Origin of the sequence: Candidatus Nitrosopumilus koreensis AR1, from assembly GCF_000299365.1 — an archaeon.
In the GTDB taxonomy this organism is placed as follows: Archaea; Thermoproteota; Nitrososphaeria; order Nitrososphaerales; family Nitrosopumilaceae; genus Nitrosopumilus; species Nitrosopumilus koreensis.
The window spans coordinates 284070-396954 of the sequence record NC_018655.1; the positions used below are offsets into that span (position 1 = coordinate 284070).

Consider the following 112885-nt stretch of genomic DNA (forward strand, 5'->3'; position numbering starts at 1 on the left):
GTTGAAGAAACAATTGAACCAACTAAAACAGTAAAAACAACTGAACAAACTGAAGAAACAATTGAACCTGTTGATGATGTGATTGATGAAATAGTTTCTCAAAAAGAAACAGTAACAAATGATGATGGAGAAACTAAAACAAAAATTGTTTCAAAAGAAACAACAAAAAATAATGCTCCAAAAGATAACATTCTAAAAAATAAAGAATATGATAATCTATCTGTTGAGGATATTGAACTTGGAAAATTACTAAATCAAATTAATCTAAAATGTGATACTAGTACTTTTGTTGATACTATCTCTTATTATGACGGAATGGGACCTGCACTTTACAGATTATGTCAGTTTAATGATTCATTGGAATTTTTTAACAAATCTTTAATTGAAAATCCTGATGATGTAGAAATTCTTGTAAACAAAGGCTCTACATTAGGAAAGATTGGATATGTCTCAGAAGCAATAGCATATTATGATCATGCTATTGCCCTTGACCCTAATTACTTGCCTGCCAAAAATAACAAGGCAAACGCCTTGGCAAATCTTGGAAATCTAGATGAAGCAATTTTACTTTACAATGAAATCCTTGACTATAATCCAAATTATTACACTGCAAGAACAAATCTTGATACTGCATTATCCTTCAAATACGAAAATTCAGAATCATCAGAAGTGATTAATGTATCTGAATATGAAATTCAAAATTCATTTAACGAAAAATCTTCATTTGAAAATACAAAAGAAAAACCATCTAACATTTTTGAAGAATTAACTCGCGTCTTTTCATCTTTGTTTGGATTTGCTGAATGATCTTTCTTTTTTGTGTGCGTAATTTTTCCATAAACCTATAAAGCCCTGTTGAGACGATGCTGATAAGGAAAAACATGAGTAAGATACTTGAGAAATCTTTGAAAGATGCCCACAAAGAAGGCAAGTTAACAATGGGTACTAAACAAGTTTTAAACTCTGTAAAAAATTCCAAGCTAATTGTATTGTCTCAATCTGTAGGAAAAGAAACAGTTGAGCAAATTGAATCAGATGCAAAAAAAGAAAAAATACCTTTAGTAAACTTTCAAGGAACTTCAGTCGCATTGGGCAAATTATGTGGCTTGCAATTTAGAATTTCAACAATTTCATTTACATCAATCGATGACGCAAACATCAAATCAATTTTAAAAGATACAGAAGCTGAGGAAAAAAATGATTAGATATACTATTGAAAGTTTAAATGAGACATTTTTTGTTTGGAGGCATTAACAATTATGACACAATCAATCAAACTAACAACGGATCAAATGCGTATGATGTCTTTGTTCCAAAATGTTACTGGTGCAACAGCACGTGATTGTGTCGAAGATGAAAAACAAGATAGAGTAATTTTTGTAGTTAACACAGGAAAGATGGGACTTGCAATTGGTAAAGGTGGCATGCATATCAAATCATTACAGAACATTGTAAAGAGAAATGTTGAACTAGTTGAATTTGACGATGATCCGGCAAAATTTTTGTCTAATTTGCTTAATTCTAAACTGGTATCTGAAGTAAAAATAAATACACGAACAGATGGGACAAAACAGGCAATCGTTATGGTAGACCCAAGAAAGAAAGGAATTGTTGTAGGAAGAGAGGGCAGAAATGCTGAGAAGGCAAGAATGCTTGCAAAACGATATTTTGATATTACTAGTGTCTTGATTAACAGTCCTGAAAGACAAACTATGGAGATGTAAAATATGAGAAAATCACCACTTGGATTATTTGCAGGCAGAGTTCTAACTGCCAAAAAGAAAAGGCAGAGATGGGCTATCTCTACTTACAAAAGGAGAGAATTAGGTATTGATAAAAAAGCAGACCCACTTGGTGGTGCTCCCCAAGCAAGAGGAATTGTTTTAGAAAAAGTTGGAGTTGCAGCAAAACAGCCAAACTCTGCAATTAGAAAATGTGTTCGTGTTCAATTAATTAAAAATGGTAAATCAGTTACCGCATTCTTGCCAAGAGATGGTGCAATGAACTTTATTGATGAACACGACGAAGTTCACATTCAAGGAATGGGTGCAACTCAAGGTGGTGCAATGGGTGATATTCCTGGTGTTAGATTCAAAGTATTCAAAGTAAACGGAACTTCTCTTCATGAACTAGTTATTGGAAAGAAGGAGAAACCAAGGAGATAGAAACATGGCACAAACAAAAAACTTGTTATTATTTAGAAAATGGGATTTATCTGATATTGAAGTCAAAGACCCAGGTCTTAAAACTGCAATCTCTCTGAAAAAACAAATCTTACCATACACCTTTGGTCGTTCTGCACTCAAAAGATTCAACAAAGCAGATGTCAATATTGTCGAGAGACTAATCAACAAGACAATGCATTTTGGTAAAAAATATGCAAAGAACACCGGTAGAATGACTGGAAAGAAAACCAAAGTTCTCAATACCGTTAGAACTGCATTTACAATTATTGAACTAAAAACTGGCAAAAACCCAGTGGAAGTGCTAGTTAGAGCAGTTGAAAACTCAGCTCCTAATGAAGACACAACCAGAATTGTATACGGTGGTACTGTTTATCACGTATCAGTTGATGTTGCACCAATCAGACGAGTTGACTTGGCTTTGAGATTCATTGCTGATGCAATCAAGGAATCAACATTTTCAAATCCAAAACCAATAGAAGAGCATATGGCAGAACACCTAATCTTGGCTGCAGAAAATGATCCTAACGCTCCTTCTGTAAAGAAGAAGAATGAGCTAGAAAGAATCGCACAAGCATCAAGATAGAACTTTTAGAATATTCCAGTAGCCCGAGGCAGATTCGAACTGCCGTCTCCGCCTATATCCACTTTGTGAGATCCAGAGGGCAGAATCCTTGACCGCTAGACTATCGGGCTACTTGAAAGAAATTTTGAATGTTTAGAATATAATCATTTGTTGTAATCATTTTAGTCTAACTTCTCTGATTGCAGTTGCATAATCGCACTCTGCTCTTAATCTCATGTAGGGAATTAACTTGTAGTGTATTGAATACAGTGTTCCTTCTTTGAGTAGAATTCCTTTTTGTTGTAGTGATGCAAGTCCTCTTGATGGAATGTTAATTGAGATATTGTATTGTTGACAAATCTTATCGCGTTTGTCTTGAAATTGTTTTAGAGTAAATGAAACATCATTTAATTCTAAAATCAAGGGCCAAATAATTTCTGCCCAGACAAATCTCCTGTTCTCAGTAGCGGAAGCATACTTGCCTTTTTCACTCAACATTAATAACATCTGCAAATGATGTTATAACTTATTGTCCCAAAAGGAGATTGAAGAGTCATTAGATTTACTACAAAAAGATTGGGATGTAGACCCAATACTCCGAAACTTTATGCTAGGAAAAATTACTGATGTATCTGATAGGCCAATCAAAGTAAAAGATGTGGTTTTTCATGTTCCATATCTTAATTCTGAAAAAAAATTCATCTTGTGGAAATGTTTCTGGCCTGACTGCCACAACTGTTGTGACAGACAAGGTAGACTGCCACTAACTTCAGATGACTTGATTACCATTGGAAAGGGCCTCAAATACCAAAAACCCTCAGAATTTATCAAAAACGAAACACTAACTGTTACTTATTCTGAACCAGGACCATCTGGACAGATGACTACAATGACTACCATTAACCTCAAAAGAAAAAAAGATGAGACAGAAGCAGATGATGGAACGCACATCTCATGCAGATTTCTAGATGATGAGGGTGGTTGTTCCATGCATCCAGACAGACCTGGTGTGTGTTACCTGTATCCGTTTTCTAGCTGGCTTGAAAACGAGAAAGGAAAGCCACGTGTTCATGCAACATACCAATTTACTGGTGATTGTCCTGGATTTTATCTGGCTGAAGATCTAGAACCAATGAAAGAAGAGTTTAAGGAATATTCCAAGATAATATATGATTACAATATGGCATCAAATAGGACAAACCGCGAAGGATTTGGCTCTGTTAGTTTTGGGTAGATCTTTTTAGAAAATTATGCTTTAGCCACTTTCATCAAGTCAGCTATCTTGATATCCATTCCAAATCTGTCTTCATTCTTTTTCATGTATCGAAATATTGCCAAAAAGTCTGGAAGTGCCTTAAAGAAATTGAAATCCTTGTGAATTTTTGCTCGGACAAAATTAAACACTTTGGCATAGACCTTGTAGTGTTTCTCAACTGCCTTTTCATATGCCTTAAAGTCATGCATGTTATCTAGGAAAATCTCAACGCATTGCATTGATGGAATAATTCCCTCTCCTAACAATGCATAAACTGTTCCAATGGATTCTCCAACACCTACAACTTTTCCTGAATAGTATGGCTTGCATCTATCCGGTGTTGCTAATCTGATTGGTCTTCCCTTTGTCTTGAGAACTTTACCTCCGTGCTTTTTTAGAAAATCATCAGTTGCCTTGATGTGCTGTTTATTGTAATCCCCTGCTCCAATGTGGGCCCACTTTTCTCCCAATGGAAAATACCAGAAATATCCTGACATGCCAGGAAATGGTTCAATGTAAAAGTCATCATATGGAACTCCATTTTCATATTCTACTTTGTACTCGTATGTTGGCAAAAAGAAATCTTCCTTTAATTTTGGCAAGTATACTCTGTGAAATCCAGTACAATCAACTATCATGTCGTACTCTTTTTCTAATTCCTCAAGAGTTGGTGGTTTACCGTAGATAACTTTGGAATCTTTAATGAAATCTTTGATGAGTCCAAGCTTGTCATATGTACATAGTCCTTTCAGACCAATGTCAAACTTTATGTCATTATTCATCTTGACATGCATATTTTTCCCATCATGGATTAGAAAATCATTAAAATCCCTGCCAGTCTTTTTGCAGAATTCAGTTAGGATTGGTTTGATTGTCCCCCAAGCGCAAATAGAATCGTGCCTTTCTTTTGGGTTTAACTCGTACCCTGTTACATCATGTTCAGAGTCTTTGAGTCTGGCCATAAGATAGGAACCTGCTACTCCCATTCCCATTACTGCAATCTTCAATAATCTGTGAATCTCTGTGGTGTAATAAATAGACTGTCTGAATTTGTCCTAGATTGCCACTAGTAGAAATTATTCGTACCGGTTAAATATCAAATTCACTTAACAGGTTTAAGAAAAGACAAGTCTGTCGTCTGAATCAAACGTTTCAGGCCTTAAGATGAAATCACTGTCATCAGAGGACTCGCGTTTCTGATCTTAAGTGATTAGAGATGTCATCAAGACACATTTGGTCTTGATCTTAATCTCGATTGTCTTTTCGTTTAATTTATTTTGGATTGATCTTGGGGTTACTCCATGGATGTCTTTGAAGCAATATCTACTCGACGTGCAATCAAAAAATTTGATCCAAACTACAAGATGAGTTCTGAAGATGTCACAAGACTCATGGAACATGTGATATTGTCTCCGACAAGCTACAACCAGCAAAACTGGAGATTTGTCTATGTCACTGATCAAGATGTAAAGGAGAAGATTTCAGTTGCCTCTCGTGGACAAGCTCAGCCAAAAGACGGCTCGCTTGTGATTGTCTTGTGTGGTGATATGACTGCATGGAAGACTGAGCCATTGCGTTACTGGAAGAATCATCCAACAGAAAAACAAGAATATGTAAAAGCTGCACTTGAGAGAAAGTACTCATCTGATCCTCATGCAGAACGTGATGAGGCAATTCGTTCTTGTGGCATGGCAGCTCAAACTATAATGCTTGCTGCAAGAGACATGGGACTCGACTCTTGTCCAATGGTGGGATTTGAGTATGATGAGCTAGCTCAAATCATCAAGCTACCGGAGAACCATCTGATCGTAATGATGGTAGTAGTTGGTAAACGTGCAGAAGATGCAGCAGAGCGTGGCGGTCAATTGCCTTTGGATGAAGTTGCATTTGAGAACTCTTTTTAGAATTATTAATTGGAATGCGTGTTAAACCTAAATTCTGTGATGACTTAGAATTCTTGTGAGTTACAGAACTGCAGTTTTTTCTAAAAAAGAACTTGGAATAATACTTGGAGCATCTATTGTTGTATCTATTGCATTGTATGTGGCATATACTGTAGGGCGATGAGACCTATAATTCCCTTAATCATAGTATTTGTTGTTGCAATAACTGTTGGAATGCTTGGTGTGTCAAACTATGATGCATATGTTGCAGAACGTGATCAGAGAAATCTACAACTTGCAGTTGAGGATTGCAAGAATCTGTTTGTACAGGGAACAGAACAAGAAGAATGCATTACAAAATCACTTGATGCATTTGGAACAGACTATCAAAAGGCACAGTGGCAAAACAGAGACCTTTCTCCATAAACTCTTAATTTGATAATTTTCAAATGAATTGTAATTTGTTTTTTGAAAAAGATGTGGCAGCACTCAAGGATGCCTTGGATGAAACTGATGCCAGAATAAAAAAACTCGAAGAGCATATGGAATCTGAAAAAAAGAAACTTGGAGATACAAACTCTGAAACATTGCATAGATTGGAAAGAAACTTGGATAATTTGCGCAAAAAACGTACTCTCATCCTATCTGAACTAGAATAATCCAATACGCTTAATTTGAGAAATATTTTACCATCAAGCATGCCTTTGTTTTGCAAGCAATGTAATGAGAGACGTTATCCTCAGTATAGCGAATTAGACAAGGGAACTTTGTGGCTATGCAACAAGTGTCAAAACTATACTGATAGTGAGGATGTGATAATTCGTGAGCAGACAGAGCAAGAGAGGGCAGATATCCAGGCTAAATCTGAAGAATTTGAGAGAACCTCAAACTTTCCTGCAGAAAAACTATCTAGAAGAAAGGGCGTAAATTAAAAAAAAGAAAAAAAGTTTAGAGTTCTATGACTGAACCCGCTGAGATTGTAAATTTCTGATTCTGTTCTTCACCGTGCACGTCATACCAAGCGATGTTGAGGTTCACCTTGTTTCTGAGTGCAGATTCTACTGTAATGCAACTTGCTTGTCTTAATCTGTCTTGAATTGGTTTTTCTACATTTTCTATAATTGGTTCTATGTTTGTTTTCTCATGTGTGATTTCTAGTAGTATGGATTTAGCATCAAGAGTGAAAATTAATTTTTGATCGCATGATCTATTTTGACAAACCTCCGATTCTACATCTGTCTTTGAATCAAAATTGATCCCGTGTTAGCTCTAAAGTTATCATATGTTCATTAATGGTATGTTCATTCCCAAACATATTCATGAAATTCTGCTCAAACTGTGACACAAAGCTTACGCAAAACTTTGAAGACGTTGGCGGCCCTGGGATTTGTCCAAAATGCAATCCTGAGATGGTTACTCCAAGACGACCAACCTATGGGATGAACTATTCGGGAAAGACAAAACCCTGCTCCAAGGGATGCGGAGCTGAAATCTACTGGGATGAAGAGTTCAAGTCTGATAGCGGAAAGTTCATTCCAATTGATTCACGAACTGACGAGCCGCACAGATGTGATGGCCCTGCAGAATCTGAATATTTTCCAGACGAGGTAAAACAGATTGCAAAGAAAAAGAGGCTTCTCCAAAACCTGTCATTCCCATCTCCGATGAGATTCTTTATGATGTCTCAAAAATCCCAAAATCTTTGGTCGATGATGACTTGATTGTTCATGAACTGGTTCAGGGCCACAAGGAAGAGTCCCTGGGGATTGTTCACTATGAGAATATGGTCTCATCTGAGCCTGAAAAGGTACCTGTTGAGAGCCTAAGTGATGTGTTGTCTGAAAACATCCTCAAGGGAATTGGCAAGTATGGCTTTACTGGGCTGCTGCCATTCCAAGAAGAATCTGTCCGTCTGATTCTGGATGGAAAAAACTCCATCATCTCTGCTCCAACTGGTTCGGGAAAGACTGAGGCTTTTAGCATTCCAATACTAGAAAAGATCTCGCAAGAAAAAAAACCTGGGGTCTTTGCTCTTTTTGTATATCCGTTAAATGCACTAATTGATGACCAAGTATCAAAAATCTCAAAACTAATTGAAAACTGCGGACTAAAAGAAACGGTTGGTGTTTATTCAATTCATGGCGGCCAGAGCTCCGAATACAAGGACATGATAATTGCAGATGCTGCAAAAAAATCCCTAATCATTGCAACAAACTTTGATTTTATCAACTATCATTTAATCTTGCAAGACAAAAAATGGAACGAGCTATTCAAGAGCGCAAAAATAATCGTAATGGATGAGGCCCATTCCTATACTAGCTTTCATGGCTCAAACGTGTATCACGTGTTGCAAAGAATGAAGAGATACATGGGAAAAGTACAGTATGTCGGCTCTTCAGCTACGCTGGATAACTCTAGGGAATTTTTCTCAAACATGTTTGACTTGCCGCAAGAATCATTTTCTTACGTCAAAAGCAACACTGGGCGAAAAAGAAACATGCACATGTTCTTTGTCATGCCGCGCAAATTCGGACAGAGAAGTACAATGGAGATGCTAGCATCAATATGTTACAAGAACCACTCTACGCAACTTATCTTTAGTAACTCTCACAATGACGCAGAGTTTCTTGCATCAAACGTAGAGTCTGCAAATGATGGTATTAGAATCCAGATTCACCGTGGAGGCCTTGATCAAAACAATCGAAAACTCTACGAATCTCAGATGAAGGCAGGCGAGCTTGACGCCCTGTCCTGCACACCTACACTAGAGCTTGGAATCGATATAGGACATGTTGATGTGGTTATTTCTGCATTCAAAAACGAGTACGATTCATTTGTGCAGAGAATTGGGCGTGCAGGAAGAATGGGGCAAAAGTCGTATGCAATCTGCGTGCTTGACCCTGATGATGCTGCATGCCACTATTTTGCGCGTCACATCGACCAGTACCTCTCACAGGACCACATCATTCCAATCAACAAGAAAAACTCCATAATTTCAGACAAGCATGCTGAATCAGCAGAGATTGAAGCAGAAGCTGCAGAAACAACAGACAAGTCCCAGTTCTTTGACTTTGCTGGAAGCGTAAATCTTCGCGGGGCATCAGGCGAGATTGCAATATACCTCAACTCAAAGAAGATTGGAACCCGCGGTGTTCCTGTCGGGTATTATCAGTTGCATCAAAATGCAATCTACCATTTCAACAAGCAAAACTATGAGGTGATCTCCTTGCGAAAGTCACAAAACGGCGCAAGGGCATACCTGAGGAGGTCTTATGAAAACCAGAAAAGAACAATCCCAATTGTTAGGACATCAATCTTGCAGACGTCTGAGAGAAACGCTGCACACAAGGACATCTCAGTTAAGGGCAGAAAACTATCCTTGCGCTATGGGATAATTGAGCTTAGCAGAACCATCACAGGATACCTAAAGGGAAACTATAATGATTCTGCTGAAAACTTTCAGACCTTTAATGGAAGTAACGTTCCGTCTTGGAGGAACTTTAACTGGAAGTCAAAGCACTCGTCTGTAAGCATTGTTGTTCCTCCTGAATTTGTAACAAAGTCTTCTGATTCAAAGAGCCAGATTGCAACTGACTCTAGGATACATACAATCTGTCATGTTTTGATTAACGCTGCAAAAATTATCACAAAGTCTGAATCAAATGACATTGATGTGTACTATGAGAACGGAGTGATCTATCTTTATGACAATTCGTCTGACGGCTTTAATGGATGCAGCAAGATAATCTATGAAGATTTTGAGAAGGTGCTTGAGACTTGCAATTCATTGCTTTCAGATTGTGACTGTCCCGTTGATCCCACGCAGAAAAAGGCAGTAGCAGAGGGCGAAAAGTGGGGAGGGTGTCCAAAGTGCACGTTTACCAACAACTACTGCCAGACAAAAAACAAGGAACTATCAAAAAAGGATGCAATAGATTTTTTTGTACTGTTTTGTAGGTGATCAGTAATGGGATTCAAGGACCTGTTTGTTGGCGGTAATGAAGGAAACGTTCCAATCAAGGTAAAATGTACTGGGTGCCAGAGAATCACAGTAGTAAAAATTCCAGCTGACAAGGACTTTGCAAAGTGGAATGAAAAGGCAAAGTGCGGTCAGTGCGGCGCTTCAAGCTGCTGGGAAAAAGTTTGATTTTTGTGTGGACTAGCTAGTCTAGAGGCAATCTTCTAAACTTTTCAGACAGCCTGTCTAACACCTTAGCATCCTGTTTGTTATCAGATGGGGCAAATTTCTTTTTAAGACCTGAAATCGTATCTTCAAAAATTTTTCTTTTTTCTTTTTTTGTGAACATACTATAGTTAGCAGTTCATCGTATTTAACAAGGACAAACACCTCTTGCCCAACATGCTTAAGTTTGTCATTTTTTGATATAATTCATGGCAAAACTATCAGACAAACAGCGCGAATCACAACAAGACAGACGACTGAAAAAACTAGAAAACCGTGCAAACAAGGACGACAAGGAGATGGCAAAACTCAAGAGAAAAATCATTGCCTTGGAAAAGCAAGTTAAGAGTCTGAAAAAGAGATGAATCTTGTGAGTGACTTTGGATAAAGAAAGACTGCGAGTAAAAAGTGGCAGAAGCAAGGGCTGCAAGGACTGCCTTTCTCACAGATGCATCCCAAACAGTTGCATGTGTGATTGCCACAGATAATTTCAATATCCTTAAGTTTGAAATTGTTGTGTATCATTTATGGACTGTCTTAGATGTGACGGAAAGGGAAAAGTTCGCAACGAGTTTGGAATGTGGGAAAAATGCGAGTCCTGCCAGAAAAAGGAGATGACATTTGAGAAAATAAATGCTGAACCTGATTCCAGTGAGGAAGGACTCTAAATTCTTAAATTGATAATTTGCCTGCTCTAGTTATGAGCGATTTTGATTCAGACAGATATGAGACTGTAACTGTTGCATCCAAGGTTCGAGAGGGAGTATTTCATAAAGTGATTAAAGACCTGGAAACAGGAAAGGCAGTATCATGTTCTTGCAAGTGTTGGAGCAAGGGAAACAAACACTGTGCTGCAATGAGAAGTATCGGGGTTTAGATTAAACAACGCTTAATTTTGTACGTTGCCTTTCTAGGTGTGATGGATAATTTGGAGAATGCTCGACATGATCACCAGAAAAACAAGTCTGATATTGTAAATCTGGTAAAGCAGATGTTTGCACAAGACAAGTGGGGGGATGAAGAGTACAGACAAGCTCTAGAAGAACTGGTAAGAAAGGATACTGAGCTTGTTGCAGAAGTTACCCGAATAATCAAAGAACAACACTCTAAGAATTGATGAACACCTTGGAGTTTGATACTGTCATCATTGTGACTGTGTCTAGTGGAAGGTTTTCTTTTTCTGCAGTATCTTGAAGTTCTTTGTGATGGGTATTTTCTAGATGCTCTAGGAACTCTTGCTCTGTGATGTTGTTTTGTTTGTAGTCGCATTTAGAGAATACACAGTTAAAGTTCATTGATTTTAGTTATCTTGCTATCTTTTTTGTTTTTTTGAAATTACAGATTGTGATGCGTACATGTATCCATTTGGATATGACATAAATTACAAAAAATTGTACTCTCTTTATGGCTGAAAAAATTACCGCAGAAGACCTGCGTTCACAAAAGGACAATTACGTCATAATTGATGTAAGGGAATCTGATGAGCTTGAATCCGGCAAAATTGAAGACTCTGTTCACATGCCTTTGGGCCTTGCAATAAGAAATGCAAAGAAAAAGCAAATCGAAGACCTTAGGGAAAAAAAGATCTGCACTTATTGTGGAACAGGGTATAGAGGAAACATTGCAGCTGATGAGCTTGCAAAAGAAGGATTTGATGCAGTTACACTTGATGGCGGATACCCATCATGGAACAACTAACTCTTTTTTTATTTTATTTAGGAAAACAGCCTGTTTGATTTAATCTGCATTTCAATACTAGTTTGCAGCAAGCTTTTTTGCCTTTTTGAACACTGCAAGCCAATCCTTCCAGAGCAACCTTCCTGTCTGGGTATTCTGTTTTGATGGGTGGTAAGACGTGATTACTTTGATGTAATCGTATTGGAATGTCTTGTTGTGCCCAAACTTTTCTGGTTTAACTTGAAGTAATTTACAGGTAGCATCATATGCTATCTTTCCGAGGCAAAGAATGGTTGTAACATTTTGCAGTATCTGAAATTCTTGTTCTAAGAATCCATGACAGTTTTGCATCTCTTCTTTTGTTGGCTTGTTTTGTGGCGGTGCACATCTTACTGCAGCAGTAATGAATGCATTGGTAAGAGTTAGTCCGTCATTACTGGTCTGAGAGGTTGGAATATTTGCAAACCCTGTCTTATGCATTGCTTTTGCAAGCCAGTCCCCTGATGAATCACCTGTAAACATTCTTCCTGTTCTGTTTCCTCCATGAGCTGCAGGAGCCAAGCCTACAATTAGCAGCTTAGCTTTAACATCTCCAAATCCTGATAATGGCAATCCGTAGTAATTTTCATCTTTGAATCTTCTAACTTTGTCTTTAGCAACTTGTCTGATGTATGTAGATAGTCGTGGACATTTTTGACATGATTTGATCTTTTTGTTAAGTGATTGGATAGTTGGTTTTTTCACACTAGTTGTATGTCAAGCTAAAATTTCAATCTATAACTATGCAGAACTATGCAGTTTTTTTAAAATTTTGCAACGTAGTATAAAAGAACTATTGAAAATATCTCGACCTAACCGCGAGAAAAAATTAGTTCTCTTTACCTTGTATGCTGTATCTCTAATATGGCACAAATCCAAAAAATGGGAGGTCCATACACAAAGAAGGAACAAGAGATTCGAAAAAACAAAGTCTTTGAACTGCATTTTGAGAAAGGACATTCTGCAGTGCAAATTGCAAAAATGCTTGATGTCAACAGAAACACAATCAACAAAGACATTGAATCTTGGTATTTAGAAATACATGATGACCAATCAAATACCAACAAAAATTGGTTTGATAAACAACTGCTAAGATTAGAGTCGCAACGTGCTAGATTGCAAGAATGTCTTGTAGATGGACTATCCTCCAAAGAACGATTGCAGATTGAAAAGAGTATTACTCATATTGATTTGAGTATTGCATCTTTGATCGTAAAAATTGAGACGTCTAAAAAATACAAAAACCTGTAATTTTTAGATCTCTCTTTTCTTTTTTTATACTAACTGATAGTTTTTTGTTACTGTGGCTATTCAAATAAACTTCAATTAGTTTGACACTAACCGAAGTTCGTTAAAACACTGACAAATCAAACATTACATTTCAACTGAAATGTAAACTAAAGATGTATCATGTGTATGAATAAGTATGCTCTTCAAAATCATTACATCTTTCATATGGTACATTGTTGTGACTGATATTTGAAGACTTTCACAGTTACAGAGTAACTCAAGTATGAAAAATAAACTGGACATTCCAACTGTAAAGTAAAGTTTAATGTAATTTTGATAGATGTTTAACGATTTTCGATAAAATCCATCATTGGTTTTGATGAATTAATTTAACATCTTATTCAATCAATATTGCAGGTTTGAACGGCCTTGCATGTCTTGCCTTTCCCTTTGGATCGTAAATGTCAGAATCAGATTCTGAATAAATTGTAATGTCCACTCCAAACTCTTTCTTTCCAATACTAATCAACTCTGACTTTAGGAACTCTTTTTCATCAAAGGATTCAGCTTCAAGCTTCATCTTTTTGATTGATTCTGATTCTGAATGCAAGTCCTTGATTGTTTTCTGCACATAATCTGGCATCTTTTTGGCATCAACAGTTTCAGGATCTGCAATCAATTCTTTCATGACAACTCCCATGTTGTTCTGACCTCCTACCATTATTCCTAGCATCTTGCGATAGATTTTGGATTTTGTCTCATCTGAATTTACGTAAATTACAATCTTTTGCGGGGTAATTTTGGTAACCTTGAGAATGTTTGCAATGTCGTCTATTGTTGATTTCAGTAACTCTTCAGCTTGAATTGCAGTGGCATCAATTTTTTCTGCAGAAAATTCTGGCCAAGATGATTTTGATACTGGTTCTGTATTTTCCAATTTCTCCCACATCTCTTCTGCTACATGTGGTGCAAATGGGGACAACATTGCAACTCGCACTGAATTTATTTGGTGCAAAATTCCAGAGACATCTTCACGTCCTTTGGCTTGAACTCTCTTGGAATACCAGCTCAGGTCAGTCTCAAATGTAAACAAGATATCATGTAGTGCCTCTCTCAATCGCATTTTTTCTACTGCTTCTGTAACTTCTGCAATCTTGCTCTGAGTTTTAGATAAAATCCACCTGTCTTCTGCCTGCAATTCACCAATGGTATTCTTTTTGAGCCTAGAACACTCCTCTAAAAGCGATTCAAGCTTGCTTTGAATCCCTGAGACTGATTCCATGTTAAAATCAGCATCCTGCAACAGTTCAGCTGATGATATTATTGCCAACCTGATTGGGTCTGCCCCATGATCTCGGATTGCAGTACGTAACGGAATGATGTTTCCCATGCTCTTTGACATTTTAGCTCCATCCATCATCACACTACCATTGACAACAATCTCTTGCGGCCATAGTTTCTTTTCAAATATTGCAACATGATTAAGTACAAAAAATGACAAGTGGTTCTGAACCAAATCTCGACCAGAATGACGCGAATCAACTGGATAAAAGTACGTGAACTCTTTTTTCATTAGATTAATCATATCTTCAGAAAGTTTTGATGTACTTGCAGCTAGGGATGCATCACCCTTGTCTAGCAAAACATAATCAAAGAATTCTTTTGTAAGATTCTCAGGAGTAGCTGTTCCATCATTTACAAATCGTGAAATTGTATAATATGCCATGTAAATTACACTGTCAGACAAGCTCTCAACAATCCAGTCCTTGTCCCATGGAAGTTTAGTTCCAAGTCCCTGTTGTCTTGCACAAGCTCGCTCATGCAACCAATCAATTACCTCGACAAACTCTGTCTTGATATTGTTAGGAAGGATGTTCATCTCATCTAAACAGTTTCTAGCTAATTCTTTCCATGACTCATCACCATAATTCAAAAACCACTGGTTGTTGAGTATCTTGACAACACATTCAGCTCCGCAACGACATCTAACAGGAGCATTCTCTAGCACTGGGAATTTTTCTAGAAAATTGTTCTCTTGCAACCATGCTCTGATTTTGTCACGACCAAACTGCACCTTCTCTCCATCAAACTGACCGCACTTGTCGTTGAGTTTTCCATCTGTAAACTCTTTGAGGTACAACTCTTTGGTGGCTTCTTCTAGCTTGTCATCAGATTGGTCAGAGATTCCCATCTTCTCTACAATGTCTTTTGCTGGAATGGAACCATATCCTTCTGTAGTAATAATTGGAATGGGCTCTAATTTTGAGGCTAGATCGTGTCCTTTGCCCTTCAAATCCATCAATGCCTGATAGTCTTTAGGGGCATGAGCAGGAACTGACATTACAAGTCCGGTACCCATGCTGGGCTCTACAAAGTCCGCAGGCAATATTGGAATCTCTCGCCCGTCATGGTTTTTTGCGTATTTTCCAATGATGTCGGCACCTGAAATCTCGCCAATCTCAGTTACCTCTTTTTCAAAGAATGAAATTTTCTTTGCACATTGTTCTGATACTATCCATGTTTCATCATCTACTTTGACTTTTTTGTAAACAGTATTTGGATTGACCCAGAGATTGGTAATGCCAAAGATTGTCTCAGGACGCAGTGTTGTAATTGGAAAGATAAATTCATCAAACTTGAATTTTATCAAAAAGTTCTTATCATCAATCTTTGGCTCCACGTCTCCCATTGTATCGTGCTGCGATACTGGGTTTTGATCAACAGGACACCATCCAACCGGATGACTTCCCTGAATGATTCTCCCGCTTTCTTTTAGTGTTGTAATTTGCCACTCGATAAACTTTTGATAACCTGGAACTATAGTAGTAAACTCTCGTCTCCAATCAATGGAATAACCCATCTCAATCATGCCAGACTTTATCTCTTCATGAAAATAGTCTGCAATCTTTATTGGCTCAACAAATGTCTTTATTGCATCTTCTGGAACATGGTAGATGTTTCTCAATCCATCCAGAATTTCTTTTTCTCCTGCTTCGATTCTTTTTGCCATGCCAAGCACCGGAGTTCCAGTATAATGAAATCCCATTGGGAATAATACGTTGTATCCTTTCATCCTGTAGAATCTTGCATGGACATCAGCTAGTGTGTATGTTCTGCCGTGTCCGATGTGTTGCGGTGAGTTTGGATACGGATATGCTACTGTGATGAATTTTTTTGGTTTGTCATTTGGGTTTGTCTCAAAGTCTTTGTTCTCTTGCCACTTGCTTCTCCATTTACTTTCAATTTCTGTCCAGTTAACCGTCATTATATCATCCTAAAATCATTGATTTTGCTTTGGCTATTGCCTCGTCTTTTTTAGATGTGTCTTTTCCTCCACCTTGTGCAAATTTGGCATCTCCTCCTCCAGAACCGCCCAAAATTGAGGCTACCTCTCGTGCAATGTCGCCTGCATTTACGCCTGAATTAGATCCTGTGTAGACCATCACTCTAACTGTGGGACCAGCTTCGAAGATTCCACAAAATGCAGCAGAATCATCTTTGCCAACCAGTTTCTTGCCAAAGTTCTGGTGGAAATAATCATCATAATCAGGACTGGCTGTAAAACACAATTTTCCCTTTGTATGTATGCCGTCAGACTCTACTGATTCTCCAGCCAGAATCTTTTCTAGCAGTACGGGAATCTTTTCTCTGGCCTTTGCCTTGTTTTCTTCACGTTGTTTTTCTAGTTGCTCTTTTTGTTTTGCTTCTTCAGCTTTGCGCTTTAATTCTGCTTCTTGTTTCTTTTCATACTCAAATGCGCCAGGACCTGAAACAAACTCCAAACGAACTACTCCGTCCTGAATGCGTTTTGTTTTTGTAATCTTGATTAGTTGTATGTCTCCGGTTTTCTTTACATGAGTTCCACCACAAGCCTCAACGTCTTGGTCTTCAATGGACACAATCCTTACAGCTTTTACTGGAACAACACCTCCCTGATAGATTCTAAATCCATATGTCTGCTCTGCAGTTCCCCTGTCGTAATAGTCAATGTTTACGTTAAGATTTTGTTTTACCATAGAGTTTGCAGCATCTTCGATTTTCTTTACTTCATCATCAGAAAGCGAAGAGTGGTGTGTGATATCTAGTCTGGCATGATCGTCTTCTTTGAAAGCTGAATGCTGCCAAATCCAAGAACCCAAAACTCTACGAGATGATGCATTTAGGATGTGAGTGCTGGTGTGGTTTTTAGTAATGTTTGAGCGTCTTGTTTCATCTACTTTGCATGAAACTGTCTCTCCTTCTTTTGGAGTTCCACCTTCTAGCTTGTGAACTATAATGTTTGCATGTTTGTCTACATCAATTACTTTGAATCCTGCAATGGTGCCATGGTCTGGCTCTTGGCCTCCTCCTCGTGCATAAAATGATGTTCTATCTAATACAACCATGTCATCAATTACCTTGAGTACCTTGGCTGAAAACTCCATTGGGTCGTCTTTGTAAAATAGCGTCTCAGTTTCAGGCAGTCCTTCTAGAGGAAGTTCTGCAACTGCCTTTTTCTTGTCTGACTGGTGCAAATCAGATAGTTTGGAGTAAAATGATGATGGAATCTCAGATATGGCATCAACTTCCTTGAGGTATTCAGGAGTGATTCCGTCTGATTCGTAAAATGTAATGAGTTCATCGACTGTTGGTGTTCCTTTCTCTTTTATCTTGTCTGCCTTTTTCTTCATGTGAACCTTGGATTCTTCATACCTTTGAGATTCCAGTTTTAGTATTGTCTTGACATCATCTCTCTTTTCATCAAGCTCAGGATACGTGTCCTTGAGATAGTCAACATGTGAATCAATCAAGTCATCAATGTCAAGTTTCAAGTTTAGTTTGGATATAGTTGCATTAATTCTGCGCAACATCATTCTCAGGTTATATCCTCCGCCAACATTTGATGGAAGTGCACCATCTGTTATTGCAAATATCAAAGTACGTAGATGATCTGCAATAAGATACATTCCTTCTAGTGGTGTGATCATCTTTTGCATCTGCTTATCTGTGATTCCAGCATTTTTTACTGCAAGACGTCTTACTTGGTTGAGATCATCGTAATGATCAATCTCCTTTGCAATCTCTGTAAAGTACTTGCGCAAAATTTCTGAATCAGAGTCAATTCCTATTGTGTTGAAGAGCTTTTGATTAATTGGACCAAAGCAACAGTCATACGCAGTTGGTGTTCCCATGGTAATCCATGCAAATCTCTCAAGTCCAGCTCCCATGTCAATTACTCGCTGGTCTAGTGTTGTGTGTTTTCCTAGTTCTCCTTGGAATTCAGTAAACACTGCGTTTCCAAGCTCCAGCCCTCTAACAAAATACTCCAGTGATGGGCCAAACGAGCCACCACCTGCCCACACATCTTCAACAAAGACCACTTCGTCTTTGTTTATTCCAAACTGCTCAGTCAGTAATCTGTAATCCAAATCAACACATTCATCTTTCCAGTATCCTCCTAAATCCGGAACACTGTGCTGTCCTATCATGCAAAAAGATGAAAAATGTCTTCCTGTTACACCGACATTCTCCAAATCCTTGAATCTCAGACATGTCTGCGGAACTACTAATGGATTTGCGGGAAACTCAAAGACAACTTTGGAGCCCATTATTCTTTGAAAATCAACAACTGATGCAATTGTAAAGTACAAGTCATCACGCCATCTGCAAACTACTGGATAGCGGCTAACCGAAGTGTGATTGTTTTTTACAAAAAACTCTTCTACCTGCTTCCATGATTGGGTGTAATCAAATCTTTTACTAGTTGGAGGATTTCCGATAAATGAATACGTGTCCAATCCGTCATCTGGACACAAGTCTCTGTCTGCATTCAGAGTCCAAAAGAATCTGCCACATTTTGCACATGACTTTCTGACAAATCCTTGTTCTTGGAACAGTTTGACGTTATAGTATTTGTCAGGATCTGCTGAAAATTCTTTTAGAATCTCTTTTTTGTCCAATGTTGATGCCTGCCATATCCCAATATTAAGAACTGTCGATTACCAACGTCTGCATATCTTAAGATTTGGTTTTAGACTAGCATGTGAACCCAAGAGATTTGTGCCCTTCTTCTATCTGCACCTGATTCACAAACTGTACACTCTGCAACAAACTCAAGTGACAAATCTTCATAATTAGTAATTGATTTTTGTTGCTCTAATGTCAAAATATTTCTTGTCAAAGTAAAACCCGTATCAATATTCAGATGTGTCCATTGTGCAATTGTTCGTGTTCCCTGGTATAATGTGACCGTAACTTTGATCTCACTTCCACCTGCAATATCTTTGCCTAAAGTATACCATATGTAATGACTGTGATCTGGAGTAACTCCTGCATATGTTGTCATATCAAAACCAATAGAGGTATTTGTACTGGGTCCTGTACCTCCCAGTCTATTTGAGCGGATATAGTCTGTATCATCTCTTTGTAACTCATCGACATCATCATACATTACAGAGTTGTTGTTTCCTCCACCGTCATTCCACCCTGCTCCGCCAATGTCTGCAGTTGGTGTAAAGTGTCTGAAATTGGCATCTTGTTTTGTTTCTAATATGTAAAGTGGCTTTATCTCACTTGCAGTACTGTTTTGATATTGTACGGAATACATTACATTGTATTGTCCTGCAGGAGCTATTTCCTTTGGTAATTTTCCTTCAAACCATCCAAATTTGTTTGTCTCTCCATTGGTTTCATATGCTGGCAACCCATGTCTGTCAAATACTTTGATTGATACATTGGCGCCACTTATCTGACCTCCATTTACATTCCATTCATTTGTTGGATTTTGTTTTTTGTCGTACAACTTTGTTGCAAACACATACTGCTGGTCTTCAAAAATACGATATGAGCCTTTTACCAAAAACAAGAGCTCAGGTAGCTTTGGTTCTGATTTTGATTCTATTGGAATTTTTTCTGGCGTGTCTTTTAGAATAATTCGTGCTACCTCTCCTATGTTTTTTAGATGATAACGTTGATCTGAATGGGCATGAACAGTAACTTCATACAAACTCCCATTTGAGATCCTTTCTAGAAACCTACCAATTACAAAAACTTTAATTTTATCATCAAAATCTTCTGCATATCCTGACATGAAAAACAACTTATCATTACTCAAAAAACTTCCTTTCCACTTATCAACAACATCGTAGTTTTTTCCTTTAAGCAATACAAAACCTTCATCAATTATCACCTGTCTGTTATTGGTTGACTCTATCTCGTAAAACTCTAGATAAACATCCTCTATTATTCCCTCTTTTCCCTCAACAAATAGAGAAAATCTTTCAGTATCATCAAAAAACAAACCTGATACAAATAGTAACGGTATCACTAGTAATGTGAAAAACAATTCTAGACCCAATACGCAACTAATACGTTATTTGGTTAAAAGCATTAAGCATGTTTTGTAGTTGCAAGGTGTTGTCTTGTTTAAAATTTCAACTCAAAGCCTGAATGCAACCATATTTTAAAATGGAATGAATTCTCAACTATTTTATGAAAGCCACATTTTTTGATGGAACGCAAATAAAGTTTGATGAAAACTATCCTGACCCAAAACCTGGTGAGTGTTTGGTTAGAATAAGTCTTGCTGGAATTTGTGGAACAGACCTTGAAATTTTAGATGGATACATGGAGTATAATGGAGTGTTGGGCCATGAGTTTGTTGGTGTGGTAGAAAAATCAGAGAACCAAGAACTGGTTGGAAAAAGAGTGGTAGGTGAGATTAATGCCGGCTGCAATAATTGCGATTACTGCAAAAAGGGACTGCAAAGACACTGTCCTAACAGAACTGTTCTGGGAATTCTAAAACGAGATGGTGCATTTGCTGAATTCTTATCTTTGCCTGAACAAAATCTGCATGTGATTCCTGATTCAATCTCTGATGAACAGGCAGTGTTTGTTGAACCACTTGCTGCAGCATTTGAAATCAAAGAACAAGTATCACTAAACCCTGATTGGAAGGTTGCAGTTGTGGGTGATGGCAGACTGGCACAGATGATATGCCAAGTCCTAAAGTTGTCTTGTCATGATGTTACATGCTTTGGCAGACACCAAAACAAACTTGCATTGCTAGAAAGATTTGAGATTCCAACTAGAATTGGAATAGATGATGCTGATAATCAGTCATGTGACTTGGTAGTAGAGGCTACTGGTAGTAACTCTGGATTCTCTGATGCCATGAAGCTTGTAAAGCCCCGAGGAACTGTGATACTAAAATCCACAATCGCATCAAGGGAGAATCTTGATTTGACACCTACTGTAGTAAATGAGATAACATTGATTGGATCTCGCTGTGGATTGTTCAAACCCGCAATTGATGCACTAGCAACTGGAATCATTTCAGTTGATTCAATGATTGATTCTACTTTTCCACTAGAAAAGTTCTCAGAGGCAATTAATCATGCAAAAAAACCTGAAACACTCAAGGTCTTTCTAAAACCCTGATTCAAATTTTGGGGATTAATTAAATACAGAATGGTATCAATAACTGTGTTGACTGAAAACCAATTGTCTGTTGAAAACATGAAAGAACGAATAACTGACATTGTGTCTATTCCTGAGATTAGATTCTGTGGATTGATTGACAGCACTGGTGAATTGGTTATGGGACGTATGGATGACAATATCATGCCATTAATGACTGACAAACAAAGAAGAAAGCTATTCCAAGAGTTGGCACACAGAGTTTCAAACAGAACTGGCTTTGATGCTGATTTTGGTAGGGTAAAGTATTCTTCTTCTAGACGGGAAAAAATAGTGATGATGAGCTTTCCACTTGGAACTCATATTATTTTGGTTATTGCAGAGCCAAGTGTGAATATTGACAGACTTGCTTGGGATGTTCTAAACAAACTAGGAAGACAATGGGCAGATTTTGATGGATTCTAATTTTTAGAAACTGTTCCTCTCTCTAAAAGATAAGAATATGCATTAACTGCTTCTTGCTTTGAAATCAAACCGTCAATATGCCATTTTGTAATGTTTTGTATCCATGAAGGACTGTTTTCATAGTCATACAGTGATGTGATTCTTAAAATTTTATCATCATACAGATTTGGATTGCCTCGTCCGTCTTGGTTGCTAGTCATAAAGTATAATCCATCAGGACCACTTGTAACATCTCTGATTCTTCCAAATTCTCCAGAAAATAATTTGCTGTGAGATACAACATTGAAACTCTCATCAAACTCTACCATGTGAATGTGCTGACCTCTAAGTGCAGCTACAAAATATTTTCCAAAAAACATTGGCATGTCTTTTTCATAGTAGAATGTAGAACCTGATGGTGCCCAAGTATCATCACCTGAATGCAAAACTGGATTTGTCAATCCATTTTTACTCTCATCTCCAATTACATCTGGCCACCCATAGTTTGCACCTTTCTGTATTAGATTAATTTCATCATGTGCAGTTCCTCGCCATCCAGAAGGGCCGTGCTCTGTTGCAACTAGATTTCCTGACTCATCCCATGCAATTCCCTGTGAATTACGATGCCCAATAGAGTATATTGCTGAACCAAATGGATTGTCCTCTGGTATTGTTCCATCTGGATTTATTCGCAATATTTTTCCTGCAACTGAATTCACATCTTGTGAGAGTTCTGGGTTTCCTGCATCGCCTGTTGTAACATACAGCATTCTGTCTGGTCCGAACTTTATTCTCCCGCCATCATGATATGGCGCACCTGGAATTCCTTCAAGTAAAACCTTGTCTTCAGTTAGTATGTTGTTTGATTCAACATATCGTACTAGTTTATTTTTGATTCCAAGTAATTCATTGTAAGTATAGTAAACATAGACGTAATGGTTCTCATCAAAGTTGGGATCCAATGCAATTCCTAACATCCCTCCTTCTCCGCCTCCAACATCAAGTGACATGATCTGATTTATCTGTCCATTTTCAATTACATTTATGGCTCCAGTTCTTTCAGTAAAGAAAATTCTGCCATCTGATGCAAAATCAATCCCCCATGGAACAGAAAGATTATCTGCAATTACATCGACTTTTACTCCAAGCTCTGGATAGTCTTCTGCATACGCATTTGCTATACCAAACAATGTTATTGCAAACATGACAAAGATGATATTTTTCATGTTGTGTATGTTGTTGTACATTACGAATTCACACTAGTTATACAGCCAAATAATAAAAACAATCTATATCTTGTTTTTATTTTTCTTGATTTCTTGGCAGTGTTATTGTAAATGTGGTGGGATTGTTCTTAACTGAAATGGTTCCACCATGTTGTTCTATGATACTCTTACAGCTTGCAAGACCAAGTCCTGTTCCTTCCTGCTTTGTTGTAAATAATGGCTCAAATATTTTTTCTAGTTCTTTTTCTGGTATAGGCTCACCTGTGTTGCTAATTTCTATTTTGACTGAATCATAGTCTGGTTTTACATTGATTCTTATCTTTCCTACCTTTGAGTCTATGGCATAGATTGCGTTTGTTATGATGTTAATAAACACAATTCTGATCATGTGGTGATCACATACTATTTCTTCATCTGTTGCAGTTTTCTCAACTGTGATATTTTCTGGAATCTTTAGGCTCTCTAATGCTGAATCAATTATTGCAGACACTGCCATCTTTTCTAATTTTAATGGCTTTTGCTGTACATAGTCAAGCACGTTGTTTACTTGGTAGCCTATTCTTTGTATGGACTCGGTAATTGAATCTCCATACTTTTGGAATCTTTTTGAAATCTCAGGATCATTTCTCAAAATGTCTACAGTCATCTGAATCACTGATAATGGGTTTCGTATGTCGTGTGCAAGACGTGATGCAAGATGTCCTATTGTGGCAATTTTTTCAGTTTTTTGCATCTCTTCTAACTGTTTTATGATTATCTTTCCTTTCTCTTTGGATTTGTTAATGTATAAAATTGTAAAAAATATTGATACTAGCACTAGAATCAAAAATACTGGAACGACAAAATCATAGACATAAAATAACTGCTTTGTATCTGATGCTGATTGCAATAGAATTAACTCTGAGAAATCGGTAGTCTCGGCTTCTCCCATTTCGACTGAGACATGTTTGCCATCTTTTATTACATACATGTCCCAAGTAATTGCAAACTCTATAGTTTTGCCTGTTACTGGTTCTATGCTGGTCTTGCATGTCTGATCAGCATACACTATATCTGGTAAAAATTCTGGCCATGCTTGGGAAAAGTCATCTCCAATACTTTCACATGAAAACTCATAGACCTCAAGATTACCTATCTGTTTTGTTCCTTCAAAGACAAACATAGCTGGGACTTCCATGTTTGGATCAAATAGAAAATAATCTTGTTTTTGAACATTTGCTGGGAATATGAAATACAATTCATCGTGATCAACATGTTTTCTTGTAGTAGAGTCAACATAGTATGTGTTGTAATTCTCGTAGATTGTTTCACCTGTAATGATATCTTTGGTAATGTAAGATGATTCTATCTCCAAAATACTACCACTTTGATTTACTATTTTATATTCTAGAAAATCACTTGAGATGATTGGTTCTGATAATTTATCTCCTATGTTTTCTGCATATGCGTCCTCTCCTAGATATTCTCTAATGTCTTCAAAAGCTGCTGAATTATTTTTTAGCATAGGTGTTGCAATCAGTATCCAACTTGCAACAATTATGACTCCTATTATAGAAAATAAAATCAAACCTACTGGTTTTTTGCCATTTTTCATATGATCATCATTTTTTCTGAATCGTATAAACCAGATCCTTTTTGATACCCATAAATACAGAACACCATTCAGTGTATTCATGTTTGGAAAGAAACCTCAACTCAAAGAAGGAGTTCATGTATTTTCTGTTAAAAAAAATGGGGATTATAATGACTTTATCTTTGCAACAGTCACTGGAATTGAAGGCAGAAAGGTTGGAGTCAGCGGTGTTATTGTAAATCCTGTTGGTCTGAAAAACAAACTAGAACAGGGAAAGACTGGAGAACGTTCAAGGGAAATTCTGGAGAATCCCACACCTGACAATGTAGTGTTGGCTCTGGTGTATAGAGTTGAGCATGAAAACTTTGCAGATGTGTTGGATCTTGATAAAGACAAATGTGATATTATCCCACCTAAGGTATATGCAATGCTTGATGGATGGATTCGTGAATCATTGCCTGAATTTATCAATACAGTACTATCTCTTCCTCCAGGAGCAGAACGTGATGAAGCAAAAAGAGTGCTAAAAAATAGAATGGACACTCTGATTGATAAGAATCTGAAACGTACACTTTACTCTGTGTGTAGAAGTCTCAAAATCCTAAACTAGATTCTAGGCACAAGTTCACAGTAGTTTTATATTATCGGCCATGAAAATCTCGATACAATGGAATATGTTTACGCTGCTTTACTTCTTCACAAACTAGACAAAGAAGTTAACGAGGCAAACGTCAGCTCAGTTGTTAAAGCATCTGGCGCTGAAGTTAATGAAGCCCAAGTTAAAGCACTAGTTGCAGCCTTAGCCGATGTCAACATCGATGAGGCAGTCAAAGCCGCACCTGTAGCAGTTGCAGCAGCAGCCGCACCAGCAGCAGATGCAGCAGCCGGTGGTGAAGCAAAGGCCGAGGAAAAACCTAAAGACGAAGGTAAAACCGAAGAAGCAGCCATGGAAGGATTATCTTCATTATTTGGCTAAACGAGTTTACTTTTCTCAAATCTATTTTTGATCTCCATTTTTATCAATTCTTAATTAGCAACGTTACGATGTTTGCATTAAATGGTAGATTTTTCATTTGAATTAGGATCGTTTATCTCTGTTTTAGATTACTTGGGAACTATTGCATTTGCAATAACGGGGGCTTCTAAAGCAATTGCGCACAACGCTGATATTTTTGGAATAATTGTGCTAGCAAGTGTAGTTGGAGTTGCTGGAGGAATAACACGTGATGTAATATTTGGCAGATTTCCAACCGCATTCTCTGATCCAATATACATCAGTTTGACTGTATCTGCAGGAATTGCGATGTTCTTTTTGTATTCAAAACTCAAACGACAGATGGGAACTTGGCTTGTCTTTGATGCAGTTGGACTGGGTGTGTTTTCTATAATTGGCGCATCTGTTGCACATCAGGTAGTTGGATTAGAGTTTCTTCCAATGCTGTTTGCTGGAGTTGTAACTGCAATTGGTGGTGGAATACTTCGAGATGTGTTTGTCAGAGAAATTCCAATTGTCTTTGTAAAAGAAGTGTATGCTGTGGCAAGTGTAATTGGTATTGTAGTGTTTTATGCAATGTTGGCTTATGATATGGATATTCAAATCTCATCAATATCTGGTATTGTTGTTGCAACTGGAATACGATTGTTGGCCATGAAATACAACTGGAATCTGCCCAAAGTCAAAGAGACTTGAGTATTTTTTGAAATAGGCACCCCGAATGGTTTGATTCTGTTTTAAGTATAACAAAATAGAACTATTACGCAATGCCAAAAAGAAAGGATCTGCCATTTCACCCAATAAATCCTAGAATTGCCCCTAGTCATCAAGATTCCTAGAAAGATGATTAATGCGTATCTTTCATTCTTTTGGCAGAGTTTCATTCGAACTAACAATTAGTTTTGTTAGCTTGTGACCTATTTTCTATCTGGAATTGATATTCTTGTAGAAAACATATTGAACAAAATTACCATTTTTGATATGAGGCACTCCGCCTAATTCACTTTTCATTCAAGTATAACTTTATGCTATAATCCTACATGTTTGCTAGAAAGGCAATATTGTATCATCTGAATATAGAAGATTCAGAATATGACAATCTGTTTGATGATTCAAAGACTATTCTCAAAATGGAGGATTATTATGACTGCTAGAATAATTTTGCCAGTACTTGTTTTTGTATTTGCCTTATTTTATGTTCCTGGGGTATTTGCACAAGAGATGTTGCGTCCAAATGACGTGTATGTTGATTCAGATGTACAAACACAGGTACCTTGGAAGATAGGAACAATCTCCAATAAACTCCTATCATTTTATTGTGATAAGACTGAACAATCTGTCTTTAATTTGGGAAAAACTACTGTTAGATGTGTTGCATCTGATACGGAAGGAAATGAATCTAGGACCTCTTTTGTAGTAACTGTAGGATACACTGTAGTTCAAATACCTGATTGGTTTGAGCACCCCACAAAGTATTGGTTGAATGGTGTGATTTCTGATGAAGAATACGTTGCATCAATAAAATCTCTCTTGCAGAAAAATGTTATTCAAATTCCTACTGCTGAATTTAAAGACAACAATTCTGTGCAAAATATTCCTATATGGATAAAACAAAATGCCGAAAAATGGGTGGAACACAAAATTACTGATGATGAGTTTTCCATCGGACTGCAATGGTTGACAAAATACCTTTAACACTTGACTAGAAATTATTTTTCGTAATGATATGAGTGATGGCACCCCGTAATGATTGATATTGATACTAATATGATGTTGACTTATTATCCGACATGAACTTGGCCCTGTTGGCTGTAATTACAATAATTGCATCTGGATTAATCATATCTGTTCCGCTAGCCTCCTCTGAAACTGTGGGTGCTCATGTTTCTAAGGTATTGACCGATCACACTGAACCTGGATATGCATCAGCAGCTATTTTGATATGTGCGGGAAATGATCCTTTATCATATCCTGAAATAATCGTCAGTTCAGAACAAGAAACTAAAATTGTTGTGTATGAAGGAGATGTTCCTGCAAATACTTGTTTAGGTGAAACAGTTACAATAAAAACAAACAATCTCTCTTCAATAACTGCTTCATTAGCAACATCTTCAGGACCTATTATGTTAGATGAACCAACTAGAGATGTAACTGGTATGAATGTGCTTAAGGGAATGTCATCTGATGGCAAAATTATGTTGGAAGTTTCTTCTTCAGCACCAATATCTGGAAGTACTTCTCAAATCAAAGTGGATTTTGTTGATGTGTTGGGAAATTCAATACAACATGTAAATTATGATATCACTGTAACCCAAAATGATGAGATAGTCCTAGAAGAATCCAATGCTCATACGCATATAGGAGTCAAGTATCACGAGACAGATGTTCTAAAATCTAATTCTCCACTTGATGTAAAAATAACGCTTCTTGGATTGGGTTTACCTGGTGAACAAGTAACGTGGGAAGGGCCTCGAGGAGAAATAGTACAATTTATTGCCGTTCCTGAATTTGGAACTATTGTGTTACTTGTGTTGGTAGCTACCATTTCCATGGTTGTGATAGTAGGTGCCAGAAGTAAAGTAAGCGTTTATCCTTAAATTTTCATTTTTTTCATGTCTTTGGTAATTCCACTATAACTGTGATTGATATGATGATATTGGTTTTTTCACACTTGCAAAACATTGTGAACGTTTTTAAATTAAAATCCGAAAAAAATGTATGCCAATAAGTGCAATTGTTGTGGATGATGAAGATGATATTGTAAATACATTTACAGAATTACTGGAACTTTACAAAATTAATGTAATTGGAACTGCAAAAGATGGAAAGGATGCAGTAGAACAATTCAAAAAACTTCGCCCTGACGTTGTCTTTCTAGATATTATGATGCCTGAATTTGATGGATATTATGCACTAAAAGAAATTAGAATGATTGATGAGTCTGCAATTGTAATTCTAGTTACAGGTGGTGGACCTGAAGATATTGACAAATTATCGGAACTAAACCCATCGGCTATAATTCATAAACCCTATCAAATGGATACATTAATGCATGTATTGCAAGATGATTTGAAATTGGAAATACCTTCTAAATAAAAAAATTATTGCATCTGTTCGAAGATGAATTTGACTTTTCAAATAAAACTACGCTTATCTCAAACTAGAATTTTAAAATTTTAGATGCTACAACCATTCCAGATATTCCTGATATGATTCCCGGTGGAATGCTCATCATCCAAAAATTAAAGACCATGTCTGATGACGTGTGCAAGATATCATATGGAAATACATCATTGTACAAGTATAGTTCCAAAAACGTCATTGAAAGCATTGGAAAACTAAACATGAAAAACATTGAACCTAAAACTGCTCCTGCAATTTTGCTTGAATGTTTTTGAAAAATTTTCAAATTGCTTTTCTTGTTCATGATATAATCTGCAACAATTCCACTAATCATTGGTGCTGCAAACCACGGAAGGTAGAACATGATGTTTTCAGATGTAAGAATATTTGATGTAATGTTCATTACTAGAAATGTAAGGGTTGCGGCACTAGTTGCACCAAATCTATTTTGAGCCTTTGATGATGACCAAAATACCAACGAGTATGCAAATGGGATAAAAATTAAACTTAGAATTAATCCAACAGTTGGATCTGGATTAAAATTGTGAGTGTCTCCTTCAGATATTGGTAACACAAAGAAAAAGATCAACCACATTATGCTAAACCAAAATGTTCCAAATGTTATTGGCAAAACAATATTCAAGAAATTACTCTTCTCTGAAAGGTGAAACTTTATTCTTGAAAATCCAATGACTGCTCCAACCAATCCTGTCAAAATTCCTAATGCAAGTGTGATATGTGTTGGACTAAGTAAACCGTCAATTCCAAATGCTTCGTGCCATAAAAAATCTCCTGGACCTGCAATGATTTGCATCACTACACCAATAATGATCAGCTTGAATCCTAATGCAAAAGATTTTTTTCTTATCTCTTTTTGTCTAACATGCAAAATGATTCCTAAAATGGCACCAATCAAGCTAACTCCTACTCCCAAATACAATACTCCGTGAGATGGTGTGAAAAAAGTCTCAGGAATCCTTAGAAGATGAGATGTAATGTCCCAACTTGCACCCCACATAGACAGAGTTGTACCAACTAGTGTTACAAGAAATGTTATTGTAGGAAATTTTATTTCAGATTTTTGTAAAACTTTGGTTGACAATTAATCAGACCCGTGTTATGATGTTCATAAGTGCTTCTAAGTTGAATTAAAATTATCTTTGGATTATGCTGGAGTGTAATCCTTTGCTTGTCCGGCAACTGCTCTTGCTTGAGAGTCTGCCTTTTGCAAGATTTGCTCTTTTGTCTCATCAGTCATGTAACCTGACTCAACAGATACAGAACGTGCTGATTGTGCTGCTTTGGATAATATGTGTTCGATATTTTCTGGGGTGATATATGCTGCTTCGATAGACAGTGAGATTGCCTCTTGGTGTGCTTGTGCAAACTCGTTTCTTATCTTCTCAACATCAATTATCATCTCTTCTTCAGCATACTTTAGTCCATCCTCAAGTGCTGTGTATAGTGTAATTCCTGCTTCAACTGGCTTGATGTCTAGTTTACCTAAAATGGCTGCAAGTTTCTCATTGATTGCTTCGCCTTTTTTTACCGGTGTGGAGTCTTTTGCAATCCATATTGTACCTTGGTCAATCTTGGTTGGGATTCCTGCCTCTTTGAATTCTGTAAGCATTGGTCCTGGTGCGATTCCTGTATTCTTTGCTGGAACAACCACATCAACACTTGCAATATCCCCTCCTCTGGCCATCATCATGATTTTGTTCTTTGCCAAAAGTACGTTAAGCTTGAATGGTGACATATTTGTAAACATGAGCATTATCTGTCCCTTGAATTCTCCAACCATGTCTTTCATTCCTGGAATGTCTGATTTTTCTAATGCTTTTTGTGCAACCTTATCTTTGATGCTGAAAAACTCTACGTCCTCTTTGAGTGTCTTTCTTAAAGGTAGTATCTGAGTAGAACGTACCTTGTTCATTTTGATAACTGCCATTACTTTGTATTTTTTTGGTAACTCTTGTAACTGCTGATACATCTGAGTTTTTCTTTTAGGATAAGAGGTTCTATTTTCATGCAAATTTCTTCTTAACCTCTTGTATCTGTTTGATTGGTTTTCCCATAGTTGTTTTTATTATGACTCTTTTCATGTTCTTCTCACCGTTTGGCAATTTCTTTTCGATTGCACTTAGTACTGCATGTGCATTAATTGCCAAGTCAGCGTCTTCCATTGACTCATCTCCAATCTTGCATGCAACAGAAAGTGATGCTCTTGCTCTGACTTTAATTGATGATCTAAATCTTGATAAAAATGATTCAATAGGTGCATTAAATGGAACTGGTGTTGGCATTTTTCCTCTAGGTCCTAATAATTGACCCAAAGTTTTACCAACTGTTGGCATGATTTGTGTATCTGCCAAAAAGAAATCATATTTGTTGATAAATTTCCTAGACTCTCTTTTGTTTGCTCCAAATTTGTCTAGTTCTGTATTTCCGATAACAGTGTCTGCTTTTGCAGCCTTTGCTTTTGTTCCCATGTCTCCTGTTGCAATAACACATACTGTTGCAGGTGAACTGGTCTTTGGAAGCTGAACGACTTCGTTGAGTGCAAATCCTTTCTTGACGTCAATATCTTTGAAATTGACAATCAACTCTATTGACTGCTTGAACTTTTTTGCCTTTGTTGCAGCCTTTGCCTCTTGTATCATTTTGACTAGCTCTGACTCTGTAATCATTACGAACAATTTCGAGAGAGCCTACTTAAAATCGTTTAGAGGCAGAAATTGTGTTGGTACAGTTTATTTTAAAAAATTTCATTTTTTACCCAAAATAATTGAAAATCCACAACAAATTTGTCTCAAAACCTACATATATTAAATCACAACGAGAGTTTTCTGATACCTTGCATAGATTTGATGACCTTGATATGAAACTCCTCTTTGAGCTAACCAAGGATGGATCAATCTCAGTTCCTATACTCTCAAAGAAGTTAGGGATTAATGCATCTGTACTTTATAGCAGAATCAAGAGACTGGTCAAAAAGAAACTGATAAAGAAATTCACAGTAGAAATTGATGACTCTTTACTCGGCATTGGTGTAAAGGCAAATGTTGGAATCAACCGAGATCCAAAACTCAAAGATTCGATTCACAAAAAATTTATGGAAACACCAGAAGTAGTCTCGATTTGTGAAGTAACAGGTAGATTTGATATTATAATTCAGGTATATGCCAAAAATTTGGAATCGCTTCACTCTGTAGTTATTGAAAAGATTGGAAAGATAGAAGGCATTCAAAATACAGAGACCTTTGTAGAGCTACAAAAAACAGACAAAGATCCAGTATATCTTAATGAATTAACATAACTTTTGTACATCATCTATTAATAGCCAAACAAATTAGAAATCAACATGTCTGAAGAAAAACAAATTTTCTATTGTGAACTATCAAACAAGAAACGAAAAGAACAGTATGGAATTGATACTGCACAAGAAAAGTCTGAAAAACCACACTAAATCTAAAATTATCAACGCTTAAGTCCGTAGACTGTGTTATGTAATTGTGAGCAATACCAAATTTTATACCTGCAAAAACTGTGGAACAGAATTTCCTTCAAGTGAGGTCAGGTTGTATTGCAAGGTATGCAAATCAAACATGGATAAAACTGGGCAACTTCCTAAACTCTAAATTCATAAGTTCGAGGTTTTTGGAGTATTTTAAATGGACAAACGTGATGCTGCATTTTTGCTGGGAATTTTAGGTGGAACTGGAGCTGCAGTTGGTGTGGTCGTACTTTTGGCAAACGGATTTATCAAAAACCCGTTTATTTGATTTCAAAATTATATTTTATTTTTTATTGGTAAAAACCAATTTTTATCAAAGTCTTTAAACCATGTTTCCTTAATGGTGTTATGAAACTAATTTGGTTTGTAATTCCTCTAGTGTTATTTGGAATTGGAATAAACGAATCTTTCTCTGAGGAAAAAACAGAGACTGTAAAATTAGTGACCCAGCAGGAGTTAAAGATCATGGTTGAGAATTGGATGACAAACCCTGATGAGGATGACACAAACCAACGAATAGAAATTATGAAATCCTATTATGCATTTGAAGAAACAGGACAGCAATTATCCAATGATGCAGAAGGACTAAAACTAATGAACCAAATCAGAAAAATGGTTAGCCTAGATCTTCCAAGAGCAGAACTTGATGAATTAAGAAAACAAGTGCGCATAGAGTTGGGGTTGGAGGAACCCTCTGAAAATAAAATTTTATACATAAACCCAAGTTTAGTTGACTGTGTTGGTGTCGGTCCACAAAAGTGCATGCAAATACGTGAAGACCCAAACACTAACTGGCAAAACTTCTATGATTCTATTGATGGGTTTAATTTTGTTGAAGGAAAATCTTACAAAATCTCTGTTAAAGTAACTGATGTAGAAAACCCTCCAGCAGATGCATCAAGTAAAAAATATGAATTAATCGAGATACTTGATCAAAAACCCTATCCAAAACACATCCCGTACAAAGACATGTGTGCTCCAGGATTTGTTCCACTTGGAAAGATTTGTGTTCTAAATGACAGATGTGGTCCAGGTGCATATCCTGGCAAAGTTTGTGTCATGGATGGAGAAAAACAACCATATCTTAGACCTTTGCAACAGGGAAATGCCGGCATTGCTGCCAGTGATGTGATTTGCGCAGAAAGCTTGCAATTACTTTTCAAATCTCATGATGGCTCTCCTGCATGTGTGAGCAATGATGCAAAAAAGAAACTGCAAGAGCGTGGATGGCAAACAAGCATTCCTCTTTTAGCGTGCACACTTGAATATGCTCCAGTTTGTGGGGTTGATGGAAAAACATATGGAAACTCCTGTATGATAAATTCAAACCATGTTGCTACAAAACACATCGGAGAATGCTCTAGCATGGTTGAGGACACAAAAGGAATATTTGAAAAGACATTAGATTACACCACACAGCCTGCTGTTGTTGATGAGGAGAAGGGATACTTTGTCACAGAGATTGCAGATGATGTCTATTGGTTAGTTGGAAATGGCTACCAGACAATGTTTGTAGTTTCTGATGAGGGCGTTATTGCATTTGATGCTCCACAACCAATTGGGGAAAAATATCTTGATGCAATAAACGATGTGACATCAAAACCTGTAACTCATATGATTTACTCACATCATCATCAGGACCATACTGGCGCTGCAGGGCAAATATTTCCTAAAGACATTACATACATCTCACACAAAGATGCTGCAGATGCTCTAATCTCTGAAAATAACCCTGACCGACCAATCCCCACGCAAATTCTAGAAGGAGATGAAAACACTCTGGAAATAGGAAACAAAACCATAGAACTCTATAACATTGGGGATTTCCATTCAAAAGGCAACTTGCTGATGATTCTTCCCGAATCAAAAGTTGCAATGCTAGTTGATTTGTTCCGTCCTGCAGAATCTCCTTATCGTGCATTTGGGGTGACACCTGACATTGAATTATACTTGGAGACACATGATGTCTTGCAAACTTTTGATTTTGATGTACTTGTTTCAGGCCATACAAGTCTTCTTGCAACAAAAGATCATGTCACCACAAACAAACAATTTACACAAAGTGTAATGGATAATGCACAATCTGCTATTGATTCTGGAGAATCAAACCCTGCTGATGTTTGTACTGCAACTACAATTGAACAATGGGAAGGAAAACTAGGAAATCTTGATGCATTTATGACTGATCATTGTAATGCAATGATAGAATATCTAACATCTTAATCATAAACTACGCTACCTCTGAAAATATTGGTTTGCCCATGTCCAATCTACATTGTGTATGTATCTGCTCATCAGACACCGTGCTGCATTTTTGGCAGCCAAACTTTAGTGGCTTGCTGCAAACAGAACATTTTTGCTTTATTATCTGCTCTATTCCACATTTTCTACATGATTCAATTCTCATGGTTATGCTGAACAAAAATACTCTATTATTGCTGGTCAGCTAAACAGCTTACCAGTAATCTCTTGATTTTACCAGATACTATGTGCAACTAGTACTAACTATTATCATGAAAACACAGCAAATCTCAAACTGGGATAAAATGGTACATGCCCCATTTAGAAAGGTCGTAAAGTTTGACCTTGTATGTATGGCAATAGGTGCAGTAATGGGTATGGGTGCAGGTGCATATCTTGTTGCTAGCGGAATTTTAGGCTAGCAACATAACTTCTTTTTTATAATTAATGATGTGACAAAAATTATGGAATTTCGTACCGTAGAGCCATCTTACACCTCAAAGGATGGATGCAGACTGGTTTGGCAGGGAATAGATGAGGATGACATTGATGTTGTAATATTAAACAAAGATGAACTAGACAGATTTGTTGAGATACTAAAACAAAACAAGACAGGCGAGGTTGAACTAGAAGATCAAACTAGCTTTATCAGGATAAATTCTGATGTGACTCAGTTTAGCCTAACCAATCATAGGTTGCTTGAAGCAAACACTTCTGATATTCAAGAACAGGTATTGGAATTTGCCAAGGTTCCACATGAACCGCAATATGTTTACGTTGGAACCAAAGAATTCTACCCTTCTGTATGGATCCGAGATGATACAAAACAACAAGAAGGTATTCCTAAAAAAACAAATCAATCTTTGATTCAGGCCATTTTGTCATCAGAGCCTGAAAAGATTAGACAAGATCTTTCTCCAACTGACTTGTTTAGGGTTTTTGCAACTAGACGCTCTACTAGAAAATTTTCTAAAACAAAAGTTGAGGACTGGAAGATTGACAAGATTTTATCTGCAGCTGATGTTGCGCCCACAGCTGGAAACTTTCAAGGATTTCAGGTGTTTCTTATAAAAAACAAAGATGCAAAAGAAGCACTAGTAGAGGCTGCAAACAAACAGCCATACGTAAATGCTCCTGTTGTCTTGGTTTTTTGTACGGATCCTTCCCGAGTGAACCTCAAGTTTCCTCCCGATATTTTAGAAAAGTTCTCATTGCAGGATGCAACTATTGCGGCAGCGTTTTCATTACTTGCAGCATCTGGAGTTGGCCTGAGTACGATTTGGATAGGAATGTTTGATGAAGAAAAAGTAAAGAAAATTCTTGGAACTGATCTTAGACCGTCATCTATTTTGTGTATTGGGTATCCTGACAAGAAAAAACCTCCAAAGTCGAGAAGAAAACTCAAGGAACTAATCAAAGTAATAGAATGATCTGGAATCATTTTTATCTCATATTGAGGACTGGTCTTGATGACAGATCTTATTGACGAGGCAGCAGATTATGTCTTAGAGCTTGCAAGCTCTCAGAGATTAAACATATTGATTGCTCTGCTAAACAAGGATCTGACTCCTACTGCGTTTGCAAAAGAGATTGATGCTACAAAACAAGAGGTTCATAGAAATTTTTCACGTCTAGAAAAATCAGGCTTGGTCAAAAAGAAAGTCAGTGGAAAATACACTCTTACCACATTTGGGCAAACAATATGTACACAGGTTCCATCACTTGTCTTTTTGTCTCAGAATCGAAAATATTTTGAAGAACACACTTTTGGTGATGTTCCACACAAGTTCCAGATGCGATGCGGTCAACTTGCAAATTCCCAATATGTCAAAGGAGTGTCCAAAGTCTTAGAACAATGGAAACAAATCTACAAGAATTCTGATAAATTCATCTATGAAATTTTATCTGAGGTTCCATTAGACTTGATTGAACCCCTTGTAAAAAGAGTCAAAAAAGGAGTGAAATTCAACTACATATTCTCCGAATCTGCAGTTGTGCCGAAAGGCAGAAAGGCATTACTCAAAAAATTGGGATTTGACAAGCTAATTGAAAAGGGGCTTATTGAACGAAAAATGGAAAAAAATGTTCAGACAGTTGTGGTGTTAAATGAAAAGGAGGCATGTCTGATGTTTCCTACATTGGATGGAGAGTCTGATATCAGTGAGATGTTTTACTCTGATGATCCTATGTTTCATGAATGGTGTCTTGATTATTTCAGGTATTGTTGGTATGGCTCTGATGTGTTCAAAGAAAGTAAACTAAAAGAATAATGCTGTAATCTTTTTATTTTATCAATAACTGCCAATTTTTATGGCTGATGATCCTGAACCAACTTCAATCAAACATGAGATTTTAGATAAAATTGCGGCACTTGTTGCAGCAGCTTTTGGTTTGGTTGCAGCATTAGCCTGGAATGATGCAATCAAAGCATTGTTTCGTGAATACTTTGGACCAGCAGATCAGGTAGGGCCTATGATAGTTTATGCAATTATTGTAACAATGATTGCAGTTGCTCTGACAATATTTGTTGCAAGAGCTGCTTCTCAAGCAAAAACTATGTTGGGAAAACGAGATTACAAGTGTGCATTGTGCAAGTTCAAAACCTATGATGAGTCAGAATTTTTGGAACATTTATCCAAAGAACACTCTGCAAATGGTGGCAAATTTATCTCAAAATAATTTACGCTATCTTTATCTATTTTAAAAGAGATTTAATTTATGCAAGCATATATTCTGATCAACTGTCAAACAGGAAGCGAAACTAGATTAATTTCAGAATTAATGGAATTACCTGAAGTAATTGAAGTCAATGGAGTTTGGGGAAAATACGATGTTCTTCTAAAAATTTCTACTAATGATCCTAACGGGGCTGAACAAATTGTCAAGCAACTACGTAATCATCCTGATGTTGTGGATACCTATACAATGCACGTGTTATATGGACAAGGTGGAACAATAGATCATGAATGAAGATGATGTTCAGGAGATAGTTGATTTTGTCAATTTTAGGTATGCAGATGAAGTGCCTGGACCTGTAAAGTTTGTAGTAAAAAGAAAGGCCAAGAAAATTGAGAAACTAGATCCAAATGACTTTCCAGAATCTCTTCGGAAATGCACCATTGAAGAGTTTATCATGATTCTCAAAGATGCATATTCCAAAAAGCAACTGCAGTTTTAAAAAATATGCAGTTTGGAAGTTAACCAATAAAATTACTCTTCATAGGAATCATCCTCAAAGAGTTTCTTCCTCCTTTTACCCAACTTTGCACCTCCACTTAGCATTATCCAAGTAAGAATGAGATGACTTCGTTCTAAATCAACCCACTTAGCCTGATTCCATAGTAGATGATTTCTTGCAGTATCCATTGCCTTTCTATGGTTTTGTTTCCTCTTACAACCATCTGCTTGTCCTCACTTGAAGCTCTCTAAAAGATCATCATCAAACCGCAAGGCAAGTCTCTTTTTCCTAAAACGACTCGGAACTGAATCAAGAATATGACTAAACAAAAAGTCTCTAGATGCATTCATTATCATCATTCATCCTCAAATGTAAATGTCAACCCTCTCAAGTCTTCCCAAGTACAATCCCGAATTGATCCAAGTAAGCTGCTGTTTACTGAAAGTTTTTTGCTTTCTTTTACTGGCATGCTTTCAACCAGAATTTTTTGTGGCTCGAGTTGCCTTGTCTCATTTTGAGACCATGCTAGAGTAGTGCTCATGAAATATGAAACTCTAATTTTGGTATTAAGACTGGAGATTTTTGTCTAGATTCTATTCCAATTAAACCAGTTATTCTAAGCGTAAAACCAGTCATCTAGTTGTCATGACAGGCATAAATAGTCAAGTTGTTCTGTATCTGTATGGGGCTATCTCAATCAAATCTTAATGGCCTTCGAGTATTTTCCCCATCCTCATTGCTTGATGATACAATAGGTTTCTTTGAGTTTCTGCGATACGAAACAAAATCACTGAGAGATGAAAACGTTATTCTCAAAGATGATTTTTTAGAAATTATCCCAAAAAGCACTAAAATAAAACAAGCATCAAAACTCAAAAAATCTGAAATCACAAAAAAGTTTGAGGATTTCTCAAAGAATTTGGATAGAACTTTGTTTGTAAAAAATACCAAAGACGAGATTACTGACATAAAGTGGACAAGAATAGACGACTTTTGTAAACTGCTTCGACTAATTGAGAGAAGTGATGAACGAAAGATACGTTGGGCACTGTATCAAATTTTTACATCTGGTAAAACAAAAATCTCAAAACAAAACATAAATGAATTATTACAAGATTTCAAGATAAAAAATTTGGATAAAATACTAGCAAAAATAATCAAAACAGAGACGTTATCTGGATTAGATGCAACATATGATGGAAAAAATTTCATCATCAATCATAATTCTAATGATAAACTGGTTTCGCATTATTTAGTTGATGCCGTAGAAGAATCATCAAGACGCTCTCCTGGTGAATTAGAAGAAGAGATATTGGATTTGATTGACGAGGGCTCTTACTCTAACCAAGAAATCTCCCAATCATTATTACTTGATGAAGGACTTGTATCACGAACAATTAGCAAACTTCGAGATCAAGATAAAATAATTCTCTCAAGCTTTGGCCAACGTGGAGCTCGATATTTTACAACAAATTGCGATAATTGTCCTTTTGGAACAACAAAGGCCTCTTGTAGAAAAGAAGCTATATCCTATATTGCATCTGCATTTGCACAAGATTTTGACTTGGATCTTTCTGCAAATGATTTTGAATCTGTAGAAACAAATCAGGCTCTTTTGAAAATTAAACGAATTGTCATGATGGCAAGAAAAGAAAAAAACACTAAACTTGAGCGTAATTTGGGTGAAAATCTAGACAATCTGCTCTCCAAAGTGGTTGATAAATTCACTGAAATTGAAACTCCTGACAAAAAATCTCTGAGTGTACCTGACATCAAAATTGAAATCACTCAAAACATATCCAAACTGCCAATGTTGTACCAGTTGGGTCTCAAAAAGGGTGCTAGAGGAGGAATCCATCTAATGGATGAGATGCTTCACTTGGCATCAAAATCTATCAAAAAAGAGGACAGACTAAAAATCAAAAAACATGCACTAGGCGAGACAAACAAATTCCTAAAAAATATAGGTCTTGATAAAAAGGATTCCTAGCTAGTTTATTAGAAACAACTCTAAAAATAATTAATTCAAAAATGAATTCATCTCTTCTGGTTTTGATTGTTCTGATGTTTTCTCTTAGTCTACTTTTCTTACCTGCATCTGCTGCAACAATTTCAGTTGATAAACAAAAATATCTTTTAGGTGATACCATGAAAGTCTCCGGTAGTTTGCCATATGCTGAAGGTCACTTTGTTGGGTTGCAAATTCTCAATCCATCAAAATCTGATCTTGTTATGATTGATCAGTTCTTGCCAAACAGTGATGGCTCTTTTTCAAAATCTTACAAAACTCAAGGAACAAAATGGAATATATCTGGAGTCTACACAATAAAGATTGTCTACAACGAACAAGTATATGAAAAGACATTCCAGTTTGAAAAAACATCTGCAACTGAATCTGCAAACACCACGCCAAACACAAGTACTGCTCCAAAATCTACCACTGAAACACAAACTACTCCAAAGACTACAAAATCAAGTGAACCAATTACAACTGATCCGAAATTTTGGGTAAAAGGCTTTCCTGATCCAAACAAATCACCAAACTATTATCTTGACAGATATGCAAACGAACCAGAATACAAGAACTGGTTCAAAAATACATTCCCAGGGCGTTCATTGTCTGAAATAGTCAGTTACCCTACTTCACATATTGAAGGATTTCCAAATAATGATAAATCTCCTTGGCATTATGTAAATAGATACAACAATGAAGAATCTTATCGAGATTGGTTTGACTCTCAATTTCCAACACAATCAATCTATGATGTGCTGGATTATCCAGAATCTCTCTTTCAAAAGGTTCCTAACTGGGTAAAAAATAACGCAAAATGGTGGTCATCAGGTTTGATTCCTGATGAAGATTTTCTTGCAGGCATTGCATATTTGGTAGATGAAAAGATTTTACTTGTAACAGTAACAGAATCTGAATCTGTAAAAACACAAAAAGTCCCTTCCTGGATAAAAAACACGTCTCAGTGGTGGGCAGACGGACAGATTGGTGAAAACGAATTTTTAAAGGGAATAGAATTTCTAATTGCAAATGGAATAATCCGTATATGATTGACTTTATTCAGAATAAAGTCAACTGGTTTATCTAAAATCAATTTCACACAATTTTCAGGCCGTTAAATAACAACTTTTCAGTTTATCCTTTCATGAAGCAATTCATGTTACATGTCAAAAGCCAACCAACAACCAAGGTTGGAAGTGATGCCAAAAACGCTCTTCCCACCAGTACATGTAACTATGCAGATGTGTTGGGATTGTCTTGGATATTCAGAGAAAATTATGCTTAATCAACTAGGAGAAGATGAGTAGAAAATAATGAAAACTAACACAATAGTACCTAATGTTTTCATACTATGCCAGATATTATAATAAAATGATTCAAAAACGAGCTCTTTCATCCATTATACTATCTATTCTTATTCTTACTGGCAGTATGTCTTTAGGAAGTTTTTCTGATGTTGATGCACAAACACAAAATCTGTATGTCTCAGCTGATAACCCTCAATCAAATAATAGAATCTCTGGACCACAAGTAATTGAAGTTGTAGTTCGTGATGAAAATATCCGTGACACTGGCAAGGGACTGGGTGAACCTGATGTTACAGTAAATGGAAAAGATCTTAGAATGATTCAGGCAACTGATGGAAATTGGTATGGATACTTTGCTGATAGAAAACAAGCCCAGATTGCAGATAGTACTGTTGGTCTGACTGGTAAAGGGCTTGACTTTGGTACATTTTGTGCAAGAAATACATCTGTTCTAGGTTTTTCAGTTTCTGAGACTGACGGAATTGCAATTCCAATAAGTGGCACTGGAGTTGGTGGTGAAAACGGTTCCAAAACCCCTAGCCAAATATCCCAAGACTGTTCTTTTAGCTCCCCTTACTCAAAATCGAATAATGTTGTAAGACAGGCAAAGACCATTACTGCTGCAACTACAAATGTAAATCTTGGACAGATTGGTATTGTGTCAAAAGATCTTTGGCCATTTATCCAACTATATGATTTAAACAAAGGTGGAAATGTTCTAGTCCAGTATAACAGAGGTGGGGGAGCACAACAAACAACTCTCACATTTGATAATGCAGACAAACTGGTCAAACACGAACTAGACAGAAGCTCTTACCCACGTTCATCTGATGTAAATCTCAAAATTACTGATCTGAGTTTGAACATTGATCCTACAAGTATTGATTCTTGGTCATTTGGAACATCTACAAACCCTTCAACATACTACTATCTCTTTGATTCTTCAGGAAAATCTCATTCTGATGGAACAACTGGTGCAGTCAATCTTGCACCTACTTTAAGTTCAATGATGTTCAAAGATAACGGTATCCTAAAGATCAATCCAAATCTGCAAGGACAAACAGCAGTACTTACAATAAAAGACAATGACCGTTCCCAAACAAATGGTGATGGTGAAACAAGTATCTCACAAATTTCAACTGATGCAGGTTCCATCACAACTGGTAATCAACCTATAACAATTTCTGAGACATCTCCAAATAGCGGTATTTTTACAACTTATGATGCCAATAGTAATTCTGTACTAGTTACAACTCAAAATGCACCAAGGGGAACATCAGCATCAATAGAATATAACAAAAAACCAACCACTCTTTTAGTCTCATTTGGAAAGGGTACATTATCTCTTGATGAAACACTAAAGGGAACCGAGTGGAACTCTGGCGAAGAGATGCCAGTAATTCTGGTTGACTCTGATGCCAACAAAAATAACTTGAAAAAAGAAGACCTTGATCTTTTCAATCCCTCTTACAAGGCAATTCCATCCCTTAGTACTGGAAATCCATTTACACTTGGAGAGAGTGGAACTGAAACAAACAGCAAGATTACTGCATCCTTTCTAAATGGGTATACTCTGACCCCTACAACTTCAGAAAAATTCACTCTGTCTGGTACTACACTAGGCACAAAAACCGCCACAACTGTTGAAAAATTCAGCGATAGAGCAAGAATTGACCCTACCACTAATTCTGACTCAGATGCCTTGATTATTGATCTAAAAACAGATCTAAACAAACTCTATTCGTCAATAAACAATCCATTTGATACGACAAAAAAATTCAAGGGTCTTAACATGTTTAACTTTGATATTCGTTCTCTTAATGATACCATCAACAGCGTTGATATTTATCTTCTAGTTGGCTCATCAATTCTGGATTCATCAGGAAATCCTGCATCTAACATTGCTGCAATTAAAATTGCAACTGATACATCGCTACAAAACCTAATCAATCTAAATTCTACACAACAGGTAACCAATCCTCAAACACTTCACAACAATTTGTTTTCAAGCTCTTTTACAGGAACTGAACAAATCGGATTGATGTTTTCATATTCAAAAATCTCCAACATGGGAACAGAAACAAGACCAATTGTAGCTGACTTTTTCTCATATGGATTAATCAAAGATGGACAAACAAAAAGTGAAAGAATTGCAAACCAAATAGTTCGTTTAGAGGCAGAAGAACTTGCAAACAGTTCTGGAAAGTTTAGAGGAAGTCTAGAGTATATCATGCTAAACCAACTAAACATTTTTGATTCAGATACATATGAAAAAATAATTCCAATTGATGATGAACCTGTCTTTCTTATGGTAGATGAACTAAAGGGAAACGATGCAGTAAGAATCAGCTACAATGATCTTAATTCAGATGGTGTGTTTACTGCCATATCTGACCAACAAGATATTCTTGCCCATATGGGAATTGTGGTGCTTTCAGTTACGACATTCAAACCAGGTGATACTGTGGGAGTGACTTTGACTGACAAGGATCTTAACGTGGACTCTGACTTGGTGGATATCTATACTGTGGTTGATCCTTCAAAATACCCAAATGATCCTGCTGCTGACACAGTAGGAAGCCCCAACTTGGGATCATCCAGTACCGGTCAACCATATGGTAGGTTGTTAGAAATTACATTTGATGACGAAGCATGGCTAAAGTCCTCCATTTCACGCAATGGCAAGTCATGTTCCTCCATATCTGGAAGTGATGGTCTTGCTTCAACTGGATTTACACTAGTTGAAACTGGAAGAAAGACTGGTGAATTTAGAGGAGACTTCAAAATCCCATCACAATATTGTTCAAGAAGTGATGGTGGCATTGTAAAATCTACTTCTGGTATTGATATTGGTGCCAAATATTATGACTTTAGAGGCCAATCAAGTCAAGCTGCAATAACTAGTGCAAGTGCAGCAGTTGGTGCAACAAGTGGTGTTGTAAAACTAGACAGAACAAATTATCCTGTCCCAATAGGTTCTGTCTCTGACTTTTTTGATACGGGCAAGTCCACATCCACAAGACCTAACAACCTTTCAATTTTCCCATACCATCTAACTGCAATTACTAAAAACGGAGATACAAAAGCAATTGACTCTGGAGAAGAGATTGGACCTAAAAACACTGTTATTTACGTTCAAATTCATGATGCAGACTATAACTTGTCTCCAAATGGAGAAGACACACTATCCCAAAACGTTGATGGTACGACTAATGGACCAGTCAAAGTATTTGTAACTAGAGGTTCTTCTGTTTTACTTTTAGCAACAGCTGGTGGTGAGGATGCAAAGACTGGTGTAATTACAACTGGAAAGAATGTAAAAAGTGGAATTACAAGAGAACTTGGACCAATTTCCGAAATCACTCCAAACTCTGGAATCTTCCAATTCAATTTGCCACTAAGATATGTTGATGGACCTGCATCTACAAAATGTCCTGTTACACCTGAATCTGGATTTACAAAATTAGACAAAACAAAGACTGGTGTGCTATCTAGATTTGACATTTCACCTTCTACTGGAAATTACTGTATCTTACAAGGAGATATAATTACAGTCGAGTATTCTGACCAAGCAGATGCATCTGGCTCTAAGAGAACAGTAACTGACTCGGCAGCATTTGATCTTAGAATTGCATCACTCCAATCAGATACTCAATCTTACATTATTGGACGTGATGCCTTGATTACTCTCATTGATCCTGATCTTAACTTTAACTCTAAACAGGCAGAGACTTTCTCCCTTGATCTTCTAGAATGGGATTCAGATGATGCTAAAGCTACGATGGGGCAATTGGGCGGAACAGCTACTAAAAATGGAAAAATCTTTGATGCAAAACCAGTTGGATTACGTGAGACAGGTGAATCAACTGGAATCTTCCAGACCACCATAGAAATCCCATCAGAGATTAATGGAAAACCCCTTGATAGAGGTGAAACAATCAAACTCACCTATACTGATTGGGGTACTGCAGGTGCTGATTTTGTTGGAAATAGTGACCAAAAAGTGGAATTAAGATTCACAACTTCTAACTTTCAGTCATTGATATCTTTGGATAAGAAAGTGTATACTTGGACAGACAGGGTATATGTCACAATTGTTGCACCTGATCACAATTTTGATCAGAACAAGATTGATGAAATTGGTTCCAAGTCTACAAATGAAATCAAAATTTCTACAAGAGAAAACAAACTATCCATGTACAAATTAACTGAAACAGGCCCTGATACTGGAATCTTTACTGGTGAGGTAATACTTACGGGATTCAAACATGATGCTGATGGTAATCCTAGAACGGGTAACATAGATGGTATTGATACAAATCCTAGAACTCAACCAAAAACTGGTGGAGGGCCAACAAATGGTTTCTTGGAATCTAAAAACGATGATGGACTTTCAATATCATTTCAATTTACAGATAGAGAGACATCAACTGCTTCAGCCCTAATTAGATGGAATATTGGAGAAGTTGAGTGGCTTCAAGGAACAACAACAGCTAACGGACATGGAATTATTAGAGTAATTGATCCTGATATGAACCTCAATCCTGAAACTGTGAACACATTTACCATCGATATGTGGTCTGATTCGGATCTTGGTGGAATAGATGTTACTGTAACTGAAACAGGCCCTGCAACTGGAATCTTTGAAGGAGATGTAACATTTTCAACAAAGGACCAATCATCAGGTCACAGATTACGGGTTAATGAAGGTGATTATGTTACTGCAAAATATGAAGACAATACATTGCCAAAACCATACTCCAAAGCCGATGAACTCAAAATTACTTCCACCATATTTATTGGAGATATAGTTCCTCCACTGGAACGTGTATACATAGGAACACCTAGAGTAGTTGATTCCTTTGGAAATGTAATTGGCCAAGTGAAAACTGGAGAACAGATTCAGGTTTCATCTGGCATTTCTAACAATAATGTTGGTAGTCAACCATTTTCATATGTAGTTCAAATACAAGACTCTGATGGTATAGTAGAATCACTGTCTTGGATTAGCGGAAGTCTGGAAAAAGGTCAGACTTTTTCACCTGCTGTATCTTGGATTCCTACTGATCCTGGAAAATATACTGCAACAATATTTGTTTGGCATAGTTTGGATAATCCTTCTGCATTAAGTCCTACTGTAGAATTTGAAATCAATGTTAGCTAAATGAAAATGTAAATATGGTGAAATTCTTATGTTCTCAATGACAAAAACAACTTTTATTGCAATATTTGCAGTTGCTGTTCTTTTAACAGGAACTATGGCAGGACCTATTGGATTAGTTCAGTCAGCAGATGCCCTGAAATCAAAAGGAAACAACCTAACTGAAATCGGTTCAAAAAAGGTCTGTGGTGATAGACTTTGTTCTGAAGTTCCACCAGCAGAAAAATCTGGTGAGCCAAAAAAGAAGGAACAAGTAAAATCTGAAAAGAAAGCAGAATCTGCAGAAAAAGCAAAAGAGGCTCCGAAAAAAGATACAAAAGCTGAAAAAATGATGGAAGCTAAAACTGTTACTAAAACTCCAAAAACTGTAACTGGTATTATCACATCAGAAACAGATCCTGGGATTGGTCATGAATCTCATCAGCTAGCAATAGTTTTGCCACCAAGTGACAAAACATACCGCGGATATTTGACATACACTGCATCTGAAAATGTTCAACTAGTTGCATTGCACGGTCCATTGAAAAAAGGAATGGATAAAGGGCAAGCAATTTGGACTACTGATGGAAAGACAAAATTCGGTCTTACCTTTGTAGATAAAGAAACCTCTACGGGAGTATGGCAGTTTACAGGTAATGCAATTGCTATACACACAAAGAATTCTGAACCATTCACTGTAAGCTACTCTGTCACATACACAGAGCATTCTACTGATGGTCAAAGAATAGTCAAAGGAACCACAACTTCAGTACAAGATCCTGGAATTGGACATGAAGAACACCAACTAGCATTATTGTTGGCACCTAGAGACAAAGCATACTCTGGACACCTGACATATGATGCATCAGAACAAGTTCAAATTGTAACTCTCATTGGACCAATAGAAAAGGGCCAAATTCAAGGAATGCCTTATTGGACTCCTGATGATAAGACCTACTATGCATTATCATTGGTTCCAACTAAAGCAGCTGGTTCTACATCGTTCTCTGGAAATGCATTAGCACTTCACACGTTCAATTCTGAGCCATTTACCGTAAGCTACTCTATTGTGCTTACAAATCCACAAAAATAGGGAACTAACGTTCTTTCATTTTTTTATACTATGCAATGATTAAATACCTTCAACATTCAATATAATTATTGAATTTCTTAGTAGTATTCTCTATAATGGCTATTTTGGCAACTGGAGTACTTGCTCCGGCATTACCATATTCTAATGCAGATATTATTCCTCCAAAACATCAAACAAAGATTGGAATTTCAGATGATGATGTTGTATGTGATTCTGGATTATTCAAAGTCATACGAGCTGCAAGCGATTCTGTAGCATGTGTCAAAGCAAAAAATGTATCAAAACTTGTTGCTAATGGATGGGCAAAAACAGTTGGCGATAAACCAGTAGATGAGGAACTTTTAAGCAAAATTATCAATAGAAAAAGCATTGATCTTGCAACAATAAACATTCTTGAAACGGTTCCCATAAAATCAAGTACAGGCACTTCTGCACCTGGAAAATCAATTGCAAGTTACGATGTTGTTTTTGAAATTTGTGCTTCTGTCCCAATATATGCCCCCGATATTAATATCTCATCAGACAGTGAAACAAAACAATATGAATTGGCAAACATGCTAGAATCTGGTGTTTGTACTCTAAGTGCAACAAAACTCAAAGCAACTGATCCAAAATCAATCAAAATCATCATGTTAAACAAAGGTGATATTTCTGAAAAAATTGTAGCACTTCAAAGTGAATTAGATTCATTAAAAGAAAAACTGGCAGCAATCAGAGCATCTATGAAGCCAACTGATCCTGATGCACAAAAACAAGGAAAACAGATCGCCGATCTTAGAAAGCAAATCAATGAAAAGCGTGAACAATTACATAGAATATTGTTTACCATCCATCACCCTCCTACTGTTAAAAATAAAATAAATGAAATGACCTTTTCAGGTAAAGTTATTGAGGGCAACTCTGCCAGCGTGTTGTCTGTTTTAGATGCAACACAAACACCTGGACTCTATGATGCAATATTTGAGGTATGTGCAGGACCTACGACAATAAAACTTCCAGTAATCAAAGTTACTTCTGACAAACAGTCCCAAACTGTAAAACTTGGAGACAAGATAACTTCAAACTCTTGCCAAATGACTTCTGTAAAGATAGAGGCCAATGACAAGAGCACAATAGCTGTTACCCCTGCAGGAAATGCTGATTCCTCAAAGAAGGCATCTGATCTTGAAGTACAAATTAACAGTCTGCAAAAATCATTGATAACTGAGAAACAAACCCTCAAATCCTTGATTCATAATCCAGACAGACCTGAAAACTTTGCAGACTTGGTTGATACACATGTGGTTAAAATCACTGAATTGAGGAACCAAATTTCCATGGCAAAGGCTGAATTTAATAAAATCATGTACATGACATACAATTAAGAAAAATCTATTTGGTAATATGTTCTATTGTAAACTAAACAAGTTTACACAAAATTTGAAATAAAAATTATTTGTAAAAAAATAAAGAGATACTATCCGTGGATAAGGAATAGTAACCTATAGTATTCACCTCTTGCTTCTTTGAGTTGATTGCGTAGTTCTACGATTTCATCAGTTATTTTAACAAGTTTTACTGTGTTATCGCTATTTGTAGGCTGTTTTACTAGTTGCTGTAATGCTGCATTTTTTTCAGCTAACATCATTTTGATGTTTGCTAATCTCTTTTCAGCATTGTTTATCATTTTTGTCACAGTTTCTTTTGTGAATAACTTTGCATCAATTGAATCAGGGTTGGCTGCTTTGATTTTTGTTGCTGATACAATACATGCATTTGGACTCAAGTCAGATGCTAATTTTACAGATCTTACTTCACTATCAGAGGTAACTACTATTTCAGGTGCTCTGATTGCAGTGTTTCCAGCACATGCTTCAAATACATACGTGTATGCAATTGTTCTTGGCTGTGATTCATAAATTGCACCTTGTGATCCTATCTTTGCAATGACTACTTTTTTGACACTTGGAAATGTCTGAGCGTCAGCTGCAGGAAGATTAAATCCAGATGTGATTAATACTGATGCTAATGCTAATGCAGTAATTGTTGTAATCGTTGTTTTCATTTTCATTTTCTTCGATTCACCTCCTCCCAGTTGGCTAAGCATAATCTTCTGTGAAAATCCAAGACAATCCCAACACATCTGTATAGTTACATGTACTGGTGGGAAGTGCGTTTTTGGCATCACTTCCAACCTTGGTTGTTGGTTGGCTTTTGACATGTAACATGAATTGCTTCATGAAAGGAGAAACTGAAAAGATGCTATTTAATGGCCTGAAAATTGTGTGAGATTGATTTTAGATAAACCAGTTGACTTTATTCAGTTTGAAATCAACTAATGCATAACTTATTCCAAATCATTGTAACATTGGTATGAGGTGAAGACCTTGCAAAGGTATCATCCTAGTTGGTTGTAGGGTTTTCATCTCTTTATTTTGTCAATACTGATTCAACTCACAAATTACACTCAAGTTTAATTGTTAAAAACAAATCATATTTTTATACAGATACTTACCAAAATAACTGATGTCACTTTGAATCGTAAATTTTTGTTATTATTTCCAGTTCTGATGTTTGTCGGAGTTGGATTTTATTCTGTATCTGCTGATTCTCTTGTCCCTTCGTGGGTAAAAAACACCGCACTTTGGTACGGTGAAGGTTCCATCTCTGAACAAGAATTTCTTGACTCTATACAATTTCTAATTAATAATAAAATTATATTTTTAGATAATTCCGAAAAAGACCAAGTACTAGATCCTGTCATTGCATCAGATCAAGTCATTGTCACAAAACCACGAATTAATCAATGCTCTGTATTGTATCAAGCATACAAAAATGTTGGAAAACTACAATTTGTTGCAAAATATGATTACATTACATACATCAACACATGTATAAAATTGTACCAGGATCCTGTGTGGAACTATCAGGGAGATGACCGAGTGGACAAACTCAATGAACGATTCTTAGAACTCAATCAACCAATCAAAGAAGAGAGAGCAAAACTATCCTATACTACAACCGTTACAATTACCTCTAAAACCGACATTGGTCAAGGAAAGTATGCTGTAAAACTTAATGCATGTGCAGGAGATAAGAAAATTGACAAGGCAAAGATTCTTGTCAAATCAAACATCGAGGCAGTTCAAATAGGAACTGACAAAGATATTCCATCAAATTCTTGTAGAACATATGTTGCGCAACTGCATGCGCAAAATCCTGCGCACATCACAGCTAGTATCTTGGAAGAAGTTTTTACAGAATAATTTATCTTGAATCTACTTTTTTAATTATGATGATTTAGTGTCATTAATTCATGTTACAAACATGGAATTAAGTGCAAATCTTATACATCATACTTGGGACGTGGCAAAAACTGTAGTTATTGTAGATGACAATAAAGAAATAATTGAAGCTGTTTCAGACTTGTTGACCACACACTCTTTCAAAGTGCTGGGAACTGGAACTAATGGGCTAGAAGCTACAAATCTCTACGAATCTCTAAGACCTGATTTTGTAATTATGGATATTGAAATGCCACAGTATGATGGGTTTTATGGAATATCTGAGATTCTAAAAATTAATTCTGATGCAAAAATAATCACAATTTCTGCTGATGAAAAACATGAGCAAAAAACAATTGGAAAGTCATTATGTTTTCTTGCAAAACATCATCTAATGTCTTTGCCCAAAATACTAAATTCAATATAGAATGACTTTTTTAGAAATTTTATGAAGACTGAAAATGAGATTGCAGAATACCGAAAGGACATTGAGCAAAGGTTGGTAAATACAGAATCAATGGATGCAATGAAGTACTACCAAGGTGTTCTCAGGGCACTTGAATGGGTAGTAACAGGAAATGATGTTTAGATTTTATACAAATAGATTGTAATTGCATCATGAACTGCTTTGTATGCTCTAAAAGAAAAGAAGACTTTGAGGTTTGGACTAATAAAATAGTAATTGGAGCAACATACGATTCAGTGTTTCAGGACCATGATATCATACGACAACTGCCTGACAAGTCTGTAATCTGTCATGACTGTATGAAGAAAATTATTGCAGATGTAGATGAAAAGAGATAAAGGTCTTACTGGAATTTTTCGTCCCACTTGCCTTCATTGATTTCTGCGGTAATCTCTTTTGGGGTCTTTCCTTCCACTTTGACTCCCAAAGCAACGCATGTACCAATGATGGTTTTTGCAACTGACTTTATTGATGATGCATAAGATTTCTCTAGTTTTGTATTTGCAACTTTGAGAATTGAATCCATTGTAACATCTCCTGCCCATTCAGTTCCAGAGGCCCCAGAGCCTTTTTGGATTCCTGCCTCTTTCATGATTAGTGCAGCTGCTGATGGGATGCCGATTTCAATCTCATACTTTTTTGTGTCGCTATCAACAATAACTGTGACTGGAACTTTCATTCCTTCAAAGTCTTTTGTCTTCTCATTAATTGCATTGATAACTTCCATGATGTTGACGCCAAGCGGACCTAGTGCTGGACCTAAAGGTGGACCTGCTGATGCTGCTCCGCCTGTTACAAGTGATGATATCTTTTGTTCTCCCATGTTTAATCGTCTCTAAATGAAAATTTAATCCTTCCTAACCCTCAGTTGATAGTTTTAGATAGTTTGCATCCACTGTTACTGGTAATTGGTATGATGCATCAAGCAATACTACTGTAGCTTCTTCTTTTTCTGGATCTATTCTTGTAATTGTTGCCTTCATTCCCTTGAATGGACCCCCAGTGATTTCTACTACATTATCTACTGCAAGTGTTGATACTGTTGATTTCTTTACCAAGTATCCTTCAATATCTTTGAATTCTAATTCTCCTCTTAATTGGCCACGGATGTGTCTTACACCTTCCACTGCCATGTATGCATCACTTGGGTTTATTGCTTCAATTACGACATATCCCTTAAGATCACTTACCCAAAACACTGATTGAATGTTTATTTGATTAGCATTAGCTTTTGCTTCTAATAATCTCATTACCACTTTTTCTTGTCCACCAGTGGTTCTAATTGCAAACAAATGTGATTTTACTTCCTCAGACAATTTTACCTACCAAATGTAATCACCGAAAAGACAAACTGAATTGTAAATCCAATAGCTCCGACTCCAGCTATTCCCAGCAATACCAGTCTAAGATGTTGTTGATACTCGTCCTTGTCTGGTTTTTTGGCCATTTTCATGGTATTTACCATGTTCTTCAAAGTCTGTCTTGGGTTCATTGGTGGAAATTAATAGGGTCTCCTTATATCTCTTATTTCATGGAGCTGTTAGTTGCATACGCAGATGATCCTGCTGGCCACAATATGGCAAAATTTCTTTGCAAAGAGATGACTCTGGATGGAGATATTTTTCGTGGAAAGTACTATGATTTGGTAATAATCCCAACACCTGCAATATCTGCAGATTGGTTAGAAGAAAAATATGATTATGACGGATTTGTCTTTTTGTCAAAACATGCCGCCGAATCTGGTGTACTTGCACTTACCTGTCACAGCACTGGGAATTTCTCGGAGGCAAAGTTTGGCGGAAATGACAGACAAGTAGCAATCCCGCATCCTGACTTGCAAAAAAAATATCTCCAGACTTTACAAGAACACCAGTCTGATTTTGCAGAATTTGACATTACAATAGAGGCAACCCACCACGGACCAACAGATCTCAAGAAGCCCTCGATATTTATCGAAATTGGAACCACTGAAAAACAATGGACTGATGAGAATCTGTGCCAAAGAGTTGCAAAACTAGTTCATAAAGTAATGTCTAATGACATACCAAAAAGTCCTGTTGCTCTGTGTTTTGGTGGGACTCATTATCCTGCAAAGTTTACAGAACAACTTCTTAATGGCAAGTATTCACTTGGAACAGTAATTCCAAAACATGCTCTGGACAGTCTTGATGAAGAATTATTTTCACATATTCTCAAGCAAAACAGCATGGCAACTATTGCTCTGCTTGATTGGAACGGATTAGGACCAAACAAGCAAAAGGTTCTTGACCTTCTAGAGTCTACAAAACTTGAGGTAATCAAACTTTGAGTCTTGAGAAAAAGATTTACAAAAAATTACTAGAAGTTCCAAAAGGTCAAATCACAACTTATGGAGAACTTGCAAAGGCTGTAGGTCTTAAGAACGGACAAAGGGCAGTTGGAAGAATAATGAACAAGAATCCATATCCTGTGATCATACCTTGTCATAGAGTAGTGATGTCTAATGGAAAGGTTGGCGGATATGCATATGGGGAGCACATAAAAACAAAGATGCTAAATGATGAAGGAATCAAAACTGAAAATGGTAAAATCTTAGACTGGGAAAAAACTGTTTATCGATTCTAGCATTCTCTATAACCCTCCGCCAGAAACTTTGCTTAATTCAATATCGTATCCTGTTGGATCCTTAATGTACACTGAACTTGATTTCTCAAAATCTACAGGTCCACCATAAAGTACCTCGACTCCAAGTTCTTTGCATTTTTGTATAATGTCATCAAAATTTTCTATGTGGAATCCAAAATGAGCGATTCCTCCAGTTGGAATAACTTGTGGGTCTTCATACAAACAGAGTTTGATGGAGTCATTGCCGATAATCTTTGAAGGTGCATCAAGCTTGTTTGGAGAATTGTCCTCTTTTCTAATCTCAAAACCAAACAAATTTTTGTAAAACTCTACAGTCTCCTCCAAGTTTTTTACGTTCATGTTTACATGGTCCATGGATGTTGCTTTGAGAATAACCATGCAACAAAACATGTTTTCAACAATTAAAAGGATTTTTAATAAAAAACTCTACTTTTTTCTTTTTGCGACAGTCTCTTCCATTAACTGTCTTAGGTGAGCCTTGTTTCTGACTGTATTTCCGCCTACTTTTTTGTATAATGCCCAAAATTCTGGATTAGTCAAATCCTTTCTGTCTTTTGCAATCTTTAAGAGTCGTCTTAATGAGCGGACCTTTGCAACGTAGATTTCCTTTTTACCAACACGTGCACCTTTGCGCCCTTGTTTTGAACCTTGTTTGGTACCTCTCTTGTTTCTCTGGTCTCTCTTAGTTTGTGCTCTTCCTCTGGAAGTTCCAGTAAACGAATCAATTCTAATTGTGTTTGCTGTAATCAGACTTCGGATGTTTTCTCTTGTGATTGCATCTGCAACATCAGTAAGATGGTCTGAGTCAAACTTTATTCTATGAATCCCAACACCAGTTACTCTGGATGCTAGTCTTTTCTTAGCTTTAAGATTTACTACCACTTACACTCACTCTCGCATTGAAAACCTTGAATTTTTGCTCGACTGCTTTTGTAACAATCTCTTTTCTTTTTCTAGTACCTACACTATGGCCTAATCTTACTCCATCTGTTTTTGGATCAAGTTTTGCCAAGTCATCTAAATTGTAAACTAAATTATCTGTAAATCCTGATGGATGTAATCCTCTTGCTTCTTTTGGTCCACCAAATCCTACTTTAACTAGACCTGGACGACCTCTACTCCATTGTTTTCTTTGATGATGATCAATTCCTTTTGGTTTTCTCCAACCTGTTTGGAGTCTAACATAACGCCAACTCTCTGGTCTTTCAAAATCAGGATTGTTTCCTTTGATCTCTTGTCTCTTTGCAATCTTGTCTTTATTGATCGGCATCAAATTGACTCTTGAATTTTGGAATAAATACGTTCCTAGATGGATAAAATAATTTCCTATGGCAAGAGATAATAAGGAAATGGAAGGCGGATCGAAATATCTCATGAACAAGCCTGGGATTAATTACATTATTTTTGGAGGCGTAATACTCTGACCCAAGTAGTAGGTACTGCCACAACTAACAAATTTTCAATACAACTCAAGGACTTTGGAATAAATCCATCCAAAGTACACAGAAATCTTCCTATTGAAGAGATGGTTCGCCTTGCAGTTGAGAGAAAAGAAGGTGTAGTGAATTCAACAGGCTCTTTATCAGTAAATACTGGAAAGTACACAGGACGTTCTCCTGATGACCGATTTATCGTGTATGACGATAAAACACATGAGACAATTGACTGGGGTAAAATTAACCATCAATTTCCAAGTGGTAAGTTTGCAAAACTATTGGAAAAAATGAAAAACTTTGTTGATAACAAAGAACTATTTGTCTTTGATGGTTTTGTAGGGGCTGACCCTGAAACTCGTTTGCCAATTAGAGTAATCAATGATCATGTCTGGCAAAGCATGTTTGCAAGTAATTTGTTTATCCGACCAACAAGTCAAGAACTAGAAAATCACGAACCAGAATTTACAATTCTTTGTATTAATGACTTTCTGGCAGACCCTGAGGTTGACGGAACAAGGACTGATGTATTCATTCTCATTGATTTGACAAGAAAGATTGTCTTGATTGGAGGAACCGAATATGCTGGTGAAATGAAAAAATCAATGTTTGGTGTAATGAATTACATCTTGCCTGAAAAAGGAATTTTCCCAATGCATTGTTCTGCCAACATTGGAGAAAAAGGAGACACTGCACTGTTCTTTGGATTATCTGGTACTGGAAAGACAACGCTTTCAGCAGACCCTAACAGAAAATTGATTGGTGATGATGAACACGGTTGGTCTGACAATGGAACTTTTAATTTTGAAGGTGGATGTTATGCAAAATGCATTAACCTCAGTCAAGAAGCAGAACCTGAGATTTGGAATGCAATCAAACCTGGTGCACTTTTGGAAAATGTTGTGCTAAAAGACAACGTACCTGATTATGATGATAACACATTAACTGAAAACACTCGTGTTGGGTATCCCTTGGATTTCATTCCGGGCGCTGTAATTCCAAGCGTTGGCGGAAATCCTAAAGTGATTATATTTTTGACAGCAGACGCATTGGGAGTATTACCTCCTATATCTCGACTTACAAAAGAGGCTGCAATGTATCACTTTATGTCTGGCTATACTAGCAAACTTGCTGGCACTGAAAGAGGAATCAAGGAACCAAAGTCTGTATTTTCTCAGTGCTTTGGGGCACCATTCATGCCTAGACCTGCTTCTGTTTACGCTAAACTACTTGGAGAGAAAATCACTAAGCACCACACTGTGGTCTACCTCGTCAATACTGGTTGGTCCGGTGGTCCATATGGAGTTGGAAAGAGAGTCAAGATAAAGTACAGCCGTGCAATGGTAACTGCTGCACTTTCTGGCGGACTTAATATTGTAAAGTACAATCACAATGATCTGTTTAATCTAGATGTTCCTGCAGAAGTAGAGGGAGTTCCATCTGAGATTTTAGATCCTAGAAACACATGGGTTGACAAAGACGAATATGACTTGTCAGCAAAGAAACTAGCTCAGATGTTTGTTGAGAACTTTAAGAAATTTGATGGAGTGTCTCAAGAAATAATTGATGCAGGTCCAAAACCTTCATTGTAGGCTATCTTCTTTTTAAAATACCGACGACTCCGATTATTATTATCGCACCTGCAATTATTGCCATCTGCTTTTCTGGGATGTCCAAGTCTATTCTTTCTCTTTCTTCAATTGTTTTGATGTCGATGGTGTTATATGCACTTGACGAGTTTCCATTAACTCTAATTTTTGCATCAATCCAATACTCTGCATTTTTGTAAATATCCATTGACGCAGTCTTTTCTGGTGTTGCAGTTGTTACATCCATAGAGCCATCTTTACTGTTTGTAACTGATATCTTTGCAAAACTCCATTCTTCTGGATGTTGTATTTCAAAAAACAATTTTTCATTTTGTTGAATTACATCCACTGAACCTAGTGTATGATGCAACAAAAATGGAACTACATATTGCATGCCTTCATGACTGATAATCATCTTTCCTTCATGATCTCCAAAATTATCTTCTGTCACACTCATCTTTACATTCAAAATATTTTCATTCATCATCTCTCCTTCAAATTTTATGAATTCTGGTCCCTCAAATGTAACATCAAATCCCTCCCATGTTCCATCTATTGATTTTAGTTTGAATTGTTTTTCTGCAATTCTGTTGTCTGATGATGTAAACACAACAAAGTTTGGAGGATCTATGATCAGTTTTGCATCAAATGCCTTTGCAATGTTTAATCTGCCTGCTCCTGCCTCTTGAATCGAGAAATTGTTTCCATAGGCATCAGATACAGGCTCAACTGTAGTAAGTAATAGCGATTTTATCTCATGGTGATGGAGTTGTGGGTTTTTTTGTAGTAACAGTGCTGCAGCCCCACTTACATGAGGTGCAGCATAACTTGTTCCACTAGTAAAGTTGTATCCTGCATTGTTTTGTGTGGTATTGATATATGCACCTGGAGCCACAATTTCGGGTTTTATGTAAAATGGAGATACTGGACCTCTTGAGCTAAAATGTGCAAGATAATCTGGATTAAAAAATAGATTCAATACTGCTTCATTCCCATTGATTGATTCTACGATCTCCAATCCTTCCTCTCTATCAATTGACACTACTGGAATCTGTGGTTTGTAATCTTGTTCCACAAATTCATGAATTAATTCTCCTAGGAAAATTCCTGGAATGTTGTTGTAGACAATCAATGCCTTTGCTCCTGCATTTGCAGCATTAGATTCCTTTATTGAAAAATATAACAACTCTCCTTCTATATCACTTCCTCTCTCGACTATTAGTATGGAGTCCTTTACATCCAAATTCTTCAATTCTTCTTCTTTTCCATATCCGCCAAAAACTATCTTACCTGAAATTACGTCTTCTACTTTTTGATTTCCAACCATTGGAATTACTGTGTATGGTTTGTCATTGACCTCTAGTGTTGCAACTAAGCTTGATGTGAGATTATTGTAAGTTGCACCAACTGTAACTGAACCAAAGTTTCTTCCAGGACTACCAATAGTACCTAAACCTGGACCATCATTTCCAGCTGCAGTTACTACAAAGATCTCTTTTTCTAATGCAAGATTTACTGCTCTCTCAATCTTTGAGTTTGTTTTGTTAACTCCTAAACTAATATTGATAATGTCTGCATTATCTTCGATTGCCTTTTCAATTGCCCTAATTATCAAATCCGATGATACTCCTTCTCCATCTTCTGATACCTTGTAGGCAAGAATCTTTGCTTTGGGAGCTACTCCTACTGCTTGTCCATCAGCTGCTATTATTCCTGCAACTTGAGTTCCATGTCCGTTGTTGTCCATTGGTGGTTTTCCTTCCTCAATGAAGTTGTATCCTCCAATCACTTTTCCCTCTGGTCCCCAACCGGCCAAGTCTGGGTGGTTATAGTCTACACCTGTATCAATAATTGCAATCTTTATCCCCTCCCCGTCAATTCCTTCTGTTCTTGGGATGTCTGCTCCAACAAATGGAATGCTTCTTTTTAGATATGTGTGGATTTCATTTTCAGAAAATATGGATTGAGCCAAAATCAAACCAGACAAAATTACTACAATAAAAGAAAAAATTACTAAGAATTTCACAAATTTTCTATCATTTCTAACAAGTAAAAATGATTACCTGTAAACCAATAAATGGTATAAACTATCAAGTGATTTTATGGGAAAATACACACTTCCTGAAATGCCATATGCTTATGATGCATTAGAACCTCACATTGACGCAAGAACAATGGAGATTCACCACACAAAGCATCATCAAACATACACTGACAAACTAAATGCAGCTCTTGAAACATGTCCAGCTGAAATCCAAGACAAAGATATTCTTGACATTTTGTCTGATATCAACTCTGTTCCAGAGGACAAAAGAGGCGCAATTAATTTCAACGGTGGTGGTTATGACAACCATAGGCTATTTTGGAACAACATGAAACCAAATGGAGGCGGAGAACCTGGAGGATCAATTGCTGACGCAATCAATGATTCTTTTGGAAGCTTTTCTGACTTCAAAGAGAAATTTTCATCCACTACAGCAGTAATTCAAGGCAGTGGTTGGGGATGGTTAGTATACAATCCTTCTTCTGGAAAGGTTGAGTACAAATCAATGCCAAACCAAACAAGTCCTAGAACTGAGGGATTAGTGCCATTGTTAGGCTGTGATGTTTGGGAGCATGCATACTATCTCAACTACCAAAACAAGAGACCTGACTATATCGCCGCATGGTGGAATGTAGTTAACTGGGATGAGGTAGAGAGCAGATTCTCTAAAGCAAAATAAAGTTCCTTCTTTATTTTTTATTCATTTTTTGATTCAAGTTTTCTATGAATGAATTTATAACCATAGGAGAAAGCCTTGTTGTAAATGAGCCAAGAACAAGCAGAACAATTAATGCAACAAATGCAGATGCTTGAAACATATTTTGCAGATTTGTCTCAAAGGGAAGGAACGTTTCTTAGTGTATTTAGAGAAGCAGCCGCTGCAATTGAATCTATAAAATCTCTTAGTAAAAATCCTGAATCAGACACACTTGTTCCAATTGGATTGGGAACTTACATCCCAACAAAAATCTCATCTAATAGCAAAATAATTCTAAACATTGGAGCGGGGGTAGCAGTTGAAAAAGACTTTACTTCTGCAATTAATTATCTTGAAGAGCGAATCAAAGAAATTGAAATTGCAATCCAAGATACTGCAGCAAAGAAACAAGATGCAGCGCAAAGACTAGAGCAAGGTAAGGCACAAGTCAATCAATTGATGCAAGCCATGCAACAACATGGGCAGTCTCCAAAGTCGGGATAAACAATGTTTGATAAACTTCGTAGTGCATTTTCTAATGCAGCGAAAAGTTTAGGCGAAAAAGAACTTAATGAAAAAGATATTGAAGATATTTTATTTGAATTAGAAATATCTCTTTTAGAATCTGATGTTGCAACTGAAGTAATTGATTCAATCAAAGATGATTTGAAAGAAAAACTAATTGGTTCCAAAGTTGATAAAAAAGAAATTGAGAAATTTGTTAAGGATAGTTTGATTTCAAGTATCTCTGCACATTTTGATGCTGCAGGAGAGATTGATCTTTTTGCAAAAATTAACGAAAAAAGGAACAGGGACAGCCATTTCTGATTCTGTTTCTTGGAATTAATGGTACTGGGAAAACAACATCCTTAGCTAAAGTTGCACATATGTTGCAACAAGCAAAATATTCTGTAGTTGTTGCAGCAGCTGATACATTTAGAGCAGGTGCAATAGAACAATTACGTGAACATACTAATCGACTCAGTCTAAAACTTGTTGCTCAAAATTACAATTCTGATCCTGCAGCTGTTGCGCGTGATGCAGTGTTGTATGCAAAATCTCACAAGACAGATGTTGTTCTAATAGATACTGCAGGAAGAATGCAGACAAGTGAAAACTTGATGCAACAAATTGAAAAAATCACCAAAGTTGTAAATCCTGATTTGAAAATTTTTGTAGGTGACTCTTTAGCGGGAAATGATACTGTTAATCAAGCACGTGAATTTTATGCACATACAAAATTTCATGGTTCTATTCTGACAAAAAGTGATGCTGATGCAAGAGGTGGTGCAGCACTATCTATTGTCAAAGTCACATCAACTCCTGTGATGTTTGTTGGTGTTGGACAAGAATATCCTGATCTAAAACCTTTTGATAAGAAACTTTTCCTTGAAACTGTTTTTGGAACTCTGGAAGGAGTTGATATAAAGAAAAACCATCTTCTGATGATCCGTTTGAAGGGATTACAGATGATGAAATTGCAATCTATTCAGATTTGTTTGATATTCCTCCGCCAGAAAATGATGATGAAGCTTTCAAACTAGGTAACAAGATTCGCCAATGGATAAAAGATGGAAAACCAAAACCAGGTGAATCAAAAGAAGAAGAATCTGAAGATGATGACGAAGACGATGATGAAGAAGATATTCACAAACATGATAAAGAAGAACCCAAAAAGAAAAAAGGTAGGTTCGGGTTCTTTAGAAGATGAAACTAAAAACAAAAAATTTACTCACTTTAGCGGAATTGTCTCCAAAGGAATTTGTGGGACTGATAGATGAAGCAATTAAACTAAAAAAAGAACTAAAAAAAGGTGGAAACAAACATGTTCTAAAAAACAAAACACTAACAATGATTTTCCAAAAACCGTCTACCCGAACTCGAGTTAGTTTTGAAATTGGAATGTCTCAGCTAGGTGGTTATGCAGTTAATCTGTCATCAAATGATATGCAATTATCACGAGGTGAATCTGTTGAAGATACTGCAAAGACTCTATCACGATATACTGATTGTATTATGGCACGTGTATATGATCATGATTTGCTAGAAAAATTATCACAACATGCAACTGTTCCAATAATTAACGGGCTCTCTGACACTTTTCATCCTTGCCAAATTTTGGCAGATTTTATGACTATCAAAGAAAAGAAAAAGAAACTCAAAGGAATCAAAATTGCATGGATTGGTGATGGAAATAATGTGTGCAATTCTATGGTTTATGGAGCCGCATTGTCTGGTGCTAAAATGTCAATTGCAACTCCAAAAGGTTTTGAGCCAGACAAAAAGACTGTAAAAGAAGCACAAAAGTTAACTGATATTGAATTGACCTCTGATCCAATAAAAGCAGTAAATGGTGCAGATGTTGTTGTAACTGATACCTATTCTTCTATTCACAATAATGATCCAAAGAGAATCACAAAATTTCTTCCAAAGTACCAAGTTAACCCTGCATTGATGAAATCTGCAAAGAAAGATGCGATCTTCATGCACTGTCTACCAGCAAAGCGAGATCAAGAGGTAACATCGTCAGTAATTGATGGTAAACAATCTGTTGTTTGGGATGAGGCAGAAAATCGACTTCATACTCAAAAGGCATTACTTGCCTCTCTGATTCGCGCTTAACGTATATAAGAGCACGTCCAAACTCGAATTCTATACATGGCCTATTCAAAAATATTGAGAAGACTTAGAGAAGAAAAGACCAATTATAAAAAACGTGGTACAATGTTGATGGGTAAGCGTGATTTTATTACTGTAAATATTACTAATGAAAATACTCAAGTCCAAATTCTAAAGCCTGGAATGACTGGCGATAAGGTTATTGCATCTGCACACTCTAGATATCTCCTTGAAAAGGGTTGGAAGGGTTCTAGAAAAAATGTCCCTGCAGCATACCTTACAGGATATTTGGCAGGAAAGAAAGCACTTGGACAAGGTGCAAAGGATGCAATCTTGTATACTGGAACAAGAAAATATACACAAAGAATGGCAGCAGCTCTCAAAGGAGTGATTGATGCTGGTCTTGAAGTTCCAGCTGATGAAGAAACTTTTCCATCCGAAGATAGAATCAACGGAGAACATCTTACAGTTAAAAATGAAGTCTCTAAAATGAAATCTACAATTGATACTGAGGTAAAATAAAATGAGTCAAACAGCACAATCTAAACCGGGACAAGGAGGACAAAGAGGAAAAGGTGCCCCCACTTATGGAAGAGGTCCACCTGGTGGCGCAAAAGGTGGAGATCGACCAAGAAGACCTCGAAGAGAACCAGAAGAAGAAGTTTGGGTTCCAAAAACAATCTTGGGGCAGAAAGTTGCATCAGGCGAAGTTTCATCTCTTGAAGAAATTATTGAATTAGGATTAAGAATTCAAGAAGCAGGAATCATCAAAAAACTACTTCCTGATTTGAAGAGCGAAGTAGTTGATGTTGGAATTATTCAAAAGATGACATCAAACGGCCAATCAACTAGATTCAAAGCAATTGTAGCAACTGGAAATGAGAATGGCTATTTGGGAATTGGTCAAGGAAAATCAAAACAAATGAGAATTGCAATTGAAAAGGCAACAAATGCTGCTTACCTTAACGTTAATCCAATTAAAATGGGATGTGGCAGTTGGGAATGCAAATGTGACCAAAAACATTCTGTTCCATTCAAAGTAAAAGGAAAAGGTGGTAGTGTTACAATTGAAATTATTCCTGCACCACGTGGATTAGGTCTTGTAGCAGGAGGTAAAATTAAACGATTATTGGAATTAGCAGGTCTTAAAGACGCTTGGACCACTGCAAAAGGTTCTACTCCTACCATGAACTCTACTTCAAAAGCCATCTTGGACTGTCTTAGACAGACATTTAGTCAAGGTTGATGAAAATGACAAATGCATATCTTGTTGTTAGAATTAAAGGACAAGCTGATTGTCCATATTGGGCAACTCACACCATGATGCTCTTAAAGTTAGACAAGAAATATCGTGCAACAATTTTACCTGCAAAAGAAAATACTCTGGGAATGCTAAAAAAAGTACAACATTATGTTTCGTGGGTTGAACTTGATTCTGAATTGGCAAAAGAACTAATTGACAAAAAAGCAAGAAAATCTGGTTATCAAAAAATCACTGCTGAAGACTTGAAAGAACTTGGATTTGCAAGTTCTGCTGAATTGGCAACAGCACTTTCAGAAGGAAAGGTAAATCTATCAAAATTAAAACCACTCAAGCCTTGGTTTGCATTAGCACCACCAAGAACTGGATTTAAAAGAAGCACCAAAAAATTGTATGGTCAAAAAGGAATACTAGGATCAAACAAAGAACTTGGAACAATTGTAAGGAATATGATTTAACATGGCAACAAGATTAAGAAAGACAAGACGACTTAGGGGAGGACGCCACATGGGATGGGGACAAGTAGGTCAACATCGCGCAAGTGGTCACAAAGGTGGTCTTGGAGTTACTGGAATGATGAAACATCATTGGAGTACTACACTAAAAGATGAACCAGATCATTATGGCCATGATTCAACTAAACCACCTCACCCAAATATTACCAAGCAATGGGCTAGCGTCCGTGATCTTGATGACTTGTTTACTAAGTTCGGTAAAGAAGAAGGAGGAAAAAAAGTCGTAGACCTTGAAAGTGCAGGATACGAGAAACTCCTTGGTGGCGGAAAAGTAACAAATGCTTATTCCGTCAAAGTCACTCAGTTTACTGCATCTGCAGAAGAGAAACTCAAAGCCGTTGGCGGAGAAGTGATATCTACTGCAAAGGTTGCTCCCAAAGAAAAAACTGATGGGGAAGAGGTGCTAACAGACAATGGCTGAGGGTACAGTTACCACAATTATCAGAAAAGTCGTTTTTAAAGCAGAACCATATCTTCCTCAAGTTCCAAAACCAAAAAAGAAAATTCCGTTATCTACTAGATTGCTCTGGTGTGGAGTTGCATTACTTATCTACATGGTAATGGGACAGACACCCTTATTTGGAGCAACAGCACCTGAATTTGATTTTCTAGCATTTGCTAGAGTAATTTTTGCATCCCAACAAGGTACCCTTGTTGAATTAGGAATTGGACCGATTGTAACAGCTGGACTCTTGATGCAATTGTTGAGGGGTTCAGACATTCTCAAATTTGACTTTAAGAAACCTGAAGAAAGAGGTATCTTTCAGACTGCAACAAAATTGGTAACTTACATTGTAATTGTAGCTGAATCAATTGTCTATGGTACTGCAGTTTATGGTCCGGGCGTTTCAGATACTTCATTCTTGGTTGTAATGATTGGTCAGCTTATGGCTGCATCTGTCATCATCATGTTCTTAGACGAATTAATTCAGAAAGGTTGGGGGCTTGGTAGTGGAATTAGTCTATTCATCATGGCAGGTGTTGCCCAACAAATTCTGTGGAGCTTATTCAGTCCATTGCCTGCAGGTGATGGAGGAACGATTGGTATCATTCCATACATAGGTCAATCAATAATGGCAGGTGATTTATCAAACGTACTATTCCGTTCAAACCAACTTCCGAGCATCTTTGGATTGTGTCTTACTGCGGGTATTTTGTTAATACTTGTGTTCACACAAGGAATGAAGATTGAGATTCCAATTGTATCTACAAAATACAGAGGTTTCTCAGCAGTTTATCCAATAAAACTGATGTATGTCTCAAACATCCCAGTTATCTTGGCATCTGCACTTACTGCAAATGCTGTCTTTATCTTCCAGATGCTATGGGCTAACATGAACCCGCGTAACAATAATTTCTTTATGAACTTCATAGCGCAATTTGACCCAACAAGTCCATCCACTCCTATTGGTGGTATCATATACTATATCACACCGCCTAGAGGTCTAGATGTTGCGGCTTTAGATCCTGGGCGTGCAGTTGGATATATTCTATTCATGATTGGAATTGTAATTGTATTTGGTAGATTATGGGTTGAGCTTGGTGGTCTTTCACCAAAGAGTGCAGCTCAGAACTTACTTGATGCAGATGTTCAGATTCCTGGATTTAGAAGATCAAACAAACCCGTTGAAGCATTATTGAACAAGTACATTCCATCAGTTACCATTATTGGCTCAGCTATTTTGGGTCTTCTAGCAGGTGTGTCTGATGTATTGGGTGTATTTGGCTCTGGTATTGGAATTTTACTTATGGTAGATATTCTCATCAACTACTATACACAATTAGTAAGAGAACAAGTCGAAGTTGTAATGCCGCGTTTGGGTGCTTTACTTGGCAGAAAGTAAAAAATCATCCTTGTTGGAATTCCAGGGGTTGGGAAAACCACTTTACTATCAAAGATTGTAGATCATATCAAAGGTCATCAAAAAAGTGTTAGTGTTGTAAGCTATGGAACTCTAATGTTTGATGTTGCAAAACAAAACGGTCTTACTGATAGAGATGAACTAAGAAAATTACCCATCTCAAAACAACAAGAACTCCAAAAGACTGCTGCTGAAAAGATTGCGTCTTGCACTGAAGAAATTGTAATTATTGATACGCATGCATTTATCAGCTCACCTGAAGGATACTATCCTGGACTTCCAGAACATGTTCTCAAAATTATCAAACCCTCTAACTTTGTCTCAGTTTCAGCAAAGCCAGAGGAAATCTATAGTAGACGAATGAGTGATGATACTAGAAACCGGGACAAAAACACCCTTGCAAATGTAAAGAAGGAACTTGATGTCCAGTCAGGTATGATTTCTGCCTGTGCAGTAATAACTGGCTCACCTGTAAAATACGTCCTTAATCGTGAGGGAAAGGTTGATGAAGCAGCAGATAAGATAATACAATCACTAGGGCTGTAAAAAATGGACTTTAACTTTATTCTGCTATTTCTTGATTCAATTCACCTTAACTTGGGTTTTCTTGAGTCTTTACATTTACAATTTGACTTCATTGGGGGTGAGAGAGGTGCACTTGGAAGTGATGATCCAATAGTCAAGGGACTTATTTTGTCTATGTTTTGTGTTTCTGGATTTGGTATAATGCTCAACTTGTTTAATTCTGCAGTTAGAAAGAAGATGGTTGATCAAACAAAACTAAAACGAATAATGAAGGAGACTCGCGGATGGCAAAAAGAAAGAATGGCTGCAATGCGAGCAAAAGATACTGCAAAAACAACTGAACTAAACAAGAAATCTGCATACATGAACAAGATGTCAATGGAGATGATGCAGATGAACATGAGACCGATGATGATTACGTTTGTTCCATTGATTTTGATATTCTATCTTGTATTGCCGCAACTGTTTGCTTACACTGTAGCTGTCTCTCCAATTCCTCTAAATGTAATTCCAGGAGATTTCTTCCAGTTGACGTGTACTGCAGAACAAGCAGCAGATCCTGAACATGTTTGTACTGCAGAAAATGCACTATTCCTTTGGGCTTGGTATTTCCTTTCATCTATTGCATTTAGTGGCATTATTATGAAACTAACAAAAACATCAATGGATCTCAGTTGACAAAATCCATTGTAATTTCAGGTCCTCCTGCAGTAGGAAAGACAACTGTCGCCAAAGGACTGGCAGAAGAATTTTCACTTCAATATCTTAGCGGTGGTGATGTGCTTAAAGAAATGGCAAAAGAACAAGGTTTTGATTCTTCAGGTGATGACTGGTGGGATACTGAAGATGGAATGAAATTTCTAAATCAACGAGAAGAAAATTCTGCATTTGATAAAAAACTAGATGAAAAATTAGCTAAACTATTCAATGAAGGAGGAATGGTGATTACCAGCTACACATTGCCTTGGTTAATCCAAGACGGCATCAAAATATGGTTGGAAGGCTCTCATGAAAGCAGTACAAAAAGAATGCAATCAAGAGATGACATGAGTTCTGATGAGGCGTATCAAATCACAAAACAACGATTTGATAAGAACAAGGCACTTTATAAAAAATTGTATGATTTTGATTTTGGTGATGACAAATCTGTTTTTGATGTAATTATTAATACTGATCATCTCACAGCACAACAAGTAATTGATGTTGCAAAAGAAACGGTGAGAAAATTGCTATGACTCTAAAACAACTAGAAAATCTAATTGAAGTAGACCAAGACATCACTGATGACGCATATGGCACATACTATGACAAAAGAACGATAGAGCAATTACTAAACTATGGAATTATAATTTTAGACAAACCTCCAGGCCCTACAAGTCATGAAACTGTAGCTTGGACAAAAAGAATTTTGAAACTACCCAAGATTGGTCACAGTGGAACTTTGGACCCACAAGTTTCAGGAGTCTTGCCATTGGGATTAGGTGAGGCAACTAAAGCCTTAGGTGTGTTACTTTTTGGACCAAAAGAATATCATGCACTAGGCCGTGTCCACTCCCTTCCATCAAAAGAGAAACTACATGAAGTAATTGAATTACTCACTGGGGAAATTTATCAAAAACCACCACAACGCTCAGCTGTAGTTAGGCAAACAAGAACAAGAACAATTTACGAGTTTGAAGTACTAGAACAAAAAGAGAGATTGCTGTTGACTCGAGTTTTATGTGAGGCTGGAACTTACATTAGAAAACTGTACTATGATTTGGGTGAAATTCTGGGCCCGGGAGCAACTATGATAGAACTTAGAAGAACCAGAGTTGATCAATTCAGAGAAACCGATGGACTAGTTACTTTGCATGAACTTGCAAATGCATTTGCATTGTGGGAAGAAAAGAAAGATGATTCAAAATTAAAGAGTATGATAAAGCCTGTAGAACTTGCCCTAAGTGAATTAAAATCAGTAATAATTCGTGATTCAGCTGTAGATGCAATGTGTCATGGTGCACAACTTGCAATTCCAGGAATTTTGAAAATATCTCCAAACTTGAAAAAAGGCGACATTGTGGGAATCTATACTCAAAAAGGTGAGGCAGTAGCATTGGCAGAATCTACAATGGATGAAGAAGAGATTCGTGATGCAACAAAGGGCTATGCATTTGAAACAAAGAGAATCATAATGGCTCCAAACACTTATCCTAAAAAATGGCGAACAAAACCCTCTAAAGAATAAGAATTGTTCTCAAAAAGTCTTGTGACATTTGTCGGAATCGGAATACTTGCTGGATTGTCATTTGGAATCTATCTGATTGATTTCAAAAACACTAGTCAACTTGTATATGTTGAGGGACCTGGAATTTCAATTGTCACTGAAAAACTTGATTTCAAGAAAGGTGAAGAGATTAAAATTAAAATCATAAACACTGGTACTGTTCCACTGACATTCTCTAATACGTCATATGGATTGCGAATCACAGGACTATCTGGTATTCTAATGCATACTCCAACTTCTGCACAAGTAATATCTGAGTTAAAACCAAATGATGAAGTTGAACTTTCATGGGATCAAATAAAAAATGATGGTGATACTGCCTTAGAGGGGCTTTACAAGATTTCTGCAAAAGGATTTGATCCAATGGGAGAAAAAGTAGAGCATTCAACCACTGTAACAATCTGGAAGTAGTAACACAATTTATAATCAGATTCTAAAAACTAAATTTGTCGCAAGACTTGTGCCGGGGTCGCCTAGCCTGGTAGGGCGCGCGCCTGGAAATTGTTAACCATAAAGCGCGTTCTCGCAAGGGAACGGGAGTTCAAATCTCCCTCCCGGCGCCATAAAACCATTTGAATCTAATTTACTTTCTGCTTTATTGCTAGGCATTGTGCCAGATCATCATTATCTGAGAAATCTCCAACGATCTGAAAAAACCCGGTTTTCAATCCTAACTATTATTTCTTTATGATGTTGTGATATTATTTCTACGTAAAGGTTAAATCTAAACCCCAAGAATAATCTGCGGATGAAAAGAGCAATAGTTGCAGTATTGTCTACTGTTTTACTTTTATCACTTATTCCAAATTATAATTCATTTGCTGACAAGCCAGATAATGTTGGCAATCCAGAACCCATTTCGATTGAAAAACTCTTGGAACCAAAGTCAATTAAAATGGCTGATGGTAGAGTTCTAGAAAAACGTGTTCATATTTTCCCTAATGATAATGCTGCAAAACCAGACGGCAAAGGTGGCCCACCAGATGGAAAAGGTGGTGGCAACAAAGGCTCTGCATGTTATTCAGAAATATCAAAGGGTGCTAAATGGAAGTCAAGTATTGGCGAATCCTATATTATTGATGATTCAAATTCAGGACTAGCATCTGGTGTTGCTTTAGCAGGAATTGAATCAAGTATTTCATCTTGGGAATCTGAGATAACTTCTGGAACTAGTGTATTTGGTTCAGGCTCTGAAGGTATACTTGATCCTGTTGCAATTGCAAATGCACAAACCCCTTCTGGTACAAATGAAATTGTGTTCGCACCACTTAGTAGCTCTGGAACAATTGCAGTAACAATTACCTGGGGATACTTTTCAGGTCCACCTGGCGCAAGAGAAATTGTAGAATGGGATCAGATTTACAATACTTATTGGAATTGGGGTAATGCAGGTCCAACTAATGAAAACGAATTGGGAGATACAAATGTGATGGACTTTGAAAATATTGCTGTACATGAAGTAGGGCATGCAACAGGTCTTGATCATTCTGGTGATTGTGTTGAAGAAACTATGTATGCATATGCTCAAAACGGCGAAACAAAGAAAAGAACTCTTAATACCGGAGATATTGCAGGAATAAACTCGCTTTATTAGATTTTCATTATTTTTTCTCTAATTTTTCAATTATGTCTAAAAATTTCCATGGACCACATTGCCCATCTGTAGATTCGCTTGAAAATAGTCCTGATTGGTGCAGGTGATTCACAATATGTGCTGCAAATGGTAATGCCCCAGTTGCTCCTGGAGAATTATAGTTTAGGATGTGAAATGATGATTCCTCGTCAAGTAAAATTACATCTGATTCAAATTTCCCTTTTTCATTAATTATCGATGAACGAATACCTGCGGTTCCCTTTTCTGTAATTTTATCTGCATTGATTTTTGGCAAGAATCTTCTTACTCTCTCAACCATTGCTGATTTTGACATTGATGATTGTATTTCATTCATTGCAAGCTCCTGAAATTGTTTGTCAAAGATTGCCTTTCTTGCACCTGAACCCAACATCTCTAACATTTTTGGAACAAACTCTTTGATGTTTTCAGTTTTGTTGTATCCATATGGGCTAAAGACAGGAACTGCGTTGGGACCTATTTCACAACTTCCGTCGACTCTAATTATCCAGTGTGGATCCAAAAACGGATACTCTGGAAATTCTGGCACTGAATAGATGCTGGTTTTAGTCAAGTTGTTGTATTCCCTTGGTGCTTTCCAATACTCTCCTCTAAAATGAACATCTGTGAAACATGTTGCAACTCCAACATTATGTGCAATATCAATTGCTTCTCCTCCTGCAGCATTGATTAAAAATTCTGTGAAAATTTTATGTTCTCCATTTAATGTAATTTTCCATTTTCCATTTTCTTTTTCTATCTTTGTTACCTTGCTGTCTAAAAGAAATGTGGTTCCATTCTCTTTACTGTCTTTCATTAATGCTTTAGTGTATTTTGCATAGTCTGCAGAACCATCTTTGTAAACATAAAGTGCTGCTTCACATTTTATCTCAGGTTCTATTTTCTTTATCTCTGATTTTTCCATTAATTCAATATCGTTTTCTTTCAATCCGTTTTGCTTTCCCCATTTGAGATATTTTTCTAGAACCTTGATTCCTTTTTTGTCTAAGGCAACTTCGATTACTCCGTCTTTTTTGAATGGCAAATCATGTATCTTGGAATATTCCTTCCACATGTCAAATCCGTGAAATGCAGCATTTGCAAACATCTTTTTCTTTTCAGGATTGTATAGATACGGAGCATGTATCTTTCCTGTGTTTCTACCACTGGTGTGAAAAGCAACATTTTGAGCTTGCTCTATTACTGCTATGTTTTTTGACTTGTTGAGAAATGATAGAAAATATGATATGGATGTTCCAAGAATACCTCCTCCAATAATTACCACATCAAAAGTATGCACCAACAGATTTCACTTTAATTTCACTTTAGTGGATAATAAATGGAATCAATAACAATCAAGGTTAATATCTAATAAAATTTCAAATTAAGTTGTGTTACCTGACAAGTGTTCTGTAAGTAAAGAAGGAAAGCAATGTCCAAGTCCGCCTGAATTTATTGTATCTATAATTGATGGAAAAGATGAGTATATGGTTGGAGTTACATGTGGAAGACACAAGCAGATTGTTTCGGGGAAGATTGGATTTTTACAAAAAGAAGGTAAAATTCATGAAGGAAAGGTTACTTTTTCAGAGGTAAAAGCAGTAGGCACTGATTGTATTCATGGTGATGAGGATGATTTTGTCCAAATTGATATGAATCGAAGTAAAAATTGAAATAATTTCTAATCTTATTGAAAATATTGCTTTTTGAATTGTTATCTGATATTGTAAAAATTAAAGACATTTTGTTTGTTGTCAAAAGCCAAGGTGTTACTAGTGAAATTAGGAGTCCTCTCAGTATTAGACAAAAAGAAAAATGGATTACAATGGGGGAAAATGATGGACCTGCACATATGCATGTTGATTCAGAATTGATCAATTCTGCAGAATTCGTACAAGAAGAAAAACCTGAACGCACAAGTTTTAGTGTAAGATTTTACGATAAAGATGGACAAAGAGTTTTGGCGGCATATTTTACAAAAATGTATGATGATTCTAAAACGTTAATTCCTGAAAGAAAAAAAGTGTATGAACAATTAAATCAAAAATTTTCTTCTAAAATTAATTTTTAAAAAAAACCTTGTCTGAAAAAGACAAGGAGAAAAAATATTATTCTTGTAATTTCTTCTTCTTTTCTTTTTCAGATTGTAGTTTAGCTAATTCTAATTCTTCGTTTGTATGTTTGAATTTTTTCAATCTATCCAATATCCAGAGTTTAGATATAAAAACTCGTCATTATTTTTGGCCATGTTTTGGGCGTGAACTTCAGTATCCTACTGAGTAGATCGGCTTTTTACCATTTATCCCTAAATTGAGATTTTTAACAGTAATTTCTGCCATTTTGGCTCTGGTCTCTTTGGTTGAACTTCCTATGTGTGGTGTCAAGACTGCGTTTTGTAGCTTAGCAAGTGGATTATTCTTGTCAATTGGTTCTTGTTCAAAGACATCTAGTCCTGCACCTGCAATGATCTTTTTCTTTAATGCTATTACAAGATCTTTTTCGTTTACAACTTTGCCTCTTGACGTGTTAATCAAAAATGCTGTTTTTTTCATTTTTCTAAAAATTTTCATGTTAAACATCCTGTCTGTCTCTTTTGTATGTGGAACATGAATTGAAATTATATCACTTTCAGATACTAGCCTTTCAAATGAGGCGTGTTTTACTCCAAGTGATTTTTCTTTAGACTTTGATAAACGATTTCTGTTGTGGTATATTATATTCATGTCAAATGCTTTTGCTCTTTTAGCAAGCGTTTTTCCAATTCTTCCCAAACCCAAAATTCCTAATGTCTTTCCTTGCAGATCAAATCCTACATAGTCATATGCGCCATAGATTACTTTCCATTTTTTATCTCGAATGATTCTGTCTCCTTCTGATGTTCTTCTTAATACGTCAATTAATAATGAAAAAGATAAATCTGCTGTTGCATCCGTTAAAACCTCTGGTGTGTATCCTACTCTGATCTTTTTTCTTTTGCATATTTTGTATCAATATGATCAAAACCTACACTGTATGTGCTAATGACCTTAAGATTATTTGCCAAATCAATTACATCTTTGTTTATTTTATCATATGGAAAACAGATTAACCCCTCAACATCTTTAATTTTTGATCGTAACTTTGTCTGTGGGATGGGAATTTTTCCTTTGTGAACTTCAATTTGATATTTCTTTTTTAACTCCTTTAAAGCAAAGTCATGAAGTGTTCTTGTTAGAAAGACTTTCTTTTTCATAAACATGAGATTCATCTCAAACCATTTATACGATTTCCTTCTAAATTCTTCATGTCTTCTGAAACAAAAGAAGAAGAGGAATTTGCAATTTGTGTAGAATGTGGTAATTCTATTGAAAAATGTGTTTGTGTTTGTCCCTATTGTGGTGAGCGAGATAAGTGCAAATGTGCATTGTTTGATGCAGCAACCGGAGGATAAGAATTTGGTAAAATTGCTTATTGTTATGCATTTTGTAGGTGAACAACTATGAGTTCTGTTGATTTTACATGGTTAATTGGAGGTCCTCAGGGTAGCGGGGTTGAATCTGGCGCAAATATCTTCTCTAGGGTTTGTGCTGAAATGGGTTATCAAGTATTTGGAAAAAGAGAATTTTATTCAAACATCAAGGGGGAGCATAGTTATTTTGCTGTAAGAATATCTGATCAAAAAATTCATTCAAATGTAAATGATGTAACATTAATGGCATCTTTTGATGCTGAAACAATCTTCCGTCATTATGATGAAGTTATTTCAGGTGGTGGAATAATTTATGATACGGATCTTGAAGATATAACTACTGATAAGGTCCATACACTTGATGATCCCTTCAAACAAAGACTACACAAAGAACTAGAATCCCATAACAAACCATTTTCAGTTGCTGGTGTTTTAGAAATTGCAAAAGAAAAAGGTGTTTTATTGTATCCTGTATCCTTCAAGTCTATTCTTGAAACACTAGCTGAAGAGACTGAAAATCCACGTCTAAAGGGATTGATTAGGATGTTCAATGTTATCGGTGTCTCTCTATCATTGGGATTAGTCAAAATGCCTACTGGCTCGTTACAAAAAACAATCGGAACGATTTTTTCAAATAAGCAAGAGATTGCAAAAATTAATCAACAAGCTGCAAACTATTCTTATAATTATGCAACTGCAAAATTTGAAAATTTTAATCATACCTTAACTGGAATTCAAAAAGAACCTGAAACACTTTTGGTTCAAGGATTTCAAGGAACAGCGTTGGGAAAAATGGCATGTGGTTGTAGAATGCAATCATACTATCCTATAACTCCAGCTTCAGATGAATCTGTATTTTTAGAATCAAATGAAATTTTGGAGATAATAGATGACCGTCCTGGTTCTACTGCAGTTATTCAAACTGAAGATGAGATTTGTGCTATAGGTATGGCCATTGGTAGCGCTTTGACTGGAACGCGTTCAGCAACCTGTACTTCTGGTCCGGGGTTTTCTTTGATGGCTGAGATGCTAGGTTGGGCAGGAATAAATGAGGTGCCCATAGTGATTACCAATTATCAAAGAAGTGGACCTTCAACTGGATTGCCAACACGACACGGACAAGATGATTTACTTTTCTCAGTTTATGCTGGTCATGGTGATTTTCCAAAAATTGTTTATGCTTCAGGTGACGTTGAAGAGAGTTTCTATGATACTGGAAACGTTTTCAATTATGCTGATGTTTTTCAGGTTCCAGTCATTCATCTGATGGATAAATTCATTGCAAGTTCTGTTGTAACTTGCAAAAGATTTGACACCTCTAAAATCTCAATTAACCGAGGAAAACTCTTAGAAAAAGTAGAAGATGGGTATCAGCGATTTGCATTTACTGATGATGGTGTGTCTCCCCGCTCAAGATTGGGAATTGACAATGGAATTTTCTGGAATACTGGAGATGAATCCGATGAGGCTGGCCATATTTCGGAAGATCCTATACTGCGTGCAAAGATGATGGATAAGAGAATGTCTCGCCTTGACTTGATTCTCAAAGAGATTCCAGATGTAGAAAAGGCTGTTTCTTTTGGTGTTGAGGACTATACTATAATTTCATGGGGTTCTGCAAAGGGACCAATAATTGATGCAATTGAAATGCTCAAAAAAGAAGGAATTTCTATTGGGTTTGTACAACTCAAACTTTTACACCCATTTCCTGGTGATTACATTTCATCTTTACTAAAAGACGCAAAGACAATCATTGATGTTGAAGCAAATTATTCTGCACAACTAGGGAAATTATTCAAACAAAATGTAAAAAGAGACATCGATTATTCTATATTAAAATACACTGGCAGAGCAATGACTAGTACTGAAGTTTATGATTCACTTAAGAAAATTGTTGAAAACAAGGCAGATTCTAGGGAGGTTTTAATGCATGGCGCTTAAGATGGCAGACTTCAAAACTGATGTCCATAATGATTGGTGTCCTGGATGTGGTGATTTTGGAATTGTAAATGCTATTCAGATGGCCCTAGCTGAAATGGGGGTTCAAAGAGATAAAACTACAATATTTTCTGGAGTTGGGTGCTCTGGTAAGACATCTCACTTCATCAATACATATGGTGTACATACTTTACATGGTAGAGTCTTAACGTTTGCACAAGGAGCCAAAATTGCAAATCCAGAAATGACTGTTGTTGCAGTTGGTGGTGATGGTGATGGTTTGGGAATAGGTGCGGGACATTTTGTTGCAGCAGGCAGACGTAATGTAAACATGACCTACATAATATTTGATAATGGTGTTTATGGATTGACAAAGGGACAAGCGTCTCCCACATTAAAGCTTGGAGAGAAGACAAAATCACTTCCTTCTCCAAACACAAATTATAATGTTAATCCCATTGGATTGGCAGTTGCAAGTGGTTTTACATTTGTTGCACGTGGTTATTCTTATGATGTGCGACACCTCAAAGATCTAATTATTCAGGCAGTAAAACATAATGGCCTTTCATTCTTAGATGTACTGCAACCATGTCCAACTTACAATGATCTTAATACCAGAGATTGGTATGCTGGAACTGATTTAGTAGATGAAGCACAAAAAAGACATTCAAGAATTTACAAACTAGAAGAGCATGGATATGATCCTGCAGTTCATTTTAATGAAGAGGCAGAAGTAAATGAAAAACTTTCGCAGTCTCTGATTAAATCACTTGAATGGGGAAACAAGATTCCAATTGGTGTATTTTACAAAAATGAAATCATCACTCCTTATACTGTTAGATTAAGAGATAAAATTCCAAATTATTTGGAAAATCCTCCTGCAAAACAAAACATTGCTAAAAATGGATTCTCTAATGCTGATATCTCTCAAATTCTAGATTCACTTGAAGTATAATTTGTTATCCCAAACCAAACAGGTTATAGGCAAGTTTTGTAGAAGTGTATTTTGCATTTGAATATCAACGAGGCAAATACAATCTTCCGAAAATCTATAATCAAGGGTTTTTTTGAACCCCAACTGGTTAACCTAGATTTTAAAAAATCATCTGTAAAACACCCGGTCATAAATGATGATGGTCTTATGCAATCTGATTTGCTTCACATATTTTTTGATGTAGATACCGGTTCTGATTATCCTGATGGTGATGAATGGTTTATTGTAGATATGTTGTTTCCGCATGACGTAAAATTGCCTGATAACCTCAAAGGAACTGATTACTTTACAACCCTTTCAGTAGATGATGGAAAAACATACTGGCACCATCGTGAATTAATTCGCTACAAATATGGGAAATCAAAAAAACTCGATCATGCCTTGGAATTTTTAGAATCAAAATACAAGGAACTTCATGAATTACTGGAACCACTGCAAAAAGATCTTACTTGATTTCTTTCCAAGAATCGCCTTTAAACATAAATTGTTTTTCTGCAGAGGACGCTGTGTTTAATCTCCATCTAATTGATTTTGAATCAAACTTGTAACTTACTTCTGTAACATCTGATGGAATTTTTTGAGGATCAAGGTGATAAGGTAATAATTCTAAAACAGAATCAATTTTCTCTATTGCATTGTCAAACCACTGTTTGTCTTCTGTGTCAATTGTAAAGCCTATTTTTGGATTGCCAGAAAAATTAATGACAATTTTTAATGCATTTCCGCTACCTCTTCTCCTCTTCATCTCTTTGAATACCGCCTTTACTTTTTCCCAGCGCTTAAAATCAAACCATTGAAAAAATGCATCATTAAATGTAAGTGGTATATCTACATCTAAGAAACTTACAAAATCATCATCATTTGCTTCTATTTCATCTTGAATTATAGTGAAATGAGAATTTAGAAATCCATACAACACTTCAATTTCCCATGGTGAAATGCCATAGTAACACAATGTTACATTTAGATTTTCAGACAATGATCTCTAGTCTTAAAAATTGTAATTAAAGCTTCAATATGCTAAAATTCGAATAAATTGACCTTAAAATTAAAATTAGATGGAAAGACAGCCTCTTTATGAAAAAAGAGTATGTAGTAAGAAGTATTGATGCTGCCCCTGATGGCGCACCATATGTGATTGTATCGTTATCTTCTGTAAAAGATCTAAAAGAAGGAACTCAGAACCCTCAAAACCCTTTTGGCAGTCCTAAAGTCATGGGATTTTCAAACATGAATGATATGATGAAGGATCTTAACAAAATGTTGTCAGGAATGGGTGGTATGGGAATGCAAAGTGGAGTTACTCAATTAAAACTAGAAATGCATGAATACAAAGAGATGGGTCTTTCAGTTGGAGACAAAGTCTTTCTAGAATTAAGTAAAGCAGAATCTCTTGGTGTATGACCTAGAGTATAGTGTTGAAATATTTCCAAGCATAAAATGCAGCTACAGTTCCAATAACAAAGAGCATTGGTTTCCATGCAAATACTGGAAGGCTAGGCGTTGAAAGTTTTACTTTGTAGTTATCCACAATCGCATGAACATTTTTCTTAATCTTATCATGCCATATGCTATACTCTACTTGGTATTTTTTTAAAATCTCTTCTACTTCGTAAACAACTGGAGTTCTTTGTGAGAATAAATGCTGAAGATAATCTCTTGAGACCTCAACTTCTGCATGAATCCCGATCAGCCCTTTTTTGAGGTCTACCATTCTTACATGCATCTCCCATGGTTTTTTTAGTTTCAGATTCAAACCACTTCCTATTTGATCAGGTTGTTTGTGTTCAAATTTTACCTTGGTGAATCCCTCATCAGTAAAAATCTTCATCAATTCATCAAAACTCTTCTTTACAACAACATGCAGTTGTTCTACTCCTTCTGTACTGTCAACTCCAATCTTGTGTTTTAATCCATCTAGAAATGATACTGTCTTTGGATATGTTGTAAGATATTCCAATATTTTGGTGGATGAAATACCTATATTTAAAGCAGAACAACAAAATTACTGGCTTTTTGGAGGATTTGAAAGACCTCTGACATACACGCATTGTTCAGGATCTATTGCCATTTCTGACGAATCTATTTTTCTATCTGTTAGGGTTGCACCGGAGTTTCTAACTATTGCAAACGGCTTTGATTCTGCACCTTCTCCCATCTTGTGGTTTGCAATTGTTGCCAAGTTATCTACAACTGCCTGAAATGTTACTTTTAGTGGATTGCCATCAAGATCTTTTTTGGATCTCATATCTAGTACTGGCTCGATACCTGCACATGCAATTGCAACACCGGATGTTCCAATTCTTGCAGGCATCAATCTACTGTCAACTAGAATAACTCCTACGTGAATTGAATTCTTTAGAAAAATCTTTCTTCTAAGTTGTTCTGCTACCAAGTATGGGTTTTCTGGATAAAGAATCACTTTACCTTTTTTTGCATTAGACTTGTCTATTCCTGCATTTGGTGCCATTATGTTATCTGATGATGTAATGACAAATCCTCCTATCCCTCCAAAAATTTTATCTGATTCTCTAATTACCACTTCTGCAATCTCTGGTCTTAGTTGGTATTTTTTTGAAATATCTAATCCTTTATCTGAAATTGAAATTTTATCAAGATCTATGATTCTTCCTTGTGAATTTGAGATATATTTCGTTGAAATTACTATGACATCTCCATCTTGTAGTTCAACATTGTTTTTTTCTAGTGTTTTTAGAAATACCTCAAAAACGTCAAATTTCTCACTCATTCTATCTGCTAATAGAGGTAAAACAGTTAATTGCACAACAATATTAGGACCTTTTTCTTTTTTATTGTTCTGAAAAGCTTTTAATCTCTAAAAGAGGGGTTTTTTGATTATGAACATTGTTGAAAAGATTCTTGCACGTGCATCAGGAAAATCGCAAGTCACACCTGATGATGTAGTGTTTGCAAATGTCGATAAAGTTATGGTTCACGATGTTTCAGGTCCTGGTGTTATCAAAGTATTTGACAAATTAAAAAACAAGGGTGTTGATGTCAGTAAATTATGGGATCCATCAAAGGTTTGGGTTGCAGAAGATCACTTTGTCCCATCTGCTGAAAAAGTATCTGCTGAAAATATTGTAAAATTATCAAATTTTACAAAAAGTTATGGAATTGAAAAACATTTCAAATATGGAATGGGACAATATGGAATTTGTCATACGTTATCTCATGAAGAGGCATTGGTTATGCCTGGTGATGTCTATGTTGGCGGTGATTCTCATACTAACACAACGGGTGCACTAGGTGCATTTGCATGTGGATTGGGCCATACTGATGTTGCATATGTTTTACTTAATGGAAAAATTTGGTTTAAGGTTCCAGAAACAGACTATTTTAAACTAAACGGAAAACTCCCCGATCATGTTATGGCCAAAGATTTGATCTTGAAAATTATTGGTGATATTGGCACTGATGGTGGAAACTATAGAACAATGCAGTTTGGAGGTTCTGGAATTGATGAGATGTCTGTTGAAAGTAGATTGACTTTATGTAACATGACTACTGAAGCTGGTGCAAAAAATGGAATTGTAGAGGCTGATCAAAAAGTTGTGGATTATCTTGCAAGTAGAGGTGCAACAAATGCTCATGTGTTTAGAGGGGATGATGATGCTCAATATGCAAATGTGTATGAATATGAGGCATCTAAACTAGAACCTCTTGTTGCAAAACCATTTTCTCCTGAAAATATTGCAGTTGTTAGAGAAGCTCCCTCTGTAGAACTAGACAAGTCATACATTGGTTCTTGTACTGGTGCAAAATATGAGGACTTGGAAGCTGCAGCAAAAATTCTCAAAGGAAGAACTGTGAAGATTAGAACAGAAATCCTTCCTGCATCTATCTCTATTTACAAACGTGCAATGGAAAACGGATTACTTTCAATTTTCTTAGATGCTGGAGTGACAGTTGGTCCCCCAACATGTGGGGCATGCTGTGGTGCACACATGGGAGTGTTGGCCAAAAATGAAATTTGTATAAGCACTACAAACAGAAACTTCCCTGGAAGAATGGGTCATGTTGAATCAGAGACATACCTATCATCTCCAATGGTAGCAGCTGCTTCTGCAGTAACTGGAAAAATTACTGATCCGAGGGATTTACAATGAAAGGAAATGTCATAAAATACGAACGGGATAATATCGATACTGATGTGATTATCCCTGGACAATACCTAAAAGTTCATGATTATGCAGAACTTGCAACTCATGCAATGGAAGGATTGGATCCTGACTTTCACTCTAAAGTCAAAGAAGGTGATTTTATTTTATCTGGAAAAAATTTTGGATGTGGATCGTCACGTGAACATGCTCCAATTGCATTATCTCATTCCGGAGTAAAGGCTGTGTTGGCATTGTCTTTTGCTAGAATTTTTTATAGAAATTCTGTAGATGGTGCATTTTTGTTACCTATTGAAATTGAAGAAGATGCTTACAAGGGAATCTCCGAAGGTGATGAAATTGATATTGACATCAACAAAAATGAAATCAATAATCTAACAAAAAATCAAACATACAAGATGAAGCCTTTCTCTGAAATTATTGGAAAAATAATTGAAGCAGGTGGTCTCTTTAACTACAAACCATAGGGTCTAAAATGGGAAAAACACTTTTTGAAAAAATTTGGGATGCTCATGTTGTTGTTGAAAAACAGTCTGGACCTTCTTTAATTTACATTGACAGACATTTAGTTCATGAAGTAACATCTCCTCAGGCCTTTGATGGGCTTAGGATGAACAACAGGAAGGTTAGAAGACCTGATCTTACCATTGCCACAATGGATCACAATGTTCCAACAACTGACAGAGGACTTCCAATTTTAGATCAGACATCATCCGTTCAGATTCAAACCCTAGAAAAAAACTGCCACGATTTTGGAATTAAATTATTTGATATCAACAGTCCAAACCAAGGAATAGTACATGTTATTGGTCCTCAGCTAGGAATCACTTTACCTGGTTCTACAATTGTCTGTGGTGATAGTCATACATCAACTCATGGGGCATTTGGTGCACTAGCATTTGGAATTGGAACAAGTGATGTAGAACATGTTTTAGCATCTCAAACTTTGTGGTTAGAAAAACCAAAACCATTTGAAATTAGAGTGGAGGGAAAACGAAAGAATTCTCATGCAGTTACTGCTAAAGATGTTGTATTGTCTATTATCAAAAACATTGGCACTGGAGGAGGCACTGGAACAGTAATTGAATATCGTGGTGAAGGAATTGAAGATCTTTCCATGGAACAAAGAATGACTGTATGCAATATGTCTATTGAAGCAGGAGCCCGTGCGGGGTTGATTGCTCCTGATGAGAAGACATATGACTATTTGAGAGGTAGGCAATACACCCCAAAAAATTTTGAGTCTCTTGTAGATTATTGGAAAGAAAATCTGAAGACTGATGATGATGCAAAATTTGAAAAACAATTCACATTACACATTGATGATATTGCACCTCAAGTAAGCTGGGGAACAAATCCTGGAATGACATGTGATGTAACAGAATCTGTTCCAACACCTGATGAATTCTCTAAAGGTGATTCTAATCAAAAGAAGGGTGCAGAAAAAGCACTTGATTATATGGACCTAAAACCTGGAACTCCAATAGAAGAAATAAAAATTGATAGGGTGTTTATTGGTTCTTGCACTAATGCAAGAATAGAAGATCTGGTTGAAGCGTCAAAAATAATCAAAGGACAAAAAGTTTCTCCTAATGTTCGAGCTATGGTTGTACCTGGTTCTCAAATGGTGAAAAAACAAGCAGAAGAAATGGGTCTTGATAAAATTTTCATTGATGCTAATTTTGAATGGAGAGAATCTGGATGTAGTATGTGTCTTGGAATGAATCCTGATATCTTGTCTCCTGGTGAAAGATGTGCTAGCACATCTAACCGAAATTTTGAAGGAAGACAAGGTACAGGTGGACGAACTCATTTGGTTAGTCCCGTTATGGCAGCAGCAGCTGCAATTCATGGGCATTTTGTTGATGTAAGGAAGATGGATTTGAGCTAAAATGGAACCTTTTAAGAAAACAAAAAGTATTGTGACTCCACTTGACAAGGTAAATGTTGACACTGATCAAATTGTGCCAAAACAATTTCTAAAATTAGTGCAAAAGTCTGGATTTGGAAAATTTTTGTTCTTTAATTGGCGATATGATGAAAATGAGAAACCAAAATCAGATTTTGTATTAAATGATTCAAAATATGATGGCTCTAAAATCTTAGTTGCAGGTGATAATTTTGGATGTGGTTCTAGCCGTGAACACGCAGTATGGGCCCTGCAAGATTATGGGTTTGCAGTGATTATTGCTCCCTCTTTTGCTGATATCTTCTTTAGCAACTGTTTTAAAAATGGAATCTTGCCTATTTCACTGGATCAAAAAATTGTAGAAAAACTACAGCATGAAACACAACCAATTGAAGTTGACTTGGAACACCAAACAATCAAAACTTCTTCTGAAACCATATCTTTTGAAATTGATTCTCACAAAAAGAAAATTCTCTTAGAGGGGCTAGATGACATTGCACAGACATATCAATATGAAAATGAAATTTCTGAATTTGAAAAACAGTCTATAATCCCATCTGTTTTATGATTTTTCTTACCGTCTTTTGGTTTCTTTCCAAGTAAGAAGGAGACTCTGCATCAATCCATTCATTGTCTCCAATATCAAAAGCACTAACTTTTCCCTCTTTTGATAGTTGTTGTAATATATCGTATGAGAGATTGATCTCTTTCTGTTTTTTCTTTGACTTTATTTTTTTGATAATGTCTTCTCCAAGCATGTATACCCCTAAACATTCAGATAACTGCAATTTCATTACTGGCTTTTCTTTGAACTCTTTGATAATTCCATCTTCTACTGATGCAAATCCTGTTTCTTCTTTTCTTTTTGTTCTAGTTGCAATACATGCAGAACTCTTTTTTTTGCTAAATACCTCTTTCATTTTTTTAAGATCTATTGCACACAAATTATCTACAAACCATAACACAAATTCAGATTCTCCTTTGAGTTTTTCTTCAACATGTAACAGATCCCCCCCGGTACCACTCTGTGAATCCTGAACAAAAGAAATGTTTTTTTGATTTCCGTAATAGTTTTTGATTTGACCTCCCAACCCTTCAAAATCAGAGATTATGATGATCTCTTTTATGAAACTAAATTTTTGCAGATATCTTATCACGTAATCTATGACTGGTTTTCCATTAATTGGTGTCATTGCCTTTGGAAAGAATTCTGTATATGGCTTGCCTCGTGTACCTTTGCCCCCGGCTAAAATTATTGCCTTCACAGTCTAACGATATGATTTTTGTTTTCTTCTTCTTGCACCAGGTCCGCCAAACTTCTTTGGCTCTTTTCTTCTGGCATCACCGCTGATTAGATATTTGTCATAATCTGTGATTCTCTTTCTAAGGTCTTCTCTAGTTGATTTTGGGAATGGATGATCTTTTGGATCTTTCTTTGATTTTGTCCATCCTGTTAGGGCTCTAGAGATTGCAGTTGCAACAGCGCTTGCTTGTCCCATGAAACCTCCTCCTCTTACTCTAACAGAGATGTCGATTTTGTCTCTTAAGTCACCTGTGATTTCAAGTGGTGCTAAAATTACCTCACGAGCAGTTTCTTGTGGAATCATTTCAACTGGTACATTGTTAATTCTAATCTTACCCTGTCCTTTAGTAATGTAAACATGTGCACTAGATGTTTTTCTAGTTGCAAAATAAATTTCAGTTTTTGGTGTTGTCATTCAGTCCACCCTATCACTCTGCACAATTCTCCCATTGTGGTGTAGTTTGATGCAGATTTTTTAATTTTTGCTTTTTCAAATTGAATCTTTTCAAATGATTTTAATTCTTTTGGAGAGCCAATGTATGTTCTTAGTCTTTTATGTGCTGAAATTCCTGATGGTTTTTTTTCATATGGTAACATTCCTCTAATCATTTTTGTGATTATTGTGTCTGGTCTTCTGTAGTGTACAGGACCATGTTTTGGATTAATAATGCTGTTGATTTCTAAAAATTCTCTATATTCTTTAATCAAATTTGATCTAGTTCCACTGTACATGATCTTCTCACAATTTACCAGTGAAACTCTATGTCCTTGTTTTAGTAATTTTGCAACATTTGATGACAGTCTACCTGCAATATGATTAGTTGCATCTACAACAATTGGTCTGTCTGTTCTGACAACCGTTTCTTGACTAGCCAAGTAATACGACTCCTTTACCTGTTGGGTTCTGTTCAATGAGTTCAGAATAACTGATTAGTTTTCCACCATTCTCGATAATTTTGTTAGCTGCAGAATTTGAAATTGAAAATGAACATAATGTGATTTTATGAGGCACATTGCCTGTTCCAAGAACCTTTCCTGGAAATACTACAGTGTCATTTTCTTTGGTTAGTTTGCCTATCTTATTCAAATTGATGTCTCTTCTGGCAATAGATGGTTTTAGCGCATATTCGGCTAATTTTGCCCAAATTGGAGCCTCGTTTTTAGCTGATGCTGATTTTAAATCCTTTGCCATACGTATAACTACTTGATTAGTCATGTGAATAATGCGGTTTAAAACCCAAATATAACGTATATGCTTTTTATTCGCTAATTTGACCGATTGTATCTTTGAATTCTGACAATCTGTTACTTACTTCTTCTACCCCTGATAAGATGATCTGTTCTGGATTGAGAGCTCCTGTTGATTCAACAGTGAGGATTCTTTCATCTTCTTTGTCAGTCTCTGTCAGCATTGAAATGTTTGCAGAGTTCCATTTTGCATGCTCTGTGCCGCGTCCGAGTCTTGCATAGCATTCAATTTTGATTTTCTGACCTGGTGCAAGTTCTACTATTGGAATTTTGTCTGATATTGGAGTAATTGAATCGTCTTCAGATGATATTTCATTAGATAGAACTGTTCTTGTAACGTCAGAGTCGCCTGAATCTAAAACTAACATTACCTTGCAATTTGAACATCCTGCTTCACTCTGACATTCACATTTTGATGGTTCGTTGAATCTACTCAAATCTGTTTTGAGTGGTATGAGACCTAATCTATGTGCCAAACCCTCATCTGGTAAAACAGATGTATTTTCAATAATATCTACTGTGTCAATTGCAAATACTGGCACTCCATTAAGACAAACCCGTCTGAGGGCATTTGCATACTGCAATGGAACACCTTTGAGCTTCAAAGCTATTTTTTGATTATCTTTGCTAATTACCTCTAAGGATGACAAATCTTGATGAAAATCTTCAAAGTCCACATAAAAATCTAGCTAGTCTTGAGTGTGGACTGCCTTTATCCGTACTCTGGAAAAATGCTTAAGTCAGTATTTTTTCTAAAAAACTTGTGGATTTTGAAAAATTATGTTCTGATATACTGGATTTGGATTCTTCTATTAGATACGCTGCTATTCAAAATAATGCTGGCGTCAAAATCACTGGTGGATTTAGAGATGGTGTTAGTCCAATTCTTAGTGATGAGGAGATTCAGATGATGCACTACCATGCATCCCAAAGATGGCAGACTAGAAAAAACATTGAACACAAAATAGGTCCTGCAAAGTATGCCTTTGCAGAGTATGATAAAATTAAGCGAATAACCTTTCCTCTTGATGAAAAACATCTTTTGATGATTACAACTGAAACTAATACTGATCATGCAAATGTCATTAAAAAAATACTTGAATTGGTCAACAACTAACATTGCGTAATCTAGAAACTTTCTAAAATGTTATGTGTAGAGATAAATACCAAATTGTCATACCTTCTTTAGAAATGGCCGATGTGACAGTTGCAAGGTTCTCTTTTGAAGGAGAGAAATTTGAGATATTGGTAAAACCAGATCCTGCATTAGAATACAAGCTGGGAAAGAAGAAAGATATTTCAGCAATTTTGGTTTCTGAAGATATATACACTGATTCAGGAAAAGGCACAAAACCTTCCACTGAAAAACTACTCAAAGCTTTCAAGACTGAAGATCTGACAGAGATTGCTCAAATAATTATGCAGAAAGGTGATCTTAATCTTACAACTGATCAAAGACGAAAAATGATCGAAGACAAGAAAAAACAGATTGTGTCGTACATTGCAAAGACATACGTGGATCCTAAAACTCACTTGCCTCATCCTCCTTTGAGAGTTGAACAAGCAATGAAAGATGGACGAATTTCAGTTGATCCTCAAAAAAATGTTGAAGAACAAGTAAAAGATATCGTAGATAAACTTCGTTCAATAATTGCTCTAAAATCTGAAAATTTGCAATTGGAGATTATCATACCAGCACAATATGCTTCGCAATCATATGCTGTTCTAAAATCCGTAGGTTCTCTGAAAAAAGAAGAATGGCAAAATAATGGTTCTCTAAAAGCAATACTTGAAATACCCGCTGCAGCAAGGCCAAACGTGATCGACAGATTAGGTTCTATAACCAAGGGGTCTGCTTCAGTTGAGGTAATACAATAATGGCAGATAAGAGAAAATACGTTATTCCCGGCGATGTTGTAACTACAGGACCTTTTAGACCTGAACAAAATGTAATTCTTGAAGGAAACAAAATAATCTCTACTACTATTGGAATCTCTGAAATTTATGATGACTCTGTTCGTGTAATCCCATTAACTGGAAAATATATTCCAAAAATTAACGATCTTGTAATTGGTAAAGTCAATTCACATACTTCTTTGTCTTGGGAATTAGATATCAATTCATGTTATGTTGGATTTTTGCCAGCACAGGATGTTTTTGGACGTGACTTTTCAGCACATGCTGATGAACTTGCTACCAAACTAAAAACAGGAGATCTTGTTGCTGCAAGAATTGCAAACTTTGATAGAACAAGAGATCCATTAGTCTCAATTTCTGATAGGGACTTGGGCAAAATTGATTCTGGTGATCTGGTGGAAATCTCTCCAAGCAAAGTCCCACGCCTAATTGGAAAGAAAGGCAGTATGATTCAAATGATTGAAGAGGCCACTGATGCAGCAATTACAATTGGTCAAAATGGTTGGGTTGTAGTTTCATGTGAATCCCCAGAGGGATTATTAAAGGCTAAAAAAGCAATTCAAATGGTCAATGAGCAAGCACATGTTGCAAATTTGACTGATCAAGTGAAAGAAATGTTAGATAAAAAAGGTGAATCATAATGGGTGGAAGAGAAGCAACAATGGTCCTTATGGACGAAAATGGAAAACGTTGTGATGGACGTACCGTTGATGAACCAAGAAGAATTATGATTAAAGCTGGAGGGCTAAAAAATGCAGATGGTTCTGCTTACATTGAATTTGGAGATAATAAAATACTAGTTGGAGTTTTTGGCCCAAGAGATGTTCATCCAAAACACATGTCAAACACTGACACCGGAATTTTGAGAGTTAGATATCATATGGAACCATTTTCTGTTGGTGAAAGAAAAAACCCTGCTCCATCAAGAAGAGAGATTGAAATTTCCAAAGTAATCAAAGAAGCATTAGAGCCTGCAGTTATGCTAGACAAATTCCCAAGAACCGCAGTAGATGTATTTATCGAAGTTTTGCAAGCTGATGGTGGAACTCGTTGTGCAGCCTTAACTGCAGCATCTGTTGCATTAGCTGACGCAGGAATTCCAATGAGGGATATGGTTGCCGCAATTGCTGCAGGAAAAGTTGCAGATACTGTGATTCTTGATGTTAATAATGAAGAAGACCAAGCAGGTCAAGCAGATATGCCAATTGGATACATGCCAAATCTTGAAAAAATCACTCTATTACAATTAGATGGTGTACTTACTCCTGAAGAATACAAAAAATGTGTTCAAGTTGGAGTAGATGGATGTAAACTAGTTTATGAATTACAAAAGAAAGCACTCAACGACAAATATTTTGGAAATAAAGGAGATTAAGAAATGACATCACATACTGTTATCGATGAACTAAAGAGAAATCAAATCCTTGAACTATTAGAACAGGGAAAAAGAGTTGATGGCAGAGCATTAGATGAGGTAAGAGATATTTCTATTGAAACAAACGCAATTCCAAAAGCAAATGGTTCTGCAAGAGTTCGATTAGGTGATACTGAAGTTGTTTGTGGTGTTAAAATCCAACCAGACAGACCTTTTCCAGATACTGGTGACAAAGGTCTTTTCATTTGTACTGCTGAATTATTGCCGCTATCTCATCCTACTGTTGAAACAGGCCCCCCAGGACCTGAAGTAATTGAATTGGCAAGAGTTGTGGATAGAGGAATCAGAGAAAGTCATATGGTTGATGTTTCACAATTAGTAATTGAAAAAGACAAATCTGTAATCGGTGTTTTTGCAGATAATGTTGTTGTTGATTATGATGGAAATCTCTTTGATGCATGTTCTTATGCAACAACTGCTGCATTGCTTTCATCAAAAAGCCCAAAATGGAATTGGGTTAATGATGCCCCTGCATTAGTTGAAGGGGAAGACACACAAGTTCCAATTACTACAATTCCTGTATCGGTAACTATGGCTAAAATTGGAAAACACATTATCGTTGATCCTAATGGTGATGAATGGGAAAGTATGGATGCAAGAATTACAATTACTAGCGATTCTGACGGAAATATCTGTGCCTTACAAAAAGGAGGAGATGATGGATTTACACAAGAAGAAATTGTACAGTGTGGCGAAATCTCAGTTAGAGTAGGCGCAAAAATTAGAGAAAAATTAAAAGCAGCTCAGCAGGCAGGTCAATAAAATGGCAAAAGGAAAGAAATCTCTTAAGGGTCTTGGTGCAAGATACGGAATTAAGATCAGAAAACAATATACCAAAATTCATCTTCAACTAAAAGAAAAACGAGCATGTCCTGAATGTGGTTCGCAATCATTTGGACGAGATGCCGTGGGAATTTGGTCTTGTAAAAAATGCAGCTTCAAAGTAGCTGGAACAGCATATGACGTTAAACTTTAGCGCAAAAATTACCGTTGACGCAAAAGACAAAACAAAAGCAATTTTTGACTCTGTAAATACTGATAACGAGTTTTATCCTGAAAATCCAGTAAAAACCAAAATTAAACTAGACAAAAAAATCATTATTTCAGTTGAATCTGAACATCTCCCACACCTTAGAGCAAATCTAAACTCTACTTTAAGACTAATCCAAGCAAGTAATGATTCTATTGAATCGGTAAAGATATAATGAAACAAACTTTGTGATAAAATATGTCAGCAGGACAAATGCCTCCATGGCTTCAAGAACAATTGATGAAATTACAACAGTCTCAACAAAACCTTCAATCCATCATGACTCAAAAACAACATCTTGAAATGGAAAAAGCCGAGACTGAAAAAGCTCTTGAGGAACTAAAGAAAGTTGGCGATGCTGATGCAGTTTTCAAACAAGCAGGAACCGTCTTGTTAAAATCAACAAAAAAGGAACTAATTGATGAATTAGAAGAAAAACAAGAGATGGCAAAAACTCGTGCCACTGTACTAGAAAAGCAAGAGATTCGTGTCAAAGAAACTCTCAAAGAGCAAGAAGCAAAGATAACTGAAATGATGAAGAGTGGTTCAGCAGAATCTCCAAAACCTGAAGATAATCCTAGAAAATAATCTCAAAAACAATTTTCATATAAGATATTAACAATTCTTTTCAACTATTATTTGTGAACTTAGAGAATCTCAGGATTATTGTAGATGAGAGGGAGAGAAAAAGCGGAATTCCTGAATTGCTAAAATCCGTTGGCTTGAATCTTGAAATGAAAACACTTCCAATAGGTGACTATATTGTTGCGCCTGAAACAGTTGTTGAACGTAAGAGTATTCGTGATTTAATGGCGTCTGTTTTTGATGGCAGACTATTTGATCAATGCACCAGACTAAAGGAGCATTTTGAAAATCCTATTGTTCTAATGGAGGGAAATGTCGATGAGATTGAAGAGATTGCAGAAAACCCTTTGATCTTTTATGGTGCAATCTCTACTGTTGTTCTTGATTTTAAAATTCCAGTAATCCCAACCCCTAGTGCAACACACACTGCAAAACTATTGGTGTCTATGTGTTCCAGAAAGGATGCTCCAAAAGGACCATATCTTAAAAAATAAAAAATCATCTGATTTAGAACGACAACAGCTTTCAGTTCTTTGCAGTTTGCCTGGTGTTGGTGAAAAGTTTGCTGTAAGAATGCTTGAAAAGTTTGGAACTCCTCTGAATGTTTTTGCTGCAACTACATCTGAACTTGCAAAAGTAGAAGGATTGGGTGAATCTCGCGCAAAGAAAATCAAAAAAACCTTAGACTCTAAAAGCAAACACCTCAAAAAATCTAACCAAAAAACACTACATGATTCTTGAGGTTATTCTTTGAGTAATTTTCTTTTCAATGGAGTGGCACACATTGGACATTCTTTTCCTGTTTTGTGATCTGTCTTGCATCCTGGACAATAATGCACCCACCTTCCAACATCTCTGATTCCCTGTGTCATTATTGGTGATATTTTCAAGCCTAGATTTTTTGCAACATTTGAAATGGCAAAATCGTCACTGATTATCTCTCCTTCTAATTCAATACATAACGCAATGATTGACAAATCTTGTTTTGATAGTTGTGGGTAATCCCCTGTATCTTTTGCAGCACTGATAGCAGCTTTTGTAGAATTTTCATCAGGCTCTCTTATTTTTAGTCTGTTTGTCTCAAGCAGTGTTCCCAATGCATCTTGATTTTTTTTAATGTGTTTTATTTCATCATAAACTTGTGATGTTGTATAGCAATCGCTAGATGATCTAAATGGAACCCCTGCATAAAATGCACTAGCATCTAAAATTCTAAAATCCAAGCTTGCTCATTTGTCTTAATCCGCGTTTCTTCAATCTAATGAATACTGCAGGTTTTTTGTACTTCTTAATAATTATTGGTTCTTCATATCCTGCAGTTTTGACTACTTGTGCATCCATCACAATGTTACAATCATGCGAACTGATGATCTCAATTTTTTCATCTGGTACTACAATTGATGCTAATCTATAAACTGGTGCAACTGGAGTGATTATTAAAACATCTAAACTTTCATGCAAAATTGGACCTCCTAACGAAAAAGAATGGCCTGTGGAACCACTTGGTGTTGCAACAATTACTCCATCCATCTTTTGTTTTACAGTATCATTTTGGAATTTTATTTCAATTTCTGCAGTTTTAGTTAGATTTGTTCTACTGATGTAGATCTCATTTAATGCCGGTGGAAATTCTTTTCCTCCACATGATGCAATCACTCTAGTTCTCTTGTCTAAGAAAAATTTGTCTTTTTGAATTTGGTTTAACGCATCATCTATCTCTTCTATTGTAATCTCAGCTAAAATTCCTCTGTTTCCTCCTACATTAATTGTTAAAATTGGTGTTTCATTTTGCAAGTTTCTGAAAACTCGAAGTGTTGTGCCGTCTCCTCCCAGCGTCACAACAAGATCCAGTTTGATTTTCTTGAGTTCCTCAAGGGCCTCAATTGTTTTTGCCCCCTCTACTTGGATAGGTGAAATTGTATAAACTTTGGATTTTTTTGCCAATAGTTTTTTTGCAACATTAATTGCAGCCTTTTCAGATTCCTTGTTCCCTACCTTGCTTATCACTGCAACGTTTTGTAACTTCAACCAGTTTTCTAGAAATGTCATTTACTTAAAAATGATATTTTTTGGAAAAACAATTAAGTATGAAAGCAATTCTGTTTAACACATGAGTTACGCACATCCAGAAGTGTTAGTTGATACGGAATGGGTATCACAGAATCCTCCAAATGAAAATCGAAAATTAGTTGAAGTTGATTATGATCCTGTAAATGGGTATCAAAAAGGCCACATTAACGGAGCCAGTCTGATCTGGTGGAAACGTGACATTAATGATCCAATTACAAGAGACATTATCTCAAAGAAGAAATTTGAAGAGTTAATGGCAAAAAATGGAATTACAAAAGATACTGAAGTAATTCTTTATGGAGACTTTAACAACTGGTTTGCAGCATTTGCTTTCTGGGTATTCAAAATCTATGGACATGAAAATCTGAAGATTATGAATGGTGGCAGAAAAAAATGGGAATTAGAAAATAGAGATTATACAACTGATGAACCACAATTTGGATCGGTTACATATGAGGCACAACCTCCTGACGAGGGATTACGTGCATATCTATTTGATGTAAGTCGTGCACTTGGAAAAGAGGATACTGTTATGGTTGATGTTAGATCTCCTGCAGAATTTTCTGGAGAAATCACTGCTCCCCCAGAGTATCCAATGGAACATGCACAAAGAGGCGGACATATTCCTGATGCAAATAACATTCCGTGGGCAACTGCAGTCAATGATGCAGATGGAACTTTCAAAGCAGTTGAAGAACTAAGACAAAATTATGAACCAAAAGGAGTTACACCTGACAAAGATGTAATTTGTTATTGTAGAATTGGAGAACGTTCTTCACACAGCTGGTTTGTTCTTAAATATCTACTTGGTTACCCAAAGGTTCGAAACTATGATGGTTCTTGGACTGAATGGGGAAACATGATAGGGAATCCCGTGGAAAAATAAATTGCTTTTAGACCTTCCTGTTTTAAAGAAAGGATCTTTTTATTTTATCAAAGATTCCGAAACTGATCTTGTCATGGAAGATAAAACCAAACGAGGTCTTGAAGTCAAGGAAACGTCTGTAGATGAAAAACTCAATGTCAAGGCCGACAAAGGTATGATTCATGATATGGATGGTATTGGCCATTGGGTTCCAATTAGATGGTATTTTCCAAAGGATTCCTACGATCTTTTCGCTGTTTCTGTACATGCTGAAGCAATGGAAAAAAAATACACTGAACTAAGGGAGCTTACTTGCCCTGACGATGATGACTGATAACCTTTTTAAATAAAATCGATTCACAAATCTCAGATGTCATTACTTCTCAAAGATCGAGTATGGTCAATGGAAGCACCTACTGCAAAACGTGGTGTTTACCCGTTACATGGATTCAAACTGGGACTTTATAGATTGCCAATTAATCTTGAAGATCCTAATGAGATAAAATCAGTTCATGATGGTCTTAAAAAGGCATTTGAGATGGACAAGTATGCTGATAGAATTTTTGCAACATATCGTTGGACAGAAAAAAACATGGATGATCCTGATGCAAAAGGGTATGAGGAAGTTGAGCTGTCGGTAACAGTTGAAATTGTAACAGGAGAGGTTGTAGATATTATTTATCAGATTTTCCCAATTGAAAAATTTGGTGATCCTAATTGGGTTAAAGATTATAGAAAGAAAGCAGACCATTTTGCAAAAATGGTGATTGATACTATATTACGTAACACTATCTTGGCAGACAAGATGGTTTCTTATTTTGCAAAGACAGAAAAAATCTCTGAAGTTGCAGCCATTCAAAAACTTGAGGATCTTACTCCATTAGCAAAGATTGTTCTTGGTGCAAAACCAAAACCAGTTGAAGCCACTGAGGAAGAAGCAGAAGAAGATGAAGGTGATATTGAAATTCCAGATGGTGCAAAGCCTGGACCAATTGATGTTGAATTTAAACAAAAAATGAAAGCATCTGCTCCTTACGAAGCACCTGAACACACCATCAAAACCTGGGGTAGAAAAGGTACTGGCAATGGAATTCTGGGTGTCTGGGGTGAATTTGTATCAGTTGATTATGATATCTGTGTTGCAGATGGTGGATGTATTGAAGCATGTCCAGTTGGTGTGTATGAGTGGTTTGACACTCCAGGAAATCCAGCATCTGAAAAGAAACCACTGATGTCAAAAGAACCTGATTGTATCTTTTGTCTTGCATGTGAAGGTGTCTGTCCTCCACAAGCAATCAAAATCTTCGAACAGAAATAGTCAAAATTTATTGCAAGTATAAATAGTGAATAGTGATTCTGGGAAATTAGGGATATGGCATTCAACCCTTTTACTGCATTTGTTTTTGATCTGTTTATTCTATCTGCTATTATAATTACTGCATATACTTGCAATTTCTACTATTTGGCATTTCTTTCAAGAAAAAGAAAAGATGTGCTGACAGTTGCTGACTTGGGTACACCATCAATTACAATACAATTACCGATATACAATGAAAAGTATGTGGCAAAGAGACTGGTTGACTCTGTTTGTAATTTGGATTACCCTCAGGATAAAATGAGGATAATGGTACTGGATGATTCTGATGATGATACGGTAGAATTACTTGCCAACACTGTTAACGATTACAAAAAGAAAGGATTTCATATTGAACATGTAAGACGTGGAACTAGAAAAGGGTACAAGGCTGGAGCTCTAAAATATGCAATGCAGTCAACTGATACTGAACTTGTTGCAATATTTGATGCTGATTTTATTCCCCCTACATGGTTTCTAAAACGTGCAATCCCTCACTTTTCAAAACCCAACATTGGACTAGTTCAATGTAGATGGGGTCATGTCAACGAAAATTATTCTGCAATAACTCAAGCACAAGCCCTTAGTCTGGACTTTCATTTTCTAATTGAACAAAAAGCAAAAAGCAATTCTCACCTGTTTATGAATTTCAATGGAACCGCTGGTATATGGAAACGTGATTGCATTGAAGATGCTGGTGGATGGCATACTGCTACATTGGTTGAAGATCTTGATCTTAGCTATAGGGCCCAAATGAAAGGCTGGAAATGCCTCTTTCTCCCAGACATTGTAGTTGATGCAGAACTACCTGTTCAGATGAATGCTGCAAAAAGACAACAATTTCGTTGGGCTAAGGGTTCTATACAATGCGCAATAAAACTTCTTACTGATATTACAATCAAACGGAAAATCGCAATTGAGGCAAAGGTTCAAGCATTTATCCAACTTACTCGTCATGTTGTTTTTCCTCTCATGTTAATACAATTTTTAGCACTGCCTATTTTGTTAGCTGGAGAAGTTAATCTTTATGTGATTAGCTTCCTTCCTGCAATAACAATTGCAACATATCTTGCAATGGGACCTGGTGCATACATTATGATTATACATAGCATGTATCACAAATCTTGGAAATCAAAAGCAAAGATACTTCCAACATTATTGGTCTATAATGCTGGAATGTCTGTAAACAATACTGTGGCCGTGTTTGATGCAGTGCTTGGAAAAAAGAATGAATTCCTTAGAACTCCCAAATATGGTGTTCTTAAGACAAAAGATGATTGGAAAAATAATGCATACAACTTACCTTTCTCACAAGTAACACTCCTTGAGATTTTCTTTGGTGTGTATGGTGTATTGGGTATTTTTGTCTCAATATTTTCAAACAATCCTATCTTTGTTCCAATCATTGCTTTGCAAACTATTGGATTCTTCTATATTGCCTATCTGAGCCTGTCTCATACTCGATTTAAAAGAAATAAATCAAGTGTTGACCGTGTACTGACTAAGAAAGAGAAAATGGCAAATAGAGTTTACAAACTTTCCATGATTGGAATTGTTGGAATAATTGTTTTTGGAGGGTTTATGGCAATCTATGGATATAGTGTTGATATCTACCCACTTGATAGGATTAGAGGTAATCTTGATGGAATTATTGCTTCCTCTGATCCTGATGCAATTCGTGCCCATTTGGTAGCTATTCAAGCAGACATGGATGGAATCATGGCAAATGATCTCATTCCAGAAAAAACCAATGCCGATGGTGAACTAATCTCTAAGAATCCTGTTTGGCTATTTTCAACAGAATCTACAAACTTTGTTAGAATTCAAGATAATCTGGACACAATGCTAGCAAGTATTGATAAAATATCTACTGTTCCCAAAGACAGTTCTGCATATCATACTGGAATGCTGGATGTTAACGATAGAGCTCTTCTCATTCAGACCAACATCATGGATGCAACTCCATACATGTATGTCAGTGTTGCAAATATGATGTTTTCAACAATTTGGATTGCTGCATTGTTAGGAATCTTTGCGGCATTAAAAAGAAAGAAAGAACAACTCAAAAAAGTTGATGAATCTGGAATCTAAGAAATATTCAGATCCTTTCTGATCTCATCCACTGCTCTGATTCCATAAATATCTCTAATTTGTTGAATTCTAACTGCCTCTTTTAACAAATCCCGCCCAATTGCGTTTGTTAAAATTGAGTAAACATCACTGAATCGAATTTCCCACTTGTCTGCACAATCTAGAATCTTGCTTACTGCCCATTGTCTTACTTCATGTGGAAGTGGAATCTTTTCTCCCGATTCTATTGAAATCCTGTCAAACAGATTTACAATATCTGAAGTTTGTGAAGCCATGTTTTCAAGATCTTTTGAATCACCATACTTTGATTCAGCATTCATTCTGATATTTGATTGATATTCTGATAGTTTCAATAACGCCATCATCTCTTTTGAGGAATCATCAGATGCCTTGTTTGTAACACTTTTGATTGATTGCATCTCTTCAAACAATTTTTCAGTCTTTTTGTGAAATTCTGCCGTTGATGCATCTTGTCTTTTTAGCATGTCTGATGCAGATGATATTTTTTGTTCAATACTGTTTGTCTTATCAAATACATTTTGTTTGAAATCTGAGAGATCGCTTTGTACTGCTTTGAGGCCTTCTCCTACAAATGCTGTAGAATCTGCTCTGTGAGACAATGTTCCAATTTCGGTCTCAATTTTGTCAATCTTGCCTGCTAACTCTTTTATTGATTCCAAACTTATACTGTCTGCTGAACTAGCCTTGGCAGAAACTGTTTCAAATTGCTGCTTTAGGCCTTCAATTACTCCTCCTAACGAATCAATCTTTGAGGCTTTGGATGAAATTGAATCAATTGTTGCCTTTATTGCATCTAGTTCTGAATTTAGATTTGAATTATCTGAAACTCCTTCAGTTATTTTTGAGAGTTCTTGTTTAAGACTCTCGATGATTTGAGCTCCTGTTTCAAGCTTTGCTGTTTTTCCTGAAATCTCTTCAATACTGCTCTTTAGTTTATCCATTTCTGCACCAACTTCTAAAAATGAATCTGTTTTTCCTGAGACTTTTCTGAGATCATCTCTTACTTCGTCAATTCTTTGGGCAATCTTGATGATCATTTGAGAATTGTTTCTAATAGAATTCATGCTGTCTTCTACTTGTTGAGAAATTTCCTGAGTTTTCGTTGATTTTTGTAATTCTGATATTCTGTTAATCTCTTCTTGCAATTTTGCTGTTTGATTGTTTATCTTGTTTACCAGATTTGATTGTGTCCTAACTTGATTTAATCCGGCATATAGCTTTTGTGTATCGTCTTCAATGATGTTAATTTGCTTTGATTGTTTTTGAATGTGCTCTAATGCTGATGTTAGGGAATCAATCATTCCTTTCATTGAAACTAGAACTTTTTGATTTTCTCCAAAAATCTTTGACATTACTTTGATCTCTTTTTGTAACGCCTTGTTAGTGTCTGAGACTGATGCTACTTTTTTTAGTAAAACTGATGGACTTGGCTCTCTTTTTACAACTTTTTTTGTCTTGTTTGAGGTCTTTTTCTTTGCAGTTTTTGTAGCCATATCCATTGAATTAAAAATTTAATGATAAAAAAGTTAGGTCTAAAATAAAAAATGTAAAGAGTTACTTGTTTACAACTTCTGGTTCGTGTAGTAACTCATGAAAGGTCTTTTCAGCCAATCCATTTGCTGTTTCGATAAAACCTCTTGTACAATATTCACATTGAATCATATAGTACGGTATGGTACCGTACTATTAATAACAAGGTAATGACAACGTAACCAATTATGCAGTCAGATACCCCAGGTCATATCTCTACATTTAATTCAGTTGACCTAATCATCACTCTGCATTTTGATAATGGCTACTGGGAATAAAGAGGTTAAACATTATGAAATTTTTTCGAGCCTGACTAGTCAATTACTGTTTTTCAGACTCTATTTTCGAATTTTTAATCAGTAATCATTTTTAAACAAATTTGTCAAGTGATAACATGCAAAACATTCCACTACAGCTAAATCCTAGTGGAATTCAAAGCTCACTTAATCACACTGTCAATAGTTTGATTGAGCAAATTACTCCTGAACTACCTCATACATCATTTGTTACTGATCTGGCCTTTATCATGATTATTGGCGCAGTTGTAACTCTTGCATTTTTTAAAATCAAACAACCACTAATCATTGGATATCTTTTCGCAGGAATGTTGATTGGACCTTTATCTCCATTTTGGTCTTGGGTGTTACCTGAAGGGGGTCCATCTACTGATGTTTTAGAAGGTGTCGGAATATTATCTGATATCTCTGCATTGAATCTCTTTGCTGAGATAGGTGTTATCTTACTTCTCTTTGTTATTGGAATAGAATTTCCATATGCAAAAATTAGAAGCATAGGGCGAGTTGCAGTTGGAGTTGGAACAATTGGTTTGTTCTCAACTTTGGGTGCTATATTTTTCACAGCAACTGCTCTTGGCATGGAATTCATGGATGCGTTATTCATTGCAGCTGCGTTATCGATTTCCAGTACTGCAATCATTGTTAAAATTTTAGAGGATATGGGCAAGATCAAAAAAGAATCATCGATACTTGTTTTAGGTATTTTGATTGTAGAAGACGTCATTGCAGTTATCTTGATTTCATCATTGCAGTCAATTGCATTAGTTGGATCAGTGTCTGTTGAATCAATAATTGTAGTTGTACTAGTTGCAATTGGATTAATTGTTGGTACATTTACTGTTGGAACTCGTGTTATTCCTCCACTTATTGATAGGGTTGCAGCTGCAGAACATCGTGAAATTTTGTTACTCAGCGTTCTTGGTGTCTGTTTTGGTTATGCATTATTTGCAAACATTGTGGGGCTGTCTGTTGCAATTGGTGCCTTTTTGGCAGGTGTTCTTGTGGCTGAATCAAAATCTGCTGAAGTTGCAAAACTCCTTTCTAGTCCTATTAAAGACATGTTTGTTGCAATATTCTTTATCTCAGTTGGAGCGTTAATGGATATCTCTCAACTTGGTAATTACATTTGGATAGCAATTGCATTGATTGCAGTTGCTACTGGTATGAAATTTGGAGGGAACATGATTGGCAATATTTTGTTTAGACAAAGACGTGGAAAGGCACTTCGTTCAGCATTCACTTTGGCTGCTCCTAGAGGAGAATTCTCAATTGTAATTGTAAAGGCTGGTGTGGATATTGGTGCAGTTAGTGCATTCTTGTTCCCTCTTGTAGGTATCATATCGATCATTACTGCATTTCTTTCTCCTTTCTTGGTAAAAGCTGGGGATAAAATAGTCCCCAAATTAGAAAAAGACAATGTCTGATGAACTAAAACGAATGCTGGAACAAGTTCATTCTGGAATTACCACTTTTGATTTTGAAGGAAAAGAAACACCGTGTATTGTAATTGATGCAAAAAAATATGGTGTTATTCGAGCTAAAATTGAAGGTCAACCTTTTTCTGTTAATACTGATTTGAATATTCTTCAAGATGGGTTGGGTAATGTCTTTGTTGAAGTTGTGTTATCTTTTTCAATTGGTAATATTTCTGAAAAGTTTCTCATCAATGCAAAAACTGATTTGAAGTTTTTTGAAGCACTTGCTACTACTTCCATGCTTGTCCTAAATTCACCTGAATCTCAATATGGTAAGGACAATGTTATTGCTATTCAACTACCACGTCCAGAAAAAGCTCATGATGCATTAGAAATCATAAAATCTGCCTTAATTCCTAAAAACCAATAGGTGGTGCAGTTACCGGGATTTGAACCCGGGTCACGTACTTGGCAAGCACGAGTACTAACCAGACTGTACTATAACTGCAACAAACCTAGAGGCTGAATTTGGATATTAAACTGTTTTTAACTATTTTAATGAAGAATCATTATGGATGAAACTCTTCTAAAGAAAATAGATGAAAAAATTCAAGAAACAATTTCTAACAAAGATGAAATCAAACAACTGATTTCAACATTGTCTGGTATAGATAATTCAAAATCATTTGCTTTGGGGATTGTTGTTGGAAGAATCTATAATGCATTTTACTATCAATCAAAACGAATTTTGAATCGAGAGCCTACAAAAGTTGAATTTGATGAATTTTTAGAATTTATTCAAAATAAGAAATCTGATCTAGAAAATCTATGGTGATGCTTTATTCCAATCCAAAACTTTGATTGTTGGCGTTCCTGGTAATTTCACACATGCACTTTTGAGTGCTTTTTTTGCTGCTGCTAAATGTGCGTCTCCATTGACATAAAGCTCCATAATGCATTGACCTTCCTTTACTCTTGCACCTAAACTAGTAGCTTTTCCCCATGCTCTTCTCATACCTTCTGAAATTCTATCTGCACCTGCAGTTGCAATCTGCTTATTTTCTCTTAACATATTGTGTGGGTAAATTCTTAGTCTGGAATAATATCCTGATTCACCGGTTGTTTTTTCTAATGTTTTGTTTGCTGCCAATCTTGTTGATTCTATTGCCATGTGTCTTAACTGCATTTTTTCATTGATGCACAACTGGACACAATACTGGTATGTACCTCTTTTTCCACCTTGAAATTTTGCAATTTTGATCTGTGGTTTACCTTTGATGTATTTTCTTCTGGTAAATACTTGGCCATTGCCTTCTCTGTAATTGGCACCGTGCATGATATGATAAAGACCTGAATGCCCATATTTTAACGGTTAGAAGACATTTGTTCGTGTTTTCCAATGCTTATATGGAAATCATTTGGTTTTCTCCATCATGGAAGAAACCCTTTTGGTAAAAGGCACATTAGTCTCAGATCAGGCATGTGTTTCTGATAAGAATATGATTCATGACCTTGAGCTAAAAGGGTACGGAGAAACTGAAAAAGAAAAATTATTTCTAAAACAATTCGAAACGTTGTATCTACTATACACAAACAAACTCATTCTAAAGAAAGGCAAAAAGCAAATTGATTTTAATTTTTTTATGAATGCTTGCCAAGAAAATGATTCTAAAATTCTTACCAAGTTTTTGATTTACCGTGATCTCAGAAATCGAGGATATGTTGTAAAAGACGGGTTTGGATTTGGATCTGATTTCAGGGTATATGAAAGGGGACATTTTGGTGAAAAGGGGGCAAAATTTTTGATATTTGGTCTTAATGAAGGACAACAAGAAAAGATGGGCAGTTTGCAAAAAAAGATTCAAGAAATTACCCAAATGGGAAAAGAGCCAATCATTGCGGTAATTGAGAGACGCGGTGAAGTGATCTATTACAAAATAAACAAAATGAATTTTTATGAAAATAAAACAAGACTTGAAGAGTCTTTTAATTTCTAATCTTGGAAAATCCAGTCTGCTGAATATTTTAACAGATTTTTTTCTTCGGCGTACATGAAATCATAGACATCCAAATACTTTGTCTTGTTTTGCCATAATTCCTCAAAGTCTTTCATCTTCCTCTCAACTCTCGATCTGTCATTCCATGATGTAAACACGTCAACTGATTCAAAATCCCTTGTTTGTGTAGAAAATGACTCACTTGATGTTCCAGTAAATGCAACTACATCATCATTTTCATCTCTGAATATTCCAATTCTTTCTGAAAATGAATCTGCTATCTGCTCTGAATTTGGTATTGCAATTTTTAGCTCAATCTGACCCTTGTTGACTATGTTTTGTAGCCTTTGGATTTTTGTATCTTTGATCAGCATTCCTTCAAATGATTTTGTGTATTTTTCAGAAAAAAGTTTTGTAAACAAATTCAGATCTTCCGTTTTGAACTTGTGGCCTGTGACCATTCTTAGTTTGGCACTTCCTTCTGAAAAATTTTCAAACGCCATAGCAATTGTTGCAAGTGTCTGAATTGATAGGAAATCAACACACCTGTCATATTCTATACAATTACCTAGACATGGAAAGAAAAATTCTGCTACAATGTCATTTATGTCTGAACGATACTCTTCTTTTAACTCAATGTCTCGTAATCCCAATGATAGTCGTTCTTGAATTTGTTATTTAAAGAAACAATTCTAAAAAATCTAAAATTTTGGTTTATGTTTGAGTATGTCTTGTAGCCTTAGGGTTTTACCACATGTACTAAAATCAGTGTTCTTGAATTGATGATGCATAATCATCATGCCTGGAACTTATTTAGAAGAAATGAATCGCACTATTTTTTAGTAATAATGACGATATAATTAAAACAGAAGCAAGACGATCTCTTGTTTGGTAATTGCCAAACATCATGTGAACTTGCTTCTTGTAATTAACTGAGCGTTTTTTATTAAAAGCATTACTGCTTTTTCGTCCATGTTTTTTTGGATTGTATTTGTATGTGTTATAATTCTAATTCATCTTTTCTTACTTCTTCTTTTTCGTTTTCAGGATCTACTATGTTCAAGTGATATAGTATGGATTTTCTAACGTACATGTAGAAAAATAAAATCTGTGATACTTTAACAAGATTCTATGAATACGGGGTGCTTTTAAAATAATAGAAAAATGAGCCTAAAAATTGGCTACTTTTGAATAGTTGGTTTGAGATATGTTGCTCTCATCCATAACACTACCCCTGACACAATTCCTGCTATTGCAAGTGCTATGGTGGTTGTGATTATGGGTAATCCTTCTTCGGATTCATTTTGTTGTCCTGTTGTCTCAACTGATTCCATCACTTCCTGGATTGGACTTTTTTGAACATCTGTTTTTGTTGCAGTGTCTTTTTGAACTACATTTGTGTTCTCTCTTTGAATTGATGGTTCATCAATGTTTGATCCTGCATCATTTTGAACAATAGTGCCTGAGAACATATTTGACTGGTTAAACTCGTTGACACTAGTTTCATCTTTGATGTTTTCTAACCATGGATTGGTGATACTTGTATCTTCAATCACGGTAAATTGTATCGTTGAAGTTTCTTTTAGTTCTTCATGACTTGCAATTATTGTGTATGTTCCAGTTGTTGAAAACTTTCCTAATGGTGGATGAAACAACCATGAAAATTCTCCTTCATCGTTTGTAGCCACATCTGGTCTAAATACCAGATTGCCGTTTGGATCATACACTTCCAATCTTACCGGAATGTGTGATGACTCTACATTAACAAAACCGTCCACAAATATGCTTTCAGTTTTATCTATTTCTGATTGTAGTGAAAAGATCCTTATGGACTCTTCTGCACTAGCAAAATCAATCGTAGATATCATAATCAGTGATACTCCAATCAGCATTGCTATGCAAATTTTTGTATTCATTGAAAAAAGTATCTAAAAATGTTATAATATATTATACACCTATTTGCGGGGTGCCTTTCAATACTTAAGGTTCAACGAACAGACGAGATTCTGAAACCTGTCCATCTCTTTGAAAAACATTCTGCCCTTATCTGTCATCTGAAAAATTCTGTTTCTTTTGTCTACATGTTGTTCTACTAACCCTGATTCTACAAGTTGTTTGCAACTTTCTATCACTGTGTGATGTGAAAGGTTTGCTTTGTGTGCAATATTTGATACATTTGTGCCATATTGACCTTCATATGATATTATGGCAAGTATTTCGTGCATTTGTGCCATTTTTGAACGGTATTGTGCCTTAGCCATGAAACTTCCAACGAATTTCATTATAATTGATTTTAGTACTATTTGCGGGGTGCCTTTAACTTAAATTTACACCTATAATTATTAGAAATACTTGCATGTACGAATTATCTACCTTCTGATACTTGGTATGGCAACTGTTTCTGCAGTTTATGCAGTTCAGAGCTACGTGACATTTGAAGTAAATTCTGAACAACTAGTTGAATCTACTGCATTGAAGAATCAAGTTATTGCTAACAATTTGATACAAAATTTAGATCTATTCATTGACAAACGCATATCTGATTTCCAATCTTTGGAAAAAGCCAAAGAGATCCGACAAATTCTTCAATTTTCCAATGAAGAATTTTCAAAAATACCTGATATTGATGTGTATATGGAAGAAAAGACTTTTTCTTACACAAATTATAATCGATATCTGCCTTTTGTAACACAAGCTGCAGAACAAAAACATCAAAGCGAACTGTCCTCAATAATTAAAAACTATGATCAAACATATGGATTTGATTTTGCAGATGAATTTTTTGTAACAAATGCATATGGCGCAAACATTGTTTTGATTTTGGGAGTTTCTGATTATGTGCAATATGATAAGGAATGGTGGCAAACCACAAAATCTAATGGGGTTTATGTAGGTAATGTACAGTATTTTCCTAATTATGACTCTTATTCAATTCCCTTAGGAATTTCTATTTCTGATGAAGACGGTAAATTTCTGGGGGCAATTAAAGTTCTAATTGGATTAGAACATTTACTGTCTGATTTTATTAGTAATTCCATAATTCTTAATGATCAAAATAAGCAGATTTCCCTTTTAGATGAAACTGGACAAATAATTTATTCTAATGGAATAAAGTTTGACGATAATAACACCGTCCCATATTCTGACAGATTAACCAATGCTGAGGGATTTTTTGAATTTGAACTGGATAACTCTAATCATGTGTTGTCATATGCTAAATCAACAGATCCAAAAACCGGATTACAGTGGACAGTAGTTATTGCTCAGGACAAAAGAAATATCATAGAATCACTTGATGATGTGAGAAACTCTCTAGTACTTCCTTCTGTTATTGGAATCATAGTAACTGTTGTAATTGGTATTATGATTACGATTTTTGTTTCAAAACCTCTTGAAAAATTGACAAAAATTTATGCTCAGATGTCCTCTGGAAATTTTGATGTACGCGCAGATCCAAATGTAATTCATGAAATAAACATTCTTTCGAATTCTTACAACAATTTTGTTGCCTCTTTAAAGAAACTAATTCAAACTGAAAAAGACTTGGCTGAGGCCAATGTGAAAGTAAGAAACGAACGCCTAACTGCAATTGGTGAATTGTCAGCTAGTATGGCCCATGACATGAAAAATCCTTTGGCAGTACTAAAAACTGCTACAGATGTTTTAAAACGCAAGTTTAGTGGGCAGGATGAAAAAGTTGATCAATTATTTTCAAATATGGATGATGGAATAAACAGAATCTCTCATCAAATTCAAGATGTATTGGAATATGTTCGTACTACTCCGATGAATGTTACTAAAACAAGTCTTGTTCATATGATTGATAATGCAATCCGTTCAATCCAAATTCCTTCTTCTGTTGTAATTGAATTTCCAAAACAGGATATTGAGATTGAATGTGATCAACAAAAAATTGAGATTGTGTTGATAAATCTAATATTGAATGCAGTTCAAGCCATTGGCCAAAAACCTGGAAAAATAATCTTCAATACTAGAGATGTTGGTGATGTGTATGAAATTGAAATTGAGAATAGTGGTAAGCCTATACCTGATGATATTCTGCCAAAAATTTTTGAGCCCTTGTTTACTACCAAACTTCAAGGAACTGGTTTAGGTCTAGCTACATGTAAAAATGTAATTACTCAACATGGTGGATCGATTTCTGTGCAGAACGGTCCTACAAGATTCACCATTTTATTTCCAAAGAAAGTAAATGTTAACGATTTAGAGAAAGATAAATAGGCACATATTCAAAAAATGGTGAATCTTGACTACAAACAAACTGATACTGATTGTTGATGATGACATTCCGTTGTTAGAAAATACTGCATACATGATAGAGACACTTGGTTATGATGTTGTCACTGCAAAAGATGGTATGGAGGCAGTTGACGTGTATAGATCTGCACAACCTTCGATGACTTTTATGGATGTTAAAATGCCCAAGCAAGATGGATTTGATGCGTTTTTCAAAATTAAAGAGTTTGATCCTGATGCAAAAGTTGTATTGATTACTGCTTATAATATGGATGAGAAAAAGCACCTAAAAGCTAAGAGTATGAATCTCTTAGAAACAATAGAAAAACCATATGATATGGAAAAACTAGAAACAACTCTTGATAAATATCTGAACTCATAATTTTTTTAGATTTTTTACTATTTTGAATCGTTTTTCATAAAAATCTGTCACCTCATCTAAAAATGACTGATACCATGATTTTAGATCTCTGTCTCCTTTTGTGATCAATTTGTACCATTGTTGATATTCCAGTGAAGATTTTTTTTTCTGAGGATTTTTTGAGATTAGTAACTGTGTGTAGTACCAACATGAAATCTGTTCAGCCAGATCTGTTTCCTCAATATGTTCAAAATTATCAAGATATTTTGTTGAAAGGTATGTCAGGATTTCGTATACTGGTATTTTTGAAATTTTTGTAGTTTGGATGTTATCTAAGAACAACCCTTTTGCTAACAATCTTAATCTGTACACCTCGTTGCCTATTGTATTTTTCAGATATTCCCATTTTCCAAAAATCCATGGTATCACGTCCTTGTATTTCTCTGCCATCATGTCGATCTCCTTGTTTGTTAGGTCTAAGACATCTAAGCAATACAAAATACCATGTATTGATAGCCTGTATATGTTGGCAGGTGCCTTTAGTCTACTCTTTCCATCAATAACCACTAAACCTGTCTCGAGAACACCCATGGAATGTCTTCCTCGATCATCTCTACCCACAAGAAATTTTCTGTATTGTTTTTCTCTGGATCTAATTTTTGCAGTATCGTTTGCTAGTTCCACTTTTGCCATCCCCCACGTTGTCTGTGGACCGTTTATGGCAAGTACGTGAAGCATTCTTTGGATATTTTCGTGATGTTTGGGGATGGTTTTTTTCCTATATGAAAATTCTCCATACATTCTTCTTGCAGTTGGTCTTGTGTATGTCTTGTATGCATAAAGATTTCCTAGTGTGCCTGGTTTTATTTCTGCCAATCACACAACTCCATCTTTGATCATATAATAATTTTATAGAGAAATTCTACGTTAGCATCCCACAAACAGCTGGACATTTTTTTATTTCATCTTTATAGCTGTGATGAGAATCCTTCATGGCACCCCGCATTGTCACATCTATTGTGAAATATAAAAAAAATTTTCTGGTTTATCATGAGCAAATTTACAATAGAACAAAAACATGTTTCTGAAAATAACAAAAAACACAGAATTGTTTCGTGTTTTGGTTGTTTTTCACAAATGGAAGTAAAAGAAGGTGTAATTGGATATGGTGGAGATTTTTTCCATCCACAATGTTGGAAGGATTTTGAAAAATCTTCTACGGTAACATCTGATCTTAAAACCGGCCAAAAGAAAATTCTGATTATTGGTTTAGGTGAAATTGGATATACTAATGCACAATACATGTCAGAAATTGGACTTTGGGTAGATGGCTATGACATTAATCCAGAAACCATGCAACGAGCACTAGATGAAAATGTAATCAAAGAAAAGGCTGAGAGTTTTTCTGGCTATGATTATTATCTAATCTGCATCTCGACACACAAACCTGAAAACATGTTTGTGCCTTATCTTGATGGTGTATATGAAACCGCATATAGGTTACTAAAAGAAGCAAAAAATGGAGCACTATTAGGAATTGATAGTACAGTTCCACAAAACACAACCAGGAAAATCCTAGAAATTCTTAACCATAAATTACACGTTGTTCATGTTCCACACAGATACTATAAACATGAAAAAGATGAACATGGTGTACAACAAGAACGCGTAATTGGAGCTTGTGAACAATGCTGTTTAGATGCAGGACGCAAATTTTACGGTCATGTACTACGAATCCCATTACATATTGCAAACACTCCTGATGTTGCAGAACTGACAAAAATCGTAGAAAACTCGTATCGTTATGTCCAAATTGCTTTTTCAGAGGAAATGAAAATACTTTGTGACAATATTGGTGTCGACTTTGACGAACTTCGAAATTCGGTAAACACAAAATGGAATATTGACATGCTTCAAGCTATTGATGGTATTGGAGGGCATTGTCTTCCAAAAGATAGCCAAATGGTGCTTGATTTGTCAAAACAATATGTTCCAAACAGCATCATTGAGTCATCAAAGAAAGTAGATTCCAGATACAGGATGCATATCAAAAACAAAACACTTCTTCCCACTAACTCGGCATGAACATCAAAATTGCCGGTGCTATTTCTACTGGACTAATCATAGTTTTAGCAGTTGTATTGGTTATGCCTCCTTTCTTGTCATACCAATTTACACCTCAGCATGTATTACTTCTATTTACTATTGATTCGAAAAAAGACACATCGTCTTGGTGTACACAACTATCTCAAGTTTTAGAAAAACATGACGCAACAGCAGCCATCTTTTTGTCAGGAAGTACTGCAGAACAACATCCTGACTGCATAACATCTTTTTCTGATGAAATTGATATTGGAAGCCAGGGCTATACTGGTAATTCTATTCCTCTTATACCTGATTACTCTGACCAACTAGAGGAGGTTAAAAAAGGAAAACAAGTAATTGATGAAATTGGAAATTTTGATTCCAAACTGTTCAAATCCCCCTATGGAGATACTGATCAAAATATTTACTCTCTTCTTGAAAAATCTGGAATTTTAGCTGATTTTTCTTATGATACGCAATACAATAAATTCCATAATGGGCAATTTATCTGGTTTACAATCGAGTCATACGATGCAAATTCATTTAGTATTGATGACATTCCAACAAAAAGTTCAGAACGCATTAACCCTATAATAATTAATTTTGAAAACAACATCGCTATAGATGAAATTGATGATCTTTTATCTGATGTAAAAAAACAACGAGTCACATTCGTTAGCGCTTCGGATTTGGTTGGCTTTGAACTAAACTCGATGGAGGGATTATAACATGTCTGAGCTAGTACAAATCCCTAACAAAACAAACCAAAAAGTTACCTCTGATGGAAAAATACATGTCGAACAGAAAGGCTGGCTAGTTAGAATACCTACTTTGATTGGTATTTTGTGTACCATGTTCTATACTGCCTACCTGGGAATTGAATTCGGTCAACCATTGATTGTTTTTTCAGTAATCCTTCCACTGCACTCTTTTCTAATTTTACTGGTTGGGTGGTTTTTTTACAAAAACCCTGCACATCATAGCAAAATTGACAATGCCTTGATTTCTGTAATTGTTCCTGTCTACAATCAACAAAACATGATTGACAAGGTTCTAGATGCGATATTTGCCTCTACCTATTCTAACATAGAAGTGGTGGCAGTCAATGATGGTAGTACCGATAAGAGTTTAAACAAATTACGTAAACTTGAAAAAAAATACCCTAAACTACGAGTATTGAACAAAAAGAATGAAGGTAAAAGAAAAGCAATTGCTGATGGCTTTAAAATCTCTAAAGGGGATTATTTTGTTCTAATTGATTCTGATAGTATTATTGATAAATACGCCATTGAAGAATTTGATAAAGCATTTGCAAAAGATTCCAAAGTGGGTTCACTGGTAGGACATGCAAAAGTTTGGAACGCTGAAAAGAATCTCTTAACCCGATTTCAAGATGTATGGTATGATTATTTCTTTAACATACGAAAGACAACTGAAAGTACATTTGGCACTGTTTTATGCTGTTCGGGTTGCTTGGCAGCATATAGACGAGAAGCTTTGGCACCATTTATCCCATTTTGGGAAAAATCAAAAATCCACTATGGTGATGACCGAGAACTTACATCATATGTCATTGCCCCTAAATGGGCAAAATCTGAAATTGAAAACCTGTATGTTGATAATAATGGAAATTCTCTTTCTACATTGACTCAGAAAACGATGAAGGCGATGTCTGAATATGATGATGCAGAGGACAGAGCCTTAACTGCCCAATCTCTTTTCAACTGGAAATCACAATATGTCGCAAGCTCCGTGGTTTATACCGATGTTCCTGAAAAATGGAATATTTTTATCAAACAACAAAAACGATGGAAAAAAGGTACCACTAGAGTTAATTTCTTTGTAAGCACCTTCTTTTGGAAACGCAATCCGTTGATTGCATTGATCTTTTACCTTGATTTCATGTCCATGTTTTCAACCCCATTGATCATGGTTACACTATTTGCATACGTACCAATAATATTGCAAGATTGGACACTTCCACTAATCTATCTACTGGGAATGATTCTGCCTGGATTGTCGCATGGAAGTGACTATAAATTCAGAGATACAAAGTCCAAAAACTGGAAATTTAAACCATGTATGGATCTGGTTACGACATTTGTTACCTCTTGGTTAATATTTCCTGCACTTTGGAGCTTTAAGAAAAATGAATGGTTGACAAGATGATCGACAAAAAATTATTTTTATTATTTGTTGGTGTGTTGTTGATTCCCAGCTTGGCCTCTGATGTGTTTGCTGAAAACACTGCGCTTCAAATCGAACTAACATATCCTAACGGTGACAGGGTCTCACTTGGCAACACTAACCTTGTAATTGAATCTCAAGATGATTCAATACATCAGGAATTGATAGGAACGTCATCTGAACCATATTTTACCACTGAACTGCCAGTTGATTCCAGATATGAAATTCTAGTATATGTCAACGATATGCTGGCAGGAACAAAGTATCTTTCATTAGATGATAAAACAGAACACCTAATCAAAATTCCAATAAATCCTTCTGTTGGGATGAAGTTTATTGCATATTATGAAGATGGCAAAACTCCCATTGAAGGTGCTCTCTTGGAATTATATTCTCATAATGGAAACTTGATCAAATCTGCAAAAACAGATGCTGAAGGTAAAACCCTCAGATTTTGGGTATCTTCAACTATTGCCACAGGTGATCATTATAGAGTAAAGATTTCAATCTCAGATGATCTAGTCTATGAATCCACAGAAATACGTCTTGGTTCGGGAAGCTCAGATTTTGACATTGTTACAAATTGGCCTGCTGTAGTTGATTTTATCAAAATAAACAGTAACTTGGAAAATTACCCCAATCATTCTTATGAAAAAAATGTTGTTGCTCGAGTTTTTAATGAACAACTAGAAAAATCAGCAACATTTGTTCGTGATTCAGCTCACATCACTGAACTACAAGTAGGCAAATATCAAGTATGGGTATTTGAGAAAAACAACCCTTCACATTTGCTTGCCAATCAAACCATCATAGTTGATGACAACTCTGGTCAGTATGATGTTTCTGTCTTGAACTCTTTGCCTGAATCAAATGTTGTATCCGAACCATCATTACAAGTCAATTCCAATCCTGATAAATCAGAATTTTTAAATGATTTTTCAAATCTGTCTTGGACAAAACAATCTTCTTCAGGGCAACAGACTCAAAACATTGATGATAATCTCTTACAACTAGTAACTGAAGGAAATAATGATGCTGTCTTTACCAGAAGTTCCTTTGATAAAATGGATCTAAGTGATAAAAAAATTACAATATCTTATTCACTTGATAATATTTCATCACTTGAACAATTTTGGATTTATTTCTCGCATGATGACTTTGAGTCTTGGTATACTCACAAGATATCCGTTCCTAAAGCAACTGATGGCAAGTTGTTGACATACACTTTCCAAATATCTGATTCAGACATTACTGGTGAGCCCGACATGTCTTCACTATCTCAAGTACAGGTCAGAATAAAAGATAATTCTGTTGGTCCTGTAACTTTGAATTTATATGAATTTTTTATTGAAAACACCTCCTCTGATCAAATAACTAATGTGGGATACTCTGATCTAGAAAGTTGCAACTGTGTAGCATTTAGACTGGATGACATCCAAGACTTTTTCTTGGCCGACGTACAAATAGAACTGATTAAGACTTTTCAAAGAAATAACGTTGATCTAACAATTGGAGTGATTGCAAATCAAATTGGAAAAGACATTGATCTAACTGACTTTGTCTCAAGTGTGTCTGATGCGCCTGGAATCGGGTTTGCAAATCATGGGTGGAACCATGATGATTTTGCACAATTTGATACCGTGGGTCAGGAGATGTTGATATTAAGATCCAACAACAAGATTGTTGAATTGTTTGGGGTGGAACCAACTGTTTTCATCCCACCTTTTAACAGCTATAATGATGCAACTGTGTCTGCGTTGTTGTCATTAGAGTTTACACATTTTAGTTCAGAACTTGATTTCGCTACGCCACCATTCCCACTTTCTGGCCAAACTTTGTATCATTTTCCAGAAACAGCGTTTACCGGAGAATTAAATGATGAAAGAACACAATTTGTTGGATTGAGTGCTGATACTACCTTTGATCAGGTGACAAAAAGCATTAGTGAGCATGGATTTGCAGTAGTTACATTACATCCACAAGAATTCTCATTATTTTATCACCAAAACTATCAAAACGATGTAAACTTTGCACAAATTGAACAATTGGAGATATTGTTTGGAAAACTAAATGAACACAACATTGACACCGTTTTGATAAGCGAAATAAATACCGAGCCAAACCAAAAATTAATTGTTCCTCAATGGATCAAAAACAACGCACAATGGTGGGTTGAAGACCGTGTTTCTACTGAGGAGTTTGTTAATTCTTTAGAGTTTTTAATTTCTGAGGATGTTATCCATGTGTCTCAAACAGAACAGACTGGAGTCTCGCATGAAATACCTGTATGGGTCAAACAAAATATTGAATGGTGGGCACACGGATTTACCAGTGATTTGGAATTTCTAAATGCAACTGAATTTTTAATACA

Annotated in this window: 140 protein-coding genes, 3 tRNA genes and 1 pseudogene (2 of these 144 only partly in view); 101 read left to right on the top strand and 43 right to left on the bottom strand. The window is 36.2% G+C overall.

Features of this window, described 5'->3' with window-relative positions:
• From NKOR_RS01630 to NKOR_RS01650, 5 genes are all read left to right on the top strand, one after another.
• Nucleotides 1-807 carry the 3' portion of a tetratricopeptide repeat protein gene (locus tag NKOR_RS01630; RefSeq protein WP_016939554.1) on the top strand. 831 nt of this gene lie to the left of the window's left edge, so only the last 807 of its 1638 coding nucleotides appear in the window; its start codon lies beyond the left edge, outside the window; its stop codon occupies nucleotides 805-807.
• 74 nt (nucleotides 808-881) lie between these two features.
• A complete protein-coding gene (locus tag NKOR_RS01635; protein WP_014962618.1) occupies nucleotides 882-1205 on the top strand; it encodes a ribosomal L7Ae/L30e/S12e/Gadd45 family protein in 324 nt (107 codons plus the stop codon).
• Nucleotides 1206-1259: 54 nt separating this feature from the next.
• Nucleotides 1260-1724, top strand: a complete 465-nt coding sequence (locus tag NKOR_RS01640; protein ID WP_026089934.1) for a NusA-like transcription termination signal-binding factor — start codon at nucleotides 1260-1262, stop codon at nucleotides 1722-1724.
• Nucleotides 1725-1727: 3 nt separating this feature from the next.
• Nucleotides 1728-2165, top strand: a complete 438-nt coding sequence (locus NKOR_RS01645) for a 30S ribosomal protein S12 (protein ID WP_014962620.1) — start codon at nucleotides 1728-1730, stop codon at nucleotides 2163-2165.
• Nucleotides 2166-2169: 4 nt separating this feature from the next.
• Nucleotides 2170-2769 (top strand): 30S ribosomal protein S7, encoded by a 600-nt coding sequence (locus NKOR_RS01650; RefSeq protein ID WP_026089935.1) that lies wholly within the window; start codon nucleotides 2170-2172, stop codon nucleotides 2767-2769.
• Between the two features lie 19 nt (nucleotides 2770-2788).
• On the opposite strand, the gene NKOR_RS01655 is transcribed toward NKOR_RS01650, so the two are convergent.
• Both NKOR_RS01655 and NKOR_RS01660 read right to left on the bottom strand, forming a co-directional pair.
• A tRNA-Gln gene (locus tag NKOR_RS01655) sits at nucleotides 2789-2879 on the bottom strand.
• 46 nt (nucleotides 2880-2925) lie between these two features.
• Nucleotides 2926-3246, bottom strand: coding sequence for a hypothetical protein (locus NKOR_RS01660; RefSeq protein ID WP_014962622.1), 321 nt, complete (start codon nucleotides 3244-3246; stop codon nucleotides 2926-2928).
• 31 nt (nucleotides 3247-3277) lie between these two features.
• Between NKOR_RS01660 and NKOR_RS01665 the strand changes: the two genes are divergently transcribed.
• A complete protein-coding gene (locus NKOR_RS01665; protein WP_014962623.1) occupies nucleotides 3278-3982 on the top strand; it encodes a YkgJ family cysteine cluster protein in 705 nt (234 codons plus the stop codon).
• A 14-nt stretch (nucleotides 3983-3996) separates the two neighbouring features.
• Here the strand turns inward: NKOR_RS01665 and NKOR_RS01670 are convergent, their stop codons facing one another.
• Nucleotides 3997-5010: an NAD(P)/FAD-dependent oxidoreductase gene (locus tag NKOR_RS01670; RefSeq protein ID WP_014962624.1), complete on the bottom strand. Its 1014-nt coding sequence runs from the start codon at nucleotides 5008-5010 to the stop codon at nucleotides 3997-3999.
• Between the two features lie 294 nt (nucleotides 5011-5304).
• On the opposite strand from NKOR_RS01670, the gene NKOR_RS01675 reads away from it, so the two are divergent.
• From NKOR_RS01675 to NKOR_RS01705, 7 genes are all read left to right on the top strand, one after another.
• Nucleotides 5305-5907 (top strand): nitroreductase family protein, encoded by a 603-nt coding sequence (locus NKOR_RS01675; RefSeq protein ID WP_014962625.1) that lies wholly within the window; start codon nucleotides 5305-5307, stop codon nucleotides 5905-5907.
• Nucleotides 5908-6066: 159 nt separating this feature from the next.
• Nucleotides 6067-6312 (top strand): hypothetical protein, encoded by a 246-nt coding sequence (locus NKOR_RS01680; protein WP_014962626.1) that lies wholly within the window; start codon nucleotides 6067-6069, stop codon nucleotides 6310-6312.
• 35 nt (nucleotides 6313-6347) lie between these two features.
• Complete coding sequence (locus NKOR_RS01685) at nucleotides 6348-6545, top strand: hypothetical protein (RefSeq protein WP_014962627.1); 198 nt, start codon at nucleotides 6348-6350, stop codon at nucleotides 6543-6545.
• A gap of 39 nt (nucleotides 6546-6584) precedes the next feature.
• The gene (locus NKOR_RS01690; protein WP_014962628.1) at nucleotides 6585-6818 is read left to right on the top strand and encodes a hypothetical protein; all 234 of its coding nucleotides are present in this window, start codon (nucleotides 6585-6587) and stop codon (nucleotides 6816-6818) included.
• A 387-nt stretch (nucleotides 6819-7205) separates the two neighbouring features.
• Nucleotides 7206-7607 (top strand): hypothetical protein, encoded by a 402-nt coding sequence (locus NKOR_RS01695; protein ID WP_014962629.1) that lies wholly within the window; start codon nucleotides 7206-7208, stop codon nucleotides 7605-7607.
• Entirely contained in the window at nucleotides 7589-9847 is a 2259-nt protein-coding gene (locus NKOR_RS01700) for a DEAD/DEAH box helicase (RefSeq protein ID WP_238535970.1), read from the top strand. Before NKOR_RS01695 ends, NKOR_RS01700 begins: the two co-directional genes overlap by 19 nt.
• 6 nt (nucleotides 9848-9853) lie before the next feature.
• Nucleotides 9854-10033, top strand: a complete 180-nt coding sequence (locus tag NKOR_RS01705) for a hypothetical protein (RefSeq protein ID WP_016939558.1) — start codon at nucleotides 9854-9856, stop codon at nucleotides 10031-10033.
• A 16-nt stretch (nucleotides 10034-10049) separates the two neighbouring features.
• On the opposite strand, the gene NKOR_RS09840 is transcribed toward NKOR_RS01705, so the two are convergent.
• The gene (locus tag NKOR_RS09840; RefSeq protein ID WP_016939878.1) at nucleotides 10050-10193 is read right to left on the bottom strand and encodes a hypothetical protein; all 144 of its coding nucleotides are present in this window, start codon (nucleotides 10191-10193) and stop codon (nucleotides 10050-10052) included.
• Nucleotides 10194-10278: 85 nt separating this feature from the next.
• Between NKOR_RS09840 and NKOR_RS09845 the strand changes: the two genes are divergently transcribed.
• The 4 genes from NKOR_RS09845 (at nucleotide 10279) to NKOR_RS01720 (ending at nucleotide 11186) form a co-directional block, all read left to right on the top strand.
• Nucleotides 10279-10434 (top strand): hypothetical protein, encoded by a 156-nt coding sequence (locus tag NKOR_RS09845; RefSeq protein WP_016939559.1) that lies wholly within the window; start codon nucleotides 10279-10281, stop codon nucleotides 10432-10434.
• A gap of 162 nt (nucleotides 10435-10596) precedes the next feature.
• Nucleotides 10597-10737, top strand: a complete 141-nt coding sequence (locus NKOR_RS09850) for a hypothetical protein (RefSeq protein ID WP_187146195.1) — start codon at nucleotides 10597-10599, stop codon at nucleotides 10735-10737.
• 32 nt (nucleotides 10738-10769) lie between these two features.
• On the top strand, nucleotides 10770-10946 hold the full coding sequence (locus NKOR_RS01715) for a hypothetical protein (RefSeq protein WP_016939879.1): 177 nt from the start codon (nucleotides 10770-10772) through the stop codon (nucleotides 10944-10946).
• 42 nt (nucleotides 10947-10988) lie between these two features.
• Entirely contained in the window at nucleotides 10989-11186 is a 198-nt protein-coding gene (locus NKOR_RS01720) for a hypothetical protein (RefSeq protein WP_014962633.1), read from the top strand.
• Here NKOR_RS01720 and NKOR_RS01725 read toward each other — a convergent pair.
• On the bottom strand, nucleotides 11176-11364 hold the full coding sequence (locus NKOR_RS01725) for a hypothetical protein (RefSeq protein WP_014962634.1): 189 nt from the start codon (nucleotides 11362-11364) through the stop codon (nucleotides 11176-11178). The genes NKOR_RS01720 and NKOR_RS01725 overlap by 11 nt on opposite strands.
• Before the next feature lie 109 nt (nucleotides 11365-11473).
• Between NKOR_RS01725 and NKOR_RS01730 the strand changes: the two genes are divergently transcribed.
• Nucleotides 11474-11767 carry a rhodanese-like domain-containing protein gene (locus NKOR_RS01730; protein ID WP_014962635.1) on the top strand — a complete coding sequence of 98 codons (294 nt, stop codon included), beginning with the start codon at nucleotides 11474-11476 and terminating at the stop codon, nucleotides 11765-11767.
• 57 nt (nucleotides 11768-11824) lie between these two features.
• Here NKOR_RS01730 and NKOR_RS01735 read toward each other — a convergent pair whose 3' ends face one another.
• A complete protein-coding gene (locus NKOR_RS01735) occupies nucleotides 11825-12490 on the bottom strand; it encodes a uracil-DNA glycosylase (RefSeq protein WP_014962636.1) in 666 nt (221 codons plus the stop codon).
• A 159-nt stretch (nucleotides 12491-12649) separates the two neighbouring features.
• Here NKOR_RS01735 and NKOR_RS01740 point away from each other — a divergent pair, with 159 nt between their 5' ends.
• Entirely contained in the window at nucleotides 12650-13036 is a 387-nt protein-coding gene (locus NKOR_RS01740; RefSeq protein ID WP_014962637.1) for a hypothetical protein, read from the top strand.
• A gap of 376 nt (nucleotides 13037-13412) precedes the next feature.
• Here NKOR_RS01740 and leuS read toward each other — a convergent pair whose 3' ends face one another.
• The 3 genes from leuS to NKOR_RS01755 form a co-directional block, all read right to left on the bottom strand.
• The gene (gene leuS / locus NKOR_RS01745) at nucleotides 13413-16280 is read right to left on the bottom strand and encodes a leucine--tRNA ligase (RefSeq protein WP_014962638.1); all 2868 of its coding nucleotides are present in this window, start codon (nucleotides 16278-16280) and stop codon (nucleotides 13413-13415) included.
• A 4-nt stretch (nucleotides 16281-16284) separates the two neighbouring features.
• Nucleotides 16285-18954, bottom strand: a complete 2670-nt coding sequence (gene alaS, locus NKOR_RS01750) for an alanine--tRNA ligase (protein ID WP_014962639.1) — start codon at nucleotides 18952-18954, stop codon at nucleotides 16285-16287.
• 71 nt (nucleotides 18955-19025) lie between these two features.
• Complete coding sequence (locus NKOR_RS01755) at nucleotides 19026-20351, bottom strand: hypothetical protein (RefSeq protein ID WP_016939561.1); 1326 nt, start codon at nucleotides 20349-20351, stop codon at nucleotides 19026-19028.
• A gap of 134 nt (nucleotides 20352-20485) precedes the next feature.
• On the opposite strand from NKOR_RS01755, the gene NKOR_RS01760 reads away from it, so the two are divergent.
• Both NKOR_RS01760 and NKOR_RS01765 read left to right on the top strand, forming a co-directional pair.
• On the top strand, nucleotides 20486-21436 hold the full coding sequence (locus NKOR_RS01760) for an MDR/zinc-dependent alcohol dehydrogenase-like family protein (RefSeq protein ID WP_014962641.1): 951 nt from the start codon (nucleotides 20486-20488) through the stop codon (nucleotides 21434-21436).
• Nucleotides 21437-21466: 30 nt separating this feature from the next.
• Complete coding sequence (locus NKOR_RS01765) at nucleotides 21467-21880, top strand: DUF6659 family protein (RefSeq protein ID WP_014962642.1); 414 nt, start codon at nucleotides 21467-21469, stop codon at nucleotides 21878-21880.
• Here the strand turns inward: NKOR_RS01765 and NKOR_RS01770 are convergent.
• A complete protein-coding gene (locus NKOR_RS01770; RefSeq protein ID WP_014962643.1) occupies nucleotides 21877-23106 on the bottom strand; it encodes a PQQ-dependent sugar dehydrogenase in 1230 nt (409 codons plus the stop codon). The genes NKOR_RS01765 and NKOR_RS01770 overlap by 4 nt on opposite strands.
• Before the next feature lie 55 nt (nucleotides 23107-23161).
• Nucleotides 23162-24679 carry a sensor histidine kinase gene (locus NKOR_RS01775; RefSeq protein ID WP_232203019.1) on the bottom strand — a complete coding sequence of 506 codons (1518 nt, stop codon included), beginning with the start codon at nucleotides 24677-24679 and terminating at the stop codon, nucleotides 23162-23164.
• Between the two features lie 79 nt (nucleotides 24680-24758).
• On the opposite strand from NKOR_RS01775, the gene NKOR_RS01780 reads away from it, so the two are divergent.
• From NKOR_RS01780 to NKOR_RS01805, 6 genes are all read left to right on the top strand, one after another.
• Entirely contained in the window at nucleotides 24759-25268 is a 510-nt protein-coding gene (locus tag NKOR_RS01780; protein ID WP_014962645.1) for a hypothetical protein, read from the top strand.
• 57 nt (nucleotides 25269-25325) lie between these two features.
• Nucleotides 25326-25634: a 50S ribosomal protein P1 gene (gene rpl12p, locus NKOR_RS01785; RefSeq protein WP_014962646.1), complete on the top strand. Its 309-nt coding sequence runs from the start codon at nucleotides 25326-25328 to the stop codon at nucleotides 25632-25634.
• Nucleotides 25635-25715: 81 nt separating this feature from the next.
• The gene (locus NKOR_RS01790) at nucleotides 25716-26348 is read left to right on the top strand and encodes a trimeric intracellular cation channel family protein (RefSeq protein WP_014962647.1); all 633 of its coding nucleotides are present in this window, start codon (nucleotides 25716-25718) and stop codon (nucleotides 26346-26348) included.
• A 447-nt stretch (nucleotides 26349-26795) separates the two neighbouring features.
• The gene (locus NKOR_RS01795) at nucleotides 26796-27347 is read left to right on the top strand and encodes a hypothetical protein (protein WP_016939563.1); all 552 of its coding nucleotides are present in this window, start codon (nucleotides 26796-26798) and stop codon (nucleotides 27345-27347) included.
• Nucleotides 27348-27442: 95 nt separating this feature from the next.
• A complete protein-coding gene (locus NKOR_RS01800; RefSeq protein ID WP_014962649.1) occupies nucleotides 27443-28249 on the top strand; it encodes a PEFG-CTERM sorting domain-containing protein in 807 nt (268 codons plus the stop codon).
• Nucleotides 28250-28370: 121 nt separating this feature from the next.
• Nucleotides 28371-28748 (top strand): response regulator, encoded by a 378-nt coding sequence (locus tag NKOR_RS01805; protein ID WP_014962650.1) that lies wholly within the window; start codon nucleotides 28371-28373, stop codon nucleotides 28746-28748.
• 64 nt (nucleotides 28749-28812) lie between these two features.
• Here the strand turns inward: NKOR_RS01805 and NKOR_RS01810 are convergent, their stop codons facing one another.
• The 3 genes from NKOR_RS01810 to NKOR_RS01820 all read right to left on the bottom strand — a co-directional run bounded on the left by NKOR_RS01810 (nucleotide 28813) and on the right by NKOR_RS01820 (nucleotide 31462).
• Nucleotides 28813-29877, bottom strand: coding sequence for a hypothetical protein (locus NKOR_RS01810; RefSeq protein ID WP_016939564.1), 1065 nt, complete (start codon nucleotides 29875-29877; stop codon nucleotides 28813-28815).
• A 63-nt stretch (nucleotides 29878-29940) separates the two neighbouring features.
• Nucleotides 29941-30807, bottom strand: coding sequence for a 50S ribosomal protein L10 (locus tag NKOR_RS01815; protein ID WP_014962652.1), 867 nt, complete (start codon nucleotides 30805-30807; stop codon nucleotides 29941-29943).
• Nucleotides 30800-31462 (bottom strand): 50S ribosomal protein L1, encoded by a 663-nt coding sequence (locus tag NKOR_RS01820; RefSeq protein ID WP_014962653.1) that lies wholly within the window; start codon nucleotides 31460-31462, stop codon nucleotides 30800-30802. The genes NKOR_RS01815 and NKOR_RS01820 overlap by 8 nt, the downstream gene beginning before the upstream one ends.
• 191 nt (nucleotides 31463-31653) lie before the next feature.
• Here NKOR_RS01820 and NKOR_RS01825 point away from each other — a divergent pair, with 191 nt between their 5' ends.
• The 8 genes from NKOR_RS01825 (at nucleotide 31654) to NKOR_RS01855 (ending at nucleotide 37708) form a co-directional block, all read left to right on the top strand.
• The gene (locus NKOR_RS01825) at nucleotides 31654-32091 is read left to right on the top strand and encodes an Lrp/AsnC family transcriptional regulator (protein WP_187146202.1); all 438 of its coding nucleotides are present in this window, start codon (nucleotides 31654-31656) and stop codon (nucleotides 32089-32091) included.
• A gap of 546 nt (nucleotides 32092-32637) precedes the next feature.
• The gene (locus tag NKOR_RS01830; protein ID WP_014962656.1) at nucleotides 32638-34512 is read left to right on the top strand and encodes an MBL fold metallo-hydrolase; all 1875 of its coding nucleotides are present in this window, start codon (nucleotides 32638-32640) and stop codon (nucleotides 34510-34512) included.
• A gap of 290 nt (nucleotides 34513-34802) precedes the next feature.
• Nucleotides 34803-34952 (top strand): hypothetical protein, encoded by a 150-nt coding sequence (locus NKOR_RS09855; RefSeq protein WP_016939881.1) that lies wholly within the window; start codon nucleotides 34803-34805, stop codon nucleotides 34950-34952.
• A gap of 42 nt (nucleotides 34953-34994) precedes the next feature.
• Nucleotides 34995-35960, top strand: coding sequence for a nitroreductase family protein (locus NKOR_RS01835; RefSeq protein ID WP_014962657.1), 966 nt, complete (start codon nucleotides 34995-34997; stop codon nucleotides 35958-35960).
• A gap of 39 nt (nucleotides 35961-35999) precedes the next feature.
• A complete protein-coding gene (locus tag NKOR_RS01840; protein WP_014962658.1) occupies nucleotides 36000-36800 on the top strand; it encodes a helix-turn-helix transcriptional regulator in 801 nt (266 codons plus the stop codon).
• Between the two features lie 40 nt (nucleotides 36801-36840).
• Complete coding sequence (locus NKOR_RS01845; protein WP_014962659.1) at nucleotides 36841-37209, top strand: DUF5654 family protein; 369 nt, start codon at nucleotides 36841-36843, stop codon at nucleotides 37207-37209.
• Nucleotides 37210-37248: 39 nt separating this feature from the next.
• Nucleotides 37249-37500, top strand: a complete 252-nt coding sequence (locus NKOR_RS01850) for an Lrp/AsnC ligand binding domain-containing protein (protein WP_014962660.1) — start codon at nucleotides 37249-37251, stop codon at nucleotides 37498-37500.
• Nucleotides 37493-37708 (top strand): hypothetical protein, encoded by a 216-nt coding sequence (locus NKOR_RS01855; protein WP_014962661.1) that lies wholly within the window; start codon nucleotides 37493-37495, stop codon nucleotides 37706-37708. The genes NKOR_RS01850 and NKOR_RS01855 overlap by 8 nt, the downstream gene beginning before the upstream one ends.
• A gap of 355 nt (nucleotides 37709-38063) precedes the next feature.
• On the opposite strand, the gene NKOR_RS01860 is transcribed toward NKOR_RS01855, so the two are convergent.
• Nucleotides 38064-38249 carry a hypothetical protein gene (locus NKOR_RS01860; protein WP_014962662.1) on the bottom strand — a complete coding sequence of 62 codons (186 nt, stop codon included), beginning with the start codon at nucleotides 38247-38249 and terminating at the stop codon, nucleotides 38064-38066.
• A gap of 141 nt (nucleotides 38250-38390) precedes the next feature.
• Here NKOR_RS01860 and NKOR_RS01865 point away from each other — a divergent pair, with 141 nt between their 5' ends.
• The 6 genes from NKOR_RS01865 to NKOR_RS01885 all read left to right on the top strand — a co-directional run bounded on the left by NKOR_RS01865 (nucleotide 38391) and on the right by NKOR_RS01885 (nucleotide 48623).
• A complete protein-coding gene (locus tag NKOR_RS01865; protein WP_016939882.1) occupies nucleotides 38391-39698 on the top strand; it encodes a hypothetical protein in 1308 nt (435 codons plus the stop codon).
• Between the two features lie 41 nt (nucleotides 39699-39739).
• Nucleotides 39740-40768 carry a hypothetical protein gene (locus NKOR_RS01870; protein ID WP_014962664.1) on the top strand — a complete coding sequence of 343 codons (1029 nt, stop codon included), beginning with the start codon at nucleotides 39740-39742 and terminating at the stop codon, nucleotides 40766-40768.
• Between the two features lie 95 nt (nucleotides 40769-40863).
• Complete coding sequence (locus NKOR_RS09860; RefSeq protein WP_187146196.1) at nucleotides 40864-41004, top strand: hypothetical protein; 141 nt, start codon at nucleotides 40864-40866, stop codon at nucleotides 41002-41004.
• An 86-nt stretch (nucleotides 41005-41090) separates the two neighbouring features.
• Nucleotides 41091-46190 carry a hypothetical protein gene (locus NKOR_RS01875; protein WP_026089938.1) on the top strand — a complete coding sequence of 1700 codons (5100 nt, stop codon included), beginning with the start codon at nucleotides 41091-41093 and terminating at the stop codon, nucleotides 46188-46190.
• A 37-nt stretch (nucleotides 46191-46227) separates the two neighbouring features.
• Nucleotides 46228-47259: a hypothetical protein gene (locus tag NKOR_RS01880; RefSeq protein ID WP_014962666.1), complete on the top strand. Its 1032-nt coding sequence runs from the start codon at nucleotides 46228-46230 to the stop codon at nucleotides 47257-47259.
• A 68-nt stretch (nucleotides 47260-47327) separates the two neighbouring features.
• Nucleotides 47328-48623 (top strand): hypothetical protein, encoded by a 1296-nt coding sequence (locus NKOR_RS01885; RefSeq protein WP_232203020.1) that lies wholly within the window; start codon nucleotides 47328-47330, stop codon nucleotides 48621-48623.
• Nucleotides 48624-48715: 92 nt separating this feature from the next.
• Here the strand turns inward: NKOR_RS01885 and NKOR_RS01890 are convergent, their stop codons facing one another.
• Both NKOR_RS01890 and NKOR_RS09865 read right to left on the bottom strand, forming a co-directional pair.
• The gene (locus NKOR_RS01890; RefSeq protein ID WP_187146197.1) at nucleotides 48716-49309 is read right to left on the bottom strand and encodes a hypothetical protein; all 594 of its coding nucleotides are present in this window, start codon (nucleotides 49307-49309) and stop codon (nucleotides 48716-48718) included.
• Between the two features lie 28 nt (nucleotides 49310-49337).
• A complete protein-coding gene (locus NKOR_RS09865; RefSeq protein WP_187146198.1) occupies nucleotides 49338-49478 on the bottom strand; it encodes a hypothetical protein in 141 nt (46 codons plus the stop codon).
• Nucleotides 49479-49808: 330 nt separating this feature from the next.
• Here NKOR_RS09865 and NKOR_RS01895 point away from each other — a divergent pair, with 330 nt between their 5' ends.
• Genes NKOR_RS01895 through NKOR_RS01905 form a run of 4 tightly spaced genes read left to right on the top strand, consistent with a single transcriptional unit; the run spans nucleotide 49809 to nucleotide 51326 of the window.
• Nucleotides 49809-50504, top strand: a complete 696-nt coding sequence (locus NKOR_RS01895; protein WP_014962669.1) for a hypothetical protein — start codon at nucleotides 49809-49811, stop codon at nucleotides 50502-50504.
• 37 nt (nucleotides 50505-50541) lie between these two features.
• Nucleotides 50542-50949, top strand: coding sequence for a response regulator (locus NKOR_RS01900; RefSeq protein ID WP_016939884.1), 408 nt, complete (start codon nucleotides 50542-50544; stop codon nucleotides 50947-50949).
• A gap of 21 nt (nucleotides 50950-50970) precedes the next feature.
• The gene (locus NKOR_RS09870; RefSeq protein WP_014962671.1) at nucleotides 50971-51111 is read left to right on the top strand and encodes a hypothetical protein; all 141 of its coding nucleotides are present in this window, start codon (nucleotides 50971-50973) and stop codon (nucleotides 51109-51111) included.
• Between the two features lie 29 nt (nucleotides 51112-51140).
• The gene (locus NKOR_RS01905; RefSeq protein WP_014962672.1) at nucleotides 51141-51326 is read left to right on the top strand and encodes a hypothetical protein; all 186 of its coding nucleotides are present in this window, start codon (nucleotides 51141-51143) and stop codon (nucleotides 51324-51326) included.
• Nucleotides 51327-51331: 5 nt separating this feature from the next.
• Here NKOR_RS01905 and NKOR_RS01910 read toward each other — a convergent pair whose 3' ends face one another.
• From NKOR_RS01910 to NKOR_RS01920, 3 genes are read right to left on the bottom strand one after another with little or no spacing between them, the layout of a single operon-like run.
• Complete coding sequence (locus NKOR_RS01910; RefSeq protein WP_014962673.1) at nucleotides 51332-51811, bottom strand: 50S ribosomal protein L11; 480 nt, start codon at nucleotides 51809-51811, stop codon at nucleotides 51332-51334.
• A gap of 34 nt (nucleotides 51812-51845) precedes the next feature.
• Entirely contained in the window at nucleotides 51846-52304 is a 459-nt protein-coding gene (locus NKOR_RS01915) for a transcription elongation factor Spt5 (protein WP_014962674.1), read from the bottom strand.
• 2 nt (nucleotides 52305-52306) lie between these two features.
• Nucleotides 52307-52441: a protein translocase SEC61 complex subunit gamma gene (locus tag NKOR_RS01920; protein WP_238535971.1), complete on the bottom strand. Its 135-nt coding sequence runs from the start codon at nucleotides 52439-52441 to the stop codon at nucleotides 52307-52309.
• A gap of 78 nt (nucleotides 52442-52519) precedes the next feature.
• On the opposite strand from NKOR_RS01920, the gene NKOR_RS01925 reads away from it, so the two are divergent.
• Both NKOR_RS01925 and NKOR_RS01930 read left to right on the top strand, forming a co-directional pair.
• Complete coding sequence (locus NKOR_RS01925) at nucleotides 52520-53296, top strand: D-aminoacyl-tRNA deacylase (protein WP_014962676.1); 777 nt, start codon at nucleotides 52520-52522, stop codon at nucleotides 53294-53296.
• The gene (locus tag NKOR_RS01930; RefSeq protein ID WP_014962677.1) at nucleotides 53293-53592 is read left to right on the top strand and encodes a methylated-DNA--[protein]-cysteine S-methyltransferase; all 300 of its coding nucleotides are present in this window, start codon (nucleotides 53293-53295) and stop codon (nucleotides 53590-53592) included. Before NKOR_RS01925 ends, NKOR_RS01930 begins: the two co-directional genes overlap by 4 nt.
• A gap of 6 nt (nucleotides 53593-53598) precedes the next feature.
• On the opposite strand, the gene NKOR_RS01935 is transcribed toward NKOR_RS01930, so the two are convergent.
• From NKOR_RS01935 to NKOR_RS01945, 3 genes are read right to left on the bottom strand one after another with little or no spacing between them, the layout of a single operon-like run.
• Complete coding sequence (locus NKOR_RS01935) at nucleotides 53599-53991, bottom strand: VOC family protein (RefSeq protein ID WP_014962678.1); 393 nt, start codon at nucleotides 53989-53991, stop codon at nucleotides 53599-53601.
• A 48-nt stretch (nucleotides 53992-54039) separates the two neighbouring features.
• Nucleotides 54040-54495: a 50S ribosomal protein L19e gene (locus NKOR_RS01940; RefSeq protein WP_014962679.1), complete on the bottom strand. Its 456-nt coding sequence runs from the start codon at nucleotides 54493-54495 to the stop codon at nucleotides 54040-54042.
• Nucleotides 54479-54883, bottom strand: a complete 405-nt coding sequence (locus NKOR_RS01945) for a 50S ribosomal protein L32e (protein WP_014962680.1) — start codon at nucleotides 54881-54883, stop codon at nucleotides 54479-54481. The genes NKOR_RS01940 and NKOR_RS01945 overlap by 17 nt, the downstream gene beginning before the upstream one ends.
• Before the next feature lie 192 nt (nucleotides 54884-55075).
• On the opposite strand from NKOR_RS01945, the gene pckA reads away from it, so the two are divergent.
• The gene (gene pckA, locus NKOR_RS01950) at nucleotides 55076-56638 is read left to right on the top strand and encodes a phosphoenolpyruvate carboxykinase (ATP) (protein WP_083879818.1); all 1563 of its coding nucleotides are present in this window, start codon (nucleotides 55076-55078) and stop codon (nucleotides 56636-56638) included.
• Nucleotide 56639: 1 nt separating this feature from the next.
• On the opposite strand, the gene NKOR_RS01955 is transcribed toward pckA, so the two are convergent.
• Nucleotides 56640-58661: a S8 family serine peptidase gene (locus NKOR_RS01955; RefSeq protein ID WP_016939576.1), complete on the bottom strand. Its 2022-nt coding sequence runs from the start codon at nucleotides 58659-58661 to the stop codon at nucleotides 56640-56642.
• A gap of 76 nt (nucleotides 58662-58737) precedes the next feature.
• On the opposite strand from NKOR_RS01955, the gene NKOR_RS01960 reads away from it, so the two are divergent.
• From NKOR_RS01960 to NKOR_RS02035, 18 genes are all read left to right on the top strand, one after another.
• Complete coding sequence (locus NKOR_RS01960; RefSeq protein WP_014962683.1) at nucleotides 58738-59358, top strand: superoxide dismutase; 621 nt, start codon at nucleotides 58738-58740, stop codon at nucleotides 59356-59358.
• 84 nt (nucleotides 59359-59442) lie between these two features.
• On the top strand, nucleotides 59443-59880 hold the full coding sequence (gene pfdA / locus NKOR_RS01965; protein ID WP_014962684.1) for a prefoldin subunit alpha: 438 nt from the start codon (nucleotides 59443-59445) through the stop codon (nucleotides 59878-59880).
• A 3-nt stretch (nucleotides 59881-59883) separates the two neighbouring features.
• Nucleotides 59884-60204 carry a signal recognition particle receptor subunit alpha gene (locus NKOR_RS10240; RefSeq protein ID WP_232212245.1) on the top strand — a complete coding sequence of 107 codons (321 nt, stop codon included), beginning with the start codon at nucleotides 59884-59886 and terminating at the stop codon, nucleotides 60202-60204.
• A gap of 14 nt (nucleotides 60205-60218) precedes the next feature.
• Entirely contained in the window at nucleotides 60219-60920 is a 702-nt protein-coding gene (locus NKOR_RS10245) for an AAA family ATPase (protein WP_238535977.1), read from the top strand.
• Nucleotides 60872-61087 (top strand): hypothetical protein, encoded by a 216-nt coding sequence (locus tag NKOR_RS10250; protein WP_014962685.1) that lies wholly within the window; start codon nucleotides 60872-60874, stop codon nucleotides 61085-61087. The genes NKOR_RS10245 and NKOR_RS10250 overlap by 49 nt, the downstream gene beginning before the upstream one ends.
• Nucleotides 61084-61998 (top strand): ornithine carbamoyltransferase, encoded by a 915-nt coding sequence (argF, locus tag NKOR_RS01975; RefSeq protein ID WP_014962686.1) that lies wholly within the window; start codon nucleotides 61084-61086, stop codon nucleotides 61996-61998. The genes NKOR_RS10250 and argF overlap by 4 nt, the downstream gene beginning before the upstream one ends.
• A 36-nt stretch (nucleotides 61999-62034) precedes the next feature.
• The gene (locus tag NKOR_RS01980) at nucleotides 62035-62517 is read left to right on the top strand and encodes a 50S ribosomal protein L18 (RefSeq protein ID WP_014962687.1); all 483 of its coding nucleotides are present in this window, start codon (nucleotides 62035-62037) and stop codon (nucleotides 62515-62517) included.
• A gap of 1 nt (nucleotide 62518) precedes the next feature.
• A complete protein-coding gene (locus tag NKOR_RS01985; protein ID WP_014962688.1) occupies nucleotides 62519-63241 on the top strand; it encodes a 30S ribosomal protein S5 in 723 nt (240 codons plus the stop codon).
• Between the two features lie 5 nt (nucleotides 63242-63246).
• A complete protein-coding gene (locus NKOR_RS01990) occupies nucleotides 63247-63714 on the top strand; it encodes a 50S ribosomal protein L30 (protein ID WP_026089940.1) in 468 nt (155 codons plus the stop codon).
• Nucleotide 63715: 1 nt separating this feature from the next.
• Complete coding sequence (locus tag NKOR_RS01995) at nucleotides 63716-64192, top strand: uL15 family ribosomal protein (RefSeq protein WP_014962690.1); 477 nt, start codon at nucleotides 63716-63718, stop codon at nucleotides 64190-64192.
• A complete protein-coding gene (secY, locus tag NKOR_RS02000) occupies nucleotides 64185-65615 on the top strand; it encodes a preprotein translocase subunit SecY (protein ID WP_014962691.1) in 1431 nt (476 codons plus the stop codon). The genes NKOR_RS01995 and secY overlap by 8 nt, the downstream gene beginning before the upstream one ends.
• 54 nt (nucleotides 65616-65669) lie before the next feature.
• A complete protein-coding gene (locus NKOR_RS02005) occupies nucleotides 65670-66179 on the top strand; it encodes an adenylate kinase (RefSeq protein WP_232212254.1) in 510 nt (169 codons plus the stop codon).
• Between the two features lie 3 nt (nucleotides 66180-66182).
• Entirely contained in the window at nucleotides 66183-66836 is a 654-nt protein-coding gene (locus tag NKOR_RS02010; RefSeq protein WP_016939579.1) for an EMC3/TMCO1 family protein, read from the top strand.
• Complete coding sequence (locus NKOR_RS02015) at nucleotides 66833-67393, top strand: cytidylate kinase-like family protein (RefSeq protein WP_014962694.1); 561 nt, start codon at nucleotides 66833-66835, stop codon at nucleotides 67391-67393. The genes NKOR_RS02010 and NKOR_RS02015 overlap by 4 nt, the downstream gene beginning before the upstream one ends.
• Nucleotides 67390-68385: an RNA-guided pseudouridylation complex pseudouridine synthase subunit Cbf5 gene (locus NKOR_RS02020; RefSeq protein WP_014962695.1), complete on the top strand. Its 996-nt coding sequence runs from the start codon at nucleotides 67390-67392 to the stop codon at nucleotides 68383-68385. The genes NKOR_RS02015 and NKOR_RS02020 overlap by 4 nt, the downstream gene beginning before the upstream one ends.
• A 21-nt stretch (nucleotides 68386-68406) precedes the next feature.
• Nucleotides 68407-68835, top strand: a complete 429-nt coding sequence (locus NKOR_RS02025) for a hypothetical protein (protein ID WP_014962696.1) — start codon at nucleotides 68407-68409, stop codon at nucleotides 68833-68835.
• A gap of 51 nt (nucleotides 68836-68886) precedes the next feature.
• A tRNA-Ser gene (locus NKOR_RS02030) sits at nucleotides 68887-68987 on the top strand.
• A 185-nt stretch (nucleotides 68988-69172) separates the two neighbouring features.
• On the top strand, nucleotides 69173-70018 hold the full coding sequence (locus tag NKOR_RS02035; protein WP_014962697.1) for a matrixin family metalloprotease: 846 nt from the start codon (nucleotides 69173-69175) through the stop codon (nucleotides 70016-70018).
• Nucleotides 70019-70025: 7 nt separating this feature from the next.
• Here NKOR_RS02035 and NKOR_RS02040 read toward each other — a convergent pair whose 3' ends face one another.
• On the bottom strand, nucleotides 70026-71336 hold the full coding sequence (locus NKOR_RS02040; protein ID WP_014962698.1) for an NAD(P)/FAD-dependent oxidoreductase: 1311 nt from the start codon (nucleotides 71334-71336) through the stop codon (nucleotides 70026-70028).
• 91 nt (nucleotides 71337-71427) lie between these two features.
• Between NKOR_RS02040 and NKOR_RS02045 the strand changes: the two genes are divergently transcribed.
• Both NKOR_RS02045 and NKOR_RS02050 read left to right on the top strand, forming a co-directional pair.
• Nucleotides 71428-71709, top strand: coding sequence for a hypothetical protein (locus NKOR_RS02045; RefSeq protein WP_014962699.1), 282 nt, complete (start codon nucleotides 71428-71430; stop codon nucleotides 71707-71709).
• Between the two features lie 26 nt (nucleotides 71710-71735).
• A complete protein-coding gene (locus NKOR_RS02050; protein ID WP_016939580.1) occupies nucleotides 71736-72107 on the top strand; it encodes a ChuX/HutX family heme-like substrate-binding protein in 372 nt (123 codons plus the stop codon).
• Nucleotides 72108-72300: 193 nt separating this feature from the next.
• Here NKOR_RS02050 and NKOR_RS10650 read toward each other — a convergent pair.
• Nucleotides 72301-73268 (bottom strand): annotated as a pseudogene (locus NKOR_RS10650) (2-hydroxyacid dehydrogenase).
• Nucleotides 73269-73319: 51 nt separating this feature from the next.
• Between NKOR_RS10650 and NKOR_RS09875 the strand changes: the two are divergent.
• Genes NKOR_RS09875 through NKOR_RS02070 form a run of 4 tightly spaced genes read left to right on the top strand, consistent with a single transcriptional unit; the run spans nucleotide 73320 to nucleotide 76869 of the window.
• Nucleotides 73320-73466 carry a hypothetical protein gene (locus tag NKOR_RS09875; protein ID WP_014962701.1) on the top strand — a complete coding sequence of 49 codons (147 nt, stop codon included), beginning with the start codon at nucleotides 73320-73322 and terminating at the stop codon, nucleotides 73464-73466.
• Nucleotides 73467-73514: 48 nt separating this feature from the next.
• Entirely contained in the window at nucleotides 73515-75425 is a 1911-nt protein-coding gene (locus NKOR_RS02060) for a 2-oxoacid:ferredoxin oxidoreductase subunit alpha (protein ID WP_014962702.1), read from the top strand.
• Between the two features lies 1 nt (nucleotide 75426).
• Nucleotides 75427-76377 (top strand): 2-oxoacid:ferredoxin oxidoreductase subunit beta, encoded by a 951-nt coding sequence (locus NKOR_RS02065; RefSeq protein ID WP_026089943.1) that lies wholly within the window; start codon nucleotides 75427-75429, stop codon nucleotides 76375-76377.
• 51 nt (nucleotides 76378-76428) lie between these two features.
• Nucleotides 76429-76869 (top strand): hypothetical protein, encoded by a 441-nt coding sequence (locus NKOR_RS02070; RefSeq protein WP_016939583.1) that lies wholly within the window; start codon nucleotides 76429-76431, stop codon nucleotides 76867-76869.
• Here NKOR_RS02070 and NKOR_RS02075 read toward each other — a convergent pair.
• A complete protein-coding gene (locus NKOR_RS02075) occupies nucleotides 76862-77395 on the bottom strand; it encodes a hypothetical protein (RefSeq protein WP_014962705.1) in 534 nt (177 codons plus the stop codon). The genes NKOR_RS02070 and NKOR_RS02075 overlap by 8 nt on opposite strands.
• Nucleotides 77396-77493: 98 nt before the next feature.
• Between NKOR_RS02075 and NKOR_RS02080 the strand changes: the two genes are divergently transcribed.
• Nucleotides 77494-77820: a hypothetical protein gene (locus NKOR_RS02080; protein WP_014962706.1), complete on the top strand. Its 327-nt coding sequence runs from the start codon at nucleotides 77494-77496 to the stop codon at nucleotides 77818-77820.
• Between the two features lies 1 nt (nucleotide 77821).
• Here the strand turns inward: NKOR_RS02080 and NKOR_RS02085 are convergent, their stop codons facing one another.
• Both NKOR_RS02085 and NKOR_RS02090 read right to left on the bottom strand, forming a co-directional pair.
• Nucleotides 77822-78376 (bottom strand): hypothetical protein, encoded by a 555-nt coding sequence (locus tag NKOR_RS02085; RefSeq protein WP_014962707.1) that lies wholly within the window; start codon nucleotides 78374-78376, stop codon nucleotides 77822-77824.
• A 45-nt stretch (nucleotides 78377-78421) separates the two neighbouring features.
• The gene (locus NKOR_RS02090) at nucleotides 78422-79201 is read right to left on the bottom strand and encodes a coenzyme F420-0:L-glutamate ligase (RefSeq protein WP_014962708.1); all 780 of its coding nucleotides are present in this window, start codon (nucleotides 79199-79201) and stop codon (nucleotides 78422-78424) included.
• A 73-nt stretch (nucleotides 79202-79274) separates the two neighbouring features.
• Between NKOR_RS02090 and NKOR_RS02095 the strand changes: the two genes are divergently transcribed.
• From NKOR_RS02095 to leuD, 4 genes are read left to right on the top strand one after another with little or no spacing between them, the layout of a single operon-like run.
• On the top strand, nucleotides 79275-80546 hold the full coding sequence (locus NKOR_RS02095; RefSeq protein ID WP_014962709.1) for a 3-isopropylmalate dehydratase large subunit: 1272 nt from the start codon (nucleotides 79275-79277) through the stop codon (nucleotides 80544-80546).
• A complete protein-coding gene (locus tag NKOR_RS02100; protein ID WP_014962710.1) occupies nucleotides 80543-81025 on the top strand; it encodes a LeuD/DmdB family oxidoreductase small subunit in 483 nt (160 codons plus the stop codon). Before NKOR_RS02095 ends, NKOR_RS02100 begins: the two co-directional genes overlap by 4 nt.
• A gap of 8 nt (nucleotides 81026-81033) precedes the next feature.
• Nucleotides 81034-82449, top strand: coding sequence for a 3-isopropylmalate dehydratase large subunit (leuC, locus tag NKOR_RS02105; RefSeq protein WP_014962711.1), 1416 nt, complete (start codon nucleotides 81034-81036; stop codon nucleotides 82447-82449).
• A gap of 1 nt (nucleotide 82450) precedes the next feature.
• The gene (gene leuD / locus NKOR_RS02110) at nucleotides 82451-83035 is read left to right on the top strand and encodes a 3-isopropylmalate dehydratase small subunit (protein ID WP_014962712.1); all 585 of its coding nucleotides are present in this window, start codon (nucleotides 82451-82453) and stop codon (nucleotides 83033-83035) included.
• On the opposite strand, the gene NKOR_RS02115 is transcribed toward leuD, so the two are convergent.
• The 5 genes from NKOR_RS02115 to NKOR_RS02135 are packed head-to-tail and all read right to left on the bottom strand — an operon-like array spanning nucleotide 83013 to nucleotide 85695.
• Nucleotides 83013-83732 carry a nucleotidyltransferase family protein gene (locus NKOR_RS02115; RefSeq protein WP_014962713.1) on the bottom strand — a complete coding sequence of 240 codons (720 nt, stop codon included), beginning with the start codon at nucleotides 83730-83732 and terminating at the stop codon, nucleotides 83013-83015. The genes leuD and NKOR_RS02115 overlap by 23 nt on opposite strands.
• Before the next feature lie 3 nt (nucleotides 83733-83735).
• Entirely contained in the window at nucleotides 83736-84185 is a 450-nt protein-coding gene (rpsI, locus tag NKOR_RS02120) for a 30S ribosomal protein S9 (protein ID WP_014962714.1), read from the bottom strand.
• Complete coding sequence (rplM, locus tag NKOR_RS02125) at nucleotides 84182-84646, bottom strand: 50S ribosomal protein L13 (protein WP_014962715.1); 465 nt, start codon at nucleotides 84644-84646, stop codon at nucleotides 84182-84184. Before rplM ends, rpsI begins: the two co-directional genes overlap by 4 nt.
• Nucleotides 84639-84986 (bottom strand): 50S ribosomal protein L18e, encoded by a 348-nt coding sequence (locus NKOR_RS02130; RefSeq protein ID WP_014962716.1) that lies wholly within the window; start codon nucleotides 84984-84986, stop codon nucleotides 84639-84641. Before NKOR_RS02130 ends, rplM begins: the two co-directional genes overlap by 8 nt.
• Before the next feature lie 43 nt (nucleotides 84987-85029).
• Nucleotides 85030-85695: a DNA-directed RNA polymerase subunit D gene (locus NKOR_RS02135; protein WP_014962717.1), complete on the bottom strand. Its 666-nt coding sequence runs from the start codon at nucleotides 85693-85695 to the stop codon at nucleotides 85030-85032.
• 86 nt (nucleotides 85696-85781) lie between these two features.
• Between NKOR_RS02135 and NKOR_RS02140 the strand changes: the two genes are divergently transcribed.
• The 10 genes from NKOR_RS02140 (at nucleotide 85782) to NKOR_RS10270 (ending at nucleotide 90726) form a co-directional block, all read left to right on the top strand.
• Nucleotides 85782-86135: a DUF6659 family protein gene (locus NKOR_RS02140; protein ID WP_014962718.1), complete on the top strand. Its 354-nt coding sequence runs from the start codon at nucleotides 85782-85784 to the stop codon at nucleotides 86133-86135.
• A 74-nt stretch (nucleotides 86136-86209) separates the two neighbouring features.
• Entirely contained in the window at nucleotides 86210-86896 is a 687-nt protein-coding gene (locus NKOR_RS02145) for a ribosome assembly factor SBDS (protein WP_026089945.1), read from the top strand.
• On the top strand, nucleotides 86896-87576 hold the full coding sequence (gene rrp4, locus NKOR_RS02150) for an exosome complex RNA-binding protein Rrp4 (RefSeq protein ID WP_014962720.1): 681 nt from the start codon (nucleotides 86896-86898) through the stop codon (nucleotides 87574-87576). The genes NKOR_RS02145 and rrp4 overlap by 1 nt, the downstream gene beginning before the upstream one ends.
• On the top strand, nucleotides 87576-88310 hold the full coding sequence (gene rrp41 / locus NKOR_RS02155) for an exosome complex exonuclease Rrp41 (protein WP_014962721.1): 735 nt from the start codon (nucleotides 87576-87578) through the stop codon (nucleotides 88308-88310). The genes rrp4 and rrp41 overlap by 1 nt, the downstream gene beginning before the upstream one ends.
• A 3-nt stretch (nucleotides 88311-88313) precedes the next feature.
• Nucleotides 88314-89132, top strand: a complete 819-nt coding sequence (rrp42, locus tag NKOR_RS02160) for an exosome complex protein Rrp42 (protein WP_014962722.1) — start codon at nucleotides 88314-88316, stop codon at nucleotides 89130-89132.
• A 1-nt stretch (nucleotide 89133) separates the two neighbouring features.
• Nucleotides 89134-89346 carry an eL43 family ribosomal protein gene (locus NKOR_RS02165; protein ID WP_014962723.1) on the top strand — a complete coding sequence of 71 codons (213 nt, stop codon included), beginning with the start codon at nucleotides 89134-89136 and terminating at the stop codon, nucleotides 89344-89346.
• Complete coding sequence (locus NKOR_RS02170) at nucleotides 89330-89575, top strand: KEOPS complex subunit Pcc1 (protein ID WP_014962724.1); 246 nt, start codon at nucleotides 89330-89332, stop codon at nucleotides 89573-89575. Before NKOR_RS02165 ends, NKOR_RS02170 begins: the two co-directional genes overlap by 17 nt.
• A gap of 23 nt (nucleotides 89576-89598) precedes the next feature.
• Nucleotides 89599-89988 carry a prefoldin subunit beta gene (locus NKOR_RS02175; RefSeq protein WP_014962725.1) on the top strand — a complete coding sequence of 130 codons (390 nt, stop codon included), beginning with the start codon at nucleotides 89599-89601 and terminating at the stop codon, nucleotides 89986-89988.
• A 53-nt stretch (nucleotides 89989-90041) separates the two neighbouring features.
• Nucleotides 90042-90479 carry an ERCC4 domain-containing protein gene (locus tag NKOR_RS10265; protein WP_232212248.1) on the top strand — a complete coding sequence of 146 codons (438 nt, stop codon included), beginning with the start codon at nucleotides 90042-90044 and terminating at the stop codon, nucleotides 90477-90479.
• A 46-nt stretch (nucleotides 90480-90525) separates the two neighbouring features.
• Complete coding sequence (locus NKOR_RS10270; RefSeq protein ID WP_238535972.1) at nucleotides 90526-90726, top strand: helix-hairpin-helix domain-containing protein; 201 nt, start codon at nucleotides 90526-90528, stop codon at nucleotides 90724-90726.
• Between the two features lie 2 nt (nucleotides 90727-90728).
• Here NKOR_RS10270 and NKOR_RS02185 read toward each other — a convergent pair whose 3' ends face one another.
• Complete coding sequence (locus NKOR_RS02185) at nucleotides 90729-91208, bottom strand: NOB1 family endonuclease (RefSeq protein ID WP_014962726.1); 480 nt, start codon at nucleotides 91206-91208, stop codon at nucleotides 90729-90731.
• Nucleotides 91198-92034, bottom strand: a complete 837-nt coding sequence (locus NKOR_RS02190) for an NAD(+)/NADH kinase (protein ID WP_014962727.1) — start codon at nucleotides 92032-92034, stop codon at nucleotides 91198-91200. The genes NKOR_RS02185 and NKOR_RS02190 overlap by 11 nt, the downstream gene beginning before the upstream one ends.
• A gap of 61 nt (nucleotides 92035-92095) precedes the next feature.
• Between NKOR_RS02190 and NKOR_RS02195 the strand changes: the two genes are divergently transcribed.
• From NKOR_RS02195 to NKOR_RS02210, 4 genes are read left to right on the top strand one after another with little or no spacing between them, the layout of a single operon-like run.
• Nucleotides 92096-92941: a sulfurtransferase gene (locus NKOR_RS02195; protein ID WP_014962728.1), complete on the top strand. Its 846-nt coding sequence runs from the start codon at nucleotides 92096-92098 to the stop codon at nucleotides 92939-92941.
• Between the two features lies 1 nt (nucleotide 92942).
• A complete protein-coding gene (locus tag NKOR_RS02200; protein ID WP_014962729.1) occupies nucleotides 92943-93254 on the top strand; it encodes a hypothetical protein in 312 nt (103 codons plus the stop codon).
• Between the two features lie 36 nt (nucleotides 93255-93290).
• Entirely contained in the window at nucleotides 93291-94238 is a 948-nt protein-coding gene (locus NKOR_RS02205; protein WP_014962730.1) for a 4Fe-4S dicluster domain-containing protein, read from the top strand.
• 54 nt (nucleotides 94239-94292) lie between these two features.
• Nucleotides 94293-96365: a cellulose synthase family protein gene (locus NKOR_RS02210; RefSeq protein WP_014962731.1), complete on the top strand. Its 2073-nt coding sequence runs from the start codon at nucleotides 94293-94295 to the stop codon at nucleotides 96363-96365.
• Here the strand turns inward: NKOR_RS02210 and NKOR_RS02215 are convergent.
• Nucleotides 96362-97879: a hypothetical protein gene (locus NKOR_RS02215; protein ID WP_016939588.1), complete on the bottom strand. Its 1518-nt coding sequence runs from the start codon at nucleotides 97877-97879 to the stop codon at nucleotides 96362-96364. The genes NKOR_RS02210 and NKOR_RS02215 overlap by 4 nt on opposite strands.
• 431 nt (nucleotides 97880-98310) lie before the next feature.
• On the opposite strand from NKOR_RS02215, the gene NKOR_RS02220 reads away from it, so the two are divergent.
• On the top strand, nucleotides 98311-99636 hold the full coding sequence (locus NKOR_RS02220; protein WP_014962733.1) for a cation:proton antiporter: 1326 nt from the start codon (nucleotides 98311-98313) through the stop codon (nucleotides 99634-99636).
• Nucleotides 99629-100057, top strand: a complete 429-nt coding sequence (locus NKOR_RS02225; protein WP_014962734.1) for a hypothetical protein — start codon at nucleotides 99629-99631, stop codon at nucleotides 100055-100057. The genes NKOR_RS02220 and NKOR_RS02225 overlap by 8 nt, the downstream gene beginning before the upstream one ends.
• 1 nt (nucleotide 100058) lies before the next feature.
• Here NKOR_RS02225 and NKOR_RS02230 read toward each other — a convergent pair.
• Nucleotides 100059-100135, bottom strand: a tRNA-Gly gene (locus tag NKOR_RS02230).
• A gap of 63 nt (nucleotides 100136-100198) precedes the next feature.
• On the opposite strand from NKOR_RS02230, the gene NKOR_RS02235 reads away from it, so the two are divergent.
• Nucleotides 100199-100462 carry a hypothetical protein gene (locus tag NKOR_RS02235; RefSeq protein ID WP_014962735.1) on the top strand — a complete coding sequence of 88 codons (264 nt, stop codon included), beginning with the start codon at nucleotides 100199-100201 and terminating at the stop codon, nucleotides 100460-100462.
• On the opposite strand, the gene NKOR_RS02240 is transcribed toward NKOR_RS02235, so the two are convergent.
• Complete coding sequence (locus NKOR_RS02240; RefSeq protein WP_014962736.1) at nucleotides 100454-100963, bottom strand: 50S ribosomal protein L16; 510 nt, start codon at nucleotides 100961-100963, stop codon at nucleotides 100454-100456. The two genes, NKOR_RS02235 and NKOR_RS02240, sit on opposite strands and share 9 nt — an antisense overlap.
• Nucleotides 100964-101060: 97 nt before the next feature.
• Between NKOR_RS02240 and endA the strand changes: the two genes are divergently transcribed.
• Nucleotides 101061-101624, top strand: coding sequence for a tRNA-intron lyase (gene endA, locus NKOR_RS02245; RefSeq protein WP_014962737.1), 564 nt, complete (start codon nucleotides 101061-101063; stop codon nucleotides 101622-101624).
• Here the strand turns inward: endA and NKOR_RS02250 are convergent.
• The 3 genes from NKOR_RS02250 to NKOR_RS02260 form a co-directional block, all read right to left on the bottom strand.
• Nucleotides 101621-102277 carry a phospholipase D-like domain-containing protein gene (locus NKOR_RS02250; protein ID WP_014962738.1) on the bottom strand — a complete coding sequence of 219 codons (657 nt, stop codon included), beginning with the start codon at nucleotides 102275-102277 and terminating at the stop codon, nucleotides 101621-101623. The two genes, endA and NKOR_RS02250, sit on opposite strands and share 4 nt — an antisense overlap.
• Before the next feature lie 528 nt (nucleotides 102278-102805).
• Nucleotides 102806-103540 carry a hypothetical protein gene (locus NKOR_RS02255; protein WP_014962739.1) on the bottom strand — a complete coding sequence of 245 codons (735 nt, stop codon included), beginning with the start codon at nucleotides 103538-103540 and terminating at the stop codon, nucleotides 102806-102808.
• Nucleotides 103541-103597: 57 nt separating this feature from the next.
• Complete coding sequence (locus tag NKOR_RS02260; protein WP_016939590.1) at nucleotides 103598-103885, bottom strand: winged helix-turn-helix domain-containing protein; 288 nt, start codon at nucleotides 103883-103885, stop codon at nucleotides 103598-103600.
• A gap of 127 nt (nucleotides 103886-104012) precedes the next feature.
• Between NKOR_RS02260 and NKOR_RS02265 the strand changes: the two genes are divergently transcribed.
• Both NKOR_RS02265 and NKOR_RS02270 read left to right on the top strand, forming a co-directional pair.
• Nucleotides 104013-105866 (top strand): sensor histidine kinase, encoded by a 1854-nt coding sequence (locus NKOR_RS02265; RefSeq protein WP_014962741.1) that lies wholly within the window; start codon nucleotides 104013-104015, stop codon nucleotides 105864-105866.
• Nucleotides 105867-105891: 25 nt separating this feature from the next.
• Nucleotides 105892-106263: a response regulator gene (locus NKOR_RS02270; protein ID WP_014962742.1), complete on the top strand. Its 372-nt coding sequence runs from the start codon at nucleotides 105892-105894 to the stop codon at nucleotides 106261-106263.
• On the opposite strand, the gene NKOR_RS02275 is transcribed toward NKOR_RS02270, so the two are convergent.
• Nucleotides 106258-107118 (bottom strand): hypothetical protein, encoded by an 861-nt coding sequence (locus NKOR_RS02275; RefSeq protein ID WP_014962743.1) that lies wholly within the window; start codon nucleotides 107116-107118, stop codon nucleotides 106258-106260. The two genes, NKOR_RS02270 and NKOR_RS02275, sit on opposite strands and share 6 nt — an antisense overlap.
• A gap of 174 nt (nucleotides 107119-107292) precedes the next feature.
• On the opposite strand from NKOR_RS02275, the gene NKOR_RS02280 reads away from it, so the two are divergent.
• The 4 genes in view from NKOR_RS02280 to NKOR_RS02295 are tightly spaced (at most 1 nt apart) and all read left to right on the top strand, a layout consistent with a single transcriptional unit that may run on beyond the window.
• Nucleotides 107293-108327, top strand: coding sequence for a Rossmann-fold NAD(P)-binding domain-containing protein (locus tag NKOR_RS02280; protein ID WP_014962744.1), 1035 nt, complete (start codon nucleotides 107293-107295; stop codon nucleotides 108325-108327).
• A complete protein-coding gene (locus NKOR_RS02285) occupies nucleotides 108324-109055 on the top strand; it encodes a polysaccharide deacetylase family protein (protein ID WP_014962745.1) in 732 nt (243 codons plus the stop codon). Before NKOR_RS02280 ends, NKOR_RS02285 begins: the two co-directional genes overlap by 4 nt.
• A gap of 1 nt (nucleotide 109056) precedes the next feature.
• The gene (locus NKOR_RS02290) at nucleotides 109057-110496 is read left to right on the top strand and encodes a glycosyltransferase family 2 protein (protein ID WP_014962746.1); all 1440 of its coding nucleotides are present in this window, start codon (nucleotides 109057-109059) and stop codon (nucleotides 110494-110496) included.
• On the top strand, nucleotides 110481-112885 hold the 5' portion of the coding sequence (locus NKOR_RS02295; protein WP_014962747.1) for a polysaccharide deacetylase family protein. It continues 22 nt past the right edge of the window; the window shows 2405 of its 2427 coding nt (coding positions 1-2405); it begins with the start codon at nucleotides 110481-110483; its stop codon lies beyond the right edge, outside the window. Before NKOR_RS02290 ends, NKOR_RS02295 begins: the two co-directional genes overlap by 16 nt.

Bases quoted from the DNA above. Each gene is read 5' to 3' on its own strand.
- NKOR_RS01945 (WP_014962680.1), bottom strand. From the start codon at position 54,883: ATGCCGATCAATAAAGACAAGATTGCAAAGAGACAAGAGATCAAAGGA.
- NKOR_RS01875 (WP_026089938.1), top strand. From the start codon at position 41,091: ATGATTCAAAAACGAGCTCTTTCATCCATTATACTATCTATTCTTATT.
- NKOR_RS01725 (WP_014962634.1), bottom strand. From the start codon at position 11,364: ATGAACTTTAACTGTGTATTCTCTAAATGCGACTACAAACAAAACAAC.
- NKOR_RS01800 (WP_014962649.1), top strand. From the start codon at position 27,443: ATGAACTTGGCCCTGTTGGCTGTAATTACAATAATTGCATCTGGATTA.
- NKOR_RS02095 (WP_014962709.1), top strand. From the start codon at position 79,275: ATGAACATTGTTGAAAAGATTCTTGCACGTGCATCAGGAAAATCGCAA.
- leuS (WP_014962638.1), bottom strand. From the start codon at position 16,280: ATGACGGTTAACTGGACAGAAATTGAAAGTAAATGGAGAAGCAAGTGG.
- NKOR_RS09845 (WP_016939559.1), top strand. From the start codon at position 10,279: ATGGCAAAACTATCAGACAAACAGCGCGAATCACAACAAGACAGACGA.
- NKOR_RS01935 (WP_014962678.1), bottom strand. From the start codon at position 53,991: ATGGTTATTCTCAAAGCAACATCCATGGACCATGTAAACATGAACGTA.
- NKOR_RS02175 (WP_014962725.1), top strand. From the start codon at position 89,599: ATGTCAGCAGGACAAATGCCTCCATGGCTTCAAGAACAATTGATGAAA.
- NKOR_RS01895 (WP_014962669.1), top strand. From the start codon at position 49,809: ATGTTTGTCGGAGTTGGATTTTATTCTGTATCTGCTGATTCTCTTGTC.
- NKOR_RS02260 (WP_016939590.1), bottom strand. From the start codon at position 103,885: ATGGCTAAGGCACAATACCGTTCAAAAATGGCACAAATGCACGAAATA.
- NKOR_RS02285 (WP_014962745.1), top strand. From the start codon at position 108,324: ATGAACATCAAAATTGCCGGTGCTATTTCTACTGGACTAATCATAGTT.
- NKOR_RS09840 (WP_016939878.1), bottom strand. From the start codon at position 10,193: ATGTTCACAAAAAAAGAAAAAAGAAAAATTTTTGAAGATACGATTTCA.
- NKOR_RS02020 (WP_014962695.1), top strand. From the start codon at position 67,390: ATGACTCTAAAACAACTAGAAAATCTAATTGAAGTAGACCAAGACATC.
- NKOR_RS02195 (WP_014962728.1), top strand. From the start codon at position 92,096: ATGAGTTACGCACATCCAGAAGTGTTAGTTGATACGGAATGGGTATCA.
- NKOR_RS01880 (WP_014962666.1), top strand. From the start codon at position 46,228: ATGACAAAAACAACTTTTATTGCAATATTTGCAGTTGCTGTTCTTTTA.
- NKOR_RS01770 (WP_014962643.1), bottom strand. From the start codon at position 23,106: ATGTACAACAACATACACAACATGAAAAATATCATCTTTGTCATGTTT.
- NKOR_RS02220 (WP_014962733.1), top strand. From the start codon at position 98,311: ATGCAAAACATTCCACTACAGCTAAATCCTAGTGGAATTCAAAGCTCA.
- NKOR_RS01805 (WP_014962650.1), top strand. From the start codon at position 28,371: ATGCCAATAAGTGCAATTGTTGTGGATGATGAAGATGATATTGTAAAT.
- NKOR_RS02205 (WP_014962730.1), top strand. From the start codon at position 93,291: ATGTCATTACTTCTCAAAGATCGAGTATGGTCAATGGAAGCACCTACT.
- NKOR_RS02035 (WP_014962697.1), top strand. From the start codon at position 69,173: ATGAAAAGAGCAATAGTTGCAGTATTGTCTACTGTTTTACTTTTATCA.
- NKOR_RS01860 (WP_014962662.1), bottom strand. From the start codon at position 38,249: ATGAGCACTACTCTAGCATGGTCTCAAAATGAGACAAGGCAACTCGAG.
- NKOR_RS01845 (WP_014962659.1), top strand. From the start codon at position 36,841: ATGGCTGATGATCCTGAACCAACTTCAATCAAACATGAGATTTTAGAT.
- NKOR_RS02190 (WP_014962727.1), bottom strand. From the start codon at position 92,034: ATGACATTTCTAGAAAACTGGTTGAAGTTACAAAACGTTGCAGTGATA.
- NKOR_RS02280 (WP_014962744.1), top strand. From the start codon at position 107,293: ATGAGCAAATTTACAATAGAACAAAAACATGTTTCTGAAAATAACAAA.
- NKOR_RS02130 (WP_014962716.1), bottom strand. From the start codon at position 84,986: ATGACTAATCAAGTAGTTATACGTATGGCAAAGGATTTAAAATCAGCA.
- NKOR_RS09850 (WP_187146195.1), top strand. From the start codon at position 10,597: ATGGACTGTCTTAGATGTGACGGAAAGGGAAAAGTTCGCAACGAGTTT.
- NKOR_RS01990 (WP_026089940.1), top strand. From the start codon at position 63,247: ATGACAAATGCATATCTTGTTGTTAGAATTAAAGGACAAGCTGATTGT.
- NKOR_RS09875 (WP_014962701.1), top strand. From the start codon at position 73,320: ATGTCTTCTGAAACAAAAGAAGAAGAGGAATTTGCAATTTGTGTAGAA.
- NKOR_RS09860 (WP_187146196.1), top strand. From the start codon at position 40,864: ATGAAGCAATTCATGTTACATGTCAAAAGCCAACCAACAACCAAGGTT.
- rpl12p (WP_014962646.1), top strand. From the start codon at position 25,326: ATGGAATATGTTTACGCTGCTTTACTTCTTCACAAACTAGACAAAGAA.
- NKOR_RS09855 (WP_016939881.1), top strand. From the start codon at position 34,803: ATGAAAACACAGCAAATCTCAAACTGGGATAAAATGGTACATGCCCCA.
- NKOR_RS02170 (WP_014962724.1), top strand. From the start codon at position 89,330: ATGACGTTAAACTTTAGCGCAAAAATTACCGTTGACGCAAAAGACAAA.
- NKOR_RS01870 (WP_014962664.1), top strand. From the start codon at position 39,740: ATGAATTCATCTCTTCTGGTTTTGATTGTTCTGATGTTTTCTCTTAGT.
- NKOR_RS01695 (WP_014962629.1), top strand. From the start codon at position 7,206: ATGAAATTCTGCTCAAACTGTGACACAAAGCTTACGCAAAACTTTGAA.
- NKOR_RS02215 (WP_016939588.1), bottom strand. From the start codon at position 97,879: ATGGCTACAAAAACTGCAAAGAAAAAGACCTCAAACAAGACAAAAAAA.
- NKOR_RS01985 (WP_014962688.1), top strand. From the start codon at position 62,519: ATGAGTCAAACAGCACAATCTAAACCGGGACAAGGAGGACAAAGAGGA.
- NKOR_RS01820 (WP_014962653.1), bottom strand. From the start codon at position 31,462: ATGATTACAGAGTCAGAGCTAGTCAAAATGATACAAGAGGCAAAGGCT.
- NKOR_RS09865 (WP_187146198.1), bottom strand. From the start codon at position 49,478: ATGAAGCAATTCATGTTACATGTCAAAAGCCAACCAACAACCAAGGTT.
- NKOR_RS01835 (WP_014962657.1), top strand. From the start codon at position 34,995: ATGGAATTTCGTACCGTAGAGCCATCTTACACCTCAAAGGATGGATGC.
- leuD (WP_014962712.1), top strand. From the start codon at position 82,451: ATGGAACCTTTTAAGAAAACAAAAAGTATTGTGACTCCACTTGACAAG.
- NKOR_RS01795 (WP_016939563.1), top strand. From the start codon at position 26,796: ATGACTGCTAGAATAATTTTGCCAGTACTTGTTTTTGTATTTGCCTTA.
- NKOR_RS09870 (WP_014962671.1), top strand. From the start codon at position 50,971: ATGAAGACTGAAAATGAGATTGCAGAATACCGAAAGGACATTGAGCAA.
- NKOR_RS02100 (WP_014962710.1), top strand. From the start codon at position 80,543: ATGAAAGGAAATGTCATAAAATACGAACGGGATAATATCGATACTGAT.
- NKOR_RS01765 (WP_014962642.1), top strand. From the start codon at position 21,467: ATGGTATCAATAACTGTGTTGACTGAAAACCAATTGTCTGTTGAAAAC.
- NKOR_RS01910 (WP_014962673.1), bottom strand. From the start codon at position 51,811: ATGGGAGAACAAAAGATATCATCACTTGTAACAGGCGGAGCAGCATCA.
- secY (WP_014962691.1), top strand. From the start codon at position 64,185: ATGGCTGAGGGTACAGTTACCACAATTATCAGAAAAGTCGTTTTTAAA.
- NKOR_RS01640 (WP_026089934.1), top strand. From the start codon at position 1,260: ATGACACAATCAATCAAACTAACAACGGATCAAATGCGTATGATGTCT.
- NKOR_RS01760 (WP_014962641.1), top strand. From the start codon at position 20,486: ATGAAAGCCACATTTTTTGATGGAACGCAAATAAAGTTTGATGAAAAC.
- NKOR_RS01660 (WP_014962622.1), bottom strand. From the start codon at position 3,246: ATGTTGAGTGAAAAAGGCAAGTATGCTTCCGCTACTGAGAACAGGAGA.
- NKOR_RS02010 (WP_016939579.1), top strand. From the start codon at position 66,183: ATGGACTTTAACTTTATTCTGCTATTTCTTGATTCAATTCACCTTAAC.
- NKOR_RS02145 (WP_026089945.1), top strand. From the start codon at position 86,210: ATGGCCGATGTGACAGTTGCAAGGTTCTCTTTTGAAGGAGAGAAATTT.
- NKOR_RS01825 (WP_187146202.1), top strand. From the start codon at position 31,654: ATGAAACTCCTCTTTGAGCTAACCAAGGATGGATCAATCTCAGTTCCT.
- argF (WP_014962686.1), top strand. From the start codon at position 61,084: ATGAAACTAAAAACAAAAAATTTACTCACTTTAGCGGAATTGTCTCCA.
- NKOR_RS01890 (WP_187146197.1), bottom strand. From the start codon at position 49,309: ATGAAAATGAAAACAACGATTACAACAATTACTGCATTAGCATTAGCA.
- NKOR_RS01960 (WP_014962683.1), top strand. From the start codon at position 58,738: ATGGGAAAATACACACTTCCTGAAATGCCATATGCTTATGATGCATTA.
- NKOR_RS01980 (WP_014962687.1), top strand. From the start codon at position 62,035: ATGGCCTATTCAAAAATATTGAGAAGACTTAGAGAAGAAAAGACCAAT.
- leuC (WP_014962711.1), top strand. From the start codon at position 81,034: ATGGGAAAAACACTTTTTGAAAAAATTTGGGATGCTCATGTTGTTGTT.
- NKOR_RS01680 (WP_014962626.1), top strand. From the start codon at position 6,067: ATGAGACCTATAATTCCCTTAATCATAGTATTTGTTGTTGCAATAACT.
- NKOR_RS02060 (WP_014962702.1), top strand. From the start codon at position 73,515: ATGAGTTCTGTTGATTTTACATGGTTAATTGGAGGTCCTCAGGGTAGC.
- NKOR_RS01705 (WP_016939558.1), top strand. From the start codon at position 9,854: ATGGGATTCAAGGACCTGTTTGTTGGCGGTAATGAAGGAAACGTTCCA.
- NKOR_RS02165 (WP_014962723.1), top strand. From the start codon at position 89,134: ATGGCAAAAGGAAAGAAATCTCTTAAGGGTCTTGGTGCAAGATACGGA.
- NKOR_RS01650 (WP_026089935.1), top strand. From the start codon at position 2,170: ATGGCACAAACAAAAAACTTGTTATTATTTAGAAAATGGGATTTATCT.
- NKOR_RS02235 (WP_014962735.1), top strand. From the start codon at position 100,199: ATGGATGAAACTCTTCTAAAGAAAATAGATGAAAAAATTCAAGAAACA.
- NKOR_RS02080 (WP_014962706.1), top strand. From the start codon at position 77,494: ATGAAAAAAGAGTATGTAGTAAGAAGTATTGATGCTGCCCCTGATGGC.
- NKOR_RS01840 (WP_014962658.1), top strand. From the start codon at position 36,000: ATGACAGATCTTATTGACGAGGCAGCAGATTATGTCTTAGAGCTTGCA.
- NKOR_RS02290 (WP_014962746.1), top strand. From the start codon at position 109,057: ATGTCTGAGCTAGTACAAATCCCTAACAAAACAAACCAAAAAGTTACC.
- rrp41 (WP_014962721.1), top strand. From the start codon at position 87,576: ATGGGTGGAAGAGAAGCAACAATGGTCCTTATGGACGAAAATGGAAAA.
- NKOR_RS02210 (WP_014962731.1), top strand. From the start codon at position 94,293: ATGGCATTCAACCCTTTTACTGCATTTGTTTTTGATCTGTTTATTCTA.
- NKOR_RS01830 (WP_014962656.1), top strand. From the start codon at position 32,638: ATGAAACTAATTTGGTTTGTAATTCCTCTAGTGTTATTTGGAATTGGA.
- NKOR_RS01645 (WP_014962620.1), top strand. From the start codon at position 1,728: ATGAGAAAATCACCACTTGGATTATTTGCAGGCAGAGTTCTAACTGCC.
- NKOR_RS01690 (WP_014962628.1), top strand. From the start codon at position 6,585: ATGCCTTTGTTTTGCAAGCAATGTAATGAGAGACGTTATCCTCAGTAT.
- NKOR_RS02065 (WP_026089943.1), top strand. From the start codon at position 75,427: ATGGCAGACTTCAAAACTGATGTCCATAATGATTGGTGTCCTGGATGT.
- NKOR_RS01905 (WP_014962672.1), top strand. From the start codon at position 51,141: ATGAACTGCTTTGTATGCTCTAAAAGAAAAGAAGACTTTGAGGTTTGG.
- NKOR_RS01925 (WP_014962676.1), top strand. From the start codon at position 52,520: ATGGAGCTGTTAGTTGCATACGCAGATGATCCTGCTGGCCACAATATG.
- NKOR_RS01675 (WP_014962625.1), top strand. From the start codon at position 5,305: ATGGATGTCTTTGAAGCAATATCTACTCGACGTGCAATCAAAAAATTT.
- NKOR_RS01730 (WP_014962635.1), top strand. From the start codon at position 11,474: ATGGCTGAAAAAATTACCGCAGAAGACCTGCGTTCACAAAAGGACAAT.
- rrp42 (WP_014962722.1), top strand. From the start codon at position 88,314: ATGACATCACATACTGTTATCGATGAACTAAAGAGAAATCAAATCCTT.
- NKOR_RS01715 (WP_016939879.1), top strand. From the start codon at position 10,770: ATGAGCGATTTTGATTCAGACAGATATGAGACTGTAACTGTTGCATCC.
- NKOR_RS02265 (WP_014962741.1), top strand. From the start codon at position 104,013: ATGGCAACTGTTTCTGCAGTTTATGCAGTTCAGAGCTACGTGACATTT.
- NKOR_RS01635 (WP_014962618.1), top strand. From the start codon at position 882: ATGAGTAAGATACTTGAGAAATCTTTGAAAGATGCCCACAAAGAAGGC.
- NKOR_RS10240 (WP_232212245.1), top strand. From the start codon at position 59,884: ATGTTTGATAAACTTCGTAGTGCATTTTCTAATGCAGCGAAAAGTTTA.
- NKOR_RS01850 (WP_014962660.1), top strand. From the start codon at position 37,249: ATGCAAGCATATATTCTGATCAACTGTCAAACAGGAAGCGAAACTAGA.
- rrp4 (WP_014962720.1), top strand. From the start codon at position 86,896: ATGGCAGATAAGAGAAAATACGTTATTCCCGGCGATGTTGTAACTACA.
- NKOR_RS01855 (WP_014962661.1), top strand. From the start codon at position 37,493: ATGAATGAAGATGATGTTCAGGAGATAGTTGATTTTGTCAATTTTAGG.
- NKOR_RS01995 (WP_014962690.1), top strand. From the start codon at position 63,716: ATGGCAACAAGATTAAGAAAGACAAGACGACTTAGGGGAGGACGCCAC.
- endA (WP_014962737.1), top strand. From the start codon at position 101,061: ATGGAAGAAACCCTTTTGGTAAAAGGCACATTAGTCTCAGATCAGGCA.
- NKOR_RS01865 (WP_016939882.1), top strand. From the start codon at position 38,391: ATGGGGCTATCTCAATCAAATCTTAATGGCCTTCGAGTATTTTCCCCA.
- NKOR_RS02240 (WP_014962736.1), bottom strand. From the start codon at position 100,963: ATGCACGGTGCCAATTACAGAGAAGGCAATGGCCAAGTATTTACCAGA.
- NKOR_RS01920 (WP_238535971.1), bottom strand. From the start codon at position 52,441: ATGAAAATGGCCAAAAAACCAGACAAGGACGAGTATCAACAACATCTT.
- NKOR_RS01775 (WP_232203019.1), bottom strand. From the start codon at position 24,679: ATGAAAAATGGCAAAAAACCAGTAGGTTTGATTTTATTTTCTATAATA.
- NKOR_RS01720 (WP_014962633.1), top strand. From the start codon at position 10,989: ATGGATAATTTGGAGAATGCTCGACATGATCACCAGAAAAACAAGTCT.
- NKOR_RS01740 (WP_014962637.1), top strand. From the start codon at position 12,650: ATGGCACAAATCCAAAAAATGGGAGGTCCATACACAAAGAAGGAACAA.
- NKOR_RS02225 (WP_014962734.1), top strand. From the start codon at position 99,629: ATGTCTGATGAACTAAAACGAATGCTGGAACAAGTTCATTCTGGAATT.
- rpsI (WP_014962714.1), bottom strand. From the start codon at position 84,185: ATGACAACACCAAAAACTGAAATTTATTTTGCAACTAGAAAAACATCT.
- NKOR_RS01790 (WP_014962647.1), top strand. From the start codon at position 25,716: ATGGTAGATTTTTCATTTGAATTAGGATCGTTTATCTCTGTTTTAGAT.
- NKOR_RS02255 (WP_014962739.1), bottom strand. From the start codon at position 103,540: ATGAATACAAAAATTTGCATAGCAATGCTGATTGGAGTATCACTGATT.
- NKOR_RS01780 (WP_014962645.1), top strand. From the start codon at position 24,759: ATGTTTGGAAAGAAACCTCAACTCAAAGAAGGAGTTCATGTATTTTCT.
- pfdA (WP_014962684.1), top strand. From the start codon at position 59,443: ATGAGCCAAGAACAAGCAGAACAATTAATGCAACAAATGCAGATGCTT.